101 protein-coding genes (2 of these 101 cut by a window edge) are annotated in these 112,534 nt (G+C 69.9%); 45 read left to right on the top strand and 56 right to left on the bottom strand.

Annotation, left to right across the window (positions count from 1 at the left end; all coding sequences use genetic code 11):
- Together trpE and J2847_RS02665 are read right to left on the bottom strand one after the other, a co-directional pair.
- Positions 1–1,152: the 5' portion of an anthranilate synthase component I gene (gene trpE, locus J2847_RS02660; RefSeq protein WP_209776814.1), read on the bottom strand. It extends 360 nt beyond the left edge of the window; only the first 1,152 of its 1,512 coding nucleotides appear in the window; it begins with the start codon at positions 1,150–1,152; the stop codon falls past the left edge of the window.
- Positions 1,153–1,200: 48 nt separating this feature from the next.
- The gene (locus tag J2847_RS02665) at positions 1,201–3,084 is read right to left on the bottom strand and encodes a peptidylprolyl isomerase (protein WP_209776816.1); all 1,884 of its coding nucleotides are present in this window, start codon (positions 3,082–3,084) and stop codon (positions 1,201–1,203) included.
- Positions 3,085–3,322: 238 nt separating this feature from the next.
- On the opposite strand from J2847_RS02665, the gene J2847_RS02670 reads away from it, so the two are divergent.
- Positions 3,323–5,092 (top strand): Na/Pi cotransporter family protein, encoded by a 1,770-nt coding sequence (locus J2847_RS02670; RefSeq protein WP_209776818.1) that lies wholly within the window; start codon positions 3,323–3,325, stop codon positions 5,090–5,092.
- Positions 5,093–5,187: 95 nt separating this feature from the next.
- Here the strand turns inward: J2847_RS02670 and J2847_RS02675 are convergent, their stop codons facing one another.
- Both J2847_RS02675 and J2847_RS02680 read right to left on the bottom strand, forming a co-directional pair.
- On the bottom strand, positions 5,188–5,370 hold the full coding sequence (locus J2847_RS02675) for a CsbD family protein (RefSeq protein WP_209776819.1): 183 nt from the start codon (positions 5,368–5,370) through the stop codon (positions 5,188–5,190).
- 149 nt (positions 5,371–5,519) lie between these two features.
- On the bottom strand, positions 5,520–5,726 hold the full coding sequence (locus tag J2847_RS02680; protein WP_209776821.1) for a hypothetical protein: 207 nt from the start codon (positions 5,724–5,726) through the stop codon (positions 5,520–5,522).
- Positions 5,727–5,891: 165 nt separating this feature from the next.
- Between J2847_RS02680 and J2847_RS02685 the strand changes: the two genes are divergently transcribed.
- Complete coding sequence (locus tag J2847_RS02685; protein WP_209776823.1) at positions 5,892–6,236, top strand: YnfA family protein; 345 nt, start codon at positions 5,892–5,894, stop codon at positions 6,234–6,236.
- Here the strand turns inward: J2847_RS02685 and J2847_RS02690 are convergent.
- Positions 6,208–6,441 carry a hypothetical protein gene (locus tag J2847_RS02690; RefSeq protein WP_143268465.1) on the bottom strand — a complete coding sequence of 78 codons (234 nt, stop codon included), beginning with the start codon at positions 6,439–6,441 and terminating at the stop codon, positions 6,208–6,210. The two genes, J2847_RS02685 and J2847_RS02690, sit on opposite strands and share 29 nt — an antisense overlap.
- On the opposite strand from J2847_RS02690, the gene J2847_RS02695 reads away from it, so the two are divergent.
- Positions 6,440–6,601 (top strand): hypothetical protein, encoded by a 162-nt coding sequence (locus J2847_RS02695; RefSeq protein WP_179166229.1) that lies wholly within the window; start codon positions 6,440–6,442, stop codon positions 6,599–6,601. The two genes, J2847_RS02690 and J2847_RS02695, sit on opposite strands and share 2 nt — an antisense overlap.
- 348 nt (positions 6,602–6,949) lie before the next feature.
- Positions 6,950–9,157, top strand: a complete 2,208-nt coding sequence (locus tag J2847_RS02700; RefSeq protein ID WP_209776824.1) for a putative bifunctional diguanylate cyclase/phosphodiesterase — start codon at positions 6,950–6,952, stop codon at positions 9,155–9,157.
- Positions 9,158–9,188: 31 nt separating this feature from the next.
- Here the strand turns inward: J2847_RS02700 and J2847_RS02705 are convergent, their stop codons facing one another.
- Together J2847_RS02705 and J2847_RS02710 are read right to left on the bottom strand one after the other, a co-directional pair.
- Entirely contained in the window at positions 9,189–11,072 is a 1,884-nt protein-coding gene (locus J2847_RS02705; protein WP_209776826.1) for a potassium/proton antiporter, read from the bottom strand.
- 136 nt (positions 11,073–11,208) lie between these two features.
- Complete coding sequence (locus J2847_RS02710) at positions 11,209–11,688, bottom strand: RT0821/Lpp0805 family surface protein (RefSeq protein ID WP_209776827.1); 480 nt, start codon at positions 11,686–11,688, stop codon at positions 11,209–11,211.
- 160 nt (positions 11,689–11,848) lie between these two features.
- Between J2847_RS02710 and J2847_RS02715 the strand changes: the two genes are divergently transcribed.
- Positions 11,849–12,040 carry a hypothetical protein gene (locus J2847_RS02715; RefSeq protein WP_085556816.1) on the top strand — a complete coding sequence of 64 codons (192 nt, stop codon included), beginning with the start codon at positions 11,849–11,851 and terminating at the stop codon, positions 12,038–12,040.
- 9 nt (positions 12,041–12,049) lie between these two features.
- On the opposite strand, the gene J2847_RS02720 is transcribed toward J2847_RS02715, so the two are convergent.
- Positions 12,050–13,045 carry a patatin-like phospholipase family protein gene (locus tag J2847_RS02720; RefSeq protein WP_209776829.1) on the bottom strand — a complete coding sequence of 332 codons (996 nt, stop codon included), beginning with the start codon at positions 13,043–13,045 and terminating at the stop codon, positions 12,050–12,052.
- Between the two features lie 216 nt (positions 13,046–13,261).
- Here J2847_RS02720 and J2847_RS02725 point away from each other — a divergent pair, with 216 nt between their 5' ends.
- Complete coding sequence (locus tag J2847_RS02725) at positions 13,262–15,067, top strand: ABC transporter ATP-binding protein (RefSeq protein WP_325169312.1); 1,806 nt, start codon at positions 13,262–13,264, stop codon at positions 15,065–15,067.
- 24 nt (positions 15,068–15,091) lie between these two features.
- Here the strand turns inward: J2847_RS02725 and J2847_RS02730 are convergent, their stop codons facing one another.
- The 8 genes from J2847_RS02730 to J2847_RS02765 form a co-directional block, all read right to left on the bottom strand.
- The gene (locus J2847_RS02730) at positions 15,092–15,907 is read right to left on the bottom strand and encodes an MBL fold metallo-hydrolase (protein ID WP_209776832.1); all 816 of its coding nucleotides are present in this window, start codon (positions 15,905–15,907) and stop codon (positions 15,092–15,094) included.
- Positions 15,904–16,683, bottom strand: a complete 780-nt coding sequence (locus J2847_RS02735; protein WP_209776834.1) for a TatD family hydrolase — start codon at positions 16,681–16,683, stop codon at positions 15,904–15,906. The genes J2847_RS02730 and J2847_RS02735 overlap by 4 nt, the downstream gene beginning before the upstream one ends.
- 11 nt (positions 16,684–16,694) lie before the next feature.
- Entirely contained in the window at positions 16,695–18,245 is a 1,551-nt protein-coding gene (metG, locus tag J2847_RS02740) for a methionine--tRNA ligase (protein WP_209776835.1), read from the bottom strand.
- A 50-nt stretch (positions 18,246–18,295) separates the two neighbouring features.
- The gene (locus tag J2847_RS02745; RefSeq protein WP_209776837.1) at positions 18,296–19,420 is read right to left on the bottom strand and encodes a DNA polymerase III subunit delta'; all 1,125 of its coding nucleotides are present in this window, start codon (positions 19,418–19,420) and stop codon (positions 18,296–18,298) included.
- On the bottom strand, positions 19,417–20,058 hold the full coding sequence (gene tmk, locus J2847_RS02750) for a dTMP kinase (RefSeq protein WP_209776839.1): 642 nt from the start codon (positions 20,056–20,058) through the stop codon (positions 19,417–19,419). The genes J2847_RS02745 and tmk overlap by 4 nt, the downstream gene beginning before the upstream one ends.
- A 65-nt stretch (positions 20,059–20,123) precedes the next feature.
- Positions 20,124–21,287 carry a D-alanyl-D-alanine carboxypeptidase family protein gene (locus J2847_RS02755; RefSeq protein WP_209776840.1) on the bottom strand — a complete coding sequence of 388 codons (1,164 nt, stop codon included), beginning with the start codon at positions 21,285–21,287 and terminating at the stop codon, positions 20,124–20,126.
- Between the two features lie 45 nt (positions 21,288–21,332).
- Positions 21,333–22,295: a septal ring lytic transglycosylase RlpA family protein gene (locus tag J2847_RS02760; RefSeq protein WP_209776842.1), complete on the bottom strand. Its 963-nt coding sequence runs from the start codon at positions 22,293–22,295 to the stop codon at positions 21,333–21,335.
- 113 nt (positions 22,296–22,408) lie between these two features.
- On the bottom strand, positions 22,409–23,224 hold the full coding sequence (locus J2847_RS02765) for a YdcF family protein (RefSeq protein ID WP_209776844.1): 816 nt from the start codon (positions 23,222–23,224) through the stop codon (positions 22,409–22,411).
- A gap of 222 nt (positions 23,225–23,446) precedes the next feature.
- Between J2847_RS02765 and J2847_RS02770 the strand changes: the two genes are divergently transcribed.
- Complete coding sequence (locus J2847_RS02770; protein WP_209776845.1) at positions 23,447–25,405, top strand: methyl-accepting chemotaxis protein; 1,959 nt, start codon at positions 23,447–23,449, stop codon at positions 25,403–25,405.
- Positions 25,406–25,468: 63 nt separating this feature from the next.
- Here J2847_RS02770 and J2847_RS02775 read toward each other — a convergent pair whose 3' ends face one another.
- A complete protein-coding gene (locus tag J2847_RS02775) occupies positions 25,469–26,020 on the bottom strand; it encodes a peptidylprolyl isomerase (protein ID WP_209776847.1) in 552 nt (183 codons plus the stop codon).
- Between the two features lie 213 nt (positions 26,021–26,233).
- On the opposite strand from J2847_RS02775, the gene J2847_RS02780 reads away from it, so the two are divergent.
- The 4 genes from J2847_RS02780 to J2847_RS02795 are packed head-to-tail and all read left to right on the top strand — an operon-like array spanning position 26,234 to position 30,511.
- Positions 26,234–27,871 carry an intermembrane phospholipid transport protein YdbH family protein gene (locus tag J2847_RS02780; RefSeq protein ID WP_209776849.1) on the top strand — a complete coding sequence of 546 codons (1,638 nt, stop codon included), beginning with the start codon at positions 26,234–26,236 and terminating at the stop codon, positions 27,869–27,871.
- Between the two features lie 18 nt (positions 27,872–27,889).
- Entirely contained in the window at positions 27,890–28,153 is a 264-nt protein-coding gene (locus J2847_RS02785) for a YnbE family lipoprotein (RefSeq protein ID WP_209776850.1), read from the top strand.
- The gene (locus J2847_RS02790; protein WP_209776851.1) at positions 28,150–28,500 is read left to right on the top strand and encodes a YdbL family probable chaperone protein; all 351 of its coding nucleotides are present in this window, start codon (positions 28,150–28,152) and stop codon (positions 28,498–28,500) included. Before J2847_RS02785 ends, J2847_RS02790 begins: the two co-directional genes overlap by 4 nt.
- A gap of 1 nt (position 28,501) precedes the next feature.
- Complete coding sequence (locus tag J2847_RS02795; protein WP_209776852.1) at positions 28,502–30,511, top strand: O-linked N-acetylglucosamine transferase, SPINDLY family protein; 2,010 nt, start codon at positions 28,502–28,504, stop codon at positions 30,509–30,511.
- Positions 30,512–30,520: 9 nt separating this feature from the next.
- On the opposite strand, the gene J2847_RS02800 is transcribed toward J2847_RS02795, so the two are convergent.
- Positions 30,521–31,246 (bottom strand): hypothetical protein, encoded by a 726-nt coding sequence (locus J2847_RS02800; protein WP_085556803.1) that lies wholly within the window; start codon positions 31,244–31,246, stop codon positions 30,521–30,523.
- A 179-nt stretch (positions 31,247–31,425) separates the two neighbouring features.
- On the opposite strand from J2847_RS02800, the gene J2847_RS02805 reads away from it, so the two are divergent.
- Positions 31,426–32,016: a D-glycero-alpha-D-manno-heptose-1,7-bisphosphate 7-phosphatase gene (locus J2847_RS02805; RefSeq protein WP_209776854.1), complete on the top strand. Its 591-nt coding sequence runs from the start codon at positions 31,426–31,428 to the stop codon at positions 32,014–32,016.
- Here J2847_RS02805 and J2847_RS02810 read toward each other — a convergent pair.
- From J2847_RS02810 to J2847_RS02830, 5 genes are all read right to left on the bottom strand, one after another.
- Positions 31,973–34,264 (bottom strand): LPS-assembly protein LptD, encoded by a 2,292-nt coding sequence (locus J2847_RS02810; RefSeq protein WP_209776855.1) that lies wholly within the window; start codon positions 34,262–34,264, stop codon positions 31,973–31,975. The genes J2847_RS02805 and J2847_RS02810 overlap by 44 nt on opposite strands.
- Positions 34,265–34,377: 113 nt before the next feature.
- Entirely contained in the window at positions 34,378–35,799 is a 1,422-nt protein-coding gene (locus J2847_RS02815) for a homospermidine synthase (RefSeq protein WP_209776856.1), read from the bottom strand.
- 166 nt (positions 35,800–35,965) lie between these two features.
- Positions 35,966–37,249: a type III PLP-dependent enzyme gene (locus J2847_RS02820; protein ID WP_209776858.1), complete on the bottom strand. Its 1,284-nt coding sequence runs from the start codon at positions 37,247–37,249 to the stop codon at positions 35,966–35,968.
- A gap of 774 nt (positions 37,250–38,023) precedes the next feature.
- A complete protein-coding gene (locus J2847_RS02825; RefSeq protein ID WP_209776860.1) occupies positions 38,024–38,581 on the bottom strand; it encodes a 1,2-dihydroxy-3-keto-5-methylthiopentene dioxygenase in 558 nt (185 codons plus the stop codon).
- 121 nt (positions 38,582–38,702) lie between these two features.
- Positions 38,703–39,905: an MFS transporter gene (locus tag J2847_RS02830; RefSeq protein ID WP_325169314.1), complete on the bottom strand. Its 1,203-nt coding sequence runs from the start codon at positions 39,903–39,905 to the stop codon at positions 38,703–38,705.
- 221 nt (positions 39,906–40,126) lie between these two features.
- Here J2847_RS02830 and serS point away from each other — a divergent pair, with 221 nt between their 5' ends.
- Genes serS through J2847_RS02850 form a run of 4 tightly spaced genes read left to right on the top strand, consistent with a single transcriptional unit; the run spans position 40,127 to position 44,182 of the window.
- Complete coding sequence (serS, locus tag J2847_RS02835) at positions 40,127–41,392, top strand: serine--tRNA ligase (protein WP_209776863.1); 1,266 nt, start codon at positions 40,127–40,129, stop codon at positions 41,390–41,392.
- Positions 41,392–42,177 (top strand): 5'/3'-nucleotidase SurE, encoded by a 786-nt coding sequence (gene surE, locus J2847_RS02840; protein WP_209776865.1) that lies wholly within the window; start codon positions 41,392–41,394, stop codon positions 42,175–42,177. The genes serS and surE overlap by 1 nt, the downstream gene beginning before the upstream one ends.
- Entirely contained in the window at positions 42,174–42,830 is a 657-nt protein-coding gene (locus tag J2847_RS02845) for a protein-L-isoaspartate(D-aspartate) O-methyltransferase (RefSeq protein WP_209776866.1), read from the top strand. The genes surE and J2847_RS02845 overlap by 4 nt, the downstream gene beginning before the upstream one ends.
- Complete coding sequence (locus tag J2847_RS02850) at positions 42,827–44,182, top strand: LysM peptidoglycan-binding domain-containing M23 family metallopeptidase (protein ID WP_211114590.1); 1,356 nt, start codon at positions 42,827–42,829, stop codon at positions 44,180–44,182. Before J2847_RS02845 ends, J2847_RS02850 begins: the two co-directional genes overlap by 4 nt.
- Here J2847_RS02850 and J2847_RS02855 read toward each other — a convergent pair.
- Positions 44,139–44,996 carry an ATP-binding protein gene (locus tag J2847_RS02855; protein ID WP_209776868.1) on the bottom strand — a complete coding sequence of 286 codons (858 nt, stop codon included), beginning with the start codon at positions 44,994–44,996 and terminating at the stop codon, positions 44,139–44,141. The genes J2847_RS02850 and J2847_RS02855 overlap by 44 nt on opposite strands.
- Before the next feature lie 224 nt (positions 44,997–45,220).
- Here J2847_RS02855 and yajC point away from each other — a divergent pair, with 224 nt between their 5' ends.
- From yajC to J2847_RS02875, 4 genes are all read left to right on the top strand, one after another.
- Positions 45,221–45,646 (top strand): preprotein translocase subunit YajC, encoded by a 426-nt coding sequence (gene yajC, locus J2847_RS02860; RefSeq protein ID WP_085556790.1) that lies wholly within the window; start codon positions 45,221–45,223, stop codon positions 45,644–45,646.
- A 157-nt stretch (positions 45,647–45,803) separates the two neighbouring features.
- Positions 45,804–47,402 carry a protein translocase subunit SecD gene (secD, locus tag J2847_RS02865; protein WP_209776869.1) on the top strand — a complete coding sequence of 533 codons (1,599 nt, stop codon included), beginning with the start codon at positions 45,804–45,806 and terminating at the stop codon, positions 47,400–47,402.
- Between the two features lie 11 nt (positions 47,403–47,413).
- On the top strand, positions 47,414–48,364 hold the full coding sequence (secF, locus tag J2847_RS02870; protein ID WP_209776871.1) for a protein translocase subunit SecF: 951 nt from the start codon (positions 47,414–47,416) through the stop codon (positions 48,362–48,364).
- 24 nt (positions 48,365–48,388) lie between these two features.
- Complete coding sequence (locus tag J2847_RS02875; protein WP_209776873.1) at positions 48,389–48,766, top strand: Mth938-like domain-containing protein; 378 nt, start codon at positions 48,389–48,391, stop codon at positions 48,764–48,766.
- Positions 48,767–48,863: 97 nt separating this feature from the next.
- On the opposite strand, the gene J2847_RS02880 is transcribed toward J2847_RS02875, so the two are convergent.
- The 4 genes from J2847_RS02880 to hpnC all read right to left on the bottom strand — a co-directional run bounded on the left by J2847_RS02880 (position 48,864) and on the right by hpnC (position 52,676).
- Positions 48,864–49,457, bottom strand: a complete 594-nt coding sequence (locus tag J2847_RS02880; RefSeq protein ID WP_143268458.1) for a superoxide dismutase — start codon at positions 49,455–49,457, stop codon at positions 48,864–48,866.
- A gap of 132 nt (positions 49,458–49,589) precedes the next feature.
- A complete protein-coding gene (gene hpnE / locus J2847_RS02885) occupies positions 49,590–50,855 on the bottom strand; it encodes a hydroxysqualene dehydroxylase HpnE (RefSeq protein WP_325169315.1) in 1,266 nt (421 codons plus the stop codon).
- On the bottom strand, positions 50,852–51,745 hold the full coding sequence (hpnD, locus tag J2847_RS02890) for a presqualene diphosphate synthase HpnD (protein ID WP_209776874.1): 894 nt from the start codon (positions 51,743–51,745) through the stop codon (positions 50,852–50,854). The genes hpnE and hpnD overlap by 4 nt, the downstream gene beginning before the upstream one ends.
- A 46-nt stretch (positions 51,746–51,791) precedes the next feature.
- On the bottom strand, positions 51,792–52,676 hold the full coding sequence (gene hpnC, locus J2847_RS02895; protein WP_209776876.1) for a squalene synthase HpnC: 885 nt from the start codon (positions 52,674–52,676) through the stop codon (positions 51,792–51,794).
- A 123-nt stretch (positions 52,677–52,799) separates the two neighbouring features.
- Here hpnC and J2847_RS02900 point away from each other — a divergent pair, with 123 nt between their 5' ends.
- A complete protein-coding gene (locus J2847_RS02900) occupies positions 52,800–53,654 on the top strand; it encodes a phytoene/squalene synthase family protein (RefSeq protein ID WP_209776877.1) in 855 nt (284 codons plus the stop codon).
- Between the two features lie 12 nt (positions 53,655–53,666).
- Here the strand turns inward: J2847_RS02900 and trmFO are convergent, their stop codons facing one another.
- From trmFO to J2847_RS02925, 5 genes are all read right to left on the bottom strand, one after another.
- Entirely contained in the window at positions 53,667–55,010 is a 1,344-nt protein-coding gene (trmFO, locus tag J2847_RS02905; protein ID WP_209776879.1) for a methylenetetrahydrofolate--tRNA-(uracil(54)-C(5))-methyltransferase (FADH(2)-oxidizing) TrmFO, read from the bottom strand.
- A gap of 156 nt (positions 55,011–55,166) precedes the next feature.
- The gene (locus tag J2847_RS02910) at positions 55,167–55,397 is read right to left on the bottom strand and encodes a hypothetical protein (RefSeq protein ID WP_085556780.1); all 231 of its coding nucleotides are present in this window, start codon (positions 55,395–55,397) and stop codon (positions 55,167–55,169) included.
- 62 nt (positions 55,398–55,459) lie between these two features.
- The gene (uvrA, locus tag J2847_RS02915; protein WP_209776881.1) at positions 55,460–58,312 is read right to left on the bottom strand and encodes an excinuclease ABC subunit UvrA; all 2,853 of its coding nucleotides are present in this window, start codon (positions 58,310–58,312) and stop codon (positions 55,460–55,462) included.
- 198 nt (positions 58,313–58,510) lie between these two features.
- Entirely contained in the window at positions 58,511–60,088 is a 1,578-nt protein-coding gene (locus J2847_RS02920; protein ID WP_211114591.1) for a CYTH and CHAD domain-containing protein, read from the bottom strand.
- Between the two features lie 67 nt (positions 60,089–60,155).
- Positions 60,156–60,674, bottom strand: a complete 519-nt coding sequence (locus J2847_RS02925) for a SixA phosphatase family protein (protein WP_085556777.1) — start codon at positions 60,672–60,674, stop codon at positions 60,156–60,158.
- A gap of 127 nt (positions 60,675–60,801) precedes the next feature.
- On the opposite strand from J2847_RS02925, the gene J2847_RS02930 reads away from it, so the two are divergent.
- Positions 60,802–62,949, top strand: a complete 2,148-nt coding sequence (locus J2847_RS02930; RefSeq protein WP_209776882.1) for an RNA degradosome polyphosphate kinase — start codon at positions 60,802–60,804, stop codon at positions 62,947–62,949.
- Between the two features lie 25 nt (positions 62,950–62,974).
- The gene (gene ppx, locus J2847_RS02935) at positions 62,975–64,522 is read left to right on the top strand and encodes an exopolyphosphatase (protein WP_209776884.1); all 1,548 of its coding nucleotides are present in this window, start codon (positions 62,975–62,977) and stop codon (positions 64,520–64,522) included.
- 55 nt (positions 64,523–64,577) lie between these two features.
- Here ppx and J2847_RS02940 read toward each other — a convergent pair whose 3' ends face one another.
- Both J2847_RS02940 and J2847_RS02945 read right to left on the bottom strand, forming a co-directional pair.
- On the bottom strand, positions 64,578–65,792 hold the full coding sequence (locus tag J2847_RS02940; RefSeq protein ID WP_209776886.1) for a lysozyme inhibitor LprI family protein: 1,215 nt from the start codon (positions 65,790–65,792) through the stop codon (positions 64,578–64,580).
- Positions 65,793–65,903: 111 nt separating this feature from the next.
- Positions 65,904–67,409: a hypothetical protein gene (locus tag J2847_RS02945; protein WP_209776887.1), complete on the bottom strand. Its 1,506-nt coding sequence runs from the start codon at positions 67,407–67,409 to the stop codon at positions 65,904–65,906.
- Positions 67,410–67,767: 358 nt separating this feature from the next.
- On the opposite strand from J2847_RS02945, the gene mazG reads away from it, so the two are divergent.
- Entirely contained in the window at positions 67,768–68,577 is an 810-nt protein-coding gene (gene mazG, locus J2847_RS02950) for a nucleoside triphosphate pyrophosphohydrolase (RefSeq protein WP_209776889.1), read from the top strand.
- A gap of 19 nt (positions 68,578–68,596) precedes the next feature.
- Here mazG and J2847_RS02955 read toward each other — a convergent pair whose 3' ends face one another.
- Positions 68,597–70,051 (bottom strand): sodium:proton antiporter, encoded by a 1,455-nt coding sequence (locus J2847_RS02955; RefSeq protein WP_209776891.1) that lies wholly within the window; start codon positions 70,049–70,051, stop codon positions 68,597–68,599.
- Between the two features lie 213 nt (positions 70,052–70,264).
- Here J2847_RS02955 and J2847_RS02960 point away from each other — a divergent pair, with 213 nt between their 5' ends.
- Positions 70,265–71,191 carry a bifunctional helix-turn-helix transcriptional regulator/GNAT family N-acetyltransferase gene (locus J2847_RS02960; protein WP_209776892.1) on the top strand — a complete coding sequence of 309 codons (927 nt, stop codon included), beginning with the start codon at positions 70,265–70,267 and terminating at the stop codon, positions 71,189–71,191.
- 28 nt (positions 71,192–71,219) lie between these two features.
- Here the strand turns inward: J2847_RS02960 and J2847_RS02965 are convergent, their stop codons facing one another.
- Genes J2847_RS02965 through J2847_RS02975 form a run of 3 tightly spaced genes read right to left on the bottom strand, consistent with a single transcriptional unit; the run spans position 71,220 to position 74,654 of the window.
- A complete protein-coding gene (locus J2847_RS02965; RefSeq protein WP_209776894.1) occupies positions 71,220–71,600 on the bottom strand; it encodes a DUF1850 domain-containing protein in 381 nt (126 codons plus the stop codon).
- Positions 71,597–73,690 (bottom strand): TRAP transporter permease, encoded by a 2,094-nt coding sequence (locus J2847_RS02970; RefSeq protein WP_209776895.1) that lies wholly within the window; start codon positions 73,688–73,690, stop codon positions 71,597–71,599. Before J2847_RS02970 ends, J2847_RS02965 begins: the two co-directional genes overlap by 4 nt.
- Positions 73,691–73,715: 25 nt before the next feature.
- Positions 73,716–74,654: a TAXI family TRAP transporter solute-binding subunit gene (locus J2847_RS02975; RefSeq protein ID WP_209776897.1), complete on the bottom strand. Its 939-nt coding sequence runs from the start codon at positions 74,652–74,654 to the stop codon at positions 73,716–73,718.
- 303 nt (positions 74,655–74,957) lie between these two features.
- On the opposite strand from J2847_RS02975, the gene J2847_RS02980 reads away from it, so the two are divergent.
- The 8 genes from J2847_RS02980 to J2847_RS03015 all read left to right on the top strand — a co-directional run bounded on the left by J2847_RS02980 (position 74,958) and on the right by J2847_RS03015 (position 83,776).
- Positions 74,958–75,458: a (2Fe-2S)-binding protein gene (locus J2847_RS02980; RefSeq protein ID WP_085556766.1), complete on the top strand. Its 501-nt coding sequence runs from the start codon at positions 74,958–74,960 to the stop codon at positions 75,456–75,458.
- Positions 75,459–75,517: 59 nt separating this feature from the next.
- Positions 75,518–77,905: a xanthine dehydrogenase family protein molybdopterin-binding subunit gene (locus tag J2847_RS02985; RefSeq protein WP_209776898.1), complete on the top strand. Its 2,388-nt coding sequence runs from the start codon at positions 75,518–75,520 to the stop codon at positions 77,903–77,905.
- A 26-nt stretch (positions 77,906–77,931) separates the two neighbouring features.
- Entirely contained in the window at positions 77,932–78,723 is a 792-nt protein-coding gene (locus tag J2847_RS02990; protein ID WP_209776900.1) for an FAD binding domain-containing protein, read from the top strand.
- 184 nt (positions 78,724–78,907) lie between these two features.
- A complete protein-coding gene (locus J2847_RS02995; protein ID WP_209776901.1) occupies positions 78,908–79,837 on the top strand; it encodes an AAA family ATPase in 930 nt (309 codons plus the stop codon).
- Positions 79,834–81,057: a vWA domain-containing protein gene (locus tag J2847_RS03000; RefSeq protein ID WP_209776903.1), complete on the top strand. Its 1,224-nt coding sequence runs from the start codon at positions 79,834–79,836 to the stop codon at positions 81,055–81,057. Before J2847_RS02995 ends, J2847_RS03000 begins: the two co-directional genes overlap by 4 nt.
- Complete coding sequence (locus J2847_RS03005; RefSeq protein WP_085556761.1) at positions 81,054–81,383, top strand: XdhC family protein; 330 nt, start codon at positions 81,054–81,056, stop codon at positions 81,381–81,383. Before J2847_RS03000 ends, J2847_RS03005 begins: the two co-directional genes overlap by 4 nt.
- Positions 81,380–82,096, top strand: coding sequence for an XdhC family protein (locus J2847_RS03010; protein WP_085556760.1), 717 nt, complete (start codon positions 81,380–81,382; stop codon positions 82,094–82,096). The genes J2847_RS03005 and J2847_RS03010 overlap by 4 nt, the downstream gene beginning before the upstream one ends.
- A 39-nt stretch (positions 82,097–82,135) precedes the next feature.
- Positions 82,136–83,776: an NTP transferase domain-containing protein gene (locus tag J2847_RS03015; RefSeq protein ID WP_209776904.1), complete on the top strand. Its 1,641-nt coding sequence runs from the start codon at positions 82,136–82,138 to the stop codon at positions 83,774–83,776.
- On the opposite strand, the gene J2847_RS03020 is transcribed toward J2847_RS03015, so the two are convergent.
- The 7 genes from J2847_RS03020 to J2847_RS03050 all read right to left on the bottom strand — a co-directional run bounded on the left by J2847_RS03020 (position 83,742) and on the right by J2847_RS03050 (position 88,928).
- A complete protein-coding gene (locus J2847_RS03020) occupies positions 83,742–84,443 on the bottom strand; it encodes a type 1 glutamine amidotransferase (protein WP_209777304.1) in 702 nt (233 codons plus the stop codon). The two genes, J2847_RS03015 and J2847_RS03020, sit on opposite strands and share 35 nt — an antisense overlap.
- Positions 84,444–84,545: 102 nt before the next feature.
- The gene (arfB, locus tag J2847_RS03025; RefSeq protein WP_209776905.1) at positions 84,546–84,971 is read right to left on the bottom strand and encodes an alternative ribosome rescue aminoacyl-tRNA hydrolase ArfB; all 426 of its coding nucleotides are present in this window, start codon (positions 84,969–84,971) and stop codon (positions 84,546–84,548) included.
- Positions 84,972–84,981: 10 nt separating this feature from the next.
- The gene (gene rsmA, locus J2847_RS03030) at positions 84,982–85,875 is read right to left on the bottom strand and encodes a 16S rRNA (adenine(1518)-N(6)/adenine(1519)-N(6))-dimethyltransferase RsmA (RefSeq protein WP_233474245.1); all 894 of its coding nucleotides are present in this window, start codon (positions 85,873–85,875) and stop codon (positions 84,982–84,984) included.
- A gap of 31 nt (positions 85,876–85,906) precedes the next feature.
- Entirely contained in the window at positions 85,907–86,503 is a 597-nt protein-coding gene (locus J2847_RS03035; protein ID WP_209776906.1) for a hypothetical protein, read from the bottom strand.
- Between the two features lie 10 nt (positions 86,504–86,513).
- Positions 86,514–87,377: an alpha/beta fold hydrolase gene (locus J2847_RS03040; RefSeq protein WP_325169317.1), complete on the bottom strand. Its 864-nt coding sequence runs from the start codon at positions 87,375–87,377 to the stop codon at positions 86,514–86,516.
- A 50-nt stretch (positions 87,378–87,427) separates the two neighbouring features.
- Entirely contained in the window at positions 87,428–88,288 is an 861-nt protein-coding gene (locus tag J2847_RS03045) for a lytic transglycosylase domain-containing protein (RefSeq protein WP_233474246.1), read from the bottom strand.
- Positions 88,289–88,406: 118 nt separating this feature from the next.
- Positions 88,407–88,928 (bottom strand): hypothetical protein, encoded by a 522-nt coding sequence (locus tag J2847_RS03050; RefSeq protein ID WP_209776908.1) that lies wholly within the window; start codon positions 88,926–88,928, stop codon positions 88,407–88,409.
- A 157-nt stretch (positions 88,929–89,085) separates the two neighbouring features.
- Between J2847_RS03050 and J2847_RS03055 the strand changes: the two genes are divergently transcribed.
- The 3 genes from J2847_RS03055 to J2847_RS03065 all read left to right on the top strand — a co-directional run bounded on the left by J2847_RS03055 (position 89,086) and on the right by J2847_RS03065 (position 95,052).
- The gene (locus J2847_RS03055; protein ID WP_209776909.1) at positions 89,086–91,353 is read left to right on the top strand and encodes a hybrid sensor histidine kinase/response regulator; all 2,268 of its coding nucleotides are present in this window, start codon (positions 89,086–89,088) and stop codon (positions 91,351–91,353) included.
- Positions 91,354–91,423: 70 nt separating this feature from the next.
- The gene (locus J2847_RS03060; protein WP_233474247.1) at positions 91,424–93,835 is read left to right on the top strand and encodes a penicillin acylase family protein; all 2,412 of its coding nucleotides are present in this window, start codon (positions 91,424–91,426) and stop codon (positions 93,833–93,835) included.
- 2 nt (positions 93,836–93,837) lie between these two features.
- A complete protein-coding gene (locus J2847_RS03065; protein WP_209776911.1) occupies positions 93,838–95,052 on the top strand; it encodes a threonine ammonia-lyase in 1,215 nt (404 codons plus the stop codon).
- Positions 95,053–95,085: 33 nt separating this feature from the next.
- On the opposite strand, the gene J2847_RS03070 is transcribed toward J2847_RS03065, so the two are convergent.
- From J2847_RS03070 to J2847_RS03095, 6 genes are all read right to left on the bottom strand, one after another.
- Positions 95,086–95,868 carry an ABC transporter ATP-binding protein gene (locus J2847_RS03070; protein WP_209776912.1) on the bottom strand — a complete coding sequence of 261 codons (783 nt, stop codon included), beginning with the start codon at positions 95,866–95,868 and terminating at the stop codon, positions 95,086–95,088.
- A complete protein-coding gene (locus J2847_RS03075; protein WP_085556749.1) occupies positions 95,856–96,608 on the bottom strand; it encodes an ABC transporter permease in 753 nt (250 codons plus the stop codon). The genes J2847_RS03070 and J2847_RS03075 overlap by 13 nt, the downstream gene beginning before the upstream one ends.
- A gap of 20 nt (positions 96,609–96,628) precedes the next feature.
- Positions 96,629–97,660 carry an ABC transporter substrate-binding protein gene (locus J2847_RS03080; protein WP_209776914.1) on the bottom strand — a complete coding sequence of 344 codons (1,032 nt, stop codon included), beginning with the start codon at positions 97,658–97,660 and terminating at the stop codon, positions 96,629–96,631.
- A 188-nt stretch (positions 97,661–97,848) separates the two neighbouring features.
- Positions 97,849–99,720, bottom strand: a complete 1,872-nt coding sequence (gene cysC / locus J2847_RS03085; RefSeq protein ID WP_085556747.1) for an adenylyl-sulfate kinase — start codon at positions 99,718–99,720, stop codon at positions 97,849–97,851.
- Positions 99,720–100,517, bottom strand: a complete 798-nt coding sequence (cysD, locus tag J2847_RS03090) for a sulfate adenylyltransferase subunit CysD (RefSeq protein WP_085556746.1) — start codon at positions 100,515–100,517, stop codon at positions 99,720–99,722. The genes cysC and cysD overlap by 1 nt, the downstream gene beginning before the upstream one ends.
- Entirely contained in the window at positions 100,514–101,236 is a 723-nt protein-coding gene (locus J2847_RS03095) for a phosphoadenylyl-sulfate reductase (RefSeq protein WP_411800557.1), read from the bottom strand. Before J2847_RS03095 ends, cysD begins: the two co-directional genes overlap by 4 nt.
- Positions 101,237–101,471: 235 nt before the next feature.
- Here J2847_RS03095 and J2847_RS03100 point away from each other — a divergent pair, with 235 nt between their 5' ends.
- From J2847_RS03100 to J2847_RS03120, 5 genes are read left to right on the top strand one after another with little or no spacing between them, the layout of a single operon-like run.
- Positions 101,472–102,029, top strand: a complete 558-nt coding sequence (locus J2847_RS03100; protein WP_209776916.1) for a precorrin-2 dehydrogenase/sirohydrochlorin ferrochelatase family protein — start codon at positions 101,472–101,474, stop codon at positions 102,027–102,029.
- Positions 102,026–102,847, top strand: a complete 822-nt coding sequence (cobA, locus tag J2847_RS03105; RefSeq protein ID WP_233474248.1) for a uroporphyrinogen-III C-methyltransferase — start codon at positions 102,026–102,028, stop codon at positions 102,845–102,847. The genes J2847_RS03100 and cobA overlap by 4 nt, the downstream gene beginning before the upstream one ends.
- A gap of 41 nt (positions 102,848–102,888) precedes the next feature.
- Positions 102,889–103,224: a DUF2849 domain-containing protein gene (locus tag J2847_RS03110; RefSeq protein ID WP_209776919.1), complete on the top strand. Its 336-nt coding sequence runs from the start codon at positions 102,889–102,891 to the stop codon at positions 103,222–103,224.
- A gap of 32 nt (positions 103,225–103,256) precedes the next feature.
- Positions 103,257–104,948 (top strand): nitrite/sulfite reductase, encoded by a 1,692-nt coding sequence (locus J2847_RS03115; protein WP_209776920.1) that lies wholly within the window; start codon positions 103,257–103,259, stop codon positions 104,946–104,948.
- Complete coding sequence (locus J2847_RS03120) at positions 104,935–105,435, top strand: DUF934 domain-containing protein (RefSeq protein ID WP_209776922.1); 501 nt, start codon at positions 104,935–104,937, stop codon at positions 105,433–105,435. The genes J2847_RS03115 and J2847_RS03120 overlap by 14 nt, the downstream gene beginning before the upstream one ends.
- A gap of 43 nt (positions 105,436–105,478) precedes the next feature.
- Here the strand turns inward: J2847_RS03120 and J2847_RS03125 are convergent, their stop codons facing one another.
- The 3 genes from J2847_RS03125 to J2847_RS03135 form a co-directional block, all read right to left on the bottom strand.
- Positions 105,479–106,300, bottom strand: coding sequence for a universal stress protein (locus J2847_RS03125; RefSeq protein ID WP_209776924.1), 822 nt, complete (start codon positions 106,298–106,300; stop codon positions 105,479–105,481).
- A 192-nt stretch (positions 106,301–106,492) separates the two neighbouring features.
- The gene (locus tag J2847_RS03130) at positions 106,493–108,457 is read right to left on the bottom strand and encodes a M1 family metallopeptidase (RefSeq protein WP_209776925.1); all 1,965 of its coding nucleotides are present in this window, start codon (positions 108,455–108,457) and stop codon (positions 106,493–106,495) included.
- Positions 108,458–108,679: 222 nt separating this feature from the next.
- Positions 108,680–109,300 carry a gamma-glutamylcyclotransferase gene (locus J2847_RS03135; RefSeq protein WP_209776927.1) on the bottom strand — a complete coding sequence of 207 codons (621 nt, stop codon included), beginning with the start codon at positions 109,298–109,300 and terminating at the stop codon, positions 108,680–108,682.
- Positions 109,301–109,409: 109 nt separating this feature from the next.
- On the opposite strand from J2847_RS03135, the gene J2847_RS03140 reads away from it, so the two are divergent.
- The 4 genes from J2847_RS03140 (at position 109,410) to J2847_RS03155 (ending at position 112,260) form a co-directional block, all read left to right on the top strand.
- Entirely contained in the window at positions 109,410–110,435 is a 1,026-nt protein-coding gene (locus tag J2847_RS03140) for a DUF2125 domain-containing protein (protein WP_209776928.1), read from the top strand.
- 155 nt (positions 110,436–110,590) lie between these two features.
- Positions 110,591–110,788, top strand: a complete 198-nt coding sequence (locus tag J2847_RS03145; protein ID WP_209776930.1) for a hypothetical protein — start codon at positions 110,591–110,593, stop codon at positions 110,786–110,788.
- A complete protein-coding gene (locus tag J2847_RS03150) occupies positions 110,788–111,351 on the top strand; it encodes a hypothetical protein (protein ID WP_209776931.1) in 564 nt (187 codons plus the stop codon). The genes J2847_RS03145 and J2847_RS03150 overlap by 1 nt, the downstream gene beginning before the upstream one ends.
- A 141-nt stretch (positions 111,352–111,492) precedes the next feature.
- A complete protein-coding gene (locus tag J2847_RS03155) occupies positions 111,493–112,260 on the top strand; it encodes a class II glutamine amidotransferase (RefSeq protein ID WP_209776933.1) in 768 nt (255 codons plus the stop codon).
- 19 nt (positions 112,261–112,279) lie between these two features.
- On the opposite strand, the gene J2847_RS03160 is transcribed toward J2847_RS03155, so the two are convergent.
- Positions 112,280–112,534 carry the 3' portion of an ATP-binding response regulator gene (locus tag J2847_RS03160; RefSeq protein WP_209776934.1) on the bottom strand. The gene runs 960 nt beyond the window's last position, so 255 of the gene's 1,215 nt are visible here — the last part of the coding sequence; its start codon lies beyond the right edge, outside the window — the gene reads right to left on this strand; its stop codon occupies positions 112,280–112,282.

A 112,534-nucleotide genomic window follows, 5' to 3' on the forward strand; every position in this document is an offset into this window, starting at 1 on the left:
GGACACGATGTGCATGACGTGGCTGTACAGCTCGACGATCATCTTGGCCGTCACCTTGACGGTCCCGACCTTGGCCACGCGGCCGACGTCGTTGCGGCCGAGGTCGAGCAGCATGAGATGCTCGGCCAGTTCCTTGGGATCGCTCAGCAGGTCGTCGGCGAGCGCCCGGTCCTCCTCCGGCGTGGCGCCGCGCTTGCGGGTGCCGGCGATGGGGCGAACCGTCACCTTGCCGTCGCGCACGCGGACCAGGATCTCGGGGCTGGAGCCGACGATGGTCAACTCGCCGAAGTCGCAGTGGAACAGGAAGGGCGACGGGTTCAGGCGGCGCAGCGTGCGGTACAGCGCCAGCGGCGACGGCTTGAAGGGGAAGCGGATGCGCTGGGACGGCACGACCTGGAAGATGTCGCCGGCGCGGATGTACTCCTTCGCCCGCTCGACGATCGCGTGATACTCCTCGCGTGTCGTGTTGGAGGTCCAGGCGAGCGGAAGCCCGGCGTCGCTGCGCGGCTCGCGCCGGTAGGGCAGCGGGCGCTCCAGGTCGGCCAGCGCGTCGGTCAGCCGCTCGCGCGCGTCGGCGTAGGCGGCCGCCGCGTCCAGCCCGGCCTTCGGCCAGACCGGCGTCACCAGCGTGATCGAATCGGTGTGGCTGTCGAAGATGGCGACGATGCTGGGCCGCGTCAGGATGGCGTCGGGGATGTTCAGCTCGTCCGGGTTGGCGTCGGGCAGACGCTCCATCAGCCGGACCATGTCGTAGGTCATGTAGCCGAACAGGCCGGCGGCCATCGGCGGCAGCTCGGCCGGCAGTTCGATGCGGCTCTCGTTGATGAGCGCGCGCAGCGCTTCCAGCGGGGCGGAGTCGACGGGCCGGTAGGCGTCGCGGTCGTGCAGGGCGTCGCGGTTGATCTCCGCCCTGGCCCCGCGCGAGCGCCACACCACGTCGGGCTTGAAGCCGATCACCGAGTAGCGGTCGCGCCGCGACCCGGCACCGCGCTCCGCCGATTCCAGCAGGAAGCCGAAGGGGCGGCCGTCCGCCAGCTTCATGTAGGCGGAGACCGGGGTCTCCAGGTCGCTGACCAGGGTGGTCCACACCACCTGCGGCCGGCCGGCGGCGTAGACGGCGTCGAAGGCGGTGTTCTCGGGCAGGACCTTCACGGCACGAACCTCTCTCGCAGGCCCCCGCGCGGACGCGGGGGCGGGACCTCAGTTGCTGGCGGCGAAGAACTGGTCGATCCGCTGGCGATGGATCTGGACCGGGTAGTGGCCGCGCAGGGCGTTGCCGAACTGCGCCATCAGGTCGCTCTCGATCCCCTGGGTGATCGTGCTCTCGATCGGGCCGAGGGCGGCGGCATCGGCGGCCGGGTTGGCGGCGATGACCTCCTTCAGGCGGGCGACGATCTGGGCGTCGCCGCTGGCGCCATTGACCACATCGCCGGGCTTGGCGTCGAACAGCCGCCGCACGAGGTCGCCGGGCAGCCCCTCGACCGAGCGGGCCTCGCGGGTGAAGGGCGTGGTCATGGCGAAGCTGGCGCCGGCCTCGGTCGCCACCGTCTGGGCGGCCTGCTCGGCGCCCTGCTTGAGCTTGGCGGCGATGTCCTCGGCCTTTTTGGCGGCCTGCTCGGCGCGCTTGGCGGCCTGCCAGTCGGCGATCACCTGATCGCGCACCTCGGCCAGCGGACGCACGGCGGCGGGGATGACGCTGTCGACGCGCACGGCGGTGAAGACACTGCCCTGGCCCTCGGTAAGGTTGGAGGCGGCGCCCTGCTTGAGTTGGAAGGCGGTCGGCAGCAGCGCCTTCAGGGCGGGCAGGTTGGGGGCGGCGTCCTTGCCGTCCGGGGCCTTGCCGGTGCTGTCGATGGCGGCGACCTTGGTCAGCGCCAGCCCCTGGGCCTGCGCCACCTCGTCCAGCGAGGCGCCGCTGGCGAGCTGGTCCTCGGCGCGGTTGGCGATGGAGAAGACGGCGTCGAGCGCCTTTTCCTTCTGGAGTTCGGCGCGCAGCTGGTCGCGCACCTCCTCGAAGCTCCTGGTGGAGCCGGCCTGGATGCCGGTGACGGCCAGCACATGCCAGCCGAGCGCGCTCTTGATCGCCTCGCTGGGCTTGCCCTGCTCCAGGGCGAAGGCGGCGTCGCCCAGCTCCGGCAGCTCGGCGCGGGCGATGTTGTCGAGAGTCAGCGGCTCGACCCCCGCCTCCTTGGCGGCGTCGACCAGGCTCTTTGTCTTGGCGGCCTCGGCGATGGCCTTCGCCTTCGCCTCGTCGTTGATCACCACCATCTGGACGGTGCGCTTCTCCGGCGTGCCGAATTCGGCCGCGCGCTCGTCGTAGGCGGCGCGGAGCTGGTCGTCCTCGATCTTGATGTCCTTGGCCAGGGCGTCCGGCGAGAGCTGGGCAACGGTCAGGGCGCGGTATTCGGGGGCGGTGAAGCGGACCTGATGATCCTCGTAGGATTTGGTGATCTCGGCATCGTCCGGAACGCCGACGTCGCCGACGGCCGCGTTGGGCAGGGTCACCAGCTCGGCGACGCGCGTCTCGCTGCGGAAGCGGTAGAGCGCCTGGACCAGCGGCTTCGGCGCGGCCACCCCGGCGTTGACGGCACCAGCCACCAGCTCGCGCGCGGTCTCGCGGGTGACCACGGCGACATACCCCTCCTCGGTCAACTGGTTGTTGCGCAGCACGCTGCGGAACAGGTTCGGATCGAACTGGCCCTGCGGGTTGCGGAAGGCGGGTTCGTCGGCGATGCGCAGCTTGACCACGTCCGGCCCGACGCTGATTCCGGCGTCCTTGGCGGCGAGGTCGAACAGCGTGCGCTGGATCAGCGCGTTCAGCGACTGGTCGAGCAAGCCGAACTGCTTGGCCTGCTCGGTCGTCAGGTTGCCGCCGAGCATCGGGCGCAGCCGGTCCATCTGCCGGCGGAATTCCTGGTCCAGAGCGTCGCGCTCGATCGCGACCTTGCCGACCTCGGCCACCGTGGTGGGGACGCTGGAGCGGAACACGTCGCCGATCCCCCAGACACCGAAGCTGAGGATCAACAGGACGAACAGGATCTTGACGACCCACGAACCGGCGAAATTGCGGATGAACTGGAGCATGGGACCCGAATCTGAGCGCGTCGTTCGGCCGGCCGGCCGGGGCGGCGCATCATAGATAGGGCGCGGTGGGGCGGCAACAGCGCATTTCCGGCCGGTTGTGCCGGGTTGCCGGACATCCGCCGGGGGAAACCGTCCAAAGGAAAATTGCGCCGGCGATCCGTTCGTGGTGCTTCCTTTTTGCCTTCTCCGATGGCCTGCGTATCCTTCGTGACGCTTTTGTGAAAGGGGCGGAGGCTCGATGGACGCCGACATTCTTCAGGACATGGTGTTCCGCGTGCTGGGCGGGCTGGGGCTGTTCATGCTGGGCATGGAGTTCCTGTCCGACGGCATCCAGTCGCTGGCGGTGGCGCGCATGCGCCAAATTCTCGAACGCTTCACGACGAACCGCATCTTCGCGCTGCTGACCGGCACCTTCGTGACGGGCGTCATCCAGTCCAGCACGGTGATGACCGTCATGGTGGTCGGCTTCGTCAACAGCGGCATCGTGACGCTGGAGCAGGCCATCGGCCTGATCATGGGCGCCAACATCGGCACGACGCTGACCACCGTCTTCGTCGCGCTGCCCATCGGCAAGTGGGGATTGCCGGTGATCGGCGTGGCCGCGCTGGTCTATCTCTTCGTCGGGCGGCCGAAAATCCGCTACGCGGCGCTGGCTCTGCTCGGGTTGGGGATGATCTTCTACGGGCTGGATCTGCTGACCAGCGGCTTCCGGCCGATCCGTTCGGCCCCGGCGATGATGGAGATCTTCACCTGGCTGTCGGCCGACGGCTACGGCGGGATCCTGCTCTGCGTGCTGCTGTCGGCGCTGGTCACGGCGATCATCCATTCCTCGTCGGCGACCGTCGGCATCGTCATGGGACTGGGCGCCTCGGGCGTGATGGATTGGCACACGGCGCTCGCCTTCACGCTGGGGGCCGACGTCGGGACCACGGCGACCTCCTACGTCGCGGCGCTGAACCTGTCGCCCAACGCCCGGCGCACCGCCTACGGCCACATGGCCTTCAACGTCATCGGCGTGCTGCTGATGCTGCCGCTGTTCCCGCTGTCGCTGAAGCTGGTCGCCTGGGCGCTGGGCGGCGATCCCGGCGCCGCCGTCACCGCCGCCGACGGCACGGTCAGCCACCCGCTGGTGCCGATCGCCATCGCCTCCTACTCGACCGGCTTCAACGTCTTCAACACGGCGGTGATGCTGCCCTTCGTGCCGCTGATGGCGCGCATTCTGTCGAAGGTCGGGCAGGGGCAGGGCGAGGACGACGAGTTGTCGGTGCCCCGCCACCTGTTCGCCAAGGCGCTGGAGGAGCCGGAGACCGCCGTCCGCCTGCTGGAGCGCGAGCAGGTCCGCTTCCAGCAGGCGTTGCCGGCGCTGCTGTCCGCGGGAAGGTCCGAGGGATCGAGGCCGGACGAGTCGCGCAAGGCCGGCGTCCGCGCCGCGGCCCTGCACACGGCGCTCGGCTCGCTGGCGCGCGAGATCGATGATTTCGCCGGCAACCTGTGCAAGCGCCCGATCCCGCCGCCGCTGGTGCCGGTGCTCATGCGCGTCCTCCAAAGTCAGGACCATGGCCGGGCGCTGGAGCGTCACCTGTTCGATTTCGCCCGTGAACTGGGGGGCGAGCCGCTGTCGCCGGCCGGCCGGAGCTTCGCCGACATCCTGGTCGAGGCGCTGGACGCGGTGCTGCTCGAATCGCTGGCGGCGCTGGGCAGCGGCGACACCGACGATCTGCGGATGATGCGCTCGATGATCGGCGATCGCGGCGGCGCGGCGGCGCGGCTGCGGCAGGGTTACCTCGAAGCTGACGGCGGCATCCCGCTGACCGAACGGACCCGGCTGCTGGCCGCCTTGGGGCTGGCCGAAAGCGCTTTGTGGGAACTGGCCCGCCTGCTGAACCTGCGGCTGGGCGAGGAGAGCGGCGCCCAGGCTGGCTCATCGGGCGACGGTGGCGCGGTGTCCGGTGAAGCGCTGCCTCCACAGGCGCGCCCGGTGGAACTCGATGCGCTGCCGGCGGGCTGAGCCTCGCGGCGGGGGGCCTTGACATGCGAAACCCCGCCCCGGTGGAACCGGGGCGGGGCCTCGTCGCTTCGCAGTCCACTGCGTCGCGGGAGCTGTTACTCCTTCAGCGCGTCGCGCGCCGCGTCCTTCGCCCCGCCGACCGTGTTCTGGACCTTGCCAGCGGCCTTCTCGGCCTTGCCTTCGGCTTCCATCTTGGTGTCGCCCATCAGCTTGCCGGCGGTTTCCTTGATGGTGCCCTTCGCGGTGCGGGCGGCGCCTTCGATACGATCCTTATCCATGGTGGACCTCCGTTGTGTCTTGATTATGCAGGAAACAACAGGCCGGTCGCGGAAAGGGTCCCGAGCGCAAACGTGACAGAGCCGCAAATTGGGTTAACCAGCCGGTCGTGGAGAATCGCCGGCCGGGGAACAGGCGATACCGGAAGGCTTCAGGATCCCAGCAGATCCAGAATGTCGGCCAGACAGCGCCGCCGCGTCGGACAGGCCGTGCACAACTTCTGGTTCGGCGGGCAATGGCTTCGCCGCAGGCGCTCGATGCCTTGGAACAGGGCGCATTTCTTCTCGTCCGAGATCACGTCCGTGCCCTTGATGGTCTCGATGGCATCGAACATCGGATTCATCGTGTCCAGAATCATCGCCCCCGGAATCATGGCGTCCCGCTTCCGTTCCAGTCGGAAGCATGACTCGGTGCGCTTGAAAAAATATGAAAACCCAGCAACATGGCCGGGGAAAATTGAAACAAACTGTGCCGTATTTTAACAAAATACGAAATATCGGCTTCGGAGGGCGGAGGCAAGCGCATGGGGCAGTCGGCAACCTTCCTGGCGGTGGGGCTTTACGGGGCGGCCGCGCTGGCGGAAATCGCCGGCTGCTTCGCCTTCTGGGCCTGGCTGCGGCTGGGGCAGTCGGCGTGGTGGGCCGTGCCGGGGATCGCCAGCCTGTGCACCTTCGCGTGGCTGCTGACGCGGGTCGACGCGGAGTTCGCCGGCCGGGCCTACGCCGCCTATGGCGGGATCTACATCGGCGCGTCGCTGCTCTGGCTGTGGCTCGTCGAAGGGGTGCGGCCGGACCGCTGGGACATGGCCGGCGCGCTGCTCTGCCTCGTCGGGACGGTGGTTATCCTGGCTGGCCCGCGTGGGGGGTGAAAGGGCGGTTCACCAACGGCGCACCGCAGGGGCCGGTTTCCAGGACCAGACCCGACTCATCGATTCGCAGATAGGCGTCGACCCGCACCATCCGCCGCAGAATGTCGTCGTTCAGCATGATCTGGGCATCGGCCAGGGAAAGCGGCTTTCCCTCGTAATACGCGCGTCCGTCGGCATGGCGAATGTGGCGGAAGGCGGTGGTCATGGCGATGCTCCCCATCTCTGCTGCTCGGTTGTGGTGGCCCGACGAACTCGGTCCGGAGTTGCACTCCAGTGGTGTTTGCCGAATGAACGTCGAAGGCCGGCGCTTTATTCCCCATGAAACAGGGTTGGTCGGCTTTTTTTCCGCCGATGCGGAGGCATGACGGAACCGGGAGCATCTTGCCCGCAAACCCGCTTGCGGTCCAAGCCCGATGGTCCGGCACCTCCTTTTTGTTGCAGAGGCCGCACTGGCCGGTTGCGTGGCCAGGCCGGCCGATGACACTTTCGTCCCGTTGAAAAATCGTTCGGCCGATTGAACCATGTCAATCGGTGACATCCCTATGACCGTTAGAGTGCAAAACGGTTTATGGCGCGCCGGACGTGGCGCGCGCGAGGTCGGGTGGTTTGCCATGGGTGTTTTCGTCCGTCCGCGACCGGATGGGGCACGGAGTTTGGGGGCGTTGGAAAATTCGGATGGGAGGGTCATAATCCCTCCGGCGGGATGCCCATTCATGTCCGTGAATGGTGCGGCGACAGCGGTGAAAGCGAACAAGTCCTTGCATGAGAAGCCGGCGGAGCATGAGCATGATCGGGATGGAACGGAGGAGAGCGGTCTTCCCCGCGATCCCGCCTTTCTGGCGTCGCTCGCCTCCAGCCTGCTGAGCCACACCGACCTCGCCCTGGTCTACATCGGCGCCGACGGCCTGTGCCGCCACGCCGACCACCGTTTCTCCGCCCTGCTCGGCCGCGCGCCGGCCGGCCTCGCCGGGTCCGGCCTCGACGGACTCGATCACCCGCTGGCCCGCGCGGTCTGCGAGGCGGTCGCCGTCCTGACCCGGTCCGGCGCCGGGTCGGTCCCGGTCGATTGCGAGGTCGCCGGCCAGGACGGGAGCCGCGCGCTGGTCAGCGGCAGCCTGCTGGCCCACCGCGACGCGGCCGGGGAGACGCTGGGGTTCCTCGGCAGCTTTCTCGACACCGCCGACACGCGCCGCGTCGCCGAGTTCGTCACGCGCCGCGATCCCTTCGTCGCCACCCTGCTCGACGCGGCGGTCGACGGGATCATCGTGTCCGACCGCAGCGGCCTGATCCGCTCGATCAACCGCGCCTGCCTGACCCTGTTCGGTTACGAGGAGGGGGAGCTGCTCGGCCAGAGCATGACCGTGCTGATGCCGCCGCCCTTCTCGCGCGACCACGCCAAATACGTCGACACCTACATGCGGACGGAGCGGCCGAAGATCATCGGCATCGGCCGCGACACGCTGGGCCGCCGCAAGGACGGCACCGTCTTCCCCATCCATCTCAGCGTCGGCGAGGCGCGGCTGGGCGACAGCGTCACCTTCGTCGGCATCATCCGCGACATCTCCGACCGGTTGGCGGCGGAACAGCGCGCCTCCTATCTGGCGCGGCACGACCCGCTGACCGGGGTCCTCACCCGCACCGCCTTCCTGGAGGAATGCGAGGCGCTGCTGCGCGACGGCGGCGGGGACGGCGGCTTCGCCCTGTTCACACTGGATGTCGACCAGTTCAGCGACGTCAACGAGGCGTTCGGCTTCCATGTCGGCGACGCGGCGTTGAAGGCGATGGTCAGCCGGGTGACCGAGGTTCTGCCGGCCAACACCTACATCTGCCGCATCGCCGCCGACGAGTTCGCGGCTCTGGCGCGGGTCGACGGGATGGAGCACGCCCGGACGCTGGCCGACGTGCTGCACGACCGGCTCACCGCCTCGATCTACGCCGATCGCCACTGGGTGCGGCTTCGGCTGTCGATCGGCGCCGCCCTCCAGGATGGCCCGCGGCAGTCGCTGGAGGATCTCAACGCCAAGGCCAAGCTGGCCCTCCAGGCGGTCCAGCACGACGGCGGCAACGCGGTGTGCTTCTACACACCGGAGATGGCGGCGGCGGCGACGCGGCGCATGCTGCTCACCGTGCATCTCACCCACGCCATCGAGCGCAACGAGATGCATCTGGTCTACCAGCCGATCGTCGACCGCACCGGCCGCATCGTCTCGGCCGAGGCGCTGCTGCGCTGGACCCACCACACGCTGGGGCCGGTGTCGCCCGGCGAGTTCATTCCGGTCGCCGAGGAAAGCGGCCTGATCGTGCCGATCACCGATTGGGTCCTGTCCACCGCCATCGGCCAGATGGAGCGCTGGCAGGGCGAGGGCGTGTTGCCGGAGCGGGTGTTCCTCAACATCTCCGGCCAGCAGTTCCTGCGCGGCAACCTGACCCCCCGGCTGGAGGAACTGCTGGCCGACTGCCCGGATCTGCGGACCCGGCTGGGGCTGGAGATCACCGAGCAGGCGGCGGTGCGCGACCTGAAGGTGGCGGTGCGGACGCTGGGCGAGCTGGCGGCGCTGGGAATCCAGGCGGCCATCGACGATTTCGGGTCGGGCTATTCGTCGCTCAGCTACGTCCAGCAGTTGCCGGTCGCCAAGCTGAAGATCGACCGCGCCTTCGTCGTCGACGTGCCGGAAAATCCGAAGAGCAACGCGCTGATCCGTGCCGCTATCGGCATGGCCCACGGCCTCGGCCTCGCCACCGTCGCCGAAGGGGTGGAGACGGAGGAGCAGCGCGATTTCCTGGTGTCGGTCGGTTGCGACATGATGCAGGGCTATCTCTTCGGCCGGCCGATGACCGCCGAGGCGCTGGGCGAGATGGTTCGGGGGCAGGGCGTGCATGGCGTGGGCGTGGGCGTGCCGGGGCCGAAGGCGCACGCCTGAAGAGGTATCGGGAAGGGAGCGGGTGGGAGAACTAATCCGACCCCGCCACCCCGTCGCCGGGCCGGTCGTCCGTCAATTGTCCGCCGCTTCGTCCTTCCCGCCGCTGCTCGCGGCGCTTCCAGCGCTGGAAAGAGCGTTCCCGCCACCAGTCGCCGAGCGCGCCGGCCAGCGCCCGCGGGCGGGCGAAGAGGACCACGCGCGGCTTGCCGACGCCGGTGGGCTCCAGCGCCAGCCCGACCGAGGTGATGCCATGATCGTCCATGTCGCGGACGATCAGCTCGACACCGCCCATCCGCACCCGGTCGCCCAGCTCGCAGGAGCCGCCGAACTCGTTGCGCAGCAGGTCGCGCAGGGTCAGCTTGGCGTTGGCCAGCGACAAGGGCAGGCCGTACATCTCGGCGATCTGCTCCACCGTCGCGTCGGGGCTGAGCACGAGGTCGCCGTAGAACTCGCGGTCGTCCTGGTCGAGCGCCCGGCTGCCGCCGAACAGCTTGTCGATCAGCGGCAGCCGGTCGGGTGCCGAGAACAGATAGACATGGTCGCCCGGCTGCAACGGCTTGACCTTGTGCGGCGGCACCACCGAGCCGGCGCGGATCACCAGCGACGGGCGTGCCCAGCGCGGCATCCGCTGGCCGCGCGCCGCCGGCGACTTGGCGTGGACGGTGTAGGCGACCAATTCCTGGTCGGCGTTTCCGGGCAGTTCCAGCTCGACGCGCTCGACCGGCCCGCGGCGCGGCGGCACGATCAGCTTCAGCCAGCGCGCCATCGCGCCGATGGTCCAGCCTTGAACCAGCAGCGAGACGCAGACGACGATGAAGGCGGCGTTGAACACCCTCTGGCCGTTCTCCAAACCGCCCAGCACCGGCACCAGCGCCAGCAGCAGCGACACCGCGCCGCGCAGGCCCACCCAGGCGATGAAGGTCGTCTCGTTGGCCGAGAAGCGGAAGGGCAGCAGGCAGAGCCAGACCGCCAGCGGGCGGGCGACCAGGATCAGCAGCAGGGCGATGACGAGGGCCGGCAGCGCGATCTCGCCGAACTCGCGCGGGGTGGCGAGCAGCCCGAGCATCACGAACATGACGATCTGGCTGAGCCAGGTCAGCCCGGAGTGGAAGCGCCGCAGTTCCAGGGCGCCGCGCAGCTTGACGTTGCCGGCGTACAGGCCGGCGGCGTAGACCGCCAGATAGCCGCTGCCGCCCAGCATGTTGGTGCTGGCGAAGATGAACAGGGCGAAGGTCAGCGTCACCACCGGGTTCAACCCGGTCTCGAAATTGGCCCGGTTGATGAAGGTGACCAGCAGCCAGCCGCCGGCCAGCCCGAGCGCCGCCCCGAAGGAGAAGGCGCGGACCAGTTCCTCCAGCACCGCCCAGGGGGAGGCCCAGCCGTGGGTCGCCGCCTCCACCAGGATGATGGTCAGCATGATGGCGACGGGGTCGTTGGTGCCCGACTCGATCTCCAGCGTCGAGCGCACGCGGTCGCGCAGCGTGATGCCGCCGACCCGCAGGAGGAAGAACACCGCCGCAGCGTCGGTGGAGCTGACCGCCGCCCCGACCAGCAGGGCTTCCGCCCAGGGCAGCTTCATCAGATGGTGGGCGGCCACCCCGATCACCCCGGTGGTGACCGCCACCCCGACCGTCGCCAGCGACATGGCCGGCCATGCGGCGGCGCGGTAGCTCGACAGCTTGGTGTCGAACCCGCTCTCGAACAGGATCACGGCCAGCGCCATCGATCCGATCAGGAAGGCCGATTGCGGATCGTTGAACGCGATGTGGCCGATGCCGTCCTCGCCCGCCAGCAGGCCGATGCCGAGAAAGATCAGCAGCAGGGGCGTGCCGATCCGCAAGGCCAGGTAGCTGGTCAGGATGCTGGCGATCAGCAGGGTCGAACCAATCAGGATGATGTAGCTGACCGCCTCCATATGCCTCGCGCGCCATGTCCGTCGGGCCGCCGCTGGGCGGAACCCGTCGATCTTGGCGTCAACCCCCACCATCCGCAAGGCGAACCGCCCCGCGTCGGTCTTTCGGACTGGCGTTCGGCCTTCCGGACAGGCGTGGTCAGGACACCAGCTTCCAGTTTCCGTCCCCCTGACGGCAGGCGGTGCCGCGCGCGACCTCCCTCTTGCCGTCGATGGTCACCGTGTGGGTGTAGTCGCGGCAGGTTTGGCCGCTGGAATCCTGATAGGTGCGGGTTGGCTGGACGTTGCCGCTGTAGCCGCTCTGCGGGTTGTTCCAGGTGATGGCCTGGTTGCTGGAGACGGCGCGTTCCTCCGCGTCCGAGGCGCGGGTCTGGTCGGCGTCGCCGAATCGGCGGCCCAGCAGGTTGCCGGCGTAGGCGCCGAGCAGCGTGCCGACGGCGGTGGTCGCCACCTTGCCGGCGCCGCCGCCGAAGCGCGAGCCCAGAAGGCCGCCGGCCACGGCGCCGCCCAGCGTGCCGACGGTTTCCGACGTGCCCATGTTGCCGGTCTGGCAGGCGCCGACCGACAGGGCCATGACGGTGGCGAGCGCCATGGCGCGAATGGTCCTGGTCCGTTTCATGCTGGTTTCCCCCCGGAAATTCGTTCCAAACCTGGGGAAACGCGCGGCCCGTGCGAATGTTCCCCATCCAAAATGGCACGCAAAAGAACGGGTCGCATGGAAGCAAAACGGCTTTTCATGTGTTGAGAGAAGGAACAACGACCACGAGGAGGGTTTCCCTATGTCCCGTTTGACGTCCCGTTTGCGCTTGGTCGGAGCCGCCCTGGCGCTTCTTTCCGTGGCGGCCTGCTCGACCGGCGGCGTGGTCGGCGGCGCGGCCGGCGCGGCCGGCGGCTATGCGGTGGACGGGCGCCGCGGCGCGATCATCGGCGGCCTGGGCGGCGCCGCGCTGGGCACCGCCCTGGACCATTGATCGTCGGACTCAGCTTCGCACCGGCGCGCGCGTGCTCTCGCGTGGGCCGGTCGCGAAGACGGCCAGGGCGTCGTGCAGGTCGGGCAGGGCACGCTCGACCGCCGCCTCGCCCTCGCGGATGCAGTCGTCGGCCCGGTCGAACTCGGTCAGGCCGATGTGGCCCAGCCGGGGAGCGATGTGGACGTCCGGCGGTTCCCCGGCCAGCCGCGACCGCGTGATGCGGTCGGTGACGATGCCGAGCGACGACACCATCACGCCGAAGAGGCTCGGCCCCTCGTAGTCCCGGCGGAAGATGCGCCGGGTCAGCGCCCCGATGGCGGAGGAGGAGCGGGTTTCCGGCATCTCCTCGTCGATCAGCTTCAGCAGGTCGAAGCCGGCGGCGGTCGGAATGGCGGCGCCGGGCTTGCGGGCCTTGCCCAATATGTCGCCGGCCAGATTGACACCGATGACCATCTGCGCGCCCAGCGCCCGGCAGGCCGACACCGGCACCGGGTTGACCAGCGCCCCGTCGATCATCCAGCGCCCGTCGATCATCACCGGGGGGAAGACGCCGGGGAGCGAGATCGACGCCCGGATGGCGTCCGCCAGTTCGCCTTCCTGCAACCACACCTCATGGCCGGTCGCGAGGTCGGTGGCGACGGCGGCGTAGGGAGCCGGCAGTTCCTCGATCCGCAGGTCGCCGAGATGGAGCCGCATCTCCGCCATCAGCCGGTCGCCGCCGATCAGCCCGCCGCCCTGGCGCAACCGCAGATCCAGATAGCCGACGATCTTCATCCGGCTGAGGCCGCGCACCCAATCCTCCAGCACGTCGAGCTTTCCGGCCAGATGCAGGCCGCCGACCAGCGCGCCGACCGAGGCGCCGCAGACGATGTCGGCCTCGATGCCGTACCGTTTCAGTGCCCGCAGCACCCCGATGTGCGCCCAGCCCCGCGCCACCCCGCCGCCCAGCGCGATGCCGATGCGCGGCCTGGAGGATCTGCTGCCGCCCGCTCCGCCGTTCGCCATGGCGTTCTCCCTCCGCGTCGTCCACGTCCCGATCGACGCGCATCGATTGTGCGGCCGATTGTCCGGATGATTCCATAAGTGGGTTAAGGAAGGCTGCATGGCGCCCCCGACCCGCGCCCCGGTGGACAAAACCGGACCCCATCGGCTAAGCCATCCGGCACAATGGATGCCGGACCTTGGGAAGGCCGGTCCCCGAACGCAGGAAAGAGCGCGACCGTGAGCAAGACGACCGTGGGCAAGGCAGGCGGCGTGCCGTTGCGCCTGGACGCGACGACCGAGCGGCTGGTCGGCCGCATGTGGCGCGACTGGGTGCGGCCCTACCGGGCGAAGCTGGGGCTGTCCTTCCTGCTGATGGCGCTGGTCGCCGCGACCACCGGGGCCTACCCGCTGCTGATCGACCAGTCCTACGCCATGTTCTCGGCGCAGGACCGGGGGATGCTGCTGGTGATTCCGGCGCTGATCGTTCTGGTGACGATGGTCAAGGGCGTGTCGCTCTACGCCCAGACAGTGGTGACCAGCGACATCGTCCAGCGAATCATCGCCGATGTCCGCCTGTCGATGTTTTCCCATCTGCTGACCGCCGACATGGCGCAGATCCACGCGGCTCCCACCGGCTCGCTGACCTCGCGCTTCATCAACGACGTCGACCTGATCCGCAACGCGCTGTCGCGCACGCTGACCGGGCTGGTGCGCGACATCCTGACGGTGGTGGCGCTGGTCGGGTCGATGTTCTACCTCGACTGGCTGCTGTCGCTGATCGTCTTCGTCATCTACCCCATCGCCGCCATCCCCATCGTGCGGATCGGCAAGCGGCTGCGCCGGGTGTCGCGCGACACCCAGGCGCAGATGGGCGACATGACCTCGCTGCTCACCGAAAGCCTGTCCGGCGCCCGCATGGTCAAGACCTACTGCCTGGAGGATTACGAGCGGACCCGCGCCGCCGGCGCCTTCGAGGACAATTACCATCTGACCATGAAGGCGACGCGCGCCCGCTCCCGCATCGACCCGATGATGGAGGTGCTGGGCGGCGTCGCGGTGGCCGGCGTGATCGCCTTCTCCGGCTACCGCATGGCGATGGGCGAGGGCTCGGTCGGCGCCTTCTCCGGCTTCGTCGGCGCGCTGCTGATGGCGGCCCAGCCGGTGCGCGCCATCGGCACGCTGAACGCCGCTCTCCAGGAGGGGCTGGCCGCCGCCCAGCGCATCTTCGAGCTGGTCGACGAACGGCCGACCATCACCGAGGCGCCCGACGCCAGGCCGCTGGCGCTGACCAAGGGGTCCGTCGCCCTGCACGGCGTGCGCTTCGCCTACGAGGCCGGGGCGGAGACGCTGAAGGGCATCGACCTGGACGTGCCGGCCGGCAGCACGGTGGCGCTGGTCGGGCGCAGCGGCGCCGGCAAATCGACGGTCTTCAACCTGATTCCGCGCCTCTACGACACGGTGGACGGGCGGGTCACCATCGACGGCCAGGACGTCCGCGGCGCCACCCTGCGCAGCCTGCGCGGCGCGGTGTCGATCGTCAGCCAGGACACGGTGCTGTTCAACGACACGGTGCGCGCCAACATCGCCTTCGGCCGGCTCGACGCCCCGCTCGGCGATGTGATCGCCTCGGCCAAGGCCGCCGCCGCGCACGACTTCGTGATGCGGCTCCCCGACGGCTACGACACCGTCATCGGCGACCGCGGGGTGAAGCTGTCGGGCGGCGAGCGCCAGCGGCTGGCGCTGGCCCGAGCCTTCCTGAAGGACGCGCCGATCCTGCTGCTGGACGAGGCGACCAGCGCGCTCGACAGCGAATCCGAGCGGCTGGTGCAGGGCGCCCTGGAACGGCTGACCCAGGGACGCACCACCCTGGTGATCGCCCACCGGCTGGCGACGGTGCGCAACGCCGACCGCATCGTGGTGATGGAGGGCGGACGCATCATCGAGCAGGGGACACACGACGCACTGCTGGCCGCCAACGGCGCCTACGCCCGGCTCTGCCGCTTGCAGTTCGGCGAGGATGAGGCGGTCCAGACCGCCGGCTGAGGGACCGATCCCCCGGAAGGGACGTCAGACCTCGATCACCAGCCCGTCATAGGCGGGCTCCACCCCGGCAGGCAGGATGCGGCGCAGGTGGTCGTAATCCATGCTGTTGTCCATATGGGTCAGGTAGGCGCGCCGGGGGCGGACCCGCTCGATCCAGGACAGGGTCAGCGCCAGATGGGCGTGGACCGGGTGCGGCGGCTCGATGCGCCCGCAATCGACGATCCAGGTGTCGATGCCCTCCAACGCCGCGAAGGCGGCCTCGTCGAGCCGAACCACGTCGGTCGAATAGGCGAAGCGGTCGAAGCGGTAGCCGACCGTCCTCATGTAGCCGTGATCCTGCTCGAACGGGGTCACCGGCAGGTCGCCGACCCGGAAAGGGCCGGTCACGCGGTGCGAGTCGAGCACCGGGCGGTAATAGGGAAAACCGGGTTTCAACGGTTCGAAGCAGTAGGGAAAGCGCGCCTCGATGTCGCGCAGATGCTCGTCCCAGCCATAGGCGTCGAGCGGCGCGTGCATCAGCCGGCAGATCTCGCGCAGTTCGTCGATGCCGTGGGCGTGGTCGGCGTGCTGGTGGGTCCACAGCACGGCGTCCAGCCGCTCGCAGCCGCTGTTCAGGAGCTGCTGGCGCAGATCGGGCGAACTGTCCACCAGCACCACCGCGCCGCCCGCCCCACCCGCCACCGACTCGACCAGCACCGAAGGGCGCAAACGGCGGTTTTTCGGGTTGGCCGGGTCGCAGCGCCCCCAGCCGCCGGGGCCGACCACCGGAACGCCGCGCGAGCCGCCGCAGCCGAGGACGGTGACGCGCATCGGTCCGGCGGATCCGCCCCCGTCGCTCATGCGGCCGCCTTGTCGAACAGGTGGAAGAAGTTCCCGGTGGTCACGCGCGCCAGCTCCTCGGGCGTCACGCCCTTGACGGCGGCGACGGTCGCGGCGGTGTGGGCGACGAAGGCGGGCTCGTTGCGCTTCCCCCGGAAGGGGATGGGCGCCAGATAGGGCGCGTCGGTTTCGACCAGGATGCGGTCGAGCGGCACGTCCTTGACGATGTCCCGCAGCTCTTCGGACTTCTTGAAGGTGACGATCCCGGACAGCGACAGGGTGAAGCCGAACGCCAGCGCCTCCTCGGCGAGCGCGCGGCCGGAACTGAAGCAGTGCAGCAGACCCTTGACCGGCTGACCGGCGGCCTCCTCCTTGACGATGCGCATGGTGTCGTCGTCGGCGTCGCGGGTGTGGATGATCAGCGGCAGGCCGGTTTCCAGGCTGGCGCGGATGTGCCGGCGGAAACACTCCTGCTGCTGGTCGCGCGGGCTCTTGTCGTAGAAATAATCGAGCCCGGTCTCGCCGAGACCGATCACCTTCGGGTGCTTCGAGTGCTCGACCAGCGCCTCGACGGTCGTGACCGCGAACTCCTCGGCCGCCTGGTGGGGGTGGACGCCGACGGTGCAGAGCACGTCGTCGTAGCGTTCCGCCACCGCCAGGATGCGGTCGAAACGGGTCAGGTAGGTGCAGATGGTGACCATCCGACCGATTCCGGCCTGCCGGGCGCGGTCGACGACCGCGTCCAGCTCCTCGGCGAAGTCGGGGAAGTCGAGATGGCAGTGGCTGTCGACCAGCATGTTCAAGGCACTCAGGCTTTCGGTTCTTCGACGAAGCGTGGGAAGACGCCCTGCGAGGTCGGCAGCGGCGTTCCGGCGACCAGCGCGCCGGCCGGTCCGAGATTGCCGAAGCCGCGCGCGTCCGGCCCCTGGGCCAACTGGTCCAGGATCTTCGCCGAGGCGTCCGGCATGACCGGCTGGGTCAGGATGGCGAGGTGGCGGATCGTCTCGGCCAGCACATAGAGCACGGTCGCCATGCGCGCCGGATCGGTCTTCTTGAGCGTCCAGGGCGCCTGCTCGTCGACGTAGCGGTTGCCGTCGCCGATCACCGCCCAGATGGCGTCGAGCGCCTTGTGGAAGGCCTGGGCACGGATCTCCGTCCGCACCACGTCGAGCAACCCGTGCGCCGCGCCCAGCAGGGCGTTGTCGGCCTCGGTGAAGGAGCCGGGGGTCGGCACGGCGGCGCCGCAGTTCTTGCCGATCATCGACAGGACGCGCTGCACGAGGTTGCCGTAATCGTTGGCGAGGTTGCCGTTGATCCGGGCGACCATCTGCTTGTGCGAGAAGTCGCCGTCGTTGCCGAAGGGCACCTCGCGCAGCAGGAAGTAGCGGGTCTGGTCGAGGCCGTAGGTGTTGACCAGCGTCTCCGGCGCGATGACGTTGCCGAGCGACTTCGACATCTTCTGGCCTTCGATCGTCCACCAGCCGTGGGCGAAGACGCGCTTGGGCGCCGGCAGGCCGGCGGCCATCAGGAAGGCCGGCCAGTAGACGGCGTGAAAGCGCAGGATGTCCTTGCCGACCATGTGCAGGTCGGCCGGCCAGTATTTCGCGAAGTCGCCGTCCGTGTTCGGATAGCCGACGGCGGTGATGTAGTTGGCCAGCGCGTCGAGCCACACATACATGATGTGCTCGTCGTTGCCGGGAACCGGGATGCCCCATTTGAAGGTGGTGCGGCTGACCGACAGGTCCTTCAGGCCCGACTTGACGAAGGCCATCACCTCGTTGCGCTTGCCGGCCGGGGCGATGAAGTCCGGGTTCGCCTCGTAGAAGGCGATCAGCCGGTCCTGCCAGGCCGAGAGCCTGAAGAAGTAGGAGGGTTCCTCGACCCACTCGCACTCGGCGCCGGTCGGGGCGATCTTCTTGCCGGACGGGCTGGTGGTCAGCTCGTCCTCGCCGTAGAAGGCCTCGTCGCGCACGGAATACCAGCCGGCGTAGGATCCGAGATAGATCTCGCCCTTTTCCTCCAGCACCTTCCACAGCGCCTGCACCGAGGCGACGTGGCGCGGCTCGGTGGTGCGGATGAAGTCGTCGTTGGAGTAGTTCATCAGCGAAACGAGGTCGCGGAAGTTCCGCGACACCCGGTCGGTGAACTCCTGCGGCGGGACGCCGGCCTTCTCGGCCGACTTCTCCACCTTCTGGCCGTGCTCGTCGGTGCCGGTCAGGAACTTCACGTCGTAGCCGTCGAGACGCATGAACCGGGCGAGGACGTCGCAGGCAAGGGTCGTGTAGGCGTGGCCGATGTGCGGCACGTCGTTCACGTAGTAGATCGGCGTCGTCAGGTAAAACGTCTTCGGCCCGGCCATTGTCGGCGCTCTCCCGAGGGGTTGTTCGGCACTGCTGTCTTGCACTGCTGTTAAATGGCGGCGGTTTCCAGCGTCGCCAAGGCGTTCAGCACCACCTGCTTGCGGTCCAGATTTGCAGATTCCGCACGAGCGAAGAGGCGCTGGACCTTTTCCCACACCTCAACCCAACGTTCAAGGCCGCGGGCGTTGGCGAGCCGGGTCATCAGGGCGGCCTCGCCCGGAACCACCTCGGCGGGCCATTGCCCGCGCGCCAGCGAGCGGGCGAAGCGGGCGAGCCACCAGACCAGCAGTTCCGTCGCCGTCTCGTAAAGACCGTCGTCCTGCTTACGGGTCAGCTTGTCGCCGAAGGCGTGGGCGGCGGCGACGTCGAGCCGGGGCAGGCCGGACAGCAGCCCGATCATCTCGCGGTAGAGCGCCAGCCCTCCGGCGTCGGCAAGATGGATCGCCCGCCCGACGCTGCCTTCCGCCAGCCGGGCAAGCGCCGGCCGGTCTTCCTCCGCGATGTCGGAACGGTGCTGCATCAACAGGTTGACAACCGAATCCTCAGGCAGAGCCTTAAGAGACAGCTTGCGGCATCGCGAGCGGATGGTGGGCAACATGCCGCCGGGGTTGTCGCTGACCAGCAGCAGCAGGGCACCGGCCGGCGGTTCCTCCAAAATCTTAAGAATAGCATTCAAGCCACTGAGATTCATGCGATCTGCGCCGTCGATCACCGCCACGCGCCAGCCTCCTTCGGCCGAGGTCCGGCGCAGGAAGGGGCCGATCTTGCGGACGTCGTCGACGGCGATGTCGCGCTTCAGCCGGTCGCGCTTCTCATCGCGCTGGCGTTCCACGGTCAACAGGTCGGCGTGCCCGCCGGACGCGACACGGCGGAACACCGGATGGTCGGCGGGCAGGTGCAGCGAGGTCGCCGGGGCGTTGCCGCCGAACAGGCTGTCGCCCGGCGGATCCTGGGCCAGCACGAAGCGGGCGAAGCGGTAGGCCAGCGTCGCCTTGCCGATGCCCGGCGTGCCGCCGATCAGCCAGGCGTGGGGCAGGCGGCCCGAGTTCCAGGCGTCGAGCAGGAGCTGTTCGGCCTCGCCGTGGCCAGTCAACTCCGGGTTGCGGCGTGGGGACAGCCCCTCGTCGGCGGCGGGACCGGTGGCTGATCCGGCGGCGGCGCGTGCCTTGCTCATGGGGCCGGCGACAGACGGGAGGTCACGGCGGTCCAGATGCGGGCCTGGACGGTGTCGAGGTCGGCGTCGGCATCGATCACCGCGCAGCGCTCCGGCTCCCGCCGGGCGATGTCGAGGAAGCCGTCGCGAAGCCGCTGGTGGAAGCCGACATCCATCCGCTCGTAGCGGTCCTCGCCGCCGTGGCGGGAGGCGGCGCGGCGCAGCCCGGTTTCCACCGCGATGTCGAGGATCAGCGTCAGATCGGGACGGAACGCGCCGAGCGCCGTCCTCTGCAATCCCTCGATCAGGTCGCGGCCCAGCCCCAGCCCATAGCCCTGATAGGCCATGGTGCTGTCGAAGAAGCGGTCGCACAGCACCCAGCGGCCGGATTCCAGCGCCGGCCAGACGGTGCGCTCCAGGTGGTCGCGGCGGGCCGCGGTGTGCAGCAGCGCCTCGGTGACGGCGCCCCAGCGGCCGGTCTCGCCGGACACCAGCAGGGCGCGAATCTCCTCGGCGCCCGACGAACCGCCCGGTTCGCGCGTGGTCAGCGCGTCGATCCCGCGCGCGGCCAGCGCCTCGGCCAGACGGCGGAGCTGGGTCGACTTGCCGGCGCCCTCGCCGCCCTCCAGCGTGATGAAGCGGCCCTTCGTGACGGTCATTCGTTGCTGCCCATTCTTGAAGAACCCTTCTCTCCTCGCGGGAAAAGAAGGGCTTTTGAGGTCGCCTAGCTCTTGGCGCCGAAGACCAGATACTTGGCCGCCGCGAAGGCGCGGCCGACGAAGCCGAGCTTCTCGACGTCCTGCGCCGCGACCACCGGCACCTCCTTGCCGGGGAAGCCGGGGGCGGTGATCATCACCTTGCCGACGACGTCGCCCTTCTTGATCGGGGCGGCGACCGGCGCGCTGCTGACCAGCGACACCTTCATGCCCGACCGGTCGGCGCGCGCCATCGTGACGTTGAGGTCCTTCGGCACCGAGACCGGAACCGTGTCCTGCTCGCCGAGCCAGACGGGAACCTGCTCGATCGTCTCGCCGCCCTTGAACAGGGAATAGGTGGCGAACTCGCGGAAGCCCCACTCGATCAGGCGGGCGGATTCGTCGGCGCGGGATTGCATGCTGGGAAGCCCGTTGACCACCAGCAGCAGCCGGCGCCCCTCGCGCTCGCCGGACGCGGTCAGGCCGTAGCCGCCGGCCTCGGTGTGGCCGGTCTTCATGCCGTCCACGTTCATCCCACGGTAGAGCAGCGGGTTGCGGTTGCCCTGCGTGATGCCGTGATACTTGAACTCCCGCATCGAATAGTAATGGTAGTATTCGGGGAAGTCCTTGATCAGGTGCTCGGCCAGGAGCGCCAGATCCCGCGCCGTCATGTAATGGTTGGGATCGGGCCAGCCGGTGGCGTTGGTCAGGTTGGTGCCGGTCAGCCCCAGTTCCTTCGCCTTCTTGGTCGCCTGGGCCGCGAAGGCCGATTCCGAACCGGACAGGCCCTCCGCCAGCACGATGCAGGCGTCGTTGCCGGACTGGACGATGACGCCCTTCAGAAGGTCGTCGACCTTGATGTTGTTGTGCAGCTCCACGAACATCTTGGAGCCCTGCATGCGCCATGCCCGTTCGGTCACCGGCAGGGTGCTCTCCAGCGTCAGGCGGCCGCCCTTGATCGCCTCGAACACCAGATAGGCGGTCATGATCTTGCTCATCGACGACGGAGCCATGCGCTCGTCGGCGTTCTTCTCGAACAGGACGGTGTTCGAGGTCAGGTCGAGCAGGATCGCCTGCTTGGCGATGGTGTCGATGGTGGCGGCATGCGCCCCGACAGCCAGCGCGACATTCGCCGAGGCCAGCGCGACCGCGAGGCCGATCACGGCGCGGGTGCGGACGACAACAGCGTTCATGGTAACGTCCCTCCAAGGAAACATGGTCGAATCAGCCTGGGGCGATCAATCGACCACGATTTTGGCTTCCGTAAGGCCAGCCTGAATGATCTGGGTGAGCACGGCGTCGGCACGGTCGACGCTGTCCAGCGGGCCGACGCGGACCCGCTGCAAGGTCTGTTTTCCGGTCCGGGTTGCGGTCACGGCCGCCGGCTGCCCGATGGCGGCGAGGCGGGCGCGCACCCGCGCGACGTTCTCGGCGCTGCCGAAGGCGCCGATCTGCACGAACAGGCTCTCGTGGCCGGCGGGGACCGGCATCTGTGCCACCACCGGCGCCGGCACGAAGCGCCCCTCGACCACCGCGCCCGCCACAGTCGTGGGCGGCGGCACCGGCTTGCCGACGATGCCGGCGGACGGTTCCTTGTTCGTGGTGGGGCCGGCGGCGGGGCCGGCGACCTCGATGCGGCTGCGCGGCACCGGCTTCGGTGCCGGGCCGTCGGTTTCGGCCAGGATGGGAGCGGGGGTGCCCTGGCGTGCGGCGGCGGCGATGGCGCGGCTCTCCTCCGCCAGGATCTGGACGCGCACCTTGGCGGTGCCGTTGCCCTCGAATCCCAGGAGCTGCGCGCCGCGCCGCGACATGTCGATGACCCGGCCGTTGGCGTAGGGGCCGCGATCGTTGACCCGCACCACCACCGAGCGTCCGTTGTCCAGGTTGGTGACGCGGACGAGGCTGGGCATCGGCAACGTCCGGTGCGCCGCCGTCAGTTCGTTCTGGTCGTAGAGCTCGCCGTTGGCCGTGGTCTTGGCGTGAAAGCCCGGCCCGTACCAGGAGGCGACCCCGGTCTCGTCATAAGCGAAATCCTCGGCCGGATAATACCAGACGCCGTTGATCTGATAGGGCTTGCCGACCTTGTAGATGCCACTGGTCGGCAGGCCGGGGCCACCGACGGTGGGAGCCTGCGCGCAGGCGGCGAGCGCGGCCACGCCGGCCAGCACCATTGCCCCTCTCAGCCTGCGCCAGCGGCCCATCCACGACATCCCTTGTTCGACAGAGGGCGGCACTCTAGCCGAGTTGCCACGCTCGCGCCAAGGCTGGAGCGGCGCCGTCCCAACAATCCTTCAGATGGGTGACGGGGCGCCCCTCAGGGAGCCGGGAACAGGGTGTCGGTGCGGTCCATCAGCCGGTAGGAAACCAGCCCGATCCACTCGCGCACCGACTGGCTGAGCACCGGCAGGCTGTGCTCCAGTTCGAAGCGGAGGTAGGGGCGGCCGTCGTGCCGGGTCCGGTAATCGACCGGGTAGGGGACCACCTCCCAGCCGATGCGCCGGAAGATGCCGACCGAGCGCGGCATGTGCATCGCCGAGGTCACCAGCACCCAGCGCTCTCCCGCGGCCGGCCGGACCAGATCGCGGCTGAACAGGGCGTTTTCCCAGGTGTTGCGGGAGTCCGTCTCGTAGATCACCCGCCCCTCGGGGACGCCGGCCTGGGCCAGCGCCGCGCGGATCGAGGCATCCTCCTTGGTGTCCTGGCCGAGCAGCCGGCCGGAGCCGCCGGTGAAGACGGTCTTGGCGTCGGGAAAGCGCCGCGCCAGATCGGCGAAGGCCAGCACCCGCTCCGCCGCGTCGTTGACCGAGGGATCGCCCCGGTCGGCGGTGATCGGCGGATTGACCGCCCCGCCCAGCATGATGATGCCATCCACCGGCCCGGCCGGCTCGACGCGGGGAAAGCGGTTCTCCAGCGGCAGCGCGACAAAGGACCCCATCGGCGTGAAGGTCGCCGCCAGGAATCCGAGCGCCGCCACCGTCACCAGCCGCTCGCCGGCACGTCGCCAGCGCGGACGCCGCAGCATCAGCGCGCCGAGCGCCAGCAGCAGGACCAGGGCGTTGGCCGGGTTGAGAATCCCCCAGAACAGCTTCGACAGGACAAAGGACAGCACCGGTTCCCTCGCACGGGTCATGGCCGACGGGCCGGAGCATAAGCGCTGCCGCCGCTTAACGGCAAACCAAGCTTGGCCGGCAATGCGGGGTTGGACGGGCGGGCCGTGACACAAAAACGACATGGTTCCTTAACAAGGGCGTCGCCGGAGCGGCGTTAATCTTTGCCGCCCGCCGGAGACCCTCCCATCCGGCGGATGATCGGCCTTGTGAAAATCCGGCCCAGTCGAAAAGGAACCCGGCCCATGCTGTCCAACCTCTCCATCGGCACGCGGATCGCGCTGCTGGTCGTCGCCTCCCTGGTCACGGTGGGGTTGCTGGGCGGCACCGTCGCGGTCGGCGCGCGGCAGGTGTTCGAGGCGACGGCCGAGATGAACCGGTTCCGCGGGATTTACGAACAGATCACCGACGTCGAACGCCGGGTCGCCCGCCTCCAGTTCCAGGGCCAGCGCTTCGTGGCCGAGCGCGACGCCGAGGCCGCCCGCTCCTTCGAGGCCAACGCCGGAGCGGCGGTGGAACTGCTGGCCGGCATCAAGGACAAGGCCGGCGAACTGATGGCGGGGGCGGATATCGAGCAGGTGGTGGGCGGCCTGTCCGGCCTGAACGGCCAGTTCTCGGGCGTGGTCGACAAGGCCAAGGAGCTGGGGTTGACCGACGAGACGGGCCTGCGCGGCGCCCTGCGCGCCTCGGCGAAGGCCATCGAGGATGAGCTGAAGCAGTGGCCCAACGCCGACAAGCTGTCCGGCCGCATGGAATCGATGCGCAAGATGGAGAAGGACTTCATCATCTACCAGGACGAGGGGATGCTGTCGGGGCATCGCAAGGCCTTCAACGAGTTCACCTTCTTCCTCGCCGACGCCGGGCTGGACGAGACCACCCAGCTCAAGCTGGAGGGGCTGGCGCGCACCTACCGCACCGACCTCGGCAAGTTCGTCGACGGCAGCAAGGCGTTCCGTGCCCAGGTCCAGTCCTTCAACGGCGCCTTCCAGGCGCTCGTCCCGCGCTTCGACGCGCTGCTGGAGAGCGCCAACGCCGGCATGGCCGGGGCGGTGAACACGCAGAACGCCGTCGGCGAGGAGGTCACCGCCAACGCACTGATGGCCGGTTCGGTGCTGCTCGTCGGCTTCATCGTCACCAGCCTGTTCGTGGCGCGCAGCATCACCGGCCCGCTGCGGCTGATCGAGGCGGCGATGGAGAAGCTGGCGGCCGGCGACCGCGCCGCCGCCGTGCCCGGCACCACGCGTCGCGACGAGATCGGCGCCATGGCCCGCGCCGTCGCCGTGTTCAAGGACAACCTGCAACGCACCCATGACCTGGAGATCGAGGCGCGCGAGGCCGAGCGCCGCGCCGAGGCCGACCGCAAGGCGTCGCTGCGCGAGGTGGCGACCGACTTCGACGGTGCCTTCGGCCGGGTGCTCGGCACCGTCGGCAACGCCACCGAGCAGATCCGCAACGGCGCCCATCTGCTGCGCGACATCGCCGAGACGATGAAGGAGCAGGCGCTCCACACGGCGGAGAAAGCGGAGCAGACGTCGGAGGTGGTCGGCATCGTCAACACGGTGTCGCAGACGCTGAGCAGCTCGATTGGCGAGATCGGCGGCCGGGTCACCACCACCTCGACCGCGGTGGAGCGCGCGGTGAACCGGGCGCGGCAGAGCGACGCCGCGGTGCAGGCGCTGGCCGACAGCTCGCAGCGGATCGGCGAGATCGTCCGGCTGATCACCGACATCGCCGGGCAGACCAACCTGCTGGCGCTCAACGCCACCATCGAGGCGGCGCGGGCGGGCGAAGCGGGAAAGGGCTTCGCCGTCGTGGCGCAGGAGGTCAAGGTGCTGGCCGGTCAGACCGCCAAGGCGACCGAGGACATCGGCTCGCAGATCGGTGCCATCCAGGGCGCCACCGCCGATGTGGTCGACGCCATCCGCGCCATCCGCGCCACGGTGGAGGAGGTGCAGATCCTGTCCGGCGAGGTGTCCGCCGCCGTCAGCCAGCAGTTGGAGCACACGCAGAAGATCGCCTCGGCGGTGGACCGCGCCACCCACAACTCGCACGAGGTGTCGGAGAGCGTCAGCACCATGGCCATCACCGCCGCCGAGACCGGAAAGTCGGCCGTCGAGATGATGTATTCCGCTGGTCAGCTCACCACCGAGCTGCAACAGCTCGAAAGCGACGCCGACCGCTTCGTGGCGTCGATCAAGGTTTGAGCATCCATACAAAGGAAAAAGCCCTTCTTCCGGTGCGGAAGAAGGGCTTTTTCCTTCCCGGCCTTACTTGGCGTCGGCCGCGACCTGCATCTTGACGATCTTGTCGGGATCCTTGACCGCGCCGTTGGCGGCCTGGCTGCCCTTCTTGATGTTGTCGACGAACTCCATGCCCTCGACGACACGGCCCCAGACGGTGTACTGGCGGTCGAGGAAGGAGGAAGGCGCGAAGCAGATGAAGAACTGGCTGTCGGCGCTGTCCGGATCGGGCGTGCGGGCCATCGACAGCGTGCCGCGGATGTGCGGGGCGCTGGAGAACTCGGCCTTCAGCTTCTTGCCCGAGCCGCCCGAACCGGTGCCGGTCGGGTCGCCCGTCTGGGCCATGAAGCCGTCGATCACGCGGTGGAAGACGACGCCGTTGTAGAAGCCCTGGCGGGTCAGCTCCTTGATGCGGGCGACGTGGTTGGGCGCCAGGTCGGGACGCATCTCGATCACGACTCGACCGTCCTTGAGGTCGAGGTAAAGGGTGTTTTCCGGATCCAAGGCCTTGGCCTCCCCCTGAGAGATTAGAAACGTGGCGAACAGGGCCGCCAGCAAGACGCGGGTCCACCGCAACATGCGAAACACTCCGATGTTCCGAATTCCGCGCCGGGGACCATAGGGGAAAAGCCACCCGATGCAAAGCCGCCCGGCGGTCCCCACACTATCCTCCAAAAGTCACGGACGATAGGGTCGCAAGTGGGTGTTGATGACGGCGGGTTGAAGAACGGGGGACGGCTTTTGGTCGAGAGCAGCGTCGGAACGGTGCGCCGGAGGCGGCGATGGAGGAGGATGGCGGCTCTGCTGGCCGGGGCGGCGGTGGCCGTCGCCGTGCCCGCCGTCCTGTTCGCCGATGCCGGGTTGGGCGCCGCCGCGACCATGGCCCTGCGCCGCGCCGGCTTCGAAGGAGCCGTGGTTGACGTAGGCCGGATCGGCCTCGATCCCGACCGCTGGGCGCTGCAACTGGACGCCGCCATCGATTTCGGCCCCTTGGATAGCGCCGGTGCCGCGCTGGACGTGCCGCTCGGCGGACGGGCGCGGCTGTCGGGCACCGTGGCTGTGGCTTTGTCGGATTGGGCGCTGACGGCAACGCCGCTCGGCTGCCTGGAGGGCGCGGGGGAGGGGCTCTCGCTGCACGGCGAATCCCTCGCCCTGCCGAACGGGCTGACCCTGTGCGCGCCCAAGGATGCCTCGGCCCTGCGCTGGTCCGGCGACGGGCTGGCCCTGGCGGCCGACCTGCGGGCGCCCCGCCTGGATCTGCCGGCGCGCGCCCTGCGTGTCGACGGCCTGTCGGTGGCCTGGACGCAATCGCCGCCCGGACAGCGGGTCGACGCGCGCGCCGCCGTGCTGCGCCGGACCGTCAACCCGGCCGAGCTGGTGCCGCTGGCGCTTCAGGTCCAGGGGGAGCAGGCGGCGGACGACATGGTCTGGCGCTTCACCGGCACGGCGACCGGGGCTCAGGGGCTGCTGACGGCCAGCCTGACCGGCACCCACGATGCACGGACGGGCGAAGGCCGGGCCGATCTCCAGACCAAACCGGTGCGCCTCGTCCCGAATGGGCCAGGGGTGAAGGCGTTGTCGCCGCTGCTGGCCGGATCGATCGGCGGCGCCTCGGGCACCCTGACCGTCAAGGGAGCGTTGGCCTGGGGCGCCGCCGGCACCCGTTCCACCGGGCAGATTCGAATTCAGGACGCCGCCGGCAGGGTCGGGCCGGTCACGGTCGGCGGGGTGAACGGGACCGTCGCCCTCTCCAGCCTGTCGCCGCCGATCATCCCGGACGGCCAGAAGCTGGCGGTGGCGCTGCTCGACGTCGGCGTGCCGCTGACCGACGGCACCGTCCGCTTCGGCTACGGCCGCGACCGCCGGCTCGACGTCGACGAGGCGGTGTGGGGCTGGGCGGGCGGGCGGCTGCGCGCCGATCCGTTCGAGCTGTCGTCGACCGCGCCCAAGGGCACGGTGACTCTCCGTGCCGAGGGGGTGGACCTCGCCCGAATCTTCGACCTCATCGACGTCGAGGGGATGGAGGCCACCGGCACCCTGTCCGGCACGTTGCCGGTCCGGCTGGACGGCGACCATGTCCGGTTCGACGGCGGCGTGCTGGAGGCACGGGACGCCGGCACCCTGCGTTACGACCCGGCCCATCCGCCGCCCTCCCTTCAGGGAGAGGACGGCAGCCCCGGCGCGATGCTGCTCGGGGCGCTGACCGACTTCCGTTACGAGAGCCTGCGCCTGACCATCGACGGGGAGGCGGGGGCCGATCTCAGCGTCGGCCTGTCGGTGCGCGGCGCCAACCCTTCATTCTATGATGGTCATCCGGTCGCGCTTAACCTTAAGCTGTCGGGCGCGCTCGACCGGATCCTGCGCCAGAGCCTCGACGCCGCCCGCATCCCCGACGCGGTGCGCGACCGCATGACCGGTTTCGACAAGTAAGGACCCTTGAACGCCACCATGACGACCAAGACCCGATTCCCCAGCCTGCTGGCACCACCGCTTCTCGCCGTGGCGTTGGTGGCCTGCTCCCCGACCGTGAAGATCGAGGCGCCCGACAAACCGATCGAGATCAACCTGAACGTCCGCATCGAGCAGGAGGTCCGCGTCAGGCTGGAGCGCGACGTCGACAGCGCCATCCGCAACGATCCCGGCCTGTTCGGCCTGCCGCCCGCTTCCGTGTCCGGCGCCGCGCCGGCCGCTTCCAAGGGGAAGACGCCATGACCAGCCGTTTTTTCCGCACCCTGACCGCCGCCCTGTTCCTGCTTGGAGCTCCCGTCCTGGCCTCCGCCCCCGCCATGGCTCAGGACGCGCTGGCCGCCGCCAAGACGGCCGGGCAGATCGGCGAGCGGCCGGACGGGCTGGTCGGCTCGCTCCCCGGCGCGCCGCCGCTGGTCGAGACGCTGGTCGCCGAGGTCAACGCCCAGCGGCTCGCCCGGTACAAGCAGATCGCCGCAAGCAACGGCACCGCGCTCGACAAGGTGCAGGCGGTCGCCGGCCAGCAGCTGGTCGAGCGCACGCCCGCCGGCCAGTTCGTCATGACGCCGGCCGGCCAGTGGCAGCGCAAGTGACGTGACCGCCGGCACCGATCCGCGCGCGGCGCTTCGCGAGCAGCGCCGCCGGCTGTCCGAACGGCCGGGCGATCCGGCCATTCTGTCGGCGCTGTTCGCGGCGCTCGACGCGCTGGGCGAGGCCGGCACGCCGGAGGAGGCGGTCGCCCGCTCCAACTTCGGCGAGGCGCTGCGCCGGCAGGGCCGGGCGGCGGAAGCGGAGGCGCATCACCGCCGGGCCGTCGCCTGGCTGCCGGGATTCGGCGGCAACCATTTCAATCTCGGCGTCACGCTCCAAACACTCGGCCGCACCGGCGAGGCGGCGGAGGCCTATGGCGAGGCCGCCCGCCTCATGCCGTCCTTCGCCGGTGCCGCCTGCAACGAGGGCGCCATGCTGCGCGCTCTCGGCCGCTGGGACGAGGCGGAGGCGGCGCTGCGCCGCGCGCTGGCGACCGATCGCGGGTTGGCGGCGGGCTGGCTGAACCTCGCCGCCGTCCGGCGCGACCGTGGGGACGGGGAGGGCGCCGTCCGGGGGTTCCGCAACACGCTGGCCTTGCGCCCCGATCTGGCCGAGGCGCACGCCAATCTGGCGCTGGCTCTGAAGGAGACGGAGCGCATTCCCGAAAGCCTGCCGGGCTTCGAGCGGGCCTTGCGCCTCGGCCTGTCCGACGCCGGAGGCGTGCTGGCCCAACTGGTGCAGCAGCGCCGGCATCTCGCGCGCTGGGACGGGCTGGATGAGTTGTCGGGCCGTCTCATCGCGGCGGTGCGCGACGGACGGACCGAGCAGGTCCATCCCTGGATCTTCCTGGGCGAGGGCGCCGGCCCGACCCTGGAACGCGCGTGCGCCGAACGCTACAGCGCGTGGCGCACGCGTGGCATCCGTCCGGCCTTCCCCAGCCGCAGGGAGCGGGGCGAGCGCTTGCGCGTCGGCTATCTGTCGGCCGACTACCACGAGCACGCGACCGCCGTGCTGATCGCCGAACTGATCGAACGGCACGACCGCGACCGTTTCACCATCGTCGGCCTGTCGCACGGCGCCGACGACGGCGGGCCGATGCGGGCGCGTCTGCGGCGCGGCTTCGATCGCTTCATCGATCTGTCGGCGCTCTCCGACGGGGACGCCGCCCGCCGCATCCATGGCGAGGGCATCGATCTTCTGGTCGATCTGAAGGGGCACACCCAGAACGCCCGGCCGGGCATCGCCGCCCACCGGCCGGCACCGGTCCAGGCGCAATGGCTGGGCTATCCCGGCAGCGTCGGGGCCGGCTTCATCGATTACGTCATCGCCGACGCCACCGTGGCGCCCTTCGACCGGCAGGCTGACTACAGCGAGCGTATCGTCCAACTGCCCGGCAGCTACCAGCCCAACGACCGCACCCGCGCCATCGGCCCGACACCCGGCCGCGCCGCCTGCGGGCTGCCCGAGGACGGCGTCGTCTTCTGCTGCTTCAACGCCGCCTACAAGATCGGGCCGGAGCTGTTCGGCCGCTGGTGCCGCCTGCTCGACGCGGTTCCCGGCTCGGTCCTCTGGCTGCTGGCCAGCCATCCCGAGGTCCCCGGCAACCTGCGGCGCGAGGCGGCGGCGCGGGGAGTGGCGCCGGATCGGCTGGTCTTCGCGCCACGCCTGCCCGGGCCGGACCATCTGGCGCGCTACCGGCTGGCCGACCTGTTCCTCGACACCGGCCCGGTCGGTGCCCACACCACCGCCGGCGAGGCGTTGTGGGCCGGCCTGCCGGTGCTGACCATGCTGGGCGGGGGCTTCGCCGCGCGGGTCGGCGCCAGCCTGCTGCGCGCCGTCGGCCTGCCGGACCTCGTGGCCGAAAGCTGGGAGGCCTACGAGGCGATGGCGCTCGACCTCGCGCGCCGGCCGGAAGCGCTGGAGGCGCTGCGCTCACGCCTTGCGGCCAACCGGGTGGCGGCCCCCCTGTTCGACAGCGCGCGCTTCGCCCGTGGCCTGGAAAGCGCCTTCACGACCATGTGGGACATCCACGCGCGCGGCGAGGCGCCGCGCTCCTTCGCGGTGCCCGGCTAGGGCAAAGCGTCAGGGGTAGGCGCAGCGGTCGGCGGTGACGTCGACGAAGGAGCGCTGGCCGGCGGCGAAGGTGAAGCGGTACTCGTTGTTGTCCACCACCAGCGACTGGTGGAGCGGCAGCACGCCGGTGGCGGTGGCGGTCTTGCCGCCGATCCCGGTGATCTTGATCGTCACCGGCTGGCCGGGGTCGAACCAGCTTTCCGGGTTGCCCTGGTTGTTGTGCGACGACTGCCCCTCGCCGGACACCGTGATGGTGCCGTTGCCGAAGGTGGTCCCGCGCACGCCGCTCTTCAGCAGCGGGGTCGACAGGACGAAGCGCTTGCTGTCCGCCGGCTGGCAGTTGCGCGGCGTCTGCGCCTGGGAGATCACGAAGGACAGGCGGTTGGCGTCGAGGCCGCCCTTCAGCCGCTCGCTGACGAGCTGCGACAGGCGGGCGAGGTCGCCGGTCGGCACCTCGCGCTGGAGCCGCGCCTCCAGCTCGGCGCTGCGCGCTTCCGCCGTGCGGGCCGCCGTCTGCATCTGCGAGGCCAGCAGCTCGAACTCGGCCTTCTGGCGCGACAGGGTGGCGATCTCCTCGCGCAGCGTGACGTCGCGGCCCTTCAACTGCTCGATGCCCATCTGGTAGGCGAACAGCCCGACCCCCAGGATCACCGCCGCCAGAAGCCCGAACTTGCCGAAGCCGGCCCAGACACGACGCCGGTAGCGTCGTTCGTAATCATAGCGTCCGAGGGTCATGATGCGTCGCAGCGGTGTGGCGGGGAAGGGCACTATGGCTAGCGGCAACGCCGGTGCGATGCAACCCCTTGACAGCGCCGTCACAGACAATGGCCCGGACATTGTTTCCACGTTGCCCGCCCCATGCTACCAACGCCCGAACTTTGTCATCGCCTGTCCGCCACCGGGAGTTCCGCGCCTTGCCCTGTCCCGCCCTGTTCCTCGACCGTGACGGTGTCGTCAACGTCGATCACGGCTATGTCGTCACTCATGACCGCTTCCAGTTCATGGACGGCATCTTCGATCTGGCGCGGGCGGCGGTGGACCAGGGCTACCGCGTCGCGGTCATCACCAACCAGTCGGGCATCGCGCGCGGCTATTTCACCGAGGCGGAGTTCCTCGATTTCACCGCCTGGATGACGGGGGAGTTCCGGGCGCGCGGGGTCGAACTGGCCGGGGTCTTCCATTGCCCTTACCACCGCGGCGGCCCGGTCGAGCGCTACGCCCGCGAGAGCTTCTGGCGCAAGCCCGGCCCCGGGATGATCCTGGAGGCGGCGCGGCGCCTCGACCTCGACCTTGCCCGCTCGGTGTTCGTCGGCGACCAGCCGACCGACATGCAGGCGGCGCAGGCGGCCGGTGTCGGGCTGAAGCTGCTGGTCGGTTCGGATGCCAATCCGGAGGCCGGTGCCGAAACGCGAACGGCCGACCACAAGGTCGGCCGTCTGGCGGACATCCTGCCGCTGCTGGCTAGTTGGACGAGGACGAACCGCCGCCCAGGAAGCTCGCGCTGATGGCCGGGGTCGTGATCTCGCCGACGTTCTTGAAGACGAAGCGGAAGAAGATGCTGTTGCCGTCCTTCACGTCGCCGGCCGTTGTGGTGTAGTCGCGGCGCAGCACCGTCTGGAAGACCAGGCACTCGTCGTTGTAGGTCAGGGTGGCGAGGCTGGTCCGCGCGCCCGGCTGCGGCTCCATCGCCTGGACGTGGGCGACGCCCAGGCTCCAGTGATCCGAGAAGGCCGACGACAGGCCGAAGGTCGCCTGCTCCACCCGGTCCTGGGTGACGGCGGCGCGCGAGGCGGTCTGGTCGACGTAGGTGTAGGCGGTCGACACCCGCAGCAGCGGCACGCCGGCCGAGGCGTTCAGCGAATGGCGGCGCGGCCTCAGGGTGTCGTGGTCGATGCGGAAGCCGTAGTTCACGTCCAGCCAGTCGGCCGGCTGAAGGTCGAGCCGGCCGACATAGTCCGACACCCGGTCCTCGAGACCCGAACCGACCTGGAAACCGGAGTTGGCGTCGGTGAGGCGGCGGCTCTGGCCGAGGAACAGGCTGGCCGACCCTTCCTTGTAGCCGTACAGAGCGGTGCGCAGGCCGTAGGTCACGCGTACGCCGTCGTCCAGCCGGTCGATGCCGGTGTAGCGGTTGGGCGTCAGCAGGTTGACCTCGTCGAACTCGACGTCGAGGCTGTCCTCGTTGGGGAAGATCTTCCTGTTGCCGAGCTTGGGCGAGGCGGTGAGCTGCACGATCGGCTCGACCAGCTGCTGCGAGGACGCCCCGTAGCGGACGAACGGGTAACGGACGGTGAGCTGTCCCTGCGGGAACAGCCGGACGCCGTTCGACTCCCCGGTGCCGCGCGTCGTCGGATCGGACGAGTTGAAGCGGTCGGCGGTGTAGCCGGCGGCCAGCACGCTCGCCGACAGGGTGGTGATGAAGCCGGCGCGCGCGATGATGTTGCGTTCCCAGCCCGGCTGCACCACGAAGCGCCGGCTGTTCGGCCCGGCGTCGTCCGGCCGGGTGACGGCCAGCAGGCTGGTGTCGAACGACCAGCGCCCGCCGAGCAGGCTGCCCGGCTCGCCCAGCGCGTTGTAGCGGGCCGCCGGCACGGCGATCGGCTCGGCAACCGTGTTGCCGTAGCGCAGGTCCTGGAATCCGTAGGCGGCGACCGAGGCGTAGTTGCGCCCCTGGAACCCCTCCACATACGCCTTGCTGGTGAGATAATCCTCGCGGAAGTCGTAATAGCGGCGCAGGAAGGTCTCCTCGCTCGCCCGCTTCAGGTCGAAGCCGGCGCGCCAGGTCTCGTCGATGTCGAACAGGCCCTTGGCGGCGACGTAGCCGCGCGTGCGCTTGTCCTTGGGCGCGCCGGTCTGCTGGCCGTTGGCGAGGTCGGCGCGCGTGATGGCGCCCTCCAGCTCAAGCCGGCCGTTCTCGAAGCGCTTGCGGTACTGGCCGCCCAGAAGCAACCCCTGCTTGGAATAGCCCTGGAGGTCGAAGGTCGCGTCCTGGTCCTTCCCGATGTCCCAGTAGTAATGGTTCTTCAGGATGAAGCCGAGGTCGGAGCTGTTGCCGAAGGACGGCGTCAGGAAGCCGCTCTTGCGGTCGACCGACGGGTCGGGGTGCGACAGGTAGGGCGTGTAGCCGACGGGGATCCCGAAGATCTCCATCGTCGCGTCCTTGTAGCGGACCTCGTGCTCCTGGTTGTCGTGGACGATGCGGACGGCGCGGATCTGCCACAGAGGCGCCCGGGTCGGATCGGTCTTGCACAGGTCGCAAGGGCTGTAGACGCCGCGGTTGACGCGCGTCAGCCGGCCTTCGCGCCGTTCGCCCTCGTTGCCGGCCATGCGGCCGTTGTCGATCATCAGGACGCGGATGTTCTCGATGAACACGTCCTTCAGGTCGTCGGTCAGCTCGGCGTAGTCGGCGAAGACGATGTCGCCCGACGGCTCGACCAGGCGGACGGCGCCGGTCGCGGTGACGACCTTGGTCTTCTGGTTGTAGGTGATCGTGTCGGCGCGGACGCTGCGCTTGTCCTGCGCCAGTTCCACGTTGCCCGTCGCGGTGACGATGCCGTTCGGCTCGTCGAAGGTCACCTGGTCGGCGGTCAGCAGAACCGGCGGCTGCGGTTCCTTCGCGGGGGACTGGGCGCTGGCCAGATCGACGGTCGCCACCCCGCACGCGATCATCAGCCCGACGATGCCGGAGCGCAGGATCAGGGACGAGGCGGGCTTGGCGTTGGCGCGGGCGCGCCGGGGAGCGTGCGTGGGCATGGCACGAACGATTGGGGGAAGCGCCCCGCCAAGTCAACGGTTTCGGTTCGGACGTCCGGTGGTGGCCGGGCGGCTGTTACCGCCCGGCCACCGCCGGTCCTAGGCCCGGCCGCTCAGAGCACGCGGAAGTTCTTGAACTGCCACGGATCGCTTTCGTCGATGTCCTCCGGGAACAGCAGGTTGCGGTCCTGCAACGGCGTCCAGTCGCCATAGGCGCCGACCACCTCGCCGAGGTAGGGCGTGGCGATCTCCAGCACCCGGCGGAAATCGATCTCGTCGGGTTCGACGACGCCCCGATTCGGGTTTTCCAGCGCCCAGACGATGCCCCCCAGGATGGTGGAGGTCACCTGGATCGAGGTGGCGTTGTTGTAGGGGACCAGTTCCCGCGCCTCGTCGATGGTCATGCGCGAGCCGTACCAGTAGGCGCCCTTCGGGTTGCCCATCAGCAGCACGCCCAGCTCGTCCATGCCGCTGGTGATCTCGTCCATCATCAGCCGCTGGGTCGCCTGCATCGCCCAGTTCTTGCCGGCCAGCTCGTGGATCGATTTCACCGCGTCGTCGCACGGGTGGTAGGCGTAGTGGCAGGTCGGCCGGTAGACCACCTGTCCGCCCTCGCGCACCGTGAAATAGTCGGCGATCGAGATCGATTCGCTGTGGGTGATCAGGAAGCCGTGGAAGGGGCCCTCCAGCGGGGTCCAGGTCCGCACCTTGGTCGAGGCGCCGGGCCGCATCAGGTAGATGGCGGCGTCGCTGCCGAAGTCGTGGCGGCGGCCGTCCTCGGGGAAATGCCGCTCGTGCGTGCCCCAGCCGAGCTCGGCCGGCTGGCAGCCCTCGCCGACGAAGCCGTCGATCGACCAGGTGTTGACGAACTCGCCGATCTGCTTGGGCTGGTTCGACACCTGGGTGTCGCGCTCGGCGACGTGGATGGTCTTGATCCCCAGCTTCTGCGCCAGCCGTCCCCAGCCGTCGCGGTCGGTCGGGATGTCGGTTTCGACGCCGGTGTCGGCGGCGATGTTGAGCAGGGCCTGCTTGACGAAATGCGAGACGAGGCCGGGGTTGGCGCCGTGGGTGATGACCGCGGTCGGGCCGCCGGCCAGCTTGTCGCGCGTGGCCAGCGCGGTCTCGCGCAGCGCGTAGTTCGAGCGCAGCGAGGGCGACAGGGTCGGGTCGGTGTAGCCGCCGGCCCAGGGCTCGATGCAGGTGTCGATGTAGTTGGCGCCGATGCGATGGCAGAACTCGATCAAGGCGATCGACGAGACGTCGACCGACACGTTGACGAGGAAATCGCCCTTGTCGAGCAGCGGCTTCAGGATCTGGAAGAAGTTGTCGTTGTTCAGCGGGTTGTTGTGGAAGGCGACGCCGTATTTCTCCGCCTCCTCGCGCCCGCGCTCCTCGGCCGTGACGATGGTGATCCGGTCGGCCGTCAGGCCGTCCAGATGGCGCAACAGCAAAGGCAGAACCCCCTGGCCGATCGAACCGAAACCAACGATGACCATGCGGCCTGTGAACGTCTGGAACTTCGTGTCCAGGGCCATGATTGCGTGCTCCTCCAAGGTAGTTTGCCGAAGTAATCGAAACGACGACGCAAGCCGGCGCTCCCGCCTCTTCGGTGAAGAAGGGCGGGATGGCGCCGGCTGGTCGATGGTACGGGTGTCTTTAGACTTTATCCACAGTTTCCGGCGGGACGTTCGATTGCCGCCGTCAGGCGGCGCACGACCGCAGGAGGTAGCCGGGGGTCTCCAGCAGCGGCGCGTCCGCCACCTCGACCACCTTCGCCTGGTCGAAACCGTTGAAGGCGGTCCGCAGGCAGGAGCCGTAGGCGCCGAGCTGCCCCAGCTCGATCCAGTCGCCCGCCTTGATGTCGGCGGGCAGCAGGAAGGGGCCGTTCATCCTGTCGGCGCTGTCGCAGGTCGGGCCGTAGAAGCTGAACTCCACGCCCCCGGCGTCGGTCATCGCCTCGAACGGACGGATCATCCGCGCCGGGAAGCGGAAGCCGGGGACGCCGGCGTCCGACAGGGCGCCGTAGACGCCGTCGTTGATGAACAGCTCGTCGCCCCGGCGCTTGACCACCTGGACGACCAGCGACACGCCCGGCGCCACCAGCGCGCGGCCCGGCTCGCACCAGACGCGGCAGGTCTCCGGCAGGCCGAGGGCGGCGACGCCGCGCGCGATGGCGGCCATGAAGTCGCCCAGCGGCGGCGGGGTGACGCCCGGATAGGACACCGGGAAGCCGCCGCCGACGTCGAGCACGTCGATGGTCACGCCGGCCTCGGCGATCACGCGCCCGGCCAACGCCAGCGCCCGCTCGTAGGCGGCCGGGTCGAGCATCTGCGAGCCGACATGGAAGGAGACGCCGACCTTGGGGGCGGCGGCGCGGACGGCGCGCAGCAGCTCCACGGCGTCGGCCATGGCGGCGCCGAACTTGCCCGACAGGTCGTAGACGGCGTTGCCCTTGGGCAGCGCCAGCCGGACGACGAGGCCGAGGTCGGCGGCGCCGTCGGTCTCCTCCAGGATCTTGTCCAGCTCCTCGCGGCTGTCGAGCACGAAGTCGCGGACGCCGTACTGCTGGTAGGCGGCACGGATCGCCTGACGGCCCTTCACCGGGTGCATGTAGTGCAGCACCGCCTCGGGAAACATCTGGCGGATCAGGCGGATCTCGCCGGGGGAGGCGACGTCGAAATGGCGCACGCCGCCGGCCCACAGGGCGCGCAGCACCGCCGGTTCCGGGTTGCACTTCACGGCGTAGAGCACGTCGCCGCCGCGCCCGACCGAGGCGGTCGCCTCACCGAAGGCGGCGACGAAGCTCTCGGCGGTGTCGGCCAGCACGCCGGGGCGGATGCAGTGCATCGGCTCCTCCGGGCGGTGCAGGGCGACCGCCTGGGTGACGGTGGTGCGGCGGCCGCTCGACAGCGAGACGGTCGTGGCGGTGGCCGAGCCGTTGCGGCGGAGCGGGGTGACGGCGGAACGGGAACGCAGGAAGCCCATGGCGCAACTCCATACCCTGGGCGCGGCGGCGAAGCCGGCCCAGAAAGCAGACGGCGACCCGTTGCGGCCAAGGCTGGCGCGCGGAGCGGAATCGGCGAATGGATCGGATAGGGGAGGGTGGGAGACGGAAAGCCGGGTCGGGCAGCGGCCCCGGGCTGCGAAGCTCCGGGCAACAGCGCGTCGATGAACCGGCTACAGGGCTACCGTCTCACAGCCCCACCGTGGGCAGCGTACATACTGACCTCCCTCTCGGGACCGACCCACTGGAATGGTCGGTTCTGCCAAAAAGGACGCGGTACGTCGTAGCATAACCACAGAGGGCCATAGGCACGTGCGGGTGCGTCGTTCGCTTTGAATTACGCTTTTCCGGCGGCGATTCAAGTGAATTTTTTGGGATACGGGTTTGTACGGAAGCGGGGCCGCGCGGTGGCGGGGGCCGCGTGCCGCGCCTGGAAAACGGGAAGTGGAACGTTTGGAACGTTTGAAACACCGTGGAACGTTTTTCCGGCCCCGTTCCATGGTCCATGGTCCGGCGACCCATGCGCCGCATGGGGAGGGGGAGGAAGGGCGCGGGGGAGGGCGGCACGGCGGGGCTCCATGGGTGGCGAGTGGCCGGCGCCCATGTTATAGGAAAAACAACCCATCAGTGGGGTTGTCGGGAAAACCTCGTTCCATGGGGATTCTGGTGGGCACATGTCCCGGCGTGCCGCGAAATCCCCCTTTCCCCCCGGAGAGGGAATAAAGGCCGGCTTCACGGGGAGGCATGAGCGGTGCCTAGACCGCCTCCGGCCCCGCATAGGCCGGGAAGCGCGCGGCGATGGGATCGCCGGTCGGTTCCGCGACCCAGCCGTCGGGGCGGGTGAAGAAGCGGATCGCGGTGAAATGCGGGTCCGCCCCCATGTCGAACCAGTGGGGGGTTCCCGCCGGCACGCTCAGCAGGTCGCCGGCCTCGCAGACAAGGCGCAGCACGCGCGGCCGCAGATGCAGGTAGAAGGCCCCGCTGCCCTCCACGAAGAAGCGGGCCTCGTCCTCGGTGTGGGTGTGCTCGTCGAGGAACTTCGCCCGCAGCGCGGCGGCGTCGGGCACGCCGCGCGGCACGCGGGCCACGTCGACCGACCGGTAGCCCCGCGCCTCCTTCAGCCGCGCGATGGGGGCGGCGTAGGCCGCAAGCACGGCGTCGCTGCCGGCATCCGTGGGAAGGGGGTGTTCCGCCGGCCAGCGTTCGAACAGAACCCCCGCCATGGCGAGATGGCCGGCCAGCACGGTCGGGTCGCCGGTGGCGAGTTCGGGCCGCACCGGGTCGTGCTCGTGATAGACGGTCAGGTGGGTCATGGCGCTCAGGTCCGCTGTTCCGGCCTGGTTCCCCAGCCCTCGGGCAAACCCTGTTCCCGGCAAGCGGAGACGGCAATCCTTTTCGTGGCCCCGCGACCCTTCGCCGCTCGGCACCGGCCCCTCAGCGCCGCGCCGCCAGCAGAAGCCGGCCGGCGACCAGGGCGGCCACCGCCAGCAGCAGCGCGATGAAGGCGGCGACCCCCGTCCAGCCGAAATCGTGCCAGAACAGCCCGCCCAGCGTCCCGGCCAGGGTCGAGCCCATGTAGTAGCAGAACAGGTAGATCGACGACGCCTGTCCCCGGTTGACCGTGGCGCGCTGGCCGATCCAGGCCGACACGGTGGAATGGGCGCCGAAGAAGGCGAAGGTGAACAGCGCGATGCCGGGTGCTATGAACCACAGGCTGTCCGGCTCCATCAGCGCCAGCCCGATCAGCATCAGCAGCACCGCCGCCGCCAGCGTGCGGGCGTTGCCATGGGTCCCGGCCAGCCGCCCGAACAGCGGCGAGCTGACCACGCCGAAGCTGTAGACCAGGAAGATCGCGCCGACCACCGCCGGGCGCAGCGCGAAGGGCTCATCGGCCAGCCGGAAGCCGACATAATTGAAGACGGTGACGAAGCTTCCCATCAGCAGGAAGCCCAGCGAGAACAGCCCGAGCAGCCCGCCGTCGCCGAGCAGCCCGCGCCACGCCTTGACCAGTTCACGCAAGCCGGCCGGGCGCCGGTGGAAATGACGCGACGGCGGCAGCCCCGCCCAGACGGTCACGGCCGCCGCGATGCCGATCGCGCCGACGACGCCGACCGCCAGCCTCCAGGTCCCGAGATCGCTGACCACGGCGGTCAGCACCCGGCCCGACATGCCGCCGACCGCGGTGCCGCCGATGTAGAGCCCCATCGCCACGCCGGCCGATTTCGGATCGACCTCCTCGGAGACGTAGGCCATGGCGACGGCGGGAAGCCCGCTCAGCGCCACGCCCTCCAGCGCGCGGACGATCAGGAAGCCGTGCCAGTCCGGCACCAGCGCCCCGACGATCCCCAGCAGCCCGACCGCCAGCAGGGAAGCGACCATGATCGGCTTGCGCCCGATCCCGTCCGAGACGACACCGGCCACCAGCAGCATCCCGGCCAGCAGGCCGGTGGTCAGCGACAGCGACAGGCTCGATTCCGCCGGGGTGACGCCGAACTCGCGCACGAAGTCGGGAAGCAGGGGCTGCACGCAATAGAGCGTGGCGAAGGTGGAGAAGCCGGCCACGAAGAGGATGCGGCTTGCCAGCCGGTAGGCGGCGCTTCCCGCCGTCAGGTAGCCCGGTTCGTCTCCGTCGCGCACCGCTGGTCCTCTCATTGCGTCTCCGCACTCATGTTGCGGTGCGGCATGATGCAGATTGACCCGCCGGCAGGCCGCTTGTCCAAGGCGGTCTCGGCGTGTCCGCCATGACGGCAGCGCACGTCCCTGGCTGGCCCGGCCGGTATCTTTCCGGCCTCGCACTGGACCTTCGGCAAGGCGCGCCGTATAAACAGCCTCCCTATCATTCGAAATCCGTTCGAGCCATGCACGATCTTCGCGCCATCCGTGAGAATCCCGAAGCCTTCGACCGCGGCCTCGGCCGCCGGGGATTGGCGGCGCTGTCGTCGTCCGTGCTCGACCTGGACGGCCGCCGCCGCTCCGCGCAGACCCAGATGCAGGAGATGCAGGCCCGCCGCAACGAGGCGGCCAAGGAGATCGGCGTCGCCAAGCGCGAGGGCCGCGACGCCCAGCCCATCCTCGACGAGATGGCCCAGCTCAAGGAGCGGCTGCCGCAGGTCGAGGAGGAGGAGCGCCGCCTCGGCGCCGAGCTCGACACGCTGCTCGCCGGCATCCCCAACCTTCCGGCCGACGAGGTGCCGGACGGCCCCGACGAGACCGCCAACGTCGAGATCCGCCGCTGGGGCACCCCGCCCGACATCGCCAACCCCAAGCAGCATTACGAGCTGGGCGAGGCGCTCGGCCTGATGGATTTCGAGAGCGCCGTCCGCATGTCCGGCGCCCGCTTCACCGTGCTGAAGGGCGGGCTCGCCCGGCTGGAGCGCGCGCTCGCCGACTTCATGCTCGACATCCACACCGGCGAGCACGGCTACACCGAGATCGCCCCGCCGCTGATGGTGCGCGACAACGCCCTGTTCGGCACCGGCCAGCTGCCGAAGTTCGAGGAGGACCTGTTCAAGGCCGGCGACCATTACCTGATCCCGACCTCGGAAGTGCCGCTGACCAACCTCGTCAACGACCAGATCGTCGCGACGGAGGAACTGCCGCTGCGCTACACCGCGCTGACCCCCTGCTTCCGCGCCGAGGCCGGATCGGCCGGGCGCGACACGCGCGGCATGATCCGCCAGCACCAGTTCTGGAAGGTCGAGATGGTCGGCATCGCCACGCCGGAGCAGTCGGAGGAGGAGCACCAGCGGATGACCCGCTGCGCCGAGACCGTGCTGGAGCGGCTGGGCCTCGCCTACCGCACCATCGTGCTGTGCACCGGCGACATGGGCTTTTCCTCGCGCAAGACCTATGACGTCGAGGTGTGGCTGCCCGGCCAGAACGCCTACCGCGAGATCTCCAGCGTCTCCAATTGCGGCGATTTCCAGGCGCGACGGATGAAGGCCCGTTGCAGAGCCAAGGGGGAGAAGCAAACTCAATTCCTTCACACCCTGAACGGGTCGGGTGTGGCGGTCGGGCGCTGCCTGATCGCGGTGCTGGAGAACTACCAGCAACCCGATGGTTCGATCCTGATTCCCGAAGCCCTCCGGCCCTACATGCGCGGAGCGGAAAGGATTACCGCCTGATGTTCGATCTGCCGCTCGACCTGTCCCGGACCCGCATTCTCGTCACCAACGACGACGGCATCCACGCCCACGGGCTGAAGGTGCTGGAGGCGATCGCCCGCTCCCTGTCCGACGACGTCTGGGTGGTCGCGCCGGAGATGGAGCAGTCGGCCGCCAGCCATTCGCTGACCATCAACCGGCCGCTGCGCCTGCGCACGCTCGGCGAACGCCGCTTCACCGTCGACGGCACGCCGACCGACTGCGTGCTGCTGGCGGTCAACCACGTGATGAAGGATTCGCGCCCGACGCTGGTGCTGTCCGGCGTCAACCAGGGCTCCAACATCGGCGAGGACGTGACCTACTCCGGCACCATCGCCGCCGCGATGGAGGCGACGCTGCTCGGCGTCCCCGCCATCGCCATGAGCCAGCATTACGAGCCGGGCCAGCCGATCGACTGGTCGGCGGCCGAGACCCACGGCGCCGAGGTGGTGCGCAAGGCGGTCACGGTGGCCTGGCCGAAGAACGTGCTGCTGAACGTGAACTTCCCGGCCCGCCCGGCCGCCGAGGTCTCCGGCATCCAGGTGGTCCGCCACGGCAAGCGCAAGATCGGCGACGAGCTGTTCGAGCGGGTCGATCCGCGCGGCAAGCCCTACATCTGGATCGGCACCCTGCGCGGCGAGGCCGACGCCACCCCGGACACCGACATCCACGTCGTTCTGCACGACGGCGGCATCTCGGTGACGCCGGTCTATCTCGACCTCACCCACACCCCCACCTTGCAGACGCTGAGGCAGGCCTTCGTGTGACGATCGACGCGCGCAAGATCCGTTTGCTGATGGCGTTGCGCCAGTCCGGCGTGACCGACACCAAGGTGTTGGCCGCCATCGAACGGGTCCCGCGCGAGGTCTTCGTCCCCGACGCCTTCCAGGACCAGGCCTGGGAGAACACCGCCCTGCCGATCGAGCTCGGCCAGACGATCAGCCAGCCGCTGGTCGTCGGGCTGATGACCCAGGCGCTGGAGCTGCACCCCCGCCATCTGGTGCTGGAGGTCGGCACCGGGTCGGGCTACCAGGCGGCGGTGCTGGCGCGGCTGTGCCGCCGCGTTTTCACCATCGAACGGCTGAAACCGCTGCTGGGCGAGGCGGAAAGGCGTTTCCGGGCGCTCGGGATCGACAACATCACCACGCGGCTCGGCGACGGAACGCGCGGCTGGCCGGAGCAGGCGCCGTTCCTGCGCGTATTGGTCACGGCCGCCGGCGGGCCGGAGCCGCCAAAAGACTTGACGGATCAGCTCGCCGTTGGTGGTGTCATGCTCATTCCGCTGGGCGACGGCTACCACGATCAGAAGGTGGTCCGCTTCCGGCGCACCGAAGCTGGTCTTATCCGGGAGGACCTGTGGCCCGTCCGTTTCGTTCCGCTGCTGTCCGACCCGCCGCAACAGGTCCGTTCCGCATCATGACGCCCGCCGCTCCGTCCGTCCCCCCGTCCGCGCGCCGGGGCGGCCTCGCCGCGCGCCTCGCCGCCGCCTCGCTCGCCCTGCTGGCGCTGGCGGCCTGCGAGCGGATCGGCGGCCTGGCCCCCTTCACCGACATGATGGGGGGAACGCCGGAATCCGCCGGGGGGGCCATCACGGTGCAGAAGGGCGACAACGCCTACATGCTGTCCCGGCGCTACAACGTGCCGCTGCGCGACCTGATCGAGATCAACCGCCTGACGCCGCCCTACAAGCTGGAGGTCGGGCAACGGCTGACCCTGCCGGCCGCCCGGCAGTACATCGTGCAGAAGGGCGACACGCTCTATGGCATCTCCCGCATGCACAATGTGGACGTCAGCGAGCTGACCACCCTCAACAACCTGTCGCCGCCCTACGCGGTGCAGGCCGGCCAGCCGCTCCGCCTGCCGGGCGCCGGGCAACGGCCGTCCTCCGGGCCGGTCGTGCTGGCCGACGCCGGGACCGTTCCCGCCGCTTCGCCGGGCGCCGCCGATGGGGCGCCGCGCGCCGGTCGCGGCTCGATCCAGGCGGCCGAGCTGCCGGCGCCGTCCGCTCCCCCGTCCGGCTCTCCCCCCTCCGGCTCTCCGGGGGGCGGCGCCACCGCGTCGCCGCCGTCCGCCGTGAAGCCGGGCGGTCCCGCCGCCGCCGCGTCCGGAGAGCCGGAGGTCGCCTATCAGCCGGGACAGGCCCCGGTCTCGCTGCGCCCACCCGGCTCGAAACCCGGCGTGACGGCCGAGCCGGCTCCCGCCGCGGAGGCCCCGGCGGCGGTCGCCGCCTCGCCGCTGCCGCCCAGCCTTCCGGCCGGCCGCACCGCCGCGCCGGCGCCGACCGAGGTCGCCGCCGCGCCGCCCAAGCCGGAACCGAAAGCCGAGGTCGCCGCGCCGCCGCCGCGCGGCTCGGCGCGCTTCCTGTGGCCGGTGAAGGGCAAGCTGATCTCCGGCTACGGCCCCAAGCCGGACGGGCTGCACAACGACGGGCTGAACATCGCCGCCGGCAAGGGCACGGCGGTGGTCGCCGCCGACAACGGCGTCGTCGCCTACGCCGGCAACGAGCTGCGCGGCTTCGGCAACCTGCTGCTGCTGAAGCACGCCGACGGCTGGATCACCGCCTACGCCCACCTCGACCGCATCGACGTGGAGCGCGGCGCCACGGTGAAGCGCGGGCAGACGGTGGGCCGGGTCGGCCAGACCGGCGCCGTCAGCAGCCCGCAGCTCCATTTCGAGCTTCGCAAGGGCAGCCAGGCGGTCGATCCGACCGATCAGATGGACCGCCGGCCTATCGAAGGGGCTTTCCGAGACGGCCCGCCAGGTCCTGGATGAACTGCCACGCGACGCGGCCCGAGCGGCTGCCGCGCGTGACCGACCATTCCACCGCCTCGGCGCGGAGCTGATCCAGCGGGATCTCCAGGCCGAAGTGGCGGACGTAGCCCTCGATCATCGCGAAGTAGGTGTCCTGGTCGCAGTTGTGGAAGCCGAGCCACAGGCCGAAGCGGTCGGACAGCGACACCTTCTCCTCGACCGCCTCGCCCGGGTTGATGGCGGTCGAGCGCTCGTTGTCGATCATCTCGCGCGGCATCAGGTGGCGGCGGTTCGAGGTCGCGTAGAACACGACATTCTCCGGCCGCCCCTCGATGCCGCCGTCGAGCACCGCCTTCAGCGACTTGTAGTGCGCGTCGTCATGGTCGAAGGACAGGTCGTCGCAGAACAGGATGAAGCGCCGCTTCTCGCCCTTCAGCTTCGTCAGCAGGCGGGGCAGGGTGGGGATGTCCTCGCGGTGGATTTCCACCAGAACCAGTTCGCCGGGACGCTCCTGGCACAGCAGCGCGTGGACCGACTTGACCAGCGAACTCTTGCCGGTGCCGCGCGCGCCCCACAGCAGGGCGTTGTTGGCGGGATAGCCGGCGGCGAAGCGGCGGGTGTTCTCCAGCAGGGTGTCGCGCTGCCGCTCGACGCCCTGGAGCAGGACGATGTCGACCCGGTTGACGGCGGGCACCGGCTCCAGCCGGTCCGGCTCGGTGTGCCAGACGAAGGCGTCGGCCGCCGTCAGGTCGAGCGGCACGGAGGCCGGCGGGGCCAGACGCTCCAGCGCGTCGGCGATGCGGGTCAGCAACGGTAGCAGGGAATCGGAAGACATCGTTTTCCAGGCACCTTTTCACAAAATTTCATGGAAACCGGCGGTCGGCGCAGCCATCTTTCCGACGCGATCGCACGGTATCACAGCAATGCGTGCGCACAAGCAACCGCCATTCCCCGGTTTTCGCCGCATCACCGTTGCATCCGGGGCATGGGCGGCTATAGTCGCGGCGTCCCGGCGGTCCGCCGAACCCGCGCCGGGACCAAACCAAAAGGAGCTCCCTGATGTTCGTTTCGACGGCTTATGCACAGACCGCGGCGCCGGCTGGCGGCAGCGACATGCTCGTGCAATTCCTGCCGCTGATTCTGATCTTCGTCGTCTTCTACTTCCTGCTGATCCGCCCCCAGCAGAAGAAGATGAAGGAGCACAAGGCGATGCTGGGCAACATCCGCCGCGGCGACCGCGTCGTGACCGGCGGCGGCATCATCGGCACCGTGACCAAGGTCGGCGCCGACGACGAGCTGACCGTCGAGATCGCCGAGAACGTCCGCGTCCGCTGCGTCCGCTCCACGGTCAACCTCGTGCTGGCCAAGACCGAGCCGGCCGGCAAGGGCGGCGACGGCGCCACCCCGGCCGCCGCCGAGGGCGAGGCCAAGCCCGCCGAGACCCCGGCCGCCGGCGGCATCGGCAAGCTGTTCGGCCGCAAGTAAGACCAAGCATCGCGCGGCGGCTCCCGCATCGTCACCGACCCGTCATCCCCGCAAAGGCGGGGATGGCGGTCTGCGAAGGGTCTGTTGCGTGAGGTTTGGAAGGCCAGCACAAGCGAAACCGGCGAGCGCCGGTCGTCGAATCGGATTCGAGTGACGCATGCTGTATTTTTCGCGTTGGAAGATTTACACGATCGTGGCGATCTGCGTCGCCGGCTTCGTCATGATGCTGCCGAACTTCCTCGGCCGTGACACGCTGGCGCACCTGCCCGGCTGGTACGCCCACAGCAAGGTGTCGCTGGGTCTCGACCTGCGCGGCGGCTCGCATCTGCTGCTCGAGGTTGACATGGGCGCGGTCATCCGCGACCGCGTCGAGGGGCTGGTGGACGGGGCGCGGCAGCAGCTGCGCACCGCCAACGTCGGCTACACCGCGATCAACCCCGGCGAGCGCGCCGTGACCGTCCAGCTCCGCGACCCGGCCCAGGCCGACGAGGCGGTGAAGGCTCTGCGCGGCCTCGCCAGCCCGGTCGGCGGCACGGCGCTCGGCGGCGGCCAGCCGGACCTGACGGTGAGCGCCGACGGCAACACGGTGACGGCCCAGCTGAGCGAGGTCGCCCTGCGCGACCGCGCGACCCAGGCCATCGAGCAGTCGATCGAGATCGTCCGCCGCCGCATCGACGAGACCGGCGTGAACGAGCCGACCATCGCCCGCCAGGGCAACGACCGCATCCTGGTCCAGCTTCCCGGCGTCGAGGATCCCGACCGCGTGAAGCGGCTGCTCGGCACCACGGCGAAGATGACCTTCCGTCTGGTCGACACCAACGCCGACCCCTCCACCGGCCGCGCCCCTCCGGGCTCCGAGATCCTGCCGTCGGCCGAGGGCGAGCGGTTCCAGACCACCTACGTCATCCGCAAGAAGGTCGAGGTCGACGGCGCCACGCTGAAGAACGCGTCGGCCTCGACCAATTCGCAGACCGGCGAGTGGGTGGTGAACTTCGAGTTCAACAGCGCCGGGGCCAACCGCTTCGCCGAGATCACCAAGGCGAACGTCGGCCGTCCCTTCGCCATCGTGCTCGACAACAAGGTCATCAGCGCGCCGGTCATCCGCGAGCCGATCACCGGCGGGCGCGGCCAGATCAGTGGCAACTTCTCCGCCGCCACCGCCAACGACCTCGCCGTTCTGCTGCGCGCCGGCGCCCTGCCGGCGCCGCTGAAGGTGATCGAGGAACGCACGGTCGGGCCCGACCTCGGCGCCGATTCCATCCGCGCCGGCCTGACCGCCGTGCTGGTCGGCTTCGTCATGGTCTGCATCTACATGATCGCGTCCTACGGGCTGTTCGGCTCCTTCGCCTGCTTCGCCCTGCTGGTCAACCTCGTGCTGACGCTGGCGGCGCTGTCGATGCTCCAGGCGACGCTGACGCTGCCCGGCATCGCCGGCGTGCTGCTGTCGCTCGGCCTCGCGGTGGACGCCAACATCCTGATCAACGAGCGCATCCGCGAGGAGACGAGGAAGGGCCGGGGCGTCTTCGCCTCGATGGAGGCCGGCTTCAGCCGCGCCTACAGCACCATCGTCGATTCGAACCTGACGACGGCGCTCAAGATGGCCTTGCTGTTCATCTTCGGCACCGGCGCCATCAAGGGCTTCGCCGTCACCATCACCTTCGGCATCATGATCTCCATGTTCACCGCGACGGTGCTGGTGCGCCTGATGATGGTGACGTGGCTGCGCCGCACGCGGCCCGCCGCGCTGCCGGTTTGAGAGGACGATCCATGTTCCACCTCCGCCTCGTCCCCGACGACACCAAGATCCCGTTCATGAACGGCCGGTTCGCCGGCCTGCTCACCTCGGCGTTCCTGTCCATCGCCTCGATCGTCCTGTTCTTCCATCCGGGGCTGAACTACGGCATCGACTTCCAGGGCGGCATCGTCATCGAGGCCCGCACCCCGCAGGCCCCCGACTTCGCCTCGCTCCGCCATTCGCTGGGCGAGCTGGGCATGGGGCAGGTGGCCCTGCAGGAGTTCGGATCGCCCCAGGACGTGCTGATCCGCCTGGAGCGCCAGCCGGGCGACGACGCCGCCCAGCTGGTGGCCGCCGACAAGGTCCGCGCCTCGCTGGCCCAGATCCTGCCGGGCACCCAGGTCCGCCGCGTCGAGGCGGTCGGCGCCTCGGTCAGCTCTGAGCTGTTCGCCAACGGCATGCTGGCGATGGGCCTCGCCATGGTGGCGATGCTGATCTACATCTGGTTCCGCTTCGAATGGCAGTTCGGCCTGGGCGCCGTGGTGACGCTGCTGCTCGACATCACCAAGATCATCGGCTTCTACGCCATCACCGGCATGCAGTTCAACCTGACGGCGATCGCGGCGATCCTGACGATCATGGGCTACTCGATCAACGACAAGGTCGTGGTCTATGACCGGATGCGCGAGAATCTGCGCATCTACAAGAAGATGCCGCTGCGCGACCTGATCGACCTGTCGATCAACGAGACGCTGAACCGCACCGTCGGCACCTCGATGTGCACCTTCCTGTCGGTCATCCCGCTGGCGCTGTTCGGCGGCGAGGCGTTGCAGGATTTCGGAATCGTGCTGCTGCTCGGCGTGTTCATCGCGACCACCTCGTCGATCTTCATCGCCGCCCCCATCTTGCTGTTCCTGGGCGAGAACCGCCTGCGCCGCGGCGCGCCGGAGGCGGCCGCCTCCAACGCGGCGACGACGCCGTAACGGCAAGAGAAGCGGGTTTTCGATATGGCCGACATCACGCCGATCATTCCGTCCGACCGTCAGGTCATCGACGGCTATGGCGAGGGGCAGTTCTGCGTGTCGGGGCAGTGGCGCGTCGGGGCGGTCATCGTGCTGCCCGACCGCACGCTGCCCTGGACCGCCACCGACGCGGCCGCGCTGACCGCCGCCGACTTCGCGGCGGTGCGCGAGGCGGAACCGAAGGTGGAGCTGCTGCTGCTCGGCACCGGCCCGACCATGAAGCTGGTTTCCAAGGCGCTCCGCCAGGAACTGCGCGAGGCCGGCATCGTGGTGGAGTTCATGGACAGCGGTGCCGCCTGCCGCACCTACAACGTGCTGCTGGCCGAGGGCCGGCGGGTGGCGGCGGCGCTGCTGCCGGTCTGACCGGTCCCGTGTCCATCCTGTCCAAAACGACGAAGGCGCCCCCGACCGGAGGCGCCTTCGCGTTTTTCAGCGCGACCTCGCGGTCAGGCTGTCGGGATCAGGCCGCGAGCTGCTCGGCGGCGAAGTCCCAGTTCGCGAGGTTGTCGATGACGGCCTTCACGAAGTCGGCGCGGCGGTTCTGGAAGTCGACGTAGTAGGCGTGCTCCCACACGTCGATGGTGAACAGCGGCTTCTGGCCGTGGGCCAGCGGGGTGTCGGCGTTGCCGGTCTTGCCGACCTTCAGCTTGCCGCCTTCCTCGTACAGCCACGCCCAGCCCGAGCCGAACTGGGTCAGGGCGGCCTGGGTCAGCTCTTCCTTGAACTTCTCGACGCTGCCGAAATCGGCGACCAGACGGGCCTCCAGGGCGGCCGGGATGGTGCCGCCGTCCTTCTTCAGGCACTGCCAGAAGAAGGTGTGGTTCCACACCTGGGCGGCGTTGTTGAAGATGCCGACCTTCGAGGCGTCGCCGGCCGAGGCCTTGATGACCTCCTCCAGGCTGGCGTTGGCCAGCGGGCTGTCCTTGGTCAGGTTGTTCAGGTTGGTGACGTAGGTCTGGTGGTGCTTGTCGTGGTGCAGATGCAGGGTCTGCGACGAGATGTACGGCTCCAGAGCGTCGTACGCGTAGGGGAGCGGCGGAAGTTCGAACGCCATCTTGAATACCCTCTCTCTTTTTTGGATGCACTTCCGAGCTTGGCTTTGCGGGCCTGGCCCATCCACCCGTCCAGATAGGCCGACGGCGCGGCAAAGTGAAGGCTGGAATGGCTCCAGACTGAGAGAAAGAGGCTAGGGCTTGGCGAGAAGCAGCGCCGCCGCCCGGTCGCCGGAGCGCACCGCGGCCTCCAGGGTGGCTGGAAGCCCTGTGTCCGTCCAGTCTCCGGCCAGGGCGAGGTTGCTCCAGCGGGTGCGGGCCGGCGGACGGCGCCGCACCGAGTCGGGCGCCTGATCGGGGGTCGCCCGGCGCTCCTTGACCACCCGGAAGGGGCGAATCGGGACATCGAGTCGCAGGGCCGCCGCGACGTCGCTCCACAGGCGGGCCGCGATGGCGTCGGCCGGTTGGTCGGCCAGGGCGTCGGCGTCGCTGACAGTGACCGACAGCACGTCGCCGCGCGCGAACAGCCATTCCGCCCGCCCGCCGACCAGCGCGAGAAAGGGGGAGCCGCCCGGCAGGCTCACCGGCCCGTCGAAGCGGTAATGGACGTTGACGATGGCCGGGCCGGGCGGCGGCACGGACAGCTCCGGCACCAGCCGCCCGGCCACCCAGGCCGGCGTCGCGAGGATGACGGAATCCATGCTCCCGAGGCCGAAACCGGAGCCTGCGATGGACAGCCCGGCCACCCGGCCGCCGTCGAAACGCAGGCCGTCCACGCGCGCGCCGAACCGGACGTCACCACCGAGCGCCGCCAGACGGCGCAGGGCCGGATCGACGAAGGCGGCGGACAGCCCCTGCGCGGCGATCACCGGCCGGCAGGCCGCCTCGCCGCGAAGCAGGGTTTCCCGCATCACCGCGCCGAACAGGCGGGCCGACACCCGCGCGGTCGGGCCGTTCATCGCCGACACCGCCAGCGGAGCCCACAGCCGCCCGTGCAACAGGCCGTTCGGAGGCAGCACCGCGTCCAGCGCCGCCGCCGGGCCGGCCAGCACGGCGCGCAGGGCGGCGAGATACTGCCAGGGACGGCTTCCCGGCACCCGCCGCGCCTCGTCGAACAGCCACAGCCCGCCGGGTCGCAGGGTCCAGGCGGCGCCGTCGCGCAGATCGAGGAAGGGAAAGGCGGCCGGGCGCAGCGCGCTCAGCGCGCCGGCCGCCCCGATCCGGCGCGCGTAATCCAGCAGCGCCCGGTTGCCGCCGAGGACCATGTGGCTGCCGTTGTCGAGCGTCCGGTCGAGCGTGGCGTCGTGGAAGGATCGGCAGCGCCCACCCGCCTGGGGAGCCTGCTCGTGCAGGACGACGCGTCGCCCCGCCTCGGCCAGACGGAGGGCGGCCGACAGGCCGGCGAGCCCGGCGCCGATCACATGCACCGTTCCGGCGATGGGAGAGGGTGGAATGGTCACGCGGCGGGCGGCACGCCGATCAGGCAGCGCAGGGCCACCCAGGCGCTTTCGCGCCGGCCGAGCCGGATGCGGACCGCCGGATCGCTCCAGCCCCGCGCCCGCAGGCGCCGCAGCAGCCGGTGGTAGAGAACCATCATGGCGATGGCCGCCCACAGCGAGCCGCGCGCCGTCCCCGCGATGGCCGCCCGCGCCTCGGCGAAGCGGGTCTCCGCCAGCTCGGCCAGCGCCTCGCAGGCCCGGGGCAGTCCGGGATGGGCCAGCGCCTCGTCCGGCACGTCCGTGTCGACCCCGGCGGCATCCAGCAGTTCGCGCGGCAGGTAGAGGCGGCCGAGCGCCGCGTCCTCGGCGAGGTCGCGCAGGATGTTGGTCAGTTGGAGCGCCTCGCCGAGCGCCAGGGCGAAGGCCTCGGTCGCCGGGTCGGCCCGGTGGAAGACGCGGATCGCCAGCATGCCGACGGCCCCGGCGACGCGGCGGCAGTAGAGGCGCAGGGTGGGCAGGCCGGGCGCCCGCAGCCCGTCCCCGGCTTCGCCGCCGACATCCATCGCCATGCCGTCGATCACCGCCTCGAACTCGGCGCGGGGCAGGCCGTAGCGGTCGATGGCCCCCTTCAGCGCGGCGGACAACGGGCTGGTCGGGGCGTCGCCGGAGTAGAGGCCGCGAATCGTCCGCCGCCAGGAATCCAGCGCCTCGCGCTTTTCCGCCGGATCGCCCGGCTCGTCGGCGATGTCGTCGACGCGGCGGCAGAAGGCGTAGATGGCGAACATCGCCGCGCGCTTGGACGCCGGCAGCAGCCGCATCGGCCAATAGAAGCTGCTTCCCGACCGCTCCGCCACCGCCGAGGGCGTGTCGGTGGACGGGGGCGGAGACGAATCGGACAGCGGAGGCGTCATGCGGATCTTCCCGGGCCGGGCGTTCGGACGAACGCGGCCCGGAAGTTTAGGAGGCGGAGAAGCTTCGCGCCAGCCCCCGCGCCACGGCGACCAGCTTGTGGTGCGTGCCGAGCATCACCCGCGCCTTCATCGGGTCGCGGGCCTTCAGCCGCTGCGACAGCGCCTGTGCGAGGCTGAGGATGACCGACGCCTCCATCCGCAGGCCGCGATGCTGGATCAGGCCGGGCAGAGGGGCGGCGCGCTCCAGCAGGCGGTCGGTGTGCTCCAGCGCCTGGTCGAAGATGGCGCGCAGGCGGGGGTCGCTCTCATGCTCCACCAGCCGCTCGACGCTGACGCCGGCCTCCTCGAACCAGGTCAGCGGGATGTAGCAGCGACCGAGCTGCGACCAGTCCTCGCGGGCGTCCTGAAGATGGTTCAGCACCTGGAGCGCCGAGCACAGCGCGTCGGACGCCGGGCCGGCGGCCACCCCCTCGCCGTGCAGCTCCAGCAGGTAGCGCCCGACCGGGTTGGCCGAGAAGCGGCAGTAGAGCAGCAGGTCGCTCCAGCTGTGGCAGCGGGCGCCGACGGCGTCGCGGCGGAAGGCGCGCAGCACCTGCCGGGCGTGGCGGTCGCTGACGCCGGTCTCCTTCAGGCTCTCGCGCAGGTCGAGCGCCGGCTTCAGGTAGGCGTGCTTGGCCTGCCCCGAGGTCAGGGCGCGCTCCAGCGCCTCCAGGTAGGCCAGCTTGGTCTCCGGCTCCAGATCCATGTCGTCGGCGATGTCGTCGGCCAGCCGCAGGAAGCGGTAGAAGGCGATGACGTGCGGCCGCAGATGCTTGGGCAGCAGGCGCGACGCGACGGGGAAGTTCTCCGTGCTCTCGTCCTTGCGGGCGATCGGGCTCGGCTTGCGGGGTTTCGCCGGGGCGGTGTTGAAATCCGTGTTGAAATCCGTCATGGGGCCCTGCCTGCTGCGCGTCGGGACTGGCGGTGCGATCGAGTGTGCTTCATATAGGCGTGGACTCAAGCTTTGACCGCCGCCTCACCGCGATCCACCCCTCTTTTTCCATCCGGGTTTCACATGGCGAAGACGACCACCGACCTGTCTTATTGCGGACGGGAGGTCCGGAAGTATGACAACGATCACTTTCTGGCAGGTCTCTTCGCCCCGGCGGACCGGCGCGAAGCCCTGTTCGCGTTGCACGCCTTCAATCTGGAGATCGCCAAGACCCGCGAGGTGGTCAGCGAGCCGATCATGGGGCAGATGCGGCTTCAATTCTGGCGCGACGGCATCGAAGCTGTCTATGGGGACGGACCCGTACCCCGTCACGCGGTGATGGATCCGCTGGCGGAAGCGGCGCGGAGCCTGGGGCTGAGCCGCGCCCTGTTCGACCGGCTGATCGACGCGCGCGAGGCCGATCTGGACGACACGCCGCCGGCCGACCTGACCTGTCTGGTGAATTACGCGGAGGTCACGGGCGCGCCGCTGGTCCAGCTGGCGCTGGAGATCCTGGGCGTGCGCGACGAGGCGGCGATGGCCGCCGGACGCCATGTCGGCATCGCCTACGCCCTGGCCGGCATCCTGCGCGCCGTGCCCTTCCTGGCGCGCCAGCACCGGCAGCTGCTGCCCGCCGACCTGATGGCGCGGCACGGGGCGCGATCGCACGACCTGTTCGAGCTGCGCTCCACGCCGGAGCTGCGGCCGGTGGTGGGCGACGTCGCGCTGGTGGCGCGCAAGCATCTGGGCGAGGCGCGCAAGCTGCGGCGTTCGGTGCCGCGCGCCGCCGTGCCGGCGCTGCTGCCGGCGGTGCTGGCCGAGCTGCATCTCGGCGTTCTCGCGCGGGAGGGCAACGACCCCTTCGCCCCGCGCGTGCTGCTGCCCAACCCGTTCCGCCAGTTGCGGCTGGGCTGGGCGGCGCTGCGCGGGGCGTATTGACCGCTTCGGCGGTCAGGCGGCCAGCCACCCGTCCAGATCCGCCAGCGCGCGGCGGGTGTAGGCCAGCTTGCGGTCGCGCCCGCGGATCTTCTCGTCCACCGGCGGGAACAGGCCGAAGTTGACGTTCATCGGCTGGAAGGTCTCGGCCTCCGCGCCGCCGGTGATGTGGCCGAGGATGGCGCCCAGCGCGGTCGTGACCGGCGGGTTGACGATGGTCTGGCCCAGACGTTCGGCCGAGGCGAAGCGGCCGGCGAGCAGGCCGACGGCCGCGCTCTCGACATAACCCTCGCAGCCCGTCACCTGACCGGCGAAGCGCAGGCGCGGCTGTGCCTTCAGGCGCAGGGCGCCGTCGAGCAGGCGCGGGCTGTTCAGGAAGGTGTTGCGGTGCAGGCCGCCCAGCCGCGCGAACTCGGCCTTCTCCAGGCCGGGGATCATGCGGAAGATGCGCGTCTGCTCGGCGTGGCGCAGCTTGGTCTGGAAGCCGACGAGGTTGTAGAGGGTGCCCAGCGCGTTGTCCTGGCGAAGCTGGACCACGGCGTAGGGGCGGCGTTCCGGCTTGTGCGGGTTGGTCAGGCCGACCGGCTTCATCGGGCCGTAGCGCAGCGTGTCGACGCCGCGCTCCGCCATCACCTCGATGGGCAGGCAGCCCTCGAAATAGGGGGTGTTCTTCTCCCATTCCTTGAAGTCGGTCTTCTCGCCGGCGATCAGCGCGTCGATGAAGGCGCGGTACTCGTCCTTCTCGAAGGCGCAGTTGATGTAGTCCTTGCCGGTGCCGCCGGGGCCGGGCTTGTCGTAGCGCGACTGGAACCACGCCTTCGACAGGTCGACGCTCTCCAGATAGACGATGGGGGCGATGGCGTCGAAGAAGGCCAGCGACTCCTCGCCGGTGAAGGCGCGGATCGCCTCGGCCAGCGGCGGGGAGGTCAGCGGGCCGGTGGCGACGATGACGCTGTCCCATTCCTCGGGCGGCAGGCCGGCGACCTCGCCGCGCTCGACGGTGATGAGGGGATGGCTGGTGATCGCCTCGGTCACGGCGCCGGCGAAGCCGTCGCGGTCCATGGCGAGCGCCCCGCCGGCCGGCACCTTGTGGGCGTCGGCGCAGCGCAGGATCAGCGAGCCGCAGCGCCGCATCTCCTCGTGCAGCAGGCCGACCGCGTTGTATTCGGCGTCGTCGGAGCGGAAGGAGTTGGAGCAGACCAGTTCCGCCAGCTTGTCGGTGTCGTGGGCGTCGGTCTTGCGGACGGGCCGCATCTCGTGCAGGACCACGGGCACGCCGCGCGAGGCGAGCTGCCACGCGGCCTCGGATCCGGCGAGACCGCCGCCGATGACATGGACGGGGCGAAGGGTGTCGGTCATGAAGGCGTTCCAGACGAAAGCTGTTGGGGCACGGGACTGCGGGTGATTCGCCGGCAATCTAGGCGGTCCGGTCCGAAAGGGACAGCCCCCAAAAGCATCGCGGCCGGCGCCTTGCGGTGCCGGCCGTCTGCATGAACAGCGCTGGTGATGCGCCCCTCACTCCGTCTTGGTCGTCGTGCGGCGCTCGACGGTGGTCGAGGACGGGGCCGGGGTCACGACGGTGGCCGAACCCGACGGGGCCGGGGTGACGACCGTGCTCGACCCGTAGTTCGGGGTCGTGGTGGTGGTCGTCGTCGTGCTGGTGCTGCTGCCGTCGGACCCACAGGCGGCCAGCAGGAGGGCGGCGCCCATGGCGGCGCCGACACCGGTCAGAAGCGTCCTGGTCATTCCTCGTCTCCTCAGTTTCAGAGCGGACAATGACCGGGAAACACCGCCGAGCCTCCGTTTGTTCACGCCCTCTTTCGCGACTTGGGCTTCGCCTTCAGGTAGGGGGCGAGATACCGGCCGGTGTAGCTGCGCTTGACCTTCGCCACATCCTCCGGCGTGCCCTCCGCGACGATCTCGCCGCCGCCGGTGCCGCCCTCCGGCCCGAGGTCGATGATCCAGTCGGCGGTCTTGATGACCTCCAGATTGTGCTCGATCACCAGCACCGTGTTGCCCTGGTCGACCAGCGCGTGGAGCACCTCCATCAGCTTCTCGACGTCGGCGAAGTGCAGGCCGGTGGTCGGCTCGTCGAGGATGTAGAGGGTGCGGCCGGTGGCGCGGCGGCTGAGTTCCTTGGACAGCTTGACGCGCTGCGCCTCGCCGCCCGACAGGGTCGTCGCCGCCTGCCCGATGTGGATGTAGCCGAGCCCCACCCGCTCCAGCGTGTCGAGCTTGTCGCGGATGCCGGGGACCGCCTTGAAGAACTCCTTGCCCTCCTCGACCGTCATGTCGAGCACGTCGGCGATGGTCTTGTCGCGGTAGGTGACCTCCAGGGTCTCGCGGTTGTAGCGCTTGCCGTGGCAGACGTCGCAGGTCACGTAGACGTCGGGCAGGAAGTGCATCTCGATCTTGATGACGCCGTCGCCCTGGCAGGCCTCGCAGCGCCCGCCCTTGACGTTGAAGGAGAAGCGGCCAGGGCCGTAGCCGCGCGCCTTGGCCTCCGGCAGCCCGGCGAACCAGTCGCGCATCGGCGTGAAGGCGCCGGTGTAGGTCGCCGGGTTCGAGCGGGGGGTGCGACCGATCGGCGACTGGTCGATGTCGATGACCTTGTCGAGATGCTCCAGCCCCAGCACGGTGTCGTGCTCGGCCGGGTGCTCGCGGGCGCCCATCAGCTTGCGGGCGACCGCCTTGTAGAGCGTCTCGATGATGAGCGTGGACTTGCCGCCGCCCGACACGCCGGTCACGCAGGTGAAGGTGCCGAGCGGGATCTTCGTCGAGACGTTCCTCAGGTTGTTGGCGCGCGCGCCGGTCACCTCCAGGAACTGGCCGGGATGGCCGGGCCGGCGCTCGTCGGGGATGGGGACGAAGCGGGTGCCGTTGAGGAACTGGGCGGTGACGCTGTTGGGGTTCTTCTGAACCTCCTCCGGCGTGCCCTGGGCGATGACGTTGCCGCCGTGCTGACCGGCGCCGGGGCCCATGTCGACCAGATAGTCGGCGCTGCGGATGGCGTCCTCGTCATGCTCGACGACGACGACGGTGTTGCCGATGTCGCGCAGGCGCTTCAGCGTCTCCAGCAGACGGTCGTTGTCGCGCTGGTGCAGGCCGATCGACGGCTCGTCCAGCACGTAGAGAACGCCGGTCAGGCCGGATCCGATCTGCGAGGCCAGCCGGATGCGCTGGCTCTCGCCGCCCGACAGGGTGCCGGAGCCGCGGCTGAGCGTGAGGTATTCCAGCCCGACCGCGTTGAGGAAACCCAGCCGCTCGTTGATCTCCTTGAGGATGCGATAGGCAATCTCGCGGTCCTTCGGGCGCAGATGCTCGTTCAGCCCGCCGAACCACGCCGCCGCGTCGGAGATCGACATTTCCGCCGCCTGCGAGATGTGGCGGCCGTTCACCTTGACGGCCAGCGCCTCCGGCTTCAGCCGGGCGCCCTTGCAGACCTCGCAGGGCTGCGAGGACTGATACTTCGACAGCTCGTCGCGCATCCAGGCGCTCTCGGTCTCCCGATAGCGGCGCTCCAGGTTGGTGACGATGCCCTCGAACGGCTTGTTGGTCTGGTAGCTGCGCAAGCCATCGTTGTAGGTCATGGTGATGGCGGTGCCGCCCGACCCGTAAAGGATGGTCTGGCGGACCGTTTCCGGCAGTTCCTCCCAGGGCGTGCCCATCGAGACGTTGAAGTGCTGGGCGATGCTCTCCAGCGTCTGGTCGTAGTATTTGGAGGTCGAGCCGGCCCAGGGGGCGATGGCGCCCTTGCCGAGCGTCAGCCGCTCGTCGGGGACGACCAGCATCGGGTCGAAATAGATCTTGCTGCCCAGACCCTCGCAGGCCGGGCAGGAGCCGAACGGGTTGTTGAAGGAGAACAGGCGCGGCTCGATCTCCGGAATCGTGAAGCCGGACACCGGGCAGGCGAACTTCTGCGAGAAGACGGTCTGCTCGTTGGTCTCGGCGTTCTCGACCCAGACGATGCCCTCGGCCAGCCCCAGCGCGGTCTCCAGCGAATCGGCCAGCCGGTTGCCCAGCCCCTCGCGCACCACGATGCGGTCGACCACCACCTCGATGTCGTGCTTCAGCTTCTTGTTGAGCGTCGGCACCTCGTCGATCTCGTGCATGGTGCCGTCGACGCGGACGCGCTGGAAGCCGCGCTTGCGGAGATCCTGGATCTCCTTCTTGTACTCGCCCTTGCGGCCGCGCACGAAGGGGGCCAGCAGCAGCAGGCGCGTGCCCTCCGGCATCGCCATGATGCGGTCGACCATCTGGCTGACCGTCTGGCTTTCGATCGGCAGGCCGGTGGCCGGCGAGTAGGGAATGCCGACGCGCGCCCACAGCAGGCGCATGTAGTCGTAGATCTCGGTCACCGTGCCGACGGTGGAGCGCGGGTTCTTCGACGTCGTCTTCTGCTCGATGGAGATGGCCGGCGACAGCCCCTCGATCGAATCGACGTCGGGCTTCTGCATCAGCTCCAGGAACTGGCGCGCGTAGGCCGACAGGCTCTCGACGTAGCGGCGCTGCCCCTCGGCGTAGATGGTGTCGAAGGCCAGTGACGACTTGCCGGAGCCCGACAGGCCGGTGATGACGATCAGTTCGTCGCGCGGCAGGTCCACATCGACGTTCTTCAGGTTGTGTTCCCGCGCGCCGCGGACGCTGATGTACTTGTTCATGGGTTGTTCTTTTACTCGAAGCCGATCCGGTTGGAAAGCGGCTTCATGCGGGCGGTGAGGGGCCATATGCGCTTTGAAAGCCCCTTTCCCTGAGGGAGAGGGGCTTTCAAAGTGCACACGACCACTCATCAAGGCCCGCTTCGGCCGAGGGACGATATAGGCGCCGCGAATGCCGCGACCAACGGCGCCCCGCGCGGGTCAGGTCCAGAAAACCGGCGTGTCTCGAAAACGTTTCCACAGCTCGGGCAGCGCCTTGCGCCGCTTGTCGGCCTGCCGGTCGATCCAGGCGGCAACCGCCGCCACGGTCCGCGGATCGGCGCCGGGCAGGGCGGCCAGCATCTTGCGGCCGGTCGCCGCGTCGTGGTCGGCGTCGTGGGCCGCCAGCAGCGAATCGAGCGCCGCCAGGAAGGGCAGGGTGGCGGATTCCGGGTAGAGGCCGCGGAAGAACTCGGCGACGTAGCGCAGCGTCCGCAGGCGCCGCCGCAGCTTCTCGCGCTCCTTCGGCTCGTCGGGAAGCTTGGCCGGCTTGCCCAGCTTGGCGAGGCGGGCCGACAGCCAGGGGCCGGCGACGCTGGTGACCGGGGCGTCGAGCGCCGCCCGGCTGTCCTTGTCGGCGTTGGCCAGCCAGCGCCCGTCCTCCAGCCAGGCGGCCAGTCCCAGAACGGTGGTGGTGCCGTGCGGGGCGAGGATGGCGGCGACCGCCTCGCGGGCCGGGCCGGCGCCGGCGCTGCGGGCGGCGGCGGCGAGGATCGGCAGGCCCGGCGGAGCCTTGGGGTTGGCCGACAGCGGGTCGATGACCCCGGTCAGCAGCACGTCCCAGCCGCGCGCCGGGCCGAGCTGCTTGGCCATCGCCCGGCTTTCGGCGACCAGCCGGTCGGCCTCGACCGACCCGATCAGCGGCGCGAACAGCCGGTGGGCGATGCGCAGCCGGCGCAGCGCGACGCGCATGCGGTGCAGCCCCTCGACGTCGCCGCCGGCCAGCGCGCAGGCTTCGTTGGCGAGGAACTGGCGCAGCGCGTGGCGGACGATGTGACGGTAGGCCTCCGCCACCGTGGTGACGGGAGACAGGCCGAGCGGCTCCGAGCCGACCGGCGGCGGCAGGCGCCCGGTGACCAGCCGCAGGCCCAGCTCCGCCTTGCTTTCGGTGCCGATGCGCATCGGCACGGCGCGTTGCAGGCGCAGCGCGAGGTCGAACAGCCGGGCGACGCGGCCTGCCTTCAGCTCCAGCTCGACCTCGCTGATCGGCACGCTGGCGGTGCCGGCGGTGACGCGGCCCTCGTCCACCGCCAGCTCGATGGTGGTCGCCGCGTCGGGGCGGACCAGCACGGCGGTGCGGCGGAACTCGGTGACGAACAGCGGACGCAGGGCGTCGCGCGCGTCGGCGGGGACCAGACCGGCCACCCCCTGCGCCGCCAGCACGGTGAAGTCCGGCGTCTCGCCGGCCACCACCCATTCCCATTCCCGGCGCACCGCGACCGCCGCCGAATCGCCGGGAGTCGCGCTGTTGACGGTCTTCAGCGTCTGGATGAAGCGGTCGCCGTCGCGCCGCACCCGGAAGGCGACCCCGTTGGCGAACAGCCGCAGGTCGGGCGTGTCGAAATAGACGGTGCGCAGATGGCTGACCACCGCCGGCCCGTCGGCCAGTTCGCGGACGGCGGGCAGGGCCGTCACGCGGGCGAGATCCGCCGGGGCGACGTGAAGCTTCAGCTCGACCTCGCGGAAGGCGGTTCCGCCGGGCTGGCTGTTGGCGGCCGTGTCGGGCTTGGCTTGGGGCAAACGGCAAATCCTCCCGGTCCGGTCGTTGGCGGCCGGATCCGTGGATACCCCAAGAGGACGCACCGCGTTAAGAGAGTTTCCGCGGCTGCACAAAATCCGCCAGCCGCCCGGCCCCGAGATCGAGGTCGCGCCAGCGCATCGCCCCGAACACCAGCACGGCGCAGGCGCCGGTCGGGAATTTGTCGGCGAGCGCGTGGCGGTGCTCGGCCGGGCCGTCGCCGGCCAGCTCCTGGGCCAGATCGTGCAGATCCGGGTTGTGGGCCACCAGCATCAGCCCGGTCGCCGAATCCGGCGCGTCGCGCAGCCGCTCCAGCAGGGTGCGGGCGCCGCACAGATAGAGGCCGCGCTCATGCTCCACCGGCGGGAAGGGCACGCCCATGGCGGCCATGACGCGCTTGCGGGTCTCCACGGCGCGAACGGCGGTGGAGCACAGCACCAGATCGACGCGGGCGTGGTGGGCGGCCAGATGGCGGCCGACCAGGGTCGCCGCCTTCTCGCCGCGCGGGGCGAGCGGCCGCTCGTGGTCGCCCAGGCCCGGGGCGTCCCAGGAGGATTTGGCGTGGCGAAGGAGAAACAGGGTCTTCATCGCAAGGGGAGGCTTATCCGAAACAGGAGTCCTGAAACCGTAACGCAGATGGGATAGACTTGTCCGCCATCTTTGCATCCCCTCGCCCGTCCGGGGCGGGGGCGGCTGACGAACCTCAGAGGGTGCCGTGACCAATCTCCAGGATCTCGAAACGGTCTGCATCGAAGCCACCGCGCCGGAGCGCTTCATCAATCGCGAACTGTCGTGGCTGGCCTTCAACCAGCGGGTCCTGGACGAAGCTGAAAATCCGAACCACCCGCTGTTGGAACGGCTGCGTTTCCTGTCGATCTCGGCCAGCAACCTGGACGAGTTCTACATGGTCCGAGTCGCCGGCCTGAAGGGGCAGGTGGCGGCCGGAGTGAAGACTCCCAGCCCGGAAAACCTCACTCCGGCCCAGCAGCTGAGTGCGGTGAAACAGCGCATCGTCGAGCTGATGGCGAGCCAGCAGGCGATGTGGCGCTCGCTGAAGGGCGACCTGCGCGAGGCCAACATCACCGTCGCCGACCCCGACGAACTGACCGAGGGCGAGAAGGACTGGCTGGAGGCCAAGTTCCTCGACGACATCTTCCCGATCCTGACGCCGATCGCCGTCGATCCGGCCCACCCCTTCCCCTTCCTGCCCAACCTGGGCTTCTCGCTGGCGCTCCAGCTGCACGACCCGGTGAAGGGGCGCCACATCGACGCGCTGGTGCCGTTGCCCTCGCAGATCGAGCGCTTCATCCGTCTGCCCGGCTCGGACATCCGCTTCGTCCAGCTGGAGAAGGTGGTGATGCTGTTCATCGACCGCCTGTTCCCTCCGTTCCAGGTCAAGGGCAACGGCGTCTTCCGGGTGCTGCGCGACAGCGAGATCGAGATCGAGGAGGAGGCCGAGGATCTGGTCCGCACCTTCGAGACGGCGCTGAAGCGGCGCCGGCGCGGCAGCGTGATCCGGCTGGAGACCGACAGCGGCATGGCCGCCGACCTGCGCGAGTTCCTGCGGCATGAATTGAACGTCGTCAGCGAGGACGTCTTCAGCCTCGACGGGCTGATCGGCCTGACCGACACCAAGAACCTGATCGTCGACGAGCGGCCGGATCTGGTGTTCCGCCCCTTCAACGCCCGCTTCCCCGAGCGCATCCGCGACTTCGGCGGCGACTGCTTCGCGGCGATCCGCCACAAGGATCTGGTGGTCCACCACCCGTACGAGAGCTTCGACGTGGTGGTGCAGTTCGTCCGGCAGGCGGCGCGCGACCCGCAGGTCGTCGCCATCAAGCAGACGCTCTACCGCACCAGCAAGGACAGCCCGATCGTCGCGGCATTGATCGAGGCGGCCGAGGCCGGCAAGTCGGTGACGGCGCTGGTCGAGCTGAAGGCCCGCTTCGACGAGGAGGCCAACATCCGCTGGGCCCGCGACCTGGAACGCGCCGGCGCCCAGGTGGTCTACGGCTTCGTCGACCTCAAGACCCACGCCAAGGTGTCGATGGTGGTGCGGCGCGAGAAGAAGGCGCTGCGCAGCTACGTGCATTTCGGGACCGGCAACTACCACCCGATCACCGCCAAGATCTACACCGACCTGTCCTTCTTCACCTGCGACCCGGCGCTCTGCCACGACGCGGCGGTGATGTTCAACTTCATGACCGGCTACGCCACGCCGAAGGTGCTGGAGAAGATCGCCATCGCCCCGATCACGCTGCGCCAGCGGCTGGCCGAGCTGATCCAGGCGGAGATGGCCCACGCCGCCGCCGGGCGGCCGGCCGCCATCTGGGTGAAGCTGAACTCGCTGGTCGATCCGACCATCATCGACCAACTCTACAAGGCGTCGCAGGCCGGCGTGCAGATCGACATGGTGATCCGCGGCATCTGCTGCCTGCGGCCGGGCGTACCGGGCCTGTCGGAGAACATCCGGGTGCGCAGCATCGTCGGCCGATTCCTGGAGCATGGCCGGGTGATCTGCTTCGGCAACGGCCACGGGCTGCCCAGCCCGCAGGCCAAGCTGTTCATCTCCTCGGCCGACTGGATGACCCGCAACCTCGACCGCCGCATCGAGACGCTGATCCCCATCGAGAACCCGACCGTGCACGAGCAGGTGCTCGACCAGATCATGGTCGCCAACCTGAAGGACGACGCCAGCAGCTGGAAGCTCGGCCCCGACGGCGTGTACCACCGCATCAAGGCTGGCCCGGACGCCTTCAGCGTCCACAATTACTTCATGACCAACCCCAGCCTGTCGGGCCGGGGAAGCGCCTTGAGCAACAAAAAGACGCCTCCGCGTTTGATGTTGCGTACGGTGTCCTGAGGTTCGGGTGACGGAGTCGACGACGATGGGGATGGACAATCGCACGGTCTCACCGGCCGAAGGCGCCGGCGGGGATTTAGCCCTTGGGAACTCGGGCGGCCGGGTCGCGGTGATCGACATCGGGTCGAACTCGATCCGGCTGGTCGTCTATGACGGGCTGATCCGGTCGCCGCTGGCGCTGTTCAACGAGAAGGTGCTGTGCGGCCTCGGGCGCGGGGTGGAGAAGACCGGCAACCTCAACCCGGACGGCGTTGCCCAGGGGCTCACCGCGCTGGAGCGCTTCGCCCGCCTCGCCGCCGGCATGCGGGTGGCGAGGCTGGACGTGATCGCCACGGCGGCGGTCCGCGACGCCCGCGACGGCGCCGCCTTCGTCGAACGGGTCGAGCGGTCGACCGGCCTGACCGTCCGCGTCATCAGCGGCGAGGAGGAGGCCCGGCTGTCCGCCATGGGCGTGCTGTCCGGCACGCCGGAGGCCGACGGGCTGGTCGGCGACCTCGGCGGCGGCAGCCTGGAGCTGGTCACGCTCGACCGCGGCGCCATCGGCGAGCAGGTGACCCTGCCGCTCGGACCGCTGCGTCTGATGGAAACCGGGGTGACCCGCCAGAACGGGCTGGTCCGGCTGATCGACCAGCATCTGGAATCGCTGCCCTGGCTCGGCAAGGCGAAGGGACGGCCCTTTTACCCGGTGGGCGGAAGCTGGCGCGCCATCGCCAAGCTGCACATGGAGCAGACCAGCCACCCGCTGCACATCATCCACCATTACAGCATGCCGGCCGGCGAGGCGCGGGAGTTCGCGTCCCTGATGGGCCGGCAGAGCCGCTCGTCGCTGGAAAAGCTGTCGGGGTCGCGGCGGCGGCTCGACACGCTGCCCTTCGCGGCGCTGGTGTTCGAACGGCTGCTGCGCGCGGCCCAGCCGTCCAGGGTGGTGTTCTCCGCCTACGGCCTGCGCGAGGGGCATCTCTATTCGCTGCTGACGCCGGAAGGCCGGCGCGTCGATCCGCTGCTGGCCTCGGCCGCGGACTGGGCGCAGCGTTTCGTGCGGATGGGCGACCCGTCGCTGCTGCTGGACTGGACCGCCGGGCTGTTCGCCGGCGAGGACGACAACGCCACCCGGCTGCGCCACGCCGCCTGCCTGCTGAGCGACGTCGGCTGGGCCGAGCATCCCGACTACCGCGCCGAGCACGCCTTTCTGCGCATCCTGCGCTACCCGTTCCCGGCGCTCGACCATGACGAGCGGGCCTTCCTGGCGCTGGCCGCCTACGCCCGCTACGCCGGCACCGTCGATTCGCCGCAGACGCTGGGCGCCCGCTCGCTGCTGAGCGAAGGGCAGGGGCTGAAGGCGCTGGTGCTCGGGCTGGCGCTTCGGCTGGCGCACACGCTGTCGGGCGGCGCCACCGCGCTGCTGGAGCGGACCAGCCTGAAGGTCGTCGGCGAGCGTCTGGTGCTGACCCTGCCCGACGACGGGACCGTGCCGTCGGGCGAGGCGGTGCAGCGCCGTGTCGACGCGCTGGCCAAGGCGCTGAACCGCAAGGGCGACATCGCCCAGCCGATGCGCCCGCAGGCGGCCGAATAGACGATGGCCGAAGAGACGGTGACAGATAGCCGGCGGCCGGTCCGGCCGCTCCGGATCAGTCGTCCGGCATCAGCAGGCCCAGCCGGGCGGCGATGAAGCGGTCGGAGGCGGCGCGGGCGGCCTGATCGGCCGTCTGCTGGTTCAGGCCGAACTTCTCCCGGTAGATCCGTGCCGTCGCGGCCTGGGCGGCGGGCAGGGCGGCGACGACCGCCTTGTGGTCGGCCTCCGGCCAGACCGCGAAGTCGCTCCAGGCCCGGAAGGCGCTCACCGCCGCCTTGCGCTGCTCGGCGGCCTTGCGGGCCTCCGGCGAATGGGGCGCTTCCAGCAGGGTGCTGGGAACCAGCGAGGCTTGCAGGTTGTCGACCGCGAACTGCCGTTCGTAGCCTTCGCGGATGCTGCCGCGCTCCTCCAGGGCCGGATCGACGGCGGGCGCGAGGCGCGCCTCGATCCGCTGCCATTCCGGCAGGTCGTAGAGGGAGGAGGGCGGTTCGCACAGGGCGGGGGAGGCGTCGCGGCTGTTCCCCCAGAAGGGGCCGAACGCCTCGAAGGCCGGCTGGCCGTGCCGGGTGAAGAGGAAGCAGGGCGCCTCCATCTCGGTGGTCGACAGGACATGGCGCAGGAACAGAAGCGCCGTGCCGAGGGGCGCCGTCGCCACGTCGCCGAGGTTGCGCATCTCCTCCTTCAACTCCGGGTCGGGCGGCAGGTCCTTGTCGATCACCGAGGCGACCAGGGCGCGCACCGTCGCCTCGCGGTCGGCGCCCTGGGGTTGAAGTAGGCCCGAATGAAGCAGATAGACCTGCCATGCCTTGGCGGCGGCGCCGTCGTAGCGTTGCAGGGCGGCGGCGGCGGCCTTCGGATCCCTGGGAATCCCGGCGGCGACGGCGGCCAGCTTCTTCTGCGCGGCGCTGTTCTGCGCCTGGAGGTCGGCGACGCGCTTCTCGTAGGACTGGCGGCAGGCGGCGAGGCCGGAGCGGTCGGCGCACAGCCGGTCGCGCTCCGCCAGGAACGCCTGCTGGGCGCGGGTGACGGCTTCGCGGTCGGCCGTCGGCGTGTTGGCCAGCGTGTCGCGCAACGCCGTCGCGACATCCTCGACGGCGATCTTCAGATCGGCGCTGGCGCAGAGCGTGCGGTCCACCGCTGTCGCCGGCTTCGCGCAGGACAGGCTTTGCGCCGCGCTGCTTCCGGTGCCGAGGAATCCAACCACCAACAAGGCCGTCCCGATGAGAAGCCCCGCCTTGAAACGCGCCATCGCCATGTCGAACTGTCGCACGCCGCCAAATCTTCCGGTGTCCATCGCCGGCGCCGACGATAGTGCATCGGAGGACGGACCGGAAGCGGTTGCGACGCGGCCCTGCGCTGCCTCCCATGCCGTCAGGCGTGGTCAAACCCCCTCGTCCGGCCATTTTCCGGAAGGTGCGTTGAGGATGTCGGCGGCGGAGAACACCCGGCCGCCCAGCGGATGGGTGCCGTGGAGCCGCTCGACGGTCACGCCGGACAGGTTCACCCCGTAAAGCTCCAGCCGTTGCAGCGCCTTGACCATCTCCTCGGCTCTCGGCTTGTAGTGTCCGCTGTCGTTCTTGATGCCGGTGATCTTGCCCTGTTTGGCAACGATGAAGCCGGCGGAGAGGGCGTCGGCGAAGCCCACGAGGGAGGAATGGACGAAGAAGGCGTTCGACAGCGTTCCCGCGTAAATCCGGCCACGGCGATCCATCACAAAATGAACGCCGGAAGAGGATGTGTTGAACGGGGCGTAGCCGACGTCGTCGATTTTCCCAAAGTCGTTGTTGCCCCACCTGTAGGCCACGCCATTCCTGAAAATCAGCTTGGCAATCCGTTTCTGGCTATCGTTGTCGAGACTGACCAGCCTTTCGTCGATGTCATCGAAGGAACCTCCGCTGCGCAATTCCTGCGTCTTGATCGTTTCGGGAACTCGCTTCCCGGCGTATTTGTCCCACCATATGACGTCCTTGGAACCATGGTCGGAGGTCATGCCCTGATTCGGTATCGTCATGCTGTCGATGATCGAGGAGATGGTGTCCGCCTTGCCCTGGCCGTTCAGCCAATTCGACAACAGGACGCTCAGTGCAAGAATCGGCACGCGGCGGCTTTCCGCACCCTTGAGCTTCAAGTCACCCTTGGGTAGCCGGCCGTTGTTGACGTAATCCAGCGGTTTTGAATCCTTGGTCTTGACGTTCGCCTTTCGAAGCCAGTAATTGCAGGATAGGATCAGGTGGTTTGCTCTTATGATTTTTTCTTCTTGTGTTCGCGCCGCATGGAAAAAAGCAAGATTGTTGATGATTTGTCCGAACGCCAGTGTGTATGATATTTCAAAAAACACAGAGGTTTCATTTCTAAAGGTGGCCACACTGGGAAGGGAATTGTTCCATTTTCTCATGACATTTCTTAAATCCATCATTTGCTTCTCTGAAGCTTGATAGGCTTCTTGAGGAATGTTTCCTTGCTCGACCACCTGCCTCTGCTCCGGGGAGACCGGGTTCTGCACGTCCATGGCCTGGACGACGCCGGGGCGGAAGGGATGATGGCCCGCCGCCGGGGGCCGCGCGCCGGCTCCTGGCGGCTGATGGGCCGGAGCGGAATTCCGGTTGCAGCGCTGAATGGTTCGCGGGCCGGCCACCAAGGCGGGTTGCGGCCATCCCGGCGTCTCCGGCTTCTTCGGCGCCCGCCCTTGGCCGAAAGCCGCCGAAGGAAGCGCCTGGTGATGGCCCTGGCCCCAATCTTTTCTCTTCATTTGGACCGGAATGAGGCCGGGCGGGGTTGGCGGCGACAGGCGCGCAACCGTGGGGGTGGCGGCTCCGGAGGGCCGATCCGGTGGTTGCGGTGCCGAGGATGATGCGCGCCACAAAGGCCGGTTCGGATTCGGTGGCATTGATGCTCCATCATCGTTGGGGGTGTCGCCGGGCTCTCCGGCCATGCAGTTGACAGGATGTCACATCCCGCGACAGGAAGGGAGTCGGCCAATTGTACATAAGGCATCTTGTTCGCGTTCAACGGGATTCCAGCGCCCAACCGGAACCATGACGCGAGCGTGCCAATCGCTCAATATTTTCCATAATGCTGATTATGTGATTATCCTGTGTACGCGGGGTAGGTTCTGTTACGGACAGGGACCGGCAGCGAGGTTTGCAACATCTTGCCCCGGTCTTCCCATGCCCTGACGGCTCGGTTATCGTCGCGCTCCCGATCCGCCTTCATTCCATTCGTTCCCGTTCCGGAGACCGCATTCCATGACCCGCAACATCGACCGGCTCATCGACGTCATGGCGCGGCTGCGCGACCCGAACGGCGGCTGCCCCTGGGATCTGGTGCAGACCTACAGGACCATCGCGCCGCACACCATCGAGGAAGCCTACGAGGTCGCCGACGCCATCGAGAAGGACGACAAGGCGGCGCTGCGGGAGGAACTGGGCGATCTGCTGTTCCAGGTCGTCTATTACAGCCAGATGGCGCGCGAGGAGGGTCTGTTCGACTTCGAGGAGGTCGCCGGCGTCATCACCGACAAGATGATCCGCCGCCATCCGCACGTCTTCGGTCCCGAGGAGGTCAGGACCGCCGACCACCAGACCTCGCGCTGGGAGGAGCACAAGGCCGCCGAGCGCGCCGCCAAGGCCGCCGAGGAGGGCCGCGCCCCGTCGGCGCTGGAGGGCGTCATCCCCGCCCTGCCCGCCCTGACCCGCGCCCTCAAATTGCAGAACCGCGCGGCGCGGGTCGGCTTCGACTGGACCGACGCCCGCGACATCCTCGACAAGATCGAGGAGGAGGTCCGGGAATTGCGGGCCGAGATGGACGCCGGCTCGGCCCAGGAGCGGGTCGCCGACGAGCTGGGCGACCTGCTGTTCGCCCTGGTCAATCTGGCGCGCCGCCTGAAGGTCGAGCCTGAATCGGCGCTGCGCGGCACCAACGCCAAGTTCGAGCGCCGCTTCCACCGCATCGAGGCGCTGCTCGGCGAACAGGGCCGCAAGCCGCAGGACGCCACGCTCGACGAGATGGAAGCCTTCTGGCGGCAGGCCAAGCGGGAGGAACGCGGCGAGGGCTGAGGCGCCCTCGCCTGCCCTCTCACACGAAGAACACCAGGGTCGTCAGGCCCAGCAGCGGCATCAGGATGCCGCAGGACCACACCATGTAGCCGAAGAAGCTGGGCATGGCGACGCCGCGTTCCTCGGCGATCGCCTTGACCATGAAGTTGGGGGCGTTGCCGATGTAGCTGTTCGCCCCCATGAACACCGCGCCGGCCGAGATCGCGGTCAGGGTCAGCGCCAGATCGCCCATCAGGACCTGCGCGTCGCCGCCGGCCGTGTTGAAGAAGATCAGGTAGGTCGGCGCGTTGTCGAGGAAGCTCGACAGGATGCCGGTCGCCCAGAAATAGGCGGCGGGGTTCGGCTTGCCGTTGTCGTTCACGGCGGCGATGATGGCGCCGAGCGCGCCGTCGGTGCCGGCCTTCAGGATGGCGATGGCCGGGATGATGGTCAGGAAGATCGCCGCGAACAGCTTGGCGACCTCCAGGATCGGGCCCCAGCTGAAGCCGTTGAGGCTGCGGCTCCTGGCGCTGGTCAGCCTCAGCGACAGCAGCGTGATCGCGATCAGCAGGATCTGCGAGACGATGGTCTCCAGCGGCACCGCGACATGGTACAGCGTGACGCCGGTGCCGGGATGCCAGACGCCGCTCAGCAGCACGGCGCCGACGATGGCGGCCAGCAGCAGCAGATTGACGCCGCCCTCGATGCGCACCGGCTCGCGTTCGTGCACGCCCTCGATCAGCGGATGCTTGCCGGGATCGCGGGTGTGGAGGAACAGGTCGAGGGCGAAATAGATCGCCAGCAGCAGCGCCGACAGGAAGACCATCGGCCCGAGCAGATGGACCGTCGGCCAGAAGAAGTCGACGCCCTTCAGGAAGCCCAGGAACAGCGGCGGGTCGCCGAGCGGCGTCAGCGAGCCGCCGACGTTCGACACCAGGAAGATGAAGAAGACGACGGTGTGGACCTTGTGGCGGCGGTGCTCGTTGGCGCGCAGCAGCGGCCGGATCAGCAGCATCGAGGCGCCGGTCGTCCCCATCACGCTGGCCAGCGCGGTCCCCAGCGCCAGCCCCACCGTGTTGGCCAGCGGCGTGCCGACCAGCGATCCGGTCAGCCGCACGCCGCCGGCCACCGTGAACAGCGCGGTCAGCAGCACGATGAAGGGGATGTATTCCAGCAGCAGCGTGTGCAGAAGCTCGTAGGTCGCCAGCCCGACCCCGAAGACGGCGGCGAAGGGCAGCAGGAAGGCCAGCGCCCAGGCGGCCGAGATCTTGCCGAAATGATGGTGCCAGACCAGCGGGGCCAGCAGCGGGAACAGCGCGATCGACAGCAGGATGCCGGCGAAGGGCACGACCCACAGCACGCCCATCGCGCGCCCGTCGAGATGCGGCGCGCCGGCTTCCGCGGCCAGGGCGAGGCCGGGCGCTCCGGCCAGAAGGAAGCCCGCCAGCGCGAGCGCGGCCGCGGCAAGGCGGGGGATGGAGGGCAGGTTCGTCATGGGTCCGAATTGTCGGCTGGCGGAAGGGTCGGGAGTATGCGGGGTGAACGAGCCCAAGCGCAAGCGAGGCGGCGGGGCCCGGCGGGTCGCCAAGCCTCACCCCCCTGCCCTGCCCGCCGGCGGGTGTCCGGCGTGGGGTGGGGAAACGCCGGCCGGATAATATTGACTCGATCAACATTGTTGAATATTGATTGAATCAACACTGGAGGCCCCATGACCGCTCAGCACGACCGGGACGTCGCGACGTTGCGCGCTTTCAATCGGACCTACACGAGCCGCCTGGGGCTTCTCGACGCCACCTACGACGGCAGCCCCTTCACCCTCAGCGAGGCGCGCATCCTGTACGAGCTGGCGAACCGGACCAGCCCGACGGCGGCGGAGATCGCCCGCGCGCTGCGCCTCGACCCGGCCCAGCTCAGCCGGACCGTCAAGCGGTTCCTCGACCGTGGCCTCGTCACGGTCCGCGAGAACCCGGCCCATGGGCGTCACCAGCTTCTTTCCCTCACCGAGGAGGGGCGAGCCGCCTTCGCGGCCCTCGAAGCCAGCACGCGCGCGGCGGTCGGGACGCTCATCGAAAGCCTGGCTCCGTTCCAGCGCTCCCGCCTCCTGTCGGCGGCGGTCGCCATCAACGAGGTCTTCGACGGTGACGAGCCCACGGTGACGCTCCGGGGGCTGCGGCCGGGCGACCTCGGCCTCGTCACCGCCCGCCAGGCGATCCTCTACAGCTCCGAATACGGGTGGACCGGCGATTACGAGGCGCTGGTCGCCCGCATCCTGGCCGACTTCCACGACGCCTTCGATCCTGGGAAGGACGATGCCTGGATCGCGGAGGCAGGCGGCCGGATGGTGGGCTCGGTGTTCCTGGTGCGCGGCGAGGAGCCCGGTGTCGCCAAGCTCCGCCTGCTCTACGTCGAATCCGACGCGCGCGGCATGGGAGTCGGCGGGCAGCTGGTCGCGGCCTGCGTCGCGCGGGCGCGCGAACTGGGCTATGGGCGGTTGGAGCTCTGGACCGTCAGCGTGCTGACCGCCGCCTGCCGACTCTATCGGCGCGCCGGCTTCGTGATGACCCGGGAGACGCCGAATCACCGGTTCGGCCATGATCTCGTCGATCAGATCTGGTCGCTCGACCTCACGCCGTAAGGGGGTTTTTCCGGTCTTCGAGACCGCCTCACGGGCAGGCGCGCAACGTCACCGCCGTGTCCCGCCGCCCGGTCCAGTCGGCGAGCGGCTTGCAGAGGCCGTCCGCGCACAGGCGATGATCGGCGGTGAAGGACGAGGCGGCGAGCGTCACGCCCTCCTGCGGCGGCAGGCCGGGCACCCACACCCACCAGCCGTCGGCGGTCAGGCGGGCGTCCGGCCCCGGCTCCATGCCGGCGCCGGTGCCGCGCACGCTGGCCTCGACGGGAACGAGGCGGCCGGAGTCGACCCGCCACTCCTCCCGCCACTCGGTCTTTTCGATGGAGTGCGTCCAGGACAGGGTGAAGGACGGCCCCGGCAGCGCCGCGAGCAGCGCGCCGCCGAGGGCCGTCAGGCACAGCGATCCGCTCACGCCGCCCGCAGGGACGTCTGGGTCCGCCGCCGCCGGTGCTGCCAGAGCAGGAACAGGCCGGTCATCGCGAAGGCGGCCTCGTCGGTCAGCGGCAGGGCCAGCACGAACAGGAAGGCGGTGGCGGCCGCGTAGACGCGCGCCGCCAGCGGCAGCGGCGTCCAGAAGAAGCCGATGGTCGCCGCCCCCCAGAGCGCGATGGCGATGCAGGCCTTGCCGAACACATAGGCCACCGCCAGCCAGTCGCCGGTTTGCAGCACCAGCGCCGGGTCGTAGACCGCCATGAAGGGCACGACGTAGCCGGCCATGGCGACGCGGGTGGCGATCCAGCCGATGTCCATGTGGTCGGCCTTGCAGATCGACGAGGCCGCCAGCGCCGCCAGCGCCACCGGCGGCGTCAGATCGGCCATGATGCCGAAATAGAAGACGAACATGTGGCTGACGATCAGCGGCACGCCCATGGTCAGCAGGGCCGGCGCCGCGATGGACGCGGTGATGATGTAGTTGGCCGTCGTCGGCAGGCCGGTGCCCAGCACGATGCAGGCGATCATCGTCAGCACCAGCGCCGCCAGCAGGTTGCCGCCCGACCACTCGACGATGGTCGAGGCGAAGCTCGACGCCAGCCCGGTCAGCGTCATCATGCCGATCAGCACGCCGACCAGCGCGCAGGCGACGCCGACGCCGATGGCGTTCTTGGCGCCGTCCGCGACGCTGTTGACGACCAGCCGCAGCGTCTCCCGCCCGCCCCGGAACAGCAGGCAGGGAACGATCAGCAGCGCCACCATGGCGAAGGCGAGATGCTCGGTGCGCAGGCCGAGCCGCCACAGCCCTGCCGCGACCAGCCCGACGACGACCCAGAAGGCGACGCGCAACGCCGTGGCGCCGACGGCGCCGGCGATGCTCATGCCGAGGATCAGCGCCGCCGTCGCCGCGATGCCGATCACCCCCGCGAACAGCGGCGTGAAGCCGGAGAACAGCAGGTAGATCAGCGCCGCCAGCGGCAGCAGCAGGTACCAGCCCTCGACCACCGCCCGCAGCGCGCTGGGGCACTGCTCGCGCGGCAGCCCGACGAGGTTGCGCATGCCGGCCTCCAGATGGACCATCCAGAAGGCGCTGCCGAAATAGAGGATGGCCGGGATCGCCGCGGCGATCGCCACCTCGCTGTAGGGCACGCCGATGGTCTCCGCCATGATGAAGGCGGCGGCGCCCATGACGGGCGGCATCAGCTGGCCGCCCATGCTGGCGGTCGCCTCGACCGCGCCGGCGAAGGCCGGGCGGTAGCCGAAGCGCATCATCAGCGGGATGGTGAACTGGCCGGTGGTCAGCACGTTGGCGACGCCCGACCCGTTGATGGTGCCCATCAGGCCGGACGAGATCACCGCCACCTTGGCCGGCCCGCCCTTGGCGTGGCCGACCAGCCCGAGCGAGACGTCGTTGAACAGCTTGATCATCCCGGCCCGCTCCAGAAAGGCGCCGAACAGGATGAACAGGAAGATGTAGCTCGCCGAGACGAAGGTCGGCGTGCCGTAGATGCCTTCCGTGGACAGGAACAGGGTGTCGATGACCTGATCCAGGTCGTAGCCGCGATGCCCGAGCCCGAAGGGCAGATGGCGCCCGAACAGCGCGTAGGGGATGAAGACGCCGCACATGATCGGCAGCGCCAGCCCCATGATGCGCCGCGCCGCCTCGAAGACCAGCGCCACCGCGATGGCGCCGACGATCAGGTCGGCGGTGCTGGGATCCCCCGAGCGCTGGATCAGCTCGACCTCGAACACATAGTGGTACAGGCCGGTGCCGAAGGCGGTCAGGCCGAGCAGCCAGTCGTACCAGGGCACCCGCTTGCGCGCCGCCTCCTGACGGAAACCGAACAGGGCGAAGGTCATCAGCAGCAGGAAGCCGACATGCACCGACCGCACCACCATGCTGGACACGGGGTTGAAGGCGGCGGTCCAGAGCTGGAAGGCGGAGAAGGCGACGGCGATGGCGAACACCGCCCGCCCGTCGAAGCCCTCGAAGGCGGCGACGGTGGACGGGTTCTCGCGGTCGATGGCCTGGCGGATCTGGGCGTCCGCCTCGCCCGGTTTGGTGGTCAACGCGGCGACTCCGGCCGGCACCCGATCACATCAGGCCCTTTTCCTTGTAGAACTTGGCGGCGCCGGGATGCAGCGGCACCGGCGACTGGGTGGCGGTGGCGTCCAGCTTGATCTGCTTGGCGGCGACATGGGCGGCGGCCAGCGCGTCGAGATTCTCGAACAACGTCTTGGTCATCGCGTAGGCCGCGTCGTCCGACACGCCGGAATGGGTGACCAGCAGGTTGCGCACCGCGGCGGTCGGAACCGCTTCCGTCTGTCCGGGGTAGGTGTTGGCCGGCACCGTCTCCGCGATGTAGGCGGGGTCGCCGACCTTGGCGATGACGTCCGCCGGGATGGTGACGACGGTGACCTCCTGCGAGGCCGACAGATCCTTGATGGCGGCGACGCCCAGCCCCGCCGAGATCAGCGTCGCGTCGAGCTGGCGGTTCTTCATCAGATCGACCGATTCGCCGAAGGGCAGATACTCGGTCTTGGCGAAATCCTTGTAGGCGAGGCCGGCGGCGTTGAAGATCGCCCGCGCGTTCAGCTCCGTCCCCGATTTGGGCGCGCCGACCGACACGCGCTTGCCCTTCAGGTCGGCCAGCGTCTTGATGCCCGAATCCTTGGTCGCCACCACCTGGATGTAGTTGGGGTAGATGGCGGCGATGGTGCGCAGCTTCTCCAGCTTGGCCTTGAAGCCGACCTCCTCGTTGCCCTTCCAGGCGTCGCTCAGCGAATCGCCGAGCGTGAAGCCGATCTCGCCGCGCCCGGCCTGGAGCAGGTTGAGGTTCTCGACCGACGCCTTGGTCGCCTGCGCCGTCACCTTGGCCCCCGGCAGCGCCTTGCCGTAGACGTTGGAGAGCGCCACGCCCAGCGGGTAGTAGACGCCGCTGGTGCCCCCGGTCAGCACGGTGATGAAGGATTCGGCCTGGGCCGGCAGCGCCACGAACAGGCAGACTCCGACAGCGGCGGCGAAGCGTTTCATGCGTTTTCTCCCAAGAGGCTTTTTGAGGGGACGTTTTGAGGCCGTTTGCGTCCGCGTTGATCGCGGGCTCTTGCCAAGCCACTGTAACGCGGAGCAAAATTGCGCGCCAGTACGTACAATCCGAGTCATATACCGTTTCAATGCCATTCTTTCGGCCGACGGCCATAGGACCGCTTGACCTCGGCGGGGAGGATTACCCTATCCTTGCGGTGGAATGACCGCCGACATCCGCAAGGGACCATCTCAAGAGGCGGACCGGCCGACACGACTGCCAGCCAAGAGTTAGCCAGCGGGAGGTATCCAATGCCGAGTACCGTTACGATGACCGTCAACGGCAAGACGGTCACGCGCGAGGTGGAGGAGCGCACCCTGCTCGTCACCTTCCTGCGCGAAACCCTGGGCCTGACGGGCACCCATGTCGGGTGCGACACCAGCCAGTGCGGCGCCTGCGTCGTTCATGTCGACGGGCGGTCGGTGAAGTCCTGCACCGCGCTGGCGCTCCAGGCCGACGGCGCCGCCGTCACCACCATCGAGGGGCTGGCGGCGGCCGACGGCACGCTGCACCCGATGCAGGCCGCCTTCCGCGAGCATCACGGGCTGCAATGCGGCTTCTGCACGCCGGGCATGGTGATGAGCGCCGTCGATCTGGTGCGCGACAACCCCAGCCCGACCGAGCAGGAAATCCGCGAGGGTCTGGAGGGCAACATCTGCCGCTGCACCGGCTACCACAACATCGTCAAGGCGGTGATGGCCGGGGCCGAGGCGATGGCCGGGACCGAGTCGGCGAAGGTCGCGGCGGAGTAAGGCGCGGCAACCGCACCTGTCTTGCGAAGAAAAAGCGTTCCGATGGGAGGATTCACGAGATGGCGAACCCCAACGGCATCGGCGCCCCGGTGCGCCGGCGCGAGGACCAGCGGTTTCTGACCGGCCGCGGCAGCTACACGGACGATTTCAAGCGCCCGAACATGACCCATGCGGTGCATGTCCGCTCGCCCTACGCGCACGCCCTGGTCAAGGGAATCGACGCCGCCGAGGCGCTGGCCGCCCCCGGCGTCGTCGCCGTGCTGACCGGCGCCGACATGGAGGCCGACAAGGTCGGCAGCCTGCCCTGCGGCTGGCAGATCCACTCCAAGGACGGCTCGCCGATGAAGGAGCCGGGGCATTTCCCGCTGGCGCGCGGCCGCGTGCGCTACGTCGGCGACGCGGTGGCCGTGGTCATCGCCGAGACCCGCGAGCAGGCGCGCGACGCCGCCGAGCTGGTCGTCGTCGAGTACGAGGAGCTGCCGGCGGTCGCCTCCTCCACCCGCGCGGTCGAGGGCGCGGCGGCGCTGGTCCATGACGATGCGCCGGGCAACGTCTGCTACGACTGGCATCTCGGCGACAAGGCGGCGGTGGACGCGGCCTTCGCGCAGGCGGCGCACGTCGCCCGCATCGACCTCGTGAACAACCGGCTGGTCCCCAACGCGATGGAGCCGCGCGCGGCGCTCGGCGAGTATGACGCGGCGACCGGCGACTACACGCTGACCACCACCAGCCAGAACCCGCACGTCATCCGCCTGCTGATGGGCGCCTTCGTGCTGGGCATTCCCGAGCACAAGCTGCGCGTCGTCGCGCCGGACGTCGGCGGCGGCTTCGGCTCGAAGATCTTCCATTACGGCGAGGAGGCCGTCGTCACCTGGGCGGCGCGCCGGATCGGGCGCCCGGTGAAATGGACCGCCGACCGTTCGGAGAGCTTCCTGACCGACGCGCACGGCCGCGACCATGTCAGCCACGCCGAGATGGCGATGGACAAGGATGGGCATTTCCTGGGGCTGCGGGTGTCCACCCTGGCCAACCTCGGCGCCTATCTGTCGACCTTCGCGCCGTCGATCCCGACCTACCTCTACGCCACCCTGCTGGCCGGCCAGTACAAGACCCCGGCGATCTACGCCGAGGTCAAGGCGGTCTTCACCAACACCGCCCCGGTGGACGCCTACCGTGGCGCCGGCCGTCCGGAAGCCTGCTACCTGATCGAGCGGCTGGTCGACGTCGCGGCGGGAGTCGCCGGGCTCGACCGCACCGAGATCCGGCGGCGCAACTTCGTTCCGGCCGAGGCGATGCCCTACCAGACGCCGGTCGCCCTGCAATACGACACCGGCGACTTCGCCAAGAATCTGGAGATCGCCCTGCCGCTGGTCGATTACGACGGCTTCCAGGCGCGCAAGGCGGCGTCCCGGGCCAAGGGCAAGCTGCGCGGCATCGGCTTCGCCACCTACATCGAGGCCTGCGGCATCGCCCCCAGCAACGTCGCCGGGGCGCTCGGCGCGCGGGCGGGGCTGTACGAGTGCGCCGAGGTGCGCTTTCACCCGACCGGCTCGGTGACGGTCTTCACCGGCTCGCACAGCCATGGCCAGGGCCACGAGACGACCTTCGCCCAGCTCGTCGCCGAGCGTTTCGGCATCCCCATCGAGAATGTCGAGATCGTTCACGGCGACACCGCCAAGATCCCCTTCGGCATGGGCACCTACGGTTCGCGCTCGCTGGCGGTCGGCGGGTCGGCGCTGGTCAAGGCGATGGACAAGGTCGAGCGCAAGGCCAGGAAGATCGCCGCCCACATGCTGGAGGCGGCCGAGAGCGACATCGAGGTCAAGGATGGCCGCTTCACCGTCGCCGGCACCGACAAGGGGCTCGGCATCGGCGACATCGCGCTGCAAGCCTACGTCCCGCACAATTTCCCGCTCGACGAACTGGAGCCGGGGCTGGACGAGCAGGCCTTCTACGACCCGAAGAACTTCACCTACCCCAACGGCTGCCACGTCTGCGAGGTGGAGATCGACCCCGAGACCGGCGTGACCGAGGTGGTCGCCTTCGCCGCCGTCGATGATTTCGGCCGGGTCATCAACCCGCTGATCGTCGAGGGGCAGGTGCATGGCGGGCTGGTCCAGGGCATCGGGCAGGCGCTGTTCGAGAACTGCGTCTACGACGAGTCCGGGCAGCTGCTGACCGGTTCCTACATGGACTACTGCATGCCGCGCGCCGACGACGTGCCGTCCTTCACCGTGCGCTACCACGAGGACCAGCCCTGCACCCACAACCCGCTGGGCGTGAAGGGCTGCGGCGAGGCCGGGACCATCGGCGCCTCGGCCGCCGTGATGAACGCGGTGGTCGACGCGTTGGCGGCCTATGGCGTCACCCATATGGACATGCCGGCCACGCCGGAGAAGGTCTGGCGCGTGATCCAGGCCGCGACGCCCGCCATGGCCGCCGAATGACCGCCGAGGAATAAGGAGAAGACCCGATGTACGCATTCTCGTACCAGCGGCCCAGGTCCCTCGCCGAGGCCGCCGCCGCCCTCCAGGCCGAGGACGCCAAGCTGCTCGGCGGCGGGCAGACCCTGCTGCCGACGCTCAAGCAGCGGCTGGCCCGGCCGTCCGACCTGATCGACCTCGGCGCCATCCCCGAGCTGAAGGGCATCCGCGAGGCCGGCGGCGGGCTGGAGATCGGCGCCTTTACCCGCCACGCCGAGGTCGCCCATTCCGACCTCGTTCACCGCGTCATCCCGGCGCTGGCGAGCCTCGCCGAGGGAATCGGCGACCGGCAGGTCCGCAACATGGGAACGCTCGGCGGCTCCATCGCCAACGCCGACCCGTCGGCCGACTACCCGGCGGCGGTGGTGGCGCTGAAGGGCACCGTGCTGACCGACCGGAGGGAGATCGCCGGCGACGAGTTCTTCACCGGCATGTTCGAGACGGCGCTGGAGCCGGGGGAGATCGTCAGGGCGGTGCGCTTCGCCGCTCCTGACAAAGCGGCCTACGCCAAGTTCCGCAACCCGGCCAGCCGCTACGCCATCGTCGGCGTCTTCGTGGCGCGCTTCGGGGCGGAGGTCCGCGTCGCGGTGACGGGGGCCGGCGGATCCGTCTTCCGCGCCGGGGCGTTCGAGACCGCGCTGGCCGCCGACTTCCGGGCCGAGGCGCTGAACGGGTTGTCGGTCGGCACCGACGGCCTGAACGCCGACCTGCACGCCAGTGCCGAGTACCGCGCGCACCTCGTCACCGTGATGGCGAAGCGGGCGGTCGAGGCGGCGGGGTGATATGCTCGCCCTCTCCCGCCCCGGGAGAGGGAGGGGACCCGCGAAGCGGGGAGGGTGAGGGGCTATCGGGCGTGGTACTTAATCCATGTCCACATGGCCCCTCACCCTTCCCACCGCTTCGCGGCGGGCCCCTTCCCTCTCCCGGGGCGGGAGAGGGCATCCTCCGCCAGTACGCAAGGTGTTCATGACCATCCCCCTCCCCGCTTCCGTCGACGACACGCTGGCGCTTCTCACTCGTGGCGACTACGTCGCCGACCGCTCGCTGGCGACGGCGCTGTACCTCGCGCTCAAGCTCAAGCGACCGCTGTTCCTGGAGGGCGAGGCCGGCGTCGGCAAGACCGAGATCGCCAAGGTGCTGTCGGCCACGCTCGGCCGCCGCCTGCTGCGCCTGCAATGCTACGAGGGGCTGGACGCGTCCTCCGCCGTCTACGAGTGGAACTACGCCCGGCAGATGATGGAGATCCGGCTGGCCGAGGCGACCGCCGGCGGCGCCTCCGACCGCGACGCGCTCGCCGCCGACCTGTTCTCCGAGCGCTTCCTGGTCAAGCGTCCGCTGCTCCAGGCGCTGGAACCCGATCCCGCCGGCCCGCCGGTGCTGCTGATCGACGAGCTGGACCGCACCGACGAGCCCTTCGAGGCGTACCTTCTGGAGATCCTCTCCGACTTCCAGGTTTCCATCCCCGAATACGGCACCATCCGCGCGCCGGAGCCGCCCATCGTCATCCTCACCTCCAACCGCACGCGCGAGATCCACGACGCGCTGAAGCGTCGCTGCTTCTACCATTGGGTCGATTACCCGTCGGCCGCGCGGGAGCGCGAGATCGTCGCGGTCAAGGCGCCGCGCGCCGACGCCCGGCTGGCGGCCCAGGTGGTGGGCTTCGTGCAGTCTCTGCGCGGCCTCGATCTCTACAAGGCGCCGGGGGTGGCGGAGACGCTGGACTGGGCGCAGGCGCTGGTCGAGCTGAACCAGCTGGAGCTTGAGCCCTCGGTCATCAACGACACGCTGGGCACGCTGCTGAAGTACCAGGACGACATCGCCCGCATCCAGGGCAGCGAGGCCGCCCGCATCCTGTCGCAGGTGAAGACCGAACTCGCCGCAACCACGGCCCGATGACGGAGCACGAAACGCCCTCCGGGGGCCGGCTGGTCCTGAACCTGATGCATTTCGCCCGCGCGCTGCGCGCCGCCGGGCTGCCGGTCGGGCCGGGCAAGGTGTTGCAGGCGGTCGAGGCGGTGGAGACGGTCGGGCTCGGCAACCGGACCGACTTCTACTGGGCGCTGCACGCCGTCTTCGTCAACCGCCGCGACCAGAGCGAGCTGTTCGACCAGGCGTTCCATATCTTCTGGCGCAACCCCGACATCCTGAAGCGCATGATGGCGCTGATGCTGCCGACCGTGCGGACCGAGGCCACGCCCGACCGGGCCGAGATGGCCCAGCGGCTCGCCGAGGCCCTGCATGGCACGGGCAAGGAGGCCGAAGGCCCCGAGAAGACCGAGATCGAGATCGACGCCAGCTTCACCGTGTCGGCCGCCGAACGGTTGCAGGACAAGGATTTCGAGAAGATGACCGGCGAGGAGATGGCGCAGGCCAAGCGCCTGCTGACCCGCCTCGCCCTGCCGCTGGCCGAGGTGACGACGCGGCGCCACCGCCCCGACCCGGCGGGGCCGCGCGTCGATCCGCGCGCCACGCTGCGCCGCATGCTGCGCTCGGGCGGCGACCTTGCCGATCTGGCGCGCAAGCGGCGGCGCACCCGGCCGCCGCCGCTGGTCGTGCTGTGCGACATCTCCGGTTCGATGACGCGCTACTCGCGGATGCTGCTGCATTTCATGCACGCGGTGACCAACGACCGCGACCGGGTGCACAGCTTCGTGTTCGGGACCCGGCTGACCAACATCACCCGCCATTTGCGCCACAAGGATGTGGACGTGGCGCTCGACGCCGTGTCGGGCGCGGTCGCCGACTGGTCGGGCGGCACGCGGATCGGCACGGCGCTGCACGCCTTCAACCGCCAGTGGGCGCGGCGCGTGCTGGGACAGGGCGCCGTGGTGCTTCTCATTACCGACGGGCTGGACAGGGATGCAGGGGAAGGGCTTGCGGCGGAGGCCGAACGGTTGCACAAAAGCTGCCGGCGGCTCGTCTGGCTGAATCCATTGTTGCGCTGGGAAGGCTTCGCGCCGAAGTCCTCCGGCATCCGGGCGCTGCTGCCGCATGTGGACGATTTTCGAGCGGCTCACAGCCTGAACAGCCTCGCCGGTCTCGCCGACGCCCTGTCGCGCGAAGGCCCGCGCCGGCATCCGGGCCTGCGCCGCTGGGTCAAGGAGGCGGCGGGATGAACGACACCCTGATGGCGGACAACATCGTGGAGCAGGCGGCCGCATGGCGGGCCGCCGGCCGCAAGGTCGCGCTGGCGACCGTGGTCGCGACCTGGGGATCCTCGCCGCGCCCGGTCGGCAGCCAGATGGCGGTCGACAACGCCGGCTCGATGGCCGGTTCCGTGTCGGGCGGCTGCATCGAGGGCGCCGTCGCCCACGAGGCGGCCAAGACGATGGAGGACGGCGAACCGCGCCTGCTGTCCTTCGGCATCACCAACGAAATGGCCTGGGAAGTCGGGCTGGCCTGCGGCGGGCAGGTTCAGGTCTATGTCGAGGCCGTGGAATGAAACGCGATATTCTCGACCGTCTGGTCGCCGCCAAGGAGGCCGCCCTTCCGGTGGCCCTGGTCACCGATCTGAACAGCGGCCTGCAATCGCTGGTCTATGACGACGCCGTGCATGGCGGATTCGGGCTGGAGCCCGACCTGCTGGACGAGGTGCGCCGCCGCATCCGCCAGGACCGCTCCGGCCTGCTGACCGACCCGCAGGACGAGGACGGCTTCAAGCTGTTCGTGCATGTCCACAACCCGGCCATGCGGCTGCTGATCGTCGGCGCCGTCCACATCGCCCAGGCGCTGGCCCCGGTGGCGGCGCTGACCGGCTACGACGTGACGGTGATCGACCCGCGCGGCGCCTTCGCGACCGAGGCGCGCTTTCCCGGCACCAAGCTGAGCGACCTGTGGCCCGACGAGGCGCTGGCCGCGCTGAAGCCCGACGTCCGCACCGCCATCGTCACGCTGACGCACGACCCCAAGCTGGACGACCCGGCGCTGATCGCGGCGCTGCGCTCGCCGGCCTTCTACGTCGGCGCGCTGGGCAGCAAGCGCACCCACGCGCTGCGCCTCGACCGCCTGCGCGACGAGGGGCTGAGCGAGGCCGAGGTGAAGCGGATCCGTGGCCCGGTGGGCTTGTCGATCGGCGCCGTCACCCCATCTGAAATCGCCATCGCCATCCTGGCGCAGATCACCTGCGTCCGCCGGGGAGAGAACCACCCCTGCTGACCACCCTGCCCTAACCGCCCCGAGGGAGCGCCCGCGTCCATGCAGTTCGGCTCCGTCCCGCTGAGCGACGCCGAGGGCGCCATCCTGGCGCATTCCCTGCGGCGCGGCGCGGTCGCCTTCAAGAAGGGCCGCCGCCTGTCCGCCGCGGACGTCGCGGCCCTGCGCGGCCTCGGAATCGAGACGGTCATCGCCGCGCGGCTGTCGGCCGACGATCTCGGCGAGGACGAGGCGGCGTCGCGGGTGGCCGGCGCGGTGGCCGGCGAGGGCGTCAGCGTCGCCGCCGCCTTCACCGGGCGGGTCAACCTGTTCGCCGCCGAGCGCGGCCTGCTGCGGCTCGACGCCGCCCGGCTCGACGCCGTCAACCTGATCGACGAGAGCGTGACCGTCGCCACCCTGCCCGACCTGTCGCCGGTCGAGCCGGGACAGATGCTGGCGACGATCAAGATCATCCCCTTCGCCGCCCCCGCCCGCTGCGTCGCGGAGGCGGAGGCCATCCTGGCCGGCTCGCCGCCGCTGCGCGTCGCCGCCTTCCGGCCGCTGACGGTCGGGTTGATCCAAACCAGACTGCCGGGCGTCAAGGACAGCGTGCTCGACAAGACCGTCGGCGTCACCCGCGACCGGATCGAGGCGCTGGGCGGCCGGCTGGTCCACGAGGCGCGCTGCGGCCACGACGAGACGGATCTGACGGTGCGCATCGGCGAGGCGCCGCCGGTCGATCTGCTGCTGATCGCCGGGGCATCGGCCATCACCGACCGGCGCGACGTGCTGCCCACCGCCATCGAGCGGGCTGGCGGAACGGTCGAGCATTTCGGCATGCCGGTCGATCCGGGCAACCTGCTGCTGCTCGCCCGCCTCGGCGCCCGGCCCGGCGAGCGCCCGGTCCTCGGATTGCCGGGCTGCGCCCGCTCGCCCAAGCTGAACGGCTTCGACTGGGTGCTGCAACGGATCGCCGCCGGCTTGCCGCCGTCGCGGGCGGACGTGATGCGCATGGGCGTCGGCGGCCTGCTGGCGGAGATCCCGAGCCGCCCCCTGCCCCGCTCCGGCGCCGTCGCCGAGACCCCGCGCGCCCCGCGAGTCACCGCCCTGGTGCTGGCCGCCGGCCGGTCGAGCCGGATGGGCGACACCAACAAGCTGCTGGCCGACGTCGGCGGCACGCCGCTGGTCGCCCGCGCGGTGGATGCGGCGCTGGCGAGCCAGGCGGCCAGCGTCATCGTCGTCACCGGCCACCAGGGGGAGCGGGTCGCGGCGGCACTCTCCGGCAAACCCGTCACCTTCGTCCACAACCCGGCCTTCGCCGAGGGCCTGAGCGGCTCGCTGCGCGCCGGACTGGCGGCGGTGCCCAGCGAATCCGACGCGGTGGTCGTCTGCCTGGGCGACATGCCGCGCGTCGCCGCCGGGGTGATCGACCGGCTGGTCGCCGCCTACAGCCCGGCGGAGGGCCGCGCCATCTGCATCCCGACCACCCATGGCAAGCAGGGCAACCCGGTGCTGTGGGACCGCGCCTTCTTCGCCGAGATGGCGGCGCTGACCGGCGACAGCGGCGCCAAGCGGCTGCTCGGCCTGCACGCCGACCGGGTGTGCGAGGTTCCGGTGGACGACGCCGGCATCCTCTACGACGTGGACACTCCGGAACTGCTCGCGCAGTTCAGGGCGCCGCCAGATCCAGCCAGCGCCGGGTGATCGTCCGCGTGAAGGCTTCGGCCGCCGGCAGATGGGCGTCGAGCGCCGCGTCCAGCCCGTCGAGCAGGCCGCGGTTGCGCTCCCGCGCCTCCTCGCCGAAGCGCGAGGCCCAGCCGCGCACGATCTCCCCGGTCGCCTCCGGGTGGAACTGGAAGCCGTAGGTGGCGCGGCCGAGGCGGAAGGCCTGCCGGCCGCAGGCGGCGCTGTGGGCCAGCGGCACCGCGCCCTCGGGGAACTCGAAGGTGTCGTAATGCCACTGGGCGAGCTTCAGCTCCGGCCCCAGCCCGCCGAGCACCGGGTCGTCGGCGGCCGCCTCGTTCAGCGTCACGCCATGGATGCCCAGCTCGGCGACCTCGTGCCGGTAGACCCGCGCGCCATAGGCCCGCGCGGCGAGCTGGGCGCCGAGGCAGATGCCCATCACCGGCCGGTCGGCCCCGGTGAAGGCGCGGATCGTCTCCATCACCGCCGGGAAATGCGGGCCTTGGGCATCGTCCCAGGCGTCCTGCGGGCCGCCCAGCACGACCAGCCCGGCAAAGCGGTCCAGCGCCGGGATCGCCTCGCCCTCGTTGGCGGCGACGGTGACGAGGGCGGCGCCGTTGTCGGCCAGCGCCTCGCCGACGAGGCCGATGGGGGCGGTGCGGCTGTTCTGCACGACCAGGATGCGCATGGTGGGCACGCTCACGTCATTGAAGGGCGACATCCTTTTGTGAGGCCGCCGCAGGCGGAGTTCAAGCCGGCCAGAGGCCTTGCAAGGCGGCCATGCGGCCCGTCACTCCCCCGTCGGGCCGCGCCGTCCCTGCTTGACCTCCGACCGCTTGGCCTTCCCCTCCAGCCGCCGCTGCTGGGAACCGTAGGTCGGCTTGGTCTTGCGGCGGATCTTGGGCGGCACCGAGGCGTCGCGGATCAGGTCGATCAGCCGCTCCCGCACATCCTCGCGGTTGCGGAGCTGGCTGCGGTAGCTGTCGCCCTGGATGATCAGCACCCCGTCGGAGGTCATCCGCGATCCCGCCAGCTTCGCCAGCCGGGCCTTCACATCCGGCGGGATGTTCGGGGAGGCGGCGACGTCGAAGCGCAACTGCACGGCGGATTCGGTCTTGTTGACGTGCTGGCCGCCCGGACCGGAGGCGCGGACGAAATCCTCGTGGAGTTCGCTCTCGTCCAGGCTGATGCGGGGGGTGACGCGGATCGTCGTCATGAGGGAGCCATCACGACGTCTCCACCGGATTCCGCGCGCGGTGGGCGCGGGCCAGCGCGGCGAAGCCGGCGACGTCGATCTCCTCGGCCCGCGCGGTCGGGGCGATGCCGACCTCCTCCAGCAGCGCCTCGGCGTTGCCAAGCGACTTCAGGCTCTGGCGCAGCATCTTGCGGCGCTGGCCGAAGGCGGCGGCGGTCACCTGCTCCAAAGCCTTCCAGTCGGCCGGCTCCGGGTTGGCGCGCGGTGTCAGCTGGACGACCGTCGATTCGACCTTGGGCGGCGGAGTGAAGGCGCGCGGCGGCAGGTTGAACAGAACCCGCGCGTCCGACCGCCACTGCGTGATGACCGACAGCCGGCCATAGGCCTTGCTGCCGGGCCGCGCCACCAGCCGGTCGGCGACCTCCTTCTGGAACATCAGGGTCAGGCTGACGTAGGAGTCGATGCGCGCCAGCCAGCCGAGCAGCAGCGGCGTCGCCACATTGTAGGGCAGGTTGGCGACGATGGCGCGCGGCGCCGGGGCCAGCGCCTCCGGATCGACGGTCAGCGCGTCGGCCTCGACGATGCTCAGCCGGCCGGCGGCGGCGTCGACCACGTCCTGGAGCGCCTCGATGAAGCGGCGGTCGCGCTCGATGGCGATCACCTTCACCGCGTCGGTCGCCAGCAGGGCGCGGGTCAGGCCGCCGGGGCCGGGGCCGACCTCGATCGCGGTGACGCCCTTCATGGGGCCGGCCGAGCGGGCGATGCGCCCCGTCAGGTTCAGGTCGAGCAGGAAATTCTGCCCGAGCGACTTCTTCGCCCCCAGGTCGAAGCGCGCGATCACGTCGCGCAGCGGCGGCAGGGCGTGCGGGTCGAAGGTCGGGGTGGCGGCGGAATCGGTCGCGGGGGCGGCAGTCGGGTCGGTCATGCCCGTCTTATAAGCCGCCGCCGCGCCGCCGTCAGCCCTCCACGCGCAGGGCGATGCCGGAAGGCGGGGAGTCGAGCCGGCCGGTGCAGGTGACGCGGCGGGAATCCTCGAAGGCGTCGGCCGCCCGCGCACCGACCGTAACCTGCAAGGCGACGCGGTCGGCCATCTGTTCCCCCAGATCCGGCGGGCGGCTGGCGAAGCGGGCCTCGTGGCCGAACAGATTCTCCAGATACCAGCTCGCCCCGCCCGAGCCCTGCGGCGCGCCATGGACCAGCGCCGCGGCCAGACGTCCGAACAGCTCGACGCAGACCGCGTCGGTGCGGTTGGCCGGCGGCTCGACGAAGCTGGCGTAGGCGACGATGCGGCGGTCCTGCGGGCGGTAGAACACCCCGCTGCGGGCCAAGGTGGAGCGCCCGCCATGCGCCGCCTCCCCCGCCGCGTAGTCGAGATCCCCGCGCAGCCTGGCGATGCCCCAGTCCAGCAGGGTCATCGGCTCGCCCGACAGCCAGTCGAGCGCGTCGCGCCGGGAGACGCTCTGGGCGCCGACGCTCTGAGCGCCAGCCGGCCCCGCCGCCAGCGTTCCCCCCACCAGCCCGGCCAGCAGAGCGAACCAGAGGGGACGGGGCATCGGGACCGCCTCAGGCGTCGAGGAGGAAGTCGCGGACCACGGCGATCTGGTCCTCGCTCATCAGCGCCGGCGCATGGCCGGTGTGGGCGAACTCGACCACGCGCACGCCCGGTCCGGCGCCGGGGCCGCGCCGGGTCATCTCCTCGGCGGTCTCGGCGCTCAGAAGGTCGGAATCGGCGCCGCGCAGCACCAGCACCGGGCATTGGATGCGGTCCCACAGCGCCCAGAGATCGACATCGTTCATCGGCTGGTTCTTGAACGCCTCGGCGATGCCGGGGTCGTAGGCAAGGCCGTAGCGGCCGTCCGGGCGGCGGCGCGCGCTGTGCTCCGCCATGTGGCGCCAGCAGGCGTCGGACAGCCGGCCGAACCCCATCAGGACGAAGCGCAGGTAGGATTCGACGGCCGGCAGATCCTCGAACACCGGATCCTTGCCGACATAGTCGGCGATGCGCTGGAGCCCGGCCTTGGCGATGAAGGGGCCGACGTCGTTGATGACCAGCCGGCGGATCGGGCTGTTCGGCTGGGCCGCCAGCGTCATGCCGATCAGCCCGCCCATCGAGGTGCCGACCCAGTCGACCTCCTCCACCCCCAGCCGGGCGATCAGGCCGGCCATGTCGGCGCAATATTGCGGATAGCCGTAGAGCGACGGCACCGGCAGCCAGCCGCTGCGCCCGCGCCCGACGACATCCGGGCAGGCGACCCGGCGGCGGTCGGCCAGCGCCAGGGCCAGATGGTCGAAATCGCGCCCGTTGCGGGTCAGGCCATGGACGCAGACCACGGTGCGCGCCGCGTCGTCGCGTCCCCATTGCGTGTAGGCCACCCGATGGAACCCGGCGGCGCTGAGGCCAAGGAAGCTGCGTTCGGACATCGGCACGGGGCGGGGTCTCCTGATGATCCGGGTGTTCGGCCGGGTACGTTCGGCTCTCAGCCCTTTTTCGGCGATTTGGCGGGGCGTGGCAACTCCGCAGCCGCGCCGGCGGCGAACAGCGGCGAGGGATCGGCCGCGCGGTCGTCGAAGGGGTGGCGCTCCGCGCCGTAGACGCGGCGGATGATGCGCACGTAGTTGCGCGTCTCCTCGTAGGGCGGCACGCCCTTGAAACGGTCGACCGCCCGCTCCCCGGCGTTGTAACCGGCGAGCGCCAGCGTCACGTCGCCCTGGAAATAGCTCAGCAGCCAGCGCAGGTACCGCACCCCGCCGGTGATGTTCTGCGCCGGATCGAAGACGTTGCCGACGCCGAAGCGGTCGGCGGTGTCGGGGATGAGCTGCATCAGACCGGCGGCCTCCTTGGGCGACACCGCGTCGGTGCGGAAGGCGCTCTCCGCCTGGATCACCGCCAGCACCAGCGCCGGATCGACGCCATGCTTGGGAGCGATGGCGTTGACCAGCCGGACGATCTCGGCCGGCGGCGCCGACGGTTCGCGCACCGGGCCGGCGCCGGGCCGGCACCAGGGGCGGATGCGTCCCATGCGGCCGGGGACATAGTTGGCGAGACGCCGCGCCTCGCCATGCCCGAGCGAGGCCGCCGCGCGCAGCCACGCGGTGCCGAGCCGGCGGTTCTTGGTGACGCCGACCCCGAACAGATAGCGGCGGGCCAGCCGGAAGGCGGCGTCGGCGTTTCCCTGCTCCGCCGCCTCGCAATCCGTCGAGCGCTTGGGCAGGGAGGACGGCCGGGCCGGCGCGGCGAGTTCCGCCACGGATGACGCGGGCTTGTCGGCCGCCAGGGCCGCGGGCGCCGCCAAGGCGAGAAGCCCGGCCAACACCACCGGGACGACGCGACCGTTCAACCCTTCATCCTCCGAATCCGCACAGGCACACGCCCGACAGGCACGGGGGCGCCGCGCAAGTATGGGGTCGCCGGCCCGACTCGGCAAGGTCGGGGCAGGGTTGCACCGACTCTTGTCCCTACCCCGCCCCGCGCAGCGCCGCCGCGAGGCGCCGCGCCGCCGCGCCGATCCGCTTCGCGGCGCGCCGGGCGGCCTGCCAGGGCGGCAGCGACTTCAGCCAGTCGAGCCAGCGGACCGCGCGCAGGAACAGCCAGGCAAACCAGGGAATCGTCATCAGCTTGGCGCGGGTCAGGTGGAACAGCCGCTCGACCAGCGTGATCTTCACCAGCTCGGCCCCCGCCAGCACCAGGATCCCGGTCAGCGGGCGCCCGGTGGCGAGCAGCCAGGCGGCGGCCGGCTTGGCCGGCTCCAGCAACGCCAGCGGCACCAGGACCAGCGCCAGCGACGGGTAGCGCCCCAGCCCGCCGACCCACAGCGCGAACCGCGCGAAGACCGGCAGCCGCCCGATCCATCGGGCGAAGGGCTTCACCACCCAATAGACCAACGCGTCGACCAGGAAATACAGCAGGGCCAGCGCCGTCACCAGCGGCCGCAGGGCACGCCTGGCAACGGTCGGGAAATGCGGGAAAATCCTACTCATTGGTCATACCCATCCGGACGGCCTAGAACGTTTTCTACCACGAAGGAAGGCCTTTCGTTGGGTTGGTGGGGGTGGCACGCTCGCCCAAATTGTCCATACGGGGGCGGGAACTCTTCCCCGTCCAGTGCAACCCTTGCAGCATGGCGACGTAACTCCCTTGCCCGGCCATTACGATCCGCTCCTCGTCGCCCTGTCCTACGTTATCGCCGTCTTCGGCGCTTACGTGGCGCTGGATCTCGCCCACCACGCGCAGGGCGCGGGGCGGACGGAGGGATCCTGGCTGGGCGGGGCCGCCCTGGCGCTGGGCGCCGGAATCTGGTCGATGCACTTCGTCGGCATGCTGGCCTACCGGATGGAGCAGCCGGTCGGCTACGACGCCGGGCTGACCGCCCTGTCCTTCCTGATCGCCGTGGCGATGTCGGGGGTCGGGCTGTTCACCGCGGCGCATCGGCGGTTCCACCGCCTTACCTTGCCGATCGCCGGCGGCATCACCGGCCTCGGGATCGTCGCCATGCATTATGTGGGCATGGCCGGTCTGCGCATGGAGGGTCGCTTGTCCTACGACGCGGGTCTTGTCGCGGCTTCGGTCGCCATCGCCATCGTGGCGTCGACGGTGGCGCTCTGGCTCGCCTTCCGCACCACCCGGCCGCTTCAGCGCGCCGCCGGCGCCGTCCTGCTCGGGCTGGCGGTGGTGGCGATGCACTACACCGGCATGGCCGCCGCCGGCATGGAGCCCGGCATCGGCGCCCATGGGACGGTGCATGGCGGGATGCCCTCGCTCTCCTCGCCGCTGCTGGCGACGATGACCGGGCTGGGCACGCTGGTGCTGCTGGCGCTGGCGCTGGTGTCGTCGCTGCTCGACCGCCGCATCCACGACGAACGGACGGCGGAGCAGGACGCCCGTTACCGCGCCATCGTCGACACCGCCGTCGATCCCATCGTGGTGATCGACGAGCGCGGCGTCATCGAATCCTACAACCCGGCCGCCGAACGGACCTTCGGCTACACCGCCGCGGAGACGATCGGCCGCAACATCTCCATGCTGATGCCGGAGCCGCACCAGTCCGCCCATGACGGCTACCTCGCCCGCTACCGCCGCACCGAGGAGCGCCGGATCATCGGCATCGGCCGCGAGGTGGAGGGGCGGCGCAAGGACGGCAGCACCTTCCCGCTCGACCTGTCGGTCGCCGAATGGCGGGCGGGCAAGCGGCGGCTGTTCACCGGCATCATGCGCGACATCACCGCCCGCAAGGCGGCCGAGGTCGCCATCCTGCGCGCCCGCGACGAGGCGGAGGCGGCGCGGGAGGAGGCGCTGAGCGCCCAGGGCGCCGCCGAGCGCGCCGACCGCGCCAAGACCAAGTTCCTCGCCGCCGCCAGCCACGACCTGCGGCAGCCGTTGCAATCGCTGTTCTTCTTCGCCCACGCCCTGTCCGACAAGCTGGAGGGCCACCCGACCGCGCCGCTGCTGGCCAGCATGAGCGAATCGCTGAACGGGCTGCGGGTGATGCTGGACAGTCTGCTCGACGTGTCGAAGCTCGACGCCGGTGTGGTGAAGCCGAACGTCACCGAATTCGCGCTCGCCCCCCTGATGGCCCGGCTGGCCGAGGAATACCGGGTCCGCGCCCTGGAGGCCGGGCTGGACCTGCGCTACGTGCCGACCAGCAGCTGGACCAGCAGCGACCCGGCCCTGATGGAGCGCATCCTGCGCAACCTGATCGAGAACGCCATCCGCTATTCGGAGAGCGGCGGCATCCTGCTCGGCTGCCTGCACCGCAACGGCCGGCTGCGGCTGGGGGTGTTCGACCAGGGCATCGGCATTCCGGCCGACAAGTTCCAGGACATCTTCCAGGAGTTCACGCAGCTCGCCAACCCGGAGCGCGACCGCCGCAAGGGGCTCGGCCTCGGGCTGGCGATCGTCAAGCGGCTGGCCGGTCTGCTCGACCATGGGATGACGGTCCACTCGGAGCCCGGACGCGGCAGCGCCTTCCTGCTGGAGGTGCCGGCGGTGACGCCGCGCGCCGTGCCGAAGCCGGCCCGCGCGCCCGTCGACCGCCCGCGCGGCAAGGGGCTCATCGTCGTCGTCGAGGACGACAGCATCATCCTGCTCAGCATGCGCGCCATGCTGGAGGAGTGGGGCTACGACGTCGTCGCCGCCGTGTCCGCCGACGAGGCGATCGACACGCTGCTGAACCTCGGCCAGCGCCCGGCGATGATCGTCGCCGACTACCGCCTGCGCGAGGGGCGGACCGGCGTCCAGGCGATCCGCGACATCTACGGGGTGTGCGGCGTGCGCGTGCCCGCCGTGGTGCTGACCGGCGACACCGACCCGGCCCGCATCGCCGAGGTGCAGCGCAGCGGCCACCGGCTGCTGCACAAGCCGGTGTCGCCGTCGATCCTGCGCGACATTCTGGCCTCGGCGGCGTAAAGCTGCGGCCCTCCGCCCCCTCCCCCCGTGTTGCAGTCCCATGCCGTCGATTCCTGAACTGCGAGCCGCAATGCTGCGCAAACCCCTGCTGACCCGCATCGCCGTCGCGGCGGGGGTCCTGGTCCTCCTGCCGCCGCTGGCCCTGGGAGGCGCCTTCCTGTGGATGCGCGCCCAGCAGCCGCAGACCGGCGGCAGCGTCTCCCTGCCCGGCCTGGGCGCGGCGACCGAGATCATCCGCGATTCCCACGGCGTGCCGCACATCTTCGCGACGACCGAGCGCGACGCCTACCGGGCCCTCGGCTACGCCCATGCCCAGGACCGGCTGTGGCAGATGGAGACGATGCGGCTCGCCGGGTCGGGCCGGCTGGCCGGGCTGGTCGGCACCCGCTTCGGCGACTTCGCGCTGCGCAACGACCGCATGATGCGGACGCTCGGCGTCCGCCGCTCCGCCGAGGCGATGGTCGCCACCCTCTCCCCGCCGGCGCGCGCGGCGTTCGACGCCTACGCCGAGGGGGTCAACGGCTACCTCGCGACCCGGCGGGAGGCGCTGCCCATCGAGTTCCAGCTTCTCCGCCACACGCCGGAGCCATGGACGCCGGCCGACAGCCTGGTCTGGGCCAAGCTGATGGCGTTGCAGCTCTCGGCCAACCACCGCGACGAACTGTTCCGCGCCCGCGTGCTGGAGCGGCTGACGCCGCAGCAGGTCGAAGACCTGTTCCCGCCCGATCCGCCCGGCTCGCCGGTGACGCTGGCGACCGAGCTGCGCGGCCAGCGCGACCTCGGGCCGCTGCTGCAACGGACGCTGGCGGCGCTGCCGACGCTCGGCTTCGACACCGCGTCGAACGAATGGGCGCTGACCGGCGCCCGCACCAGCACCGGCAAGCCGATCATCGCCAACGACCCGCATCTCGGGCTCGACGCGCCGATCCTCTGGTACCTCGCCCGCATCGTCACCCCGGAGCACAGCATCGCCGGGGCCACCGTGCCCGGCGTGCCGCTGCACATCCTCGGGCACAACGGCAAGGTCGCCTGGGGCTTCACCACCACCCACAGCGACACGCAGGACCTCTTCGTCGAGAAGATCGACCCGCAGGATCCCGCCCGCTACGCCACCCCCGACGGCAGCCAGCCCTTCGAGAGCCGCAAGGAGACCATCCGCGTCGCCGGCCAGCCCGACGAGACGCTGACCGTGCGCGAGACCCGGCACGGCCCGGTGATCTCCGACCTGGAGGCGGACGGCGCGGCGCCCGCCGGCCATGTCCTCGCCCTCTCCTTCCCCGGTCTGGCCGCCGACGACAGCTCGGCCGAGGCGCTCTACCGCCTGAACCACGCCGGGGACGCCGAGGCGGTGCGCGAGGCGCTGCGCCTGCACGTCTCGCCGCAGCAGAACATCGTCTACGCCGACCAGGCGGGCGAGGTCGGGCTGATCTCCCCCGGCCGGGTGCCGATCCGCCGCAAGGGCGACGGGCGGGTGCCGGTTCCGGGCTGGACCGGCGAGTATGACTGGACCGGCTTCCTGCCCTATTACGCGCTGCCGCAGGCGGTCAACCCGCCGTCGGGCCAGTTCGTCAACGCCAACAACGCCATCGTCGGCGCCGATTACCCCTACCGCATCGCCACCGAATGGCCGGATCCGTCGCGGGCCAAGCGCATCGTCGAGATGCTGGGCACCGGCCGCCATTCGGTCGAGGACGTGGCGCGCCAGCAGATGGACGTCGTTTCCCTGCCCGCCCGCGAGCTGCTGCCGGAGCTGCTGAAATACCCGGTGCCGCGCGGCATGGCGGCGGACGCGGTGGCCCTGCTGAAGGGCTGGGACGGCACGATGGCGCGCGACCGGCCGGAGCCGCTGATCTTCGAGGCGTGGCTGCGCGCCCTGGTCCGCACCGTCTTCGCCGACGAGCTCGGCCCCGACTTCGCGGTCTATTGGGAACTGCGGCCGGCCGCCCTGATGCGGGTGCTGAGGGAACGGCCGCAATGGTGCGACGACGTCGCCACCTCGGCGACCGAGAGCTGCGCCGACGCCATCGCCAGCGCGCTGAGCGACGCGCTGACCATGCTGGAGAAGCGCCACGGCTCGACGGTGGCGAACTGGCGCTGGGGCGACGAGCACAAGGTGGCGCTGAAGCACCGGATGCTCGACCGCATCCCGCTGCTCGGCGGCATGAGCGACCTGTCGGTCGAGACCGACGGCGGCTTCTTCACCGTCAACCGGGGGACCACGCGGATCCGCGACGCGGCGGCACCCTTCGCCCATGTCCATGGCGCGGGCTATCGCGGGGTGTATGATCTGGCCGACCTCGACAATTCCCGGTTCGTCATCGCGACCGGCCAGTCGGGCAACCCCTTCTCGGCCCATTGGGGCGATCTGGTGTCGATGTGGCGCGACGGCGGCTCGTTGCGTCTGTCCGGCGACCGTGGCACGCTGACCACGGCAGGGGCGGAGGTGCTGACACTCACACCACGCAACACCGGGACGAACTGACCATGACCATAACGCTGGAGGACGTGCGCGCCGCGGCGACGCGCATCGCGGGACATCTGCCATCCACTCCGGCGGTGCCGGCGCCCCGCCTGGGGGACATGGCGGGCTGCCGGCTGCACCTGAAGCTGGAGAGCCAGCACGCCACCGGCTCCTTCAAGGAGCGCGGCGCGCTCAACAAGCTGCTGTCGCTCGGCGAGGCGGAGCGGCGGGCCGGCGTCATCGCCATGTCGGCCGGCAACCACGCGCAGGCGGTGGCCTGCCACGCCACAAGGCTCGGCATCCGCTCGACCATCGTCATGCCCAGCTTCACCCCCTTCACCAAGGTGGAGCGGACGGAGAGCCTGGGCGCCAAGGTGGAACTGCACGGCGACACGCTGAGCGACGCGGCGGCCTTCGCCCATGATCTGGCGGCACGCGAGGGGCTGACCTTCGTGCATCCCTACGACGATCCGTTCGTCGCCGCCGGCCAGGGCACGGCGGCGCTGGAATTCCTCGACGCGGTGCCCGACCTCGACACGCTGGTGGTGCCCATCGGCGGCGGCGGGCTGATCGCCGGCATGGCGACGGCGGCCAAGGCGCTGAAGCCGGGGATCCGCGTGGTCGGCGTCCAGTGCAGCCTCTACCCGGCGATGCGGCAGGCGCTGGCCGGCCAGCCGGTCGCCTGCGGCGGCGCCACCATCGCCGAGGGCATCGCGGTGAAGGCGCCCGGCGGGCTGACCCTGCCGATCGTCCGCGCGCTGGTCGATGAGGTGGTCGAGGTCGACGAGACGCGGCTGGAGGAGGCGGTCTACCGCCTGTCCACCGTGCAGAAGCTGGTCGCCGAGGGGGCCGGCGCGGCGGCGCTGGCGGCGGTGCTGGACGATCCGGCGAGCTTCGGGGGCCGGAAGGTCGGCATCGTCGTGTCGGGCGGCAACATCGATTCCCGCATCCTGGCGCAGGTGCTGATGCGCGGTCTGGTCTATGAAGGGCGGATCGTCCGGCTGCGCATTGGAATCACCGACGCCCCCGGCGCGCTGGCCCGCGTCACCCGCCTGCTCGGCGAGGCCGGCGCCAACATCGTCGAGGTCTACCACCAGCGGCTCTTCCACAACGTGCCGGTGAAGATGGCCGAGGTGGACGTCGTGCTGGAGACCCGCGACCAGACGCATGTGCAGGCGCTGATCGCGCGGATGACCGAGGCCGGCTACCCGACGGCGCTGATGACGAACGTGTCATGACCCCCCTCCCCCGTCCCGGGAGAGGGGGAGGATTCAAATGCTGTAGTTGTCCGCGATCTCCAGCCGGAGCTGCTCGACCTGCTCGCGGAACACCGCGCCGTCCCGGCCGGCGCTGTTGCTCACGTCGCGGACCACCCGCGCCGGGGTGCCGCCCAGAACGATGATGCGGTCGGCCAGATGCACGGCCTCCTCCAGGTCGTGGGTCACGAACAGGATGGTCTTGCCGGTCTCCCGGTGGATCCGCCGCAGTTCGTCCTGGAGGTTGTTGCGGGTGATGGCGTCGAGCGCGCCGAACGGCTCGTCCATCAGCAGGATGTCGGGATCGACCGCCATCGCGCGGGCGATGCCGACGCGCTGGCGCTGGCCGCCCGACAGCTCGTAGGGCCAGCGGCGGGCGTAGCCGTCGAGACGCACCAGCTTCAACGCCTCCTCGGCCCGGCGCAGCCGCTCGGCGCGGCTGACCGGCAGTCCCTCCAGCCCGAGCTGGACGTTCTTGACCACCCGGCGCCAGGGCAGCAGCCGGGCGTCCTGGAAGACCAGACCGACCGGGCGATGGGCCGGGCGCGGGTCCTGGTGGATGGTCACGCCGCCGGTGCGCGCCTCGTGCAGGCCGGCGACGACGCGCAGCAGCGTCGATTTGCCGACCCCCGACGGGCCGACGATGGCGACGAAGCTGCCGCGCTCCACCGTCAGGTCGACGTCCACCAGCACCGGCGGCGCGTCGGCGCCGTAGCCGATGGAGACGTTCTTGAGGTCGATCACCGCCGCGCCGCTTGATACCGCGTCGTTGGCCGGCGCCCCGTTTACCGTTGCCATGAGAGAACCCGCGACTGCACTTGCATGAACAGGAAGTCCGACACGCCGTAGAGCAGCGCGATGGTCACCATGTAGAGGACGACGATGTGGGTCGCCAGCAGGCCCGACGCCTCCATCATCCGCATGCCGAGGCCCGAGATGCCGAACAGCTCGGCCGCGACGACGGTCATCCAGCCCTGCCCCAGCCCGGCCCGCAGGCCGGACAGGATGCCCGGCAGGGCACCCGGCAGCACGATCTTGAACAGGCGCGGCACCAGTCCGCCCTGGCCGAAGGCGTGGCCCAGCTCGATCAGGTCCTTGTCGACGCCGCGCACGGCGGCGTAGCTGGCGTAGTAGTTGATCCAGAAGACCGTCAGCGCGATCAGGAAGGAGGCCGCCCCCTCGCTGACCCCGAACCAGATGATGGCGAAGGGGATCCAGGCGATGGCCGGGATCGGGCGCAGCATGCGCACGACCCAGGCCTGGAAGGCGTCCCACCGCCCCCACAGCGCCGCCGCCGTCCCGAAGGACACGCCGAGGAACGCCCCCAGCGACAGCCCGACCAGATAGTGCGACAGGCTGGCCAGCACCATCGCCTGCCAGGTTCCGCTGCGGAACTCGGAGAGGAAGGCGGCGGGCACGGCGCTGGGCGACGGGATCAGGCGGGCGGGGACGATGCCGCTCTGCGCCACCGCCTCCCACAGCAGGAGGAAGGCGACGACGCCGAGCGCCGACAGGGCGAGTGAGGTGCGGGTCTTCATCGAACGTCTTGCTGTTGTGCTTACTTGGCCGCGGCGGCGTCATAGAAGCGGAAATCGAAGGCCTCCGCCACCGGAATGACACCCTCGGCCGAGCCGATCTCCTTGGCGTAGCTCATCATCCTCTCGACCGCCGGAACCACGCCGTGCGGGTCGGCGACGAACTTGGAGCCCGGACCACGGAAGGCGGCCTCCAGCGTCGCCGGCTCCAGCAGGCCCTTGCCGAGATACTCGTTGACGATCTTCGCGGAACCGGCCGGGTCCTTGCCGATCTGCTCGACGGCGCGCAGATGCGCCTTGATCAGGGCGCCGATGGCCTCCGGATTCTTCTTCAGCACCTCGCCGCGCGCCGACACCACGGTGCCGGGCTGGTCGGGGAACATCTGGGCGCCGGTCGCCAGCAGCACGACGTTCCTGTCCATCTGCTGGGTGACGGTGACGGTCGGCTCGCGGATGGTCGCGGCGTCGAGCGCGCCGGCCAGCAGCGCCTGCTGGGTCTTCTCGATGCCCATCGGCACCAGCTCGACGTCGGCGGGATCGACCTTCACGACCTTGAACAGCCAGTGCTTCAGCACCGTGTCGGGAACCGAGCCCGGCGGCTGGGTGCCGATCTTGGCCTTGCGGCCGGTATCGGCGGCGAACTTCTTGAAGGACTCGGCGGTCGGGGTGGCGCCCACCGCCTTGGCGAAGGGACCGCGCGCGGCGACGACCATTTCCTCGACCGCCGAGTTGGCGATGACCGAGACGTCGACGCCCTTGGTGCGGGCGACCAGCACCGGCGCGACGCCGGCGTAGAGCAGGTCGATCTGGCCGGCGGCCATCGCCTGGATGGCGTGCGGGCCGGATTCGAAACGGGTCAGCTTGAGGGCGATGTTGGCGTCCTTGGCCCAGCCCTGCCCGTCGATGAGGAACAGCGGGGCGGCGGCCAGGATCGGGATGTAGCCGATTTCGAGCTTCACCGGATCGGCGGCGCGCGCGGCGCCGGGCGCGAGGGTCGAGAGGGACGCGAAAGCGGCCATCGCGGCGATGGCGGCACGGCGGGTCAAGCTGGGCATCGGATCTTCCTCGAAAGGGTTCTGCTGCTGTTTAGCACGAATTCCAGTTGAGGGAAGATCGATTTCAACAGTTGGAGAGAAGGTAATTCAATATTTTACATTATAGAATGGTTTTTTATGCGGACATCCCCGCCCCGACCCTCCCCCGCTGGGCGGGAGACGGTCAGGGCGGGGGTCCGTGCCTGCGCTCAGATCACGTAGGTCAGCTCCTTGCCGGTCCGCAGGCTGGCCTTGCCCAGCGTCTCGTCGACATAGTCGAGGAGATGGGCGAGCGCCTCGCTGCGGCTCAGAGCGGCGGTGTCGATCACCAGCTCCGGCTGCTCGGGCGCCTCGTAGGGAGCCGAGACGCCGGTGAACTCGGCGATCTCGCCGGCCCTCGCCTTCTTGTAGAGGCCCTTGGGGTCACGCTCCTCGCAGGTCGCCAGATCGGCGGCGACATGCACCTCGTGGAAGCGGTCGCCGCCGATCACCCGCGCCCGCGCCCGGTCGTCGCGCAGCGGCGAGATCAGCGAGGCGATGACCACCATGCCGGCGTCGGCGAACAGCTTGGCCGTCTCGGCGACGCGGCGGATGTTCTCCGCCCGGTCGTCCGGCGAGAAGCCCAGGCCGGCGTTCAGCCCGTTGCGGACGTTGTCGCCGTCCAGCACGAAGGTCTGCCAGCCGCGGTCGAACAGCGCGCGCTCCAGCGCCATGGCGAGAGTCGACTTGCCGGCGCCCGACAGGCCGGTCAGCCACAGGATGCCGCCCCTGTGGCCGTTGGCCGCCGAACGCTCCTCGGCCGAGACGGTGTGCGACACCTCGGTGATGTTGGCGGTCGCCGAATCCTCGGCCTCGACCACGAGGCAGCCGCCGACGACATCGTGGCCGTCGAGCAGCACGCCGCGCCCGGTGCGCGGCAGCTCCGCCGCCAGATCCACCGCGATCGGCGAGCGGGAGCGCAGAACGACCTCCGCCACCTCGTTGCGGTGGACCGCCTTGCCGGGGGTGCTGGTCAGATCCTCGACGTTGATGACCGCCGTCACCTGCTCCACCGTCACCCGGTGCTCGGCGGTGGCGATCTTCAGCGTGTAGGTGCGGCCGACCTGCATCGGCTCCGACACCAGCCAGAACAGGCGGACGCTCAGCCGGTGGGTCAGGACCGGAGCGGAATCCTCATGGTAGGCGACATGGCCGCGCTCGGCGAAGATGCGCTTGTCGAGCGTGACGCCGATGCTCTGCCCGGCCTGGGCCGACAGCACGGTCTCCGGGTGGTTCCACGCCTCGATGCTGACCACCTTGGCGCTGGCCCCGGTCGGGGCGAAGCGCAGCGTGTCGCCGACGCGCAGCCGCCCGCTCTCGACGCGGCCGGCCAGGATGCGGCGGTCGTCGGGCTTGTAGACGTCCTGGAGGGGGAAGCGCAGCGGCTGGTCGGGCGAGGTCTGCTGCGGCCGGAAGGAGTCGAGCTGCTCGATCACCGTCGGCCCCAGGTACCAGCGCGCCTGCTCGGTGTTGCGGGCGACGATGTTGTCGCCATTGCGGGCGGAGATCGGGATCACCGCCTTGGGGAACAGGCCGAGTTCCGCCAGATACTCCTTGATCTCGTGGGCGACGGTCTCGTAGCGGGCCTGCGAGAACTCCACCCGGTCCATCTTGTTGATGACCACCGCGACCTGACGGACGCCCAGCAGATGCAGCAGGTAGGCGTGGCGGCGCGACTGCTCCAGGGCACCCTCGCCGGCGTCGATCACCAGCAGCGCGGCGTCGGCCTGGGACGCGCCGGTCACCATGTTCTTGAGGAACTCGGTGTGGCCGGGCGCGTCGATGATGACGTAGGGACGCTGCGCCGTCTTGAAATGGATCTGGGTGGTGTCGATGGTGATGCCCTGGTCGCGCTCGGCCTGGAGCGCGTCCATCACGAAGGCCCATTCGAAGGGCATGCCGCGCTTGCGGCTCATCTCCTGGACCTGCTCGACCTTGCCGTCGGGCAGGCTGCCGGTGTCGTTCAGCAGGCGGCCGATCAGGGTGGACTTGCCGTGGTCGACATGGCCGACGATGACGATGCGGAGTTGAGAATGCGGCATTACATGTACCCCACGCTGCGCAGGCGCTCGAAGCTGTCTTCGGATTCGTTGTCCATGGCGCGGCCGGCGCGTTCCGGCACGCGGGTCACCTGAAGCTCGGCGATGATCTCGTCGATGGTCGCGGCGGTCGAATCCACCGGGAAGGTGATGTTCTTCTCGCCGAGCGAGCGGTAGCGCTTGCCGTCCCTGGCGAAGTACAGCGGGACGATGGGAATCCCCTCGCGCTGCGAATAGCGCCAGATGTCCAGCTCGGTCCAGGCCAGCAGCGGGTGGATGCGGACATGGACGCCCTCGGGGAAGCGCGTCTTGTAGTGGTCCCAGAACTCCGCCGGCTGGTCCTTCACGTCCCAGTCGCCCTCCAGCGAGCGCGGCGAGAAGACGCGCTCCTTGGCGCGGGTCGCCTGCTCGTCGCGGCGGATGCCGACCATGACGCCCTGGTAGGCGTCGTTGCGCAGCAGGTTCTTCAGCCCTTCCGTCTTGCGCGCGGCGGCGCGGGTCAGCGGCGGCAGGGTCTGGTCCATCTCCTCTTCCGGCGGGCATTGCTCGACGACGAGGTTCAGGTCCCACTCCTTGGCGATGCGGTCGCGGAACTCGTAGACCTCCGGCAGTTCCATGGCGGTGTCGAGCTGCACCACGGGGAACGGAATGCGGCCGAAGAACGCCTTGCGGCAGAGCCAGAGCAGCGCGTTGCTGTCCTTGCCGATCGACCACAGCAGGGCGAGCTTGTCGATGCGGTTGTAGGCCTCGCGGAGGATGTAGATGCTCTGGTTCTCAAGCTGGTCGAGATCGGCGCTCATCGGGCGGTTCCAATCATGCTCATGTGTATGCCGCATTCGGTTTTGGCGCTGCCGGCCCAACGGCCGGAACGCGGGTCGGCGCCGGGCGCCACGCGCTCGGTGCAGGTGTAACAGCCGATGGACAGGAACCCGTCGGCCTCCAGCGGGTGGCGCGGCAGGCCGCGCCGGGTGAACTCCTCCTCCAGCCGCGCCTTGTCCCAGGCGGCGAGCGGGTTGATCTTGATGCGGTCTCCTTCCGCCTCGAACAGCGCCAGGGCGGCGCGGGTGGCGGCCTGGAAGCGCTTGCGCCCGGTCACCCAGGCGTCCAGGCCCGCCAGCGCGCGGTCCAGCGGCACCGTTTTGCGCAGGTGGCAGCAGGCGTCGTAATCCTTGGCGAACAGCATCCCCTGCGGGTCGCCGGCCGCGAGATCGTCGGCCGTCGGCCCGACTTCGCGCACGTCGGTCAGGCCCAGCGCTTCCACAAGCTGGTCGCGGTAGCGCAGCGTCTCGCCGAACAGCTTGCCGGTGTTGACGAAGACCACCGGGAAATCCGGGGCCGCCTCGGCGGCCAGCGCCAGCAGCACGGCGGATTCGGTGCCGAAGGACGACACGAGCGCGACGCGCCCGTCGAACGCCCCATGGACCGCCGCCAGCAACGGCGCGCCTTCGAGCGTTCCATACAAGGCGGTCAATTCCTCGACCCGCGCCACCGCATCCATCGTCGTCGAACCTTCCGGCATGGCTTTTATCTACTCATTAAGTAGAATTTGCATTGTGATTTGCACATTATCACCCGTCCGGTTCGGGTGCAACGCAAATACATTATCTACTTGTTTAATAGGAATGTACCCTTTGTGTGAAATGTGTTGAATGTCCCGTCGGGCGCGGGCTAAATACCGCCATGCTTATTTTCCCCGCGATTTCCGGTGTGGTTTGGCACGCCCTCCATCGCTCCGGCAGCATCGGCGGCCGGCGATGATCCCGCTGGTCCTCGACCCGGCGCGCGCGCCGATGGCGCTGGCCGGCAACGGCCCGCTGGCGGCTCGCCGCCTGAACCAGCTGCGCGAGGGCGGCGCCGATCCGACGGTCTATTCACCGGAACCGGACGGGGAATTCGCGGCGCTGGCCGGGGAGCGCCTGGTGCGCGCCCTGCCCGGCCCCGACGAGCTCGACGCCGTGCGCGTGCTGTTCGTCGCCGGGCTGGATCCGGCGGTCGAAACGGAGCTGGCCGAACGGGCGCGGGCGCGGCGGATCCTGGTGAACGTCGAGGATGTCGTCCCCCTGTGCGATTTCCACTCCCCCTCCGTGGTCCGGCGCGGCGACCTGCTGCTGAGCGTCTCGACCGGCGGGCACAGCCCGACCCTGGCGAGGCTGCTGCGCGAGCGGCTGGAGGCGCTGTTCCCGGAGGTTTGGGCCGAGCGCCTGCGGATCATCTCCGAGCTGCGCGACGGGCTGCGCAAGGCGGGCGCCTCGATGTCCGCCATCGCCACCGCGACCAAGGAGCGGATCGCCCGAGAGGGATGGCTGCCATGATCGGCGTCCAGGGCCTCGCCCTGCCGGACTTCGCGCCGGGCAGCGTCTGGCTGGCCGGCGCCGGTCCCGGCGATCCCGGACTGCTGACCCTGCTGGCCGCCAAGGCGCTGGGCGAGGCGGACGCGATCATCCACGACGCGCTGGTCGATCCGGCCATCCTCGCGCTGGCCAACCCGGCGGCGCGGATGATCGACCTCGGCAAGCGGGCCGGCCGGCCCTCCCCGACGCAGGACGCGATCAACGCCACGCTGGTCGAGCTGGCCGGCGAGGGGCTGCGGGTGCTGCGGCTGAAGGGCGGCGATCCCTTCGTCTTCGGGCGCGGCGGCGAGGAGTGTCTGGCGCTGGCCGCGGCGGACGTCCCCTTCCGCGTCGTGCCCGGCATCACCGCCGGGATCGGCGGGCTCGCCTACGCCGGCATTCCGGTGACGCACCGCGGCATGGCGACGACCGCCACCTTCGTGACGGGACACGACAAGTCGGGAGCTCTGCCGGAGACGCTCGACTTCGCCGTGCTGGCCAAGCTGCCGGGAGCGCTGGTGTTCTACATGGCGCTCGGCACGCTGGACGAGATCGCCCGCCGCCTGATCGCCGCCGGCAAGCCGCCGATGACGCCGGTCGCCATCGTGTCGAGCGCCTCGACCGAAGCCCAGTCGGTGATCGAGACCAATCTTGCCCGTTGCGGCGAGGACCTCATCCGGCTACAGCCCAAACGGCCGGCCATCGTCGCCATCGGCGAGGTGGTTCGGCTGCGCGGCTGGATGCACGGGTTCCAGCAGACGGCCACGGCGACCGCGCCGGCCGCTGTCCTGACCGCCTGAATTCGAGAACAGCCTGAGTTGAGAGAAGCGAGGAGAGCCAGATGCCGTCGCAAGATGGATCGTTGAAAGCCATCACCGCCAACCGTCTGCGCGATGGCGTCGTCGTGTTCCTGGGTCCGGACTGGAACGCCGGGGGCGAGGTGGCCACGGCCTGGGTCGAATCCTTCGCCGACGCGGCCCTGTTCCCCGCCGCCGAGGCCGAGACGGCGCTCGCCGCCGCCAAGCCACGGGCCGAGCGCGCGCAGTTCGGCGTCGACATCTACGCCTTCGACGTCGAGACGGAGAACGGCGTCCCCACGCCGGTCAAGATGCGCGAGCGCATCCGCGCGCTCGGCCCTTCCGTCCGTCTCGATCTCGGCAAGCAGGCCGCGGCCTGACACCTGCCTACCCCGGCCTTTGGAACAGTGACATGAACCACATCGCGCCCGGCGCCCGCGCCGGGATCTATCATTACGACGAGATCGACCGCCGCTTCGTCGGCGAACGCGTCGAGCAGTTCCGCAAACAGGTCGAGCGCCGCCTGGCCGGCGAGCTGACGGAGGAGGAGTTCAAGCCGATCCGGCTGATGAACGGCCTGTACCTCCAGCTCCACGCCTACATGCTGCGCATCGCCGTGCCCTACGGCGTCATGACCTCGGTGCAGCTCCGCAAGCTGGCCTCGATCGGCCGCCGGTACGACCGGGGCTACGGCCACTTCACCACGCGCCAGAACCTGCAATACAACTGGATCAAGCTGGAGGACACCCCGGCCATCCTGCACGAGCTGGCCGAAGTCGACATGCACGCGTTGCAGACCAGCGGCAACTGCGTGCGCAACGTCACCACCGACCAGTTCGTCGGCGCCGCCGCGGACGAGGTGGTGGACGGCCGCGTCTACGCCGAGATCCTGCGGCAGTGGACGACTCTGCACCCCGAATTCACCTATCTGCCGCGCAAGTTCAAGATCGCCATCTCGGGTGCTTCCAGCGACCGCGCCGCCGTGCGCGTCCACGACGTCGGGCTGCTCGCCAAGCGCAACGCGGCGGGCGAGGCCGGCTTCACCTTCTACGTCGGCGGCGGGCTCGGGCGCTCGCCCTTCATCGGCAAGCTGGTGCGCGAGTGGGTGGCCGAGGAGGATTTCGTCGCCTATCTCGAAGCCATCCTGCGCGTCTACAACCAGTATGGCCGGCGCGACAACATCTACAAGGCGCGCATCAAGATCCTCGTCCACGAGCTTGGCCTGGAAAAGTTCAAGGCGGAGGTCGAGGAGGAGTTCGCCCGGCTGCGCGGCCCGAAATACCGGCTGGATCCGGAGATCGTCGCCGGGATCCGCGCGCATTTCGCCCCGCCGCCCTTCGAGGATCTGCCGACGCGCTCGGACGCCCTGGAACGCGCCAAGGCGGAGAACCCGGCCTTCGCCAACTGGGTCGCCGTGAACGTCGCCGAGCACCGGCAGCCCGGCTACGCCATCGCCACCATCTCGCTGAAGCCGGCGGGCGGCATCCCCGGCGACGCCACCTGCGACCAGATGGACCTGATCGCCGATCTCGCCGAGCGCCACAGCTTCGGCGAGCTGCGCGTCAGCCATGTCCAGAACATCGTGCTGGCCCACGTCAAGCAGGACGAGCTGTTCGCGCTGTGGACGGAGCTCGACGCCGCCGGGCTCGGCACCGCCAACGCCGGGCTGATCGGCGATATCATCGCCTGCCCGGGCCTGGACTATTGCGCGCTCGCCAACGCCCGCTCGATCCCGCTGGCCCAGGCGCTGTCGGCCCGCTTCGCCGACCCCATCCGCCAGCGCGCCATCGGCGAGCTGGGCATCAAGATCAGCGGCTGCATCAACGCCTGCGGCCACCACCACATCGCCGCCATCGGCATCCTCGGCGTCGACAAGAAGGGCACCGAGTTCTACCAGATCACCGTCGGCGGCGACCCGACGCTGACGGCGGCGATCGGCGACATCCTCGGCCCGGCGGTGACCGAGACCGAGGCGGTCGATGCGGTGGAAGCCATCGTCGAGGTCTATCTGGCCAACCGGACCGACCAGGACGAGCGCTTCATCGACACCCTCAAGCGCGTCGGCCATGCGCCGTTCAAGGAGAGAATCTATGCCGCTGATTGAGAACGGCCGCATCGGCGAGGACGCCTGGAGCTTCGCCCCCGACGGGGAGCCGGTGCCCAACGACCGCCCGGTCATCATCAGCTTCGAGCGCTGGCAGGCGGAACGCGCGAGCTTCGACGGCCGCAACGCCAAGCTCGGCGTGCGGCTGAAGAGCGGCACCCTGGCCGGGGCCATCGCCCCGGATCTCGACCGCTTCGCGCTGGTCGCGGTGGAGTTCGCGAAATTCCGCGACGGGCGGGGCTTCTCGACCGCGCGCGAACTGCGCGAGCGCTACGGCTACACCGGCGAGATCCGGGCGGTCGGGCATGTGATCCCCGACCAGTACCAGTTCCTGGTCCGCACCGGCTTCACGTCGGTCGAGGCGCCGGAGGACACCAACCCGGAGAGCTGGGCCAACGCCCTGACGGAGATCACCGTCGCCTTCCAGCCCAGCCTGGACGAGACGGATCCGCTGTCCCTGCTGCGCCGGAAGCTGAAGGTGGGGTGACGGCCGGGAACGCCCTCTCCCGGTGCGGGAGAGGGCGTTATCCTCAGTGCGACAGCAGCAGCGGAACCGGGCAGGTCCGCAGCACATGGCGCGTCCCGCTGCCCCGGTGCAGGAACGGGAAGCCATAATGCCCGTGGGCGCCCATCACCAGCAGGTCGGCGCCGGTGTCCATGGTGCGGGCCAGCAGCGCGTCCATCGCGCCGATGTCGGTCACGGTGAAGTGCGTCTGCTCGGCGCTGATTCCATGCAGGGCCAGATGATCGAGCAGCCCGACACGCGGCGTCTCCGCATGGTCGCCCGACGCCTGGGTCAGCACGGTGATCACCGTGATCTCGTCGGCCTTCTCAAGCAGCGGCAGGGAATCGGACAGGGCGCGCGCGGCCTCTCGCTCGGCGTTCCAGGCGACGGCGACGCGCTTGCCGATCACCGGGAAATGGCCGGCGTAGGGGATCACCAGCACCGGCCGGCCGGAATTCAGCACCACCTGCTCGTTCAATTCCTCCGGCGCGCCCGACGAGCCGATCTCGCGGTCATACTGCCCGAGCACGGTCAGGTCGGCGAAGCGCGACCAGATGATCATCTCGCGGACCACGTGGTTGTGCTCGCCGTGGGTCAGCCCGTGCCACTGTCCCTTCAAGCCGGCGGCGGCCAGCCTTCCGTTGAAGAGCGCCTCGCTCTTCGCGGCGGCTTCGGTCAGATGCTCGCTGGGACGGCGCGCGATGATGCTGGTGGCGTTGCGGTCGCCCTGCGCGAACAGGCCGCGCAGAAAGGCGCCATGCTTGGCCGCCAGCGCGATGGCGGCGTCGAGGCGGGCCTCGACGTGCGGGCTGGAATCCAGGTGAACGAGAATGTGCTTGTAAGGCATGGTGTTTCCTCCCGCTGTCTTATGCGGCCCTCCCTGGTTTGAAGGGCCGGCGACGGTTCATGGTGGCATCATGTGTATACCCGGCAAGGCGGTCGATACTGCGGCAAAGCGTCGCGGAGAACCAGAGCCGCGCCGGCGATGCACCTCCAAATCGCCGTCCCGGCGAGTTGGCGCCGGAGCCGCGAAGCGCGTTCAGCGCCCGGCGAGGCTCCGCCGCAGCGGGCTGTCGCCCACCGGCCAGACACCACGGTCGGCCGCCCTGGCGCCGTCGAAGACCAGCCAGCTCTGCCGCCCGTAATGCGGCAGCGGGCGCAGCAGCGCCTGCAAGGCCGCCGCGTCCGCGCCGGACACCACCAGCAGCGGGGCGCCCCCGGCCGGGCGGGCGGTCCACACCCGCGCGCTTCCCCGGCCGGCCAGCGACTCCGGAACCGGCGGCAAACCGCGCCCGGCCAGCGCCGCCGCGACGGCCTCGTCGGTGCCGACCAGCAGCGCGGGCGATCCGGCACCGGCGTTTCCGGCCTTCCCGTCCACCAGGCGGTCGGCGAGGGCCCTGGCCGCCGTCGCCGCTTCCCCGGTCGCCGCGACGATCACGGCGGTTCCGGGATCGAGCGTCACGTCGCGCAGGATCGGCGGCGCCTCTCCCGCGCCGAGACGGCGGAACAGGGCGAAGTCGGGATCGACCGTCACCGCCAGCGGACGGGCGGCGGTGCGCAGGGTCGCCGAAGCGTCGCGGCCGTCCAGGCGCAGGCGGTGACGCTCGATGCCGGCCGGGGTCTCGACGGCCACCGGAACCGAGAGGGCGTAGGGCCGGTCGGCCTCCTGCCGCAACGTCAGCCTGACGGCGTTCCCCTCCGCCCGCGCGTCGGCCAGGGTCAGGGCCGGGGCGCCGCGCCGGTCGAGCCACTGGGCGAAGAAGCCGCCCAGGTCGCGCTTGGCGGCGGTCTCGAAGGCGCGGCGCAGGTCGGTCCAGCCCGCCTCCTGGAAGGCGTGGGCGCTCCAGAAGCCGCGCAGGCCGGCGTCGAAGGCGTCGGCTCCGATCTCGTCGCGCAGCATGTGGAACAGCATCGCCGCCTTGCCGTAGCCGACGATCTGCGAGGCGTCGTGGGTCTTCCCCCGGAAGTCGGTCAGCCGGCTGTCGCGCTCGGCCGGCAGGGCCGCGTAGTCGCGCAGCCAGTCCAGCCGCATCGCCCGCCCGGCGGCGGGGTCGCGGTCCTCGGCGGCGGCGTGGTCGGCCAGATAGGTGGTCAGCCCCTCCGCCCAGTTGCCGCCCTCCCCCATCCGGACGCCGTTGCCCCACCAGTTGTGCAGGATCTCGTGGGTCAGCGACTGCCCGCGGACGAAGGGCAGCGGCAGCACCGACCGTCCCAGCGCCGTCAGCCCCGGAAAGCCCAGCCCCACCGGCGGCGGCACCGAGACGATGGAGAAACCGTCGAACGGGTAGGCGCCGATCCGCGCCGCGTAGCCGTCGATGGCCCGTGCGGTCAGGTCGAGGTAATCCCCGGCCAGCGCCTCCTGTCCGGGATGCCCGTAGAGGCGCAGGCGCAGCGCGCCGTGCATCCGCTCCGTCACCGTCCAGGGGCCGGCGAACAGCGAGGGTTCCTCGACGCCGCGGGGTTCCTCGAACACGGCGCGGTAGGTGCCGGCCTCCCGAACTTCCTTCACCAGCCGGCCGGTCGCCACGGCGGCGAACGGCTCCGGGACGCGGACCGACAGGCGCCAGCCCGGCGGTTCGCCGCCGGTGGAGGGCAGCCAGCCGGACAGGCCGGGCAGGAAGGCGCCCTCGCCATCCATGGCGGCGCCGATGGCGCGGTCCTTCCCGAAGCCCGGCAGCATGCCGCCATAGCGGATCGTCACCGGTCCGGCGCCCTCCGGCACGGTCAGCGTCACACGGTCGCCGCTGCGTCGCACCGGGACGGGCCGGCCGGCGGCGCTGGTTTCGCGCAGGGTCAGTCCGGGGAGCAGGCGGAATTCCCGCGTGCCGGACGGCAAAGTCACGCGGTCAGTGACCTCCAGCGTTCCGGCGGCGGGATCCAGCGCGACGTCGAGGTCGTGGTGAATGACGGGCGCGGCGGTGGCGGCGGCCCAGGCCGGGGCGACCACGCCCAGGACCAGAGCGGCGACCAGCGGAAGGACGGTGGCGAAGCGGGGAATCGGCATGCCCCCGAAGATAGGCGCCCCGCCGCCGTGGCACCAGCGCCAGCGCCGGAGCGGCGAACCCGGATCGACACGAGGCTGATGCGAGGGAGGTTGCCTCAAGACACGGATGAACACGGATATCCACGGGTGAACACGGATACGGTCTTTTATCCCGTTCATCCATGAGCCGGCACAGCCGGCATCTTGTTCATCCGTTTCCAAAACCCTTCACGAATGGCCGGCCTATGGCCGGTGGTCGCGGACGGCCTGGTAGAGCCGGTGCAGCCCCTCGTCGCGAATGCCCAGCTCGTCGAGATGCACGACCGTGTTGGCGAGATACTCGATGTTCGGCCCGCGCGCGCCGCAGCAGCCGGCGATGCGGGCGACCAGCTCCGAATCCTCCAGGCAGCCGCAATATTGCCGGTGCGTCCGGTCGACGACGAAGCAGCAGGCATCGACCGCCGCTTCCCCCGCCGCCGAACGGCCGTCTCGCAGGCGGACGCGCAGCATCTTCGGCCGGTAAACGCGGTTGTCCATCTCGCGTTCCCAGAGATAGTCCAGCGCCTCCGGCACCGCCGGCGCGGGGACGCGGAAGACGATGCCGCGGCAGGAGCCGCCACGGTCGAGGCCGAGCACCAGCCCCGGCCGTTCCGGCGTGCCACGGTAACGGTGCGAGGCGACGCAGAATCGGCGGTGGTAGCCGCCCAGCGTCGCGGCGTGGCGCTCGGCGAAGGGAATGCCGGGATTCCACATCAGGGAGCCGTAGGCGAAGACCCAGAGATCGGCGCCGGGCGTCACGGCGATGTCGGACGACCAGACGGGAGAGGACGGGGTGGGAGGGGCGGTGTGCGTGTCGGCAGCCATGGTCCGCGCGGCGCAGCCGGCGCGACGGCGGCGCCAGGGAAGGAGCAAGCCTAGCATGGGTTTCCGCCAGCCGCTATAACGGGACCGACACGAAACGGACAGCTCCCCCATGCGCCTTCCCAAGTTTCGCGGCCGATCCGGCCTGATCCTGGCCCTGCTGGTGGCCCTGCCGCTCGCCGGCTACGCGCTGTGGTGGTGGCAGGCCGCCCGCATGGTCGAGCAGGGGCTGCTCGCCTGGATCGCGGAGCAGCGGGCCAGCGGCGCGCTGGTCGAGCATGGCGGGCTGGCGGTGGACGGCTTCCCCTTCACCCTGCGCGCGACGCTGGAGCAACCGCATCTGGCGACGCGCGGCGCGGAATGGCGGGGCGGGCGGCTGGTGGCGGAGGCCGCGCCCTGGAACGTCACCCAGGTGGCCCTCAGCCTGCCCGGTGAGCAGCGGCTGACGCTGGTCCAGGCCGGCCAGCCGCCGCTCGACCTCACGGCGCGCGGCGGCGGCACCGGGCACGCGGTGTGGTCGCTGGCCGGCACCGTCGAGCGGTTCGGGTTGTCCTTCACCGACCTGACGGCCCAGGCGGCGGGGCTGCCGATGCCCATCGCCTCGCTCGACGTCAACGCCGCCCAGCCGGGCGAGCCGCCCACCGCCCACACCGCGACCGGCCTGACGGTCGGCATCGTCGCCAACGGGCTGACCCTGCCCGAAACCACCCCGCCCGCGCTCGGCCGCGAGGTGAAGCGCGCCGAGCTGTCGGCCCGCGTGCTCGGCCGCCCGCCGCGCCCCGAGCCGGCCGGGCTGTCGGCCTGGAGCCGCGACGGCGGCACGGTGGAGCTGGACCGGCTGGCGCTGAACTGGGGGCCGCTGGCGGTGACGATGAACGGGACGCTGGCGCTCGACGGCGACCTCCAGCCGCAGGCGGCGCTGACGGCGGAGATCCAGGGCGCCCCGGCGGTGCTGGACGCGGTCAAGCCGATGATGCGGCCGAACGAGGCGGCGATGGCCCGCACGGTGCTGGCCATGCTGTCCCGCCCGACCGGCCCCGGCGGCGAACCGGTCCTCACCGCCCCGGTCACCGTGCAGAACAGCGCGCTGTTCCTCGGCCCGCTGAAGGTCGCGTCGGTGCCGCGCGTGGTGTGGTGAGAATTGCGGAACAGTTACCGTTGGTTGTCCCACGGTACCGGGGATACACCGGCCTTGACATCCGCACCCAATCGGTCAAAAAGTTCTCCGTACGCGCGGGAACGCTGGACGGCGTCCCCTTGTTTTTCACGACCGATTTGCCAAGGACGTTCCTCGTGAACCTCTCCGAGTATGCCGCTAACCGCGGTTTATTGAGCAAGAAGCTCAATGACGCACGCAAGACTTTCCAAAAGGATGTGCGTGTGAATTCCGGAATAAAATCCAGCGAACATATCGCGGCGATAATAAACAACAAGCCGACCGAACAGGTGGATTGGACGCCTCTCTACAAGCACGCCGAGCAGTTCGACTGATGAGCGATCCGACGTTATTACCCGTCGATCTGCAAGATAAGCTCGCCGAATCCTTCGTGGAATGCGTCCTCGAAGTGGTCAAGGCCTGGCAGATTCCTTACGACGCCGTTCATGTGTCGTCCCGTGAGCTGGCTCTGGCCCTGAGGGAGTGCCAAAAGGATCTGGACATTCTCCTCTATCGGCGGGCCGGCACGCTTGGCCCGACGCACGAGGGATTCGACGGCGTGTCGATCGGCAAGCTGGCTGGCACCCTGATCTTCCGGCTGTCGCGCTATCGAATCGTTCATGTCGATGAAAAAGCCATCGAATCCCTGCCTTTGGAAATTCACAAGCGGGTCAGCAAGCTTCAAGAGGTCGCCGCCTTTCGTTTCATTTGCGAAGACATTCTGAAGATCAAGCCGCCGCGCACGCATCCGGAACTTTTGTATCTCCTGTCACGCCGACACATGAATCAGGAGATGCTTGGGCTGACGCTCGATGTCTTCTCCGAGCACTGTTCCCGATTGAAGACCCAGACGTCCGTGGACAAGCCACCCTTCAGCACCTTCTACAAGCGCGCCTGAAGGCAGAAAAGCCACACCCACCTGTCCTCATGACGGATCCGTGAACGCCGCATCTTGTTTCACAGCGGCGTTCTGGCCAAATTGACGCACCTGTGCCGCGCAGCGTCCACGCTTCGCATTGCCTTCAAGGTGCGCCCGCCGATGTGCCGTTTTCTTGCCTATTGCGGTGAGCCGGTGTTGCTGGAAACGCTGGTCTGCACGCCCTGCCATTCGCTGATCGAGCAATCGATGCGCGCCTCGGAGGCGAAGACCGAGACCAACGGCGACGGCTTCGGCGTCGGTTGGTACAGCGAGCGTCCCGAGCCCGGCCGCTACTGCGAGATCCGCCCGGCCTGGTCGGACGAGAACCTGCAATCGATCTGCGGCCATGTCCGCTCGCACCTGTTCTTCGCCCATGTGCGGGCGGCGACCGGCACGGCGGTCAGCCGGGCCAACTGCCACCCCTTCAAGGCCGGGCGCTTCCTGTTCATGCACAACGGGCAGATCGGCGACTGGACCCGGCTGCGCCGCAAGGTCGAGGCGATGATCCCCGACCACCTCTACGCCACCCGAACCGGCACGACGGACAGCGAGGCGATCTTCCTCGCCGCGCTCGGCCATGGGCTGGAGGAGGATTCGGTCGGCGCCTTCCAGACCGTGCTGCACGCCATCCGCGACGAGATGGCGGCGCTCGGCATCACCGCGCCGCTGCGCTTCACCGCGACCTGGACCGACGGGCGGACGGTGTGGGCGGTGCGCTGGGCCTCCGACAACAAGCCGCCCAGCCTCTACTGGCGCAGCAGCGGCAACGGGCTGATCGTGGTGTCGGAGCCGGTGGACGCCCAGCGCGACCAGTGGCGGCCGGTGCCGGCCGGCGGCGGTCTGGTCGCCCGCCTCGGCGCCTTGCCCGAAACCTTCATCTTCCACTGACGGACCGGGCCGGAAGGAGTCAGCCGGTCAGGCGGCCGGCCGGCAGCAGGATGGTCACGGCGGTGCCCCGCCCCGGCGCGCTGTCCAGCTCGACGCTGCCGCCATGCAGCTCGGCGAGGCGGCGGACGATGGGCAGCCCCAGCCCGATCCCCTCATGCTGGCGCACCAGCGACCGCTCGGCCTGGAAGAAGGGGTCGAAGATGCGCCCCATGAGCTCCGGCGCGATGCCCGGTCCGTCGTCGCGCACGACCACGGCGACCGCGCCCTGCCGCTG

Origin of the sequence: Azospirillum agricola, from assembly GCF_017876095.1 — a bacterium.
Lineage (GTDB): Bacteria > Pseudomonadota > Alphaproteobacteria > Azospirillales > Azospirillaceae > Azospirillum > Azospirillum agricola.

What these genes read in the sequence shown, in the direction of transcription:
- J2847_RS03155 (WP_209776933.1), top strand. Translation starts at nt 111,493, where the DNA reads ATGTGCCGTTTTCTTGCCTATTGCGGTGAGCCGGTGTTGCTGGAAACG.
- mazG (WP_209776889.1), top strand. Translation starts at nt 67,768, where the DNA reads ATGACCCGCAACATCGACCGGCTCATCGACGTCATGGCGCGGCTGCGC.
- J2847_RS02695 (WP_179166229.1), top strand. Translation starts at nt 6,440, where the DNA reads ATGGCGATGCTCCCCATCTCTGCTGCTCGGTTGTGGTGGCCCGACGAA.
- J2847_RS03075 (WP_085556749.1), bottom strand. Translation starts at nt 96,608, where the DNA reads ATGAAGACCCGCACCTCACTCGCCCTGTCGGCGCTCGGCGTCGTCGCC.
- J2847_RS02790 (WP_209776851.1), top strand. Translation starts at nt 28,150, where the DNA reads ATGACCAGCCGTTTTTTCCGCACCCTGACCGCCGCCCTGTTCCTGCTT.
- J2847_RS02985 (WP_209776898.1), top strand. Translation starts at nt 75,518, where the DNA reads ATGGCGAACCCCAACGGCATCGGCGCCCCGGTGCGCCGGCGCGAGGAC.
- J2847_RS02785 (WP_209776850.1), top strand. Translation starts at nt 27,890, where the DNA reads ATGACGACCAAGACCCGATTCCCCAGCCTGCTGGCACCACCGCTTCTC.
- yajC (WP_085556790.1), top strand. Translation starts at nt 45,221, where the DNA reads ATGTTCGTTTCGACGGCTTATGCACAGACCGCGGCGCCGGCTGGCGGC.
- secD (WP_209776869.1), top strand. Translation starts at nt 45,804, where the DNA reads ATGCTGTATTTTTCGCGTTGGAAGATTTACACGATCGTGGCGATCTGC.
- J2847_RS03070 (WP_209776912.1), bottom strand. Translation starts at nt 95,868, where the DNA reads ATGGCAACGGTAAACGGGGCGCCGGCCAACGACGCGGTATCAAGCGGC.
- J2847_RS02850 (WP_211114590.1), top strand. Translation starts at nt 42,827, where the DNA reads ATGACGCCCGCCGCTCCGTCCGTCCCCCCGTCCGCGCGCCGGGGCGGC.
- J2847_RS03080 (WP_209776914.1), bottom strand. Translation starts at nt 97,660, where the DNA reads ATGCCCAGCTTGACCCGCCGTGCCGCCATCGCCGCGATGGCCGCTTTC.
- J2847_RS02875 (WP_209776873.1), top strand. Translation starts at nt 48,389, where the DNA reads ATGGCCGACATCACGCCGATCATTCCGTCCGACCGTCAGGTCATCGAC.
- J2847_RS02815 (WP_209776856.1), bottom strand. Translation starts at nt 35,799, where the DNA reads ATGGCCCTGGACACGAAGTTCCAGACGTTCACAGGCCGCATGGTCATC.
- metG (WP_209776835.1), bottom strand. Translation starts at nt 18,245, where the DNA reads ATGGCCGGGCCGAAGACGTTTTACCTGACGACGCCGATCTACTACGTG.
- rsmA (WP_233474245.1), bottom strand. Translation starts at nt 85,875, where the DNA reads ATGACCGACCCGACTGCCGCCCCCGCGACCGATTCCGCCGCCACCCCG.
- J2847_RS02980 (WP_085556766.1), top strand. Translation starts at nt 74,958, where the DNA reads ATGCCGAGTACCGTTACGATGACCGTCAACGGCAAGACGGTCACGCGC.
- J2847_RS02705 (WP_209776826.1), bottom strand. Translation starts at nt 11,072, where the DNA reads ATGGAGGCGGTCAGCTACATCATCCTGATTGGTTCGACCCTGCTGATC.
- J2847_RS02910 (WP_085556780.1), bottom strand. Translation starts at nt 55,397, where the DNA reads ATGACCAGGACGCTTCTGACCGGTGTCGGCGCCGCCATGGGCGCCGCC.
- J2847_RS02680 (WP_209776821.1), bottom strand. Translation starts at nt 5,726, where the DNA reads ATGATTCTGGACACGATGAATCCGATGTTCGATGCCATCGAGACCATC.
- trmFO (WP_209776879.1), bottom strand. Translation starts at nt 55,010, where the DNA reads ATGACCGACACCCTTCGCCCCGTCCATGTCATCGGCGGCGGTCTCGCC.
- J2847_RS02760 (WP_209776842.1), bottom strand. Translation starts at nt 22,295, where the DNA reads ATGGGCCGCTGGCGCAGGCTGAGAGGGGCAATGGTGCTGGCCGGCGTG.
- J2847_RS03130 (WP_209776925.1), bottom strand. Translation starts at nt 108,457, where the DNA reads ATGCCGATTCCCCGCTTCGCCACCGTCCTTCCGCTGGTCGCCGCTCTG.
- J2847_RS02715 (WP_085556816.1), top strand. Translation starts at nt 11,849, where the DNA reads ATGTCCCGTTTGACGTCCCGTTTGCGCTTGGTCGGAGCCGCCCTGGCG.
- tmk (WP_209776839.1), bottom strand. Translation starts at nt 20,058, where the DNA reads ATGACCGTCACGAAGGGCCGCTTCATCACGCTGGAGGGCGGCGAGGGC.
- J2847_RS03035 (WP_209776906.1), bottom strand. Translation starts at nt 86,503, where the DNA reads ATGCCCCGTCCCCTCTGGTTCGCTCTGCTGGCCGGGCTGGTGGGGGGA.
- surE (WP_209776865.1), top strand. Translation starts at nt 41,392, where the DNA reads ATGTTCGATCTGCCGCTCGACCTGTCCCGGACCCGCATTCTCGTCACC.
- J2847_RS02765 (WP_209776844.1), bottom strand. Translation starts at nt 23,224, where the DNA reads ATGACCCGTGCGAGGGAACCGGTGCTGTCCTTTGTCCTGTCGAAGCTG.
- J2847_RS02735 (WP_209776834.1), bottom strand. Translation starts at nt 16,683, where the DNA reads ATGCTGGTCGACAGCCACTGCCATCTCGACTTCCCCGACTTCGCCGAG.
- J2847_RS03110 (WP_209776919.1), top strand. Translation starts at nt 102,889, where the DNA reads ATGCCGTCGCAAGATGGATCGTTGAAAGCCATCACCGCCAACCGTCTG.
- J2847_RS02730 (WP_209776832.1), bottom strand. Translation starts at nt 15,907, where the DNA reads ATGAGCGACGGGGGCGGATCCGCCGGACCGATGCGCGTCACCGTCCTC.
- J2847_RS02770 (WP_209776845.1), top strand. Translation starts at nt 23,447, where the DNA reads ATGCTGTCCAACCTCTCCATCGGCACGCGGATCGCGCTGCTGGTCGTC.
- J2847_RS03115 (WP_209776920.1), top strand. Translation starts at nt 103,257, where the DNA reads ATGAACCACATCGCGCCCGGCGCCCGCGCCGGGATCTATCATTACGAC.
- J2847_RS03050 (WP_209776908.1), bottom strand. Translation starts at nt 88,928, where the DNA reads ATGAGTAGGATTTTCCCGCATTTCCCGACCGTTGCCAGGCGTGCCCTG.
- J2847_RS03095 (WP_411800557.1), bottom strand. Translation starts at nt 101,236, where the DNA reads ATGCCGGAAGGTTCGACGACGATGGATGCGGTGGCGCGGGTCGAGGAA.
- serS (WP_209776863.1), top strand. Translation starts at nt 40,127, where the DNA reads ATGCACGATCTTCGCGCCATCCGTGAGAATCCCGAAGCCTTCGACCGC.
- J2847_RS02960 (WP_209776892.1), top strand. Translation starts at nt 70,265, where the DNA reads ATGACCGCTCAGCACGACCGGGACGTCGCGACGTTGCGCGCTTTCAAT.
- J2847_RS02800 (WP_085556803.1), bottom strand. Translation starts at nt 31,246, where the DNA reads ATGACCCTCGGACGCTATGATTACGAACGACGCTACCGGCGTCGTGTC.
- J2847_RS02925 (WP_085556777.1), bottom strand. Translation starts at nt 60,674, where the DNA reads ATGAAGACCCTGTTTCTCCTTCGCCACGCCAAATCCTCCTGGGACGCC.
- J2847_RS02670 (WP_209776818.1), top strand. Translation starts at nt 3,323, where the DNA reads ATGGACGCCGACATTCTTCAGGACATGGTGTTCCGCGTGCTGGGCGGG.
- J2847_RS02945 (WP_209776887.1), bottom strand. Translation starts at nt 67,409, where the DNA reads ATGCCACCGAATCCGAACCGGCCTTTGTGGCGCGCATCATCCTCGGCA.
- hpnC (WP_209776876.1), bottom strand. Translation starts at nt 52,676, where the DNA reads ATGACGGATTTCAACACGGATTTCAACACCGCCCCGGCGAAACCCCGC.
- J2847_RS03065 (WP_209776911.1), top strand. Translation starts at nt 93,838, where the DNA reads ATGACCATAACGCTGGAGGACGTGCGCGCCGCGGCGACGCGCATCGCG.
- J2847_RS03100 (WP_209776916.1), top strand. Translation starts at nt 101,472, where the DNA reads ATGATCCCGCTGGTCCTCGACCCGGCGCGCGCGCCGATGGCGCTGGCC.
- J2847_RS03140 (WP_209776928.1), top strand. Translation starts at nt 109,410, where the DNA reads ATGCGCCTTCCCAAGTTTCGCGGCCGATCCGGCCTGATCCTGGCCCTG.
- J2847_RS03120 (WP_209776922.1), top strand. Translation starts at nt 104,935, where the DNA reads ATGCCGCTGATTGAGAACGGCCGCATCGGCGAGGACGCCTGGAGCTTC.
- J2847_RS03005 (WP_085556761.1), top strand. Translation starts at nt 81,054, where the DNA reads ATGAACGACACCCTGATGGCGGACAACATCGTGGAGCAGGCGGCCGCA.
- J2847_RS02855 (WP_209776868.1), bottom strand. Translation starts at nt 44,996, where the DNA reads ATGTCTTCCGATTCCCTGCTACCGTTGCTGACCCGCATCGCCGACGCG.
- J2847_RS02880 (WP_143268458.1), bottom strand. Translation starts at nt 49,457, where the DNA reads ATGGCGTTCGAACTTCCGCCGCTCCCCTACGCGTACGACGCTCTGGAG.
- J2847_RS02810 (WP_209776855.1), bottom strand. Translation starts at nt 34,264, where the DNA reads ATGCCCACGCACGCTCCCCGGCGCGCCCGCGCCAACGCCAAGCCCGCC.
- J2847_RS02775 (WP_209776847.1), bottom strand. Translation starts at nt 26,020, where the DNA reads ATGTTGCGGTGGACCCGCGTCTTGCTGGCGGCCCTGTTCGCCACGTTT.
- J2847_RS02955 (WP_209776891.1), bottom strand. Translation starts at nt 70,051, where the DNA reads ATGACGAACCTGCCCTCCATCCCCCGCCTTGCCGCGGCCGCGCTCGCG.
- J2847_RS02720 (WP_209776829.1), bottom strand. Translation starts at nt 13,045, where the DNA reads ATGGCGAACGGCGGAGCGGGCGGCAGCAGATCCTCCAGGCCGCGCATC.
- J2847_RS03015 (WP_209776904.1), top strand. Translation starts at nt 82,136, where the DNA reads ATGCAGTTCGGCTCCGTCCCGCTGAGCGACGCCGAGGGCGCCATCCTG.
- J2847_RS02825 (WP_209776860.1), bottom strand. Translation starts at nt 38,581, where the DNA reads ATGACCCACCTGACCGTCTATCACGAGCACGACCCGGTGCGGCCCGAA.
- cysD (WP_085556746.1), bottom strand. Translation starts at nt 100,517, where the DNA reads ATGAGCGCCGATCTCGACCAGCTTGAGAACCAGAGCATCTACATCCTC.
- hpnD (WP_209776874.1), bottom strand. Translation starts at nt 51,745, where the DNA reads ATGACGCCTCCGCTGTCCGATTCGTCTCCGCCCCCGTCCACCGACACG.
- cobA (WP_233474248.1), top strand. Translation starts at nt 102,026, where the DNA reads ATGATCGGCGTCCAGGGCCTCGCCCTGCCGGACTTCGCGCCGGGCAGC.
- J2847_RS02665 (WP_209776816.1), bottom strand. Translation starts at nt 3,084, where the DNA reads ATGCTCCAGTTCATCCGCAATTTCGCCGGTTCGTGGGTCGTCAAGATC.
- J2847_RS02780 (WP_209776849.1), top strand. Translation starts at nt 26,234, where the DNA reads ATGGCGGCTCTGCTGGCCGGGGCGGCGGTGGCCGTCGCCGTGCCCGCC.
- J2847_RS02900 (WP_209776877.1), top strand. Translation starts at nt 52,800, where the DNA reads ATGGCGAAGACGACCACCGACCTGTCTTATTGCGGACGGGAGGTCCGG.
- J2847_RS03010 (WP_085556760.1), top strand. Translation starts at nt 81,380, where the DNA reads ATGAAACGCGATATTCTCGACCGTCTGGTCGCCGCCAAGGAGGCCGCC.
- J2847_RS03000 (WP_209776903.1), top strand. Translation starts at nt 79,834, where the DNA reads ATGACGGAGCACGAAACGCCCTCCGGGGGCCGGCTGGTCCTGAACCTG.
- J2847_RS02755 (WP_209776840.1), bottom strand. Translation starts at nt 21,287, where the DNA reads ATGAACGCTGTTGTCGTCCGCACCCGCGCCGTGATCGGCCTCGCGGTC.
- ppx (WP_209776884.1), top strand. Translation starts at nt 62,975, where the DNA reads ATGGGGATGGACAATCGCACGGTCTCACCGGCCGAAGGCGCCGGCGGG.
- J2847_RS02710 (WP_209776827.1), bottom strand. Translation starts at nt 11,688, where the DNA reads ATGAAACGGACCAGGACCATTCGCGCCATGGCGCTCGCCACCGTCATG.
- J2847_RS02975 (WP_209776897.1), bottom strand. Translation starts at nt 74,654, where the DNA reads ATGAAACGCTTCGCCGCCGCTGTCGGAGTCTGCCTGTTCGTGGCGCTG.
- arfB (WP_209776905.1), bottom strand. Translation starts at nt 84,971, where the DNA reads ATGACGACGATCCGCGTCACCCCCCGCATCAGCCTGGACGAGAGCGAA.
- J2847_RS03135 (WP_209776927.1), bottom strand. Translation starts at nt 109,300, where the DNA reads ATGGCTGCCGACACGCACACCGCCCCTCCCACCCCGTCCTCTCCCGTC.
- J2847_RS02990 (WP_209776900.1), top strand. Translation starts at nt 77,932, where the DNA reads ATGTACGCATTCTCGTACCAGCGGCCCAGGTCCCTCGCCGAGGCCGCC.
- uvrA (WP_209776881.1), bottom strand. Translation starts at nt 58,312, where the DNA reads ATGAACAAGTACATCAGCGTCCGCGGCGCGCGGGAACACAACCTGAAG.
- J2847_RS03125 (WP_209776924.1), bottom strand. Translation starts at nt 106,300, where the DNA reads ATGCCTTACAAGCACATTCTCGTTCACCTGGATTCCAGCCCGCACGTC.
- J2847_RS02995 (WP_209776901.1), top strand. Translation starts at nt 78,908, where the DNA reads ATGACCATCCCCCTCCCCGCTTCCGTCGACGACACGCTGGCGCTTCTC.
- J2847_RS02690 (WP_143268465.1), bottom strand. Translation starts at nt 6,441, where the DNA reads ATGACCACCGCCTTCCGCCACATTCGCCATGCCGACGGACGCGCGTAT.
- J2847_RS03150 (WP_209776931.1), top strand. Translation starts at nt 110,788, where the DNA reads ATGAGCGATCCGACGTTATTACCCGTCGATCTGCAAGATAAGCTCGCC.
- J2847_RS03060 (WP_233474247.1), top strand. Translation starts at nt 91,424, where the DNA reads ATGCTGCGCAAACCCCTGCTGACCCGCATCGCCGTCGCGGCGGGGGTC.
- J2847_RS02700 (WP_209776824.1), top strand. Translation starts at nt 6,950, where the DNA reads ATGTCCGTGAATGGTGCGGCGACAGCGGTGAAAGCGAACAAGTCCTTG.
- secF (WP_209776871.1), top strand. Translation starts at nt 47,414, where the DNA reads ATGTTCCACCTCCGCCTCGTCCCCGACGACACCAAGATCCCGTTCATG.
- J2847_RS02820 (WP_209776858.1), bottom strand. Translation starts at nt 37,249, where the DNA reads ATGGGCTTCCTGCGTTCCCGTTCCGCCGTCACCCCGCTCCGCCGCAAC.
- J2847_RS02685 (WP_209776823.1), top strand. Translation starts at nt 5,892, where the DNA reads ATGGGGCAGTCGGCAACCTTCCTGGCGGTGGGGCTTTACGGGGCGGCC.
- J2847_RS02745 (WP_209776837.1), bottom strand. Translation starts at nt 19,420, where the DNA reads ATGAGCAAGGCACGCGCCGCCGCCGGATCAGCCACCGGTCCCGCCGCC.
- J2847_RS02675 (WP_209776819.1), bottom strand. Translation starts at nt 5,370, where the DNA reads ATGGATAAGGATCGTATCGAAGGCGCCGCCCGCACCGCGAAGGGCACC.
- J2847_RS03020 (WP_209777304.1), bottom strand. Translation starts at nt 84,443, where the DNA reads ATGCGCATCCTGGTCGTGCAGAACAGCCGCACCGCCCCCATCGGCCTC.
- cysC (WP_085556747.1), bottom strand. Translation starts at nt 99,720, where the DNA reads ATGCCGCATTCTCAACTCCGCATCGTCATCGTCGGCCATGTCGACCAC.